The sequence below is a fragment of the Mojavia sp. genome (genome assembly GCF_059505145.1).
The window spans coordinates 398221-513563 of the sequence record NZ_JCACKA010000063.1; the positions used below are offsets into that span (position 1 = coordinate 398221).

93 protein-coding genes and 1 tRNA gene (2 of these 94 only partly in view) are annotated in these 115343 nt (G+C 41.2%); 55 read left to right on the forward strand and 39 right to left on the reverse strand.

All coding sequences use genetic code 11. The annotated features are described in order from the left end of the window. Window positions 1-159: the start of an alkaline phosphatase PhoX gene (locus AC5JL8_RS14025; protein ID WP_495880379.1), read on the reverse strand. Its footprint begins 1098 nt before the window's first position; the window shows 159 of its 1257 coding nt (coding positions 1-159); its start codon is at window positions 157-159; the stop codon falls past the left edge of the window. A gap of 694 nt (window positions 160-853) precedes the next feature. Between AC5JL8_RS14025 and AC5JL8_RS14030 the strand changes: the two genes are divergently transcribed. The 3 genes from AC5JL8_RS14030 to phnE all read left to right on the forward strand — a co-directional run bounded on the left by AC5JL8_RS14030 (window position 854) and on the right by phnE (window position 3536). After that, entirely contained in the window at window positions 854-1834 is a 981-nt protein-coding gene (locus tag AC5JL8_RS14030) for a phosphate/phosphite/phosphonate ABC transporter substrate-binding protein (RefSeq protein ID WP_495880380.1), read from the forward strand. Between the two features lie 78 nt (window positions 1835-1912). Further along, entirely contained in the window at window positions 1913-2641 is a 729-nt protein-coding gene (locus AC5JL8_RS14035) for a phosphonate ABC transporter ATP-binding protein (protein WP_495880500.1), read from the forward strand. Between the two features lie 97 nt (window positions 2642-2738). Next, window positions 2739-3536 (forward strand): phosphonate ABC transporter, permease protein PhnE, encoded by a 798-nt coding sequence (phnE, locus tag AC5JL8_RS14040; RefSeq protein ID WP_495880381.1) that lies wholly within the window; start codon window positions 2739-2741, stop codon window positions 3534-3536. A gap of 256 nt (window positions 3537-3792) precedes the next feature. Here the strand turns inward: phnE and AC5JL8_RS14045 are convergent, their stop codons facing one another. Together AC5JL8_RS14045 and AC5JL8_RS14050 are read right to left on the reverse strand one after the other, a co-directional pair. Next, the gene (locus tag AC5JL8_RS14045; RefSeq protein ID WP_495880382.1) at window positions 3793-4458 is read right to left on the reverse strand and encodes a (2Fe-2S) ferredoxin domain-containing protein; all 666 of its coding nucleotides are present in this window, start codon (window positions 4456-4458) and stop codon (window positions 3793-3795) included. A 54-nt stretch (window positions 4459-4512) separates the two neighbouring features. Continuing rightward, the gene (locus AC5JL8_RS14050) at window positions 4513-4758 is read right to left on the reverse strand and encodes an Asr1405/Asl0597 family protein (protein WP_495880383.1); all 246 of its coding nucleotides are present in this window, start codon (window positions 4756-4758) and stop codon (window positions 4513-4515) included. A gap of 248 nt (window positions 4759-5006) precedes the next feature. Here AC5JL8_RS14050 and AC5JL8_RS14055 point away from each other — a divergent pair, with 248 nt between their 5' ends. From AC5JL8_RS14055 to nblB, 8 genes are all read left to right on the forward strand, one after another. Next, window positions 5007-5174, forward strand: a complete 168-nt coding sequence (locus tag AC5JL8_RS14055) for a hypothetical protein (RefSeq protein WP_495880384.1) — start codon at window positions 5007-5009, stop codon at window positions 5172-5174. Between the two features lie 124 nt (window positions 5175-5298). Next, window positions 5299-5853, forward strand: coding sequence for a DNA starvation/stress protection protein DpsA (gene dpsA / locus AC5JL8_RS14060; protein WP_495880385.1), 555 nt, complete (start codon window positions 5299-5301; stop codon window positions 5851-5853). Window positions 5854-6362: 509 nt separating this feature from the next. Beyond that, entirely contained in the window at window positions 6363-9623 is a 3261-nt protein-coding gene (carB, locus tag AC5JL8_RS14065) for a carbamoyl-phosphate synthase large subunit (protein WP_495880386.1), read from the forward strand. Between the two features lie 1123 nt (window positions 9624-10746). Continuing rightward, window positions 10747-11703 (forward strand): RNA polymerase sigma factor, RpoD/SigA family, encoded by a 957-nt coding sequence (locus AC5JL8_RS14070; protein WP_495880387.1) that lies wholly within the window; start codon window positions 10747-10749, stop codon window positions 11701-11703. Window positions 11704-11943: 240 nt separating this feature from the next. Then, on the forward strand, window positions 11944-12288 hold the full coding sequence (locus tag AC5JL8_RS14075) for a DUF760 domain-containing protein (protein ID WP_495880388.1): 345 nt from the start codon (window positions 11944-11946) through the stop codon (window positions 12286-12288). 521 nt (window positions 12289-12809) lie between these two features. Continuing rightward, the gene (mutT, locus tag AC5JL8_RS14080) at window positions 12810-13241 is read left to right on the forward strand and encodes an 8-oxo-dGTP diphosphatase MutT (protein ID WP_495880389.1); all 432 of its coding nucleotides are present in this window, start codon (window positions 12810-12812) and stop codon (window positions 13239-13241) included. Between the two features lie 151 nt (window positions 13242-13392). After that, window positions 13393-13857, forward strand: a complete 465-nt coding sequence (locus AC5JL8_RS14085) for a CBS domain-containing protein (RefSeq protein WP_495880390.1) — start codon at window positions 13393-13395, stop codon at window positions 13855-13857. A 160-nt stretch (window positions 13858-14017) separates the two neighbouring features. After that, the gene (gene nblB, locus AC5JL8_RS14090) at window positions 14018-14683 is read left to right on the forward strand and encodes a phycobilisome degradation protein NblB (RefSeq protein WP_495880391.1); all 666 of its coding nucleotides are present in this window, start codon (window positions 14018-14020) and stop codon (window positions 14681-14683) included. Window positions 14684-14927: 244 nt separating this feature from the next. Here the strand turns inward: nblB and AC5JL8_RS14095 are convergent, their stop codons facing one another. From AC5JL8_RS14095 to rpaB, 4 genes are all read right to left on the reverse strand, one after another. Further along, window positions 14928-15563 (reverse strand): PEP-CTERM sorting domain-containing protein, encoded by a 636-nt coding sequence (locus tag AC5JL8_RS14095; RefSeq protein WP_495880392.1) that lies wholly within the window; start codon window positions 15561-15563, stop codon window positions 14928-14930. An 814-nt stretch (window positions 15564-16377) separates the two neighbouring features. Further along, window positions 16378-16896, reverse strand: coding sequence for a DUF456 domain-containing protein (locus AC5JL8_RS14100; RefSeq protein WP_495880393.1), 519 nt, complete (start codon window positions 16894-16896; stop codon window positions 16378-16380). Window positions 16897-16902: 6 nt separating this feature from the next. Beyond that, the gene (locus AC5JL8_RS14105) at window positions 16903-17565 is read right to left on the reverse strand and encodes a cofactor assembly of complex C subunit B (RefSeq protein WP_495880394.1); all 663 of its coding nucleotides are present in this window, start codon (window positions 17563-17565) and stop codon (window positions 16903-16905) included. Between the two features lie 114 nt (window positions 17566-17679). After that, a complete protein-coding gene (gene rpaB, locus AC5JL8_RS14110; protein WP_017742704.1) occupies window positions 17680-18408 on the reverse strand; it encodes a response regulator transcription factor RpaB in 729 nt (242 codons plus the stop codon). A gap of 170 nt (window positions 18409-18578) precedes the next feature. Between rpaB and radA the strand changes: the two genes are divergently transcribed. From radA to AC5JL8_RS14130, 4 genes are all read left to right on the forward strand, one after another. Then, window positions 18579-20105 carry a DNA repair protein RadA gene (gene radA, locus AC5JL8_RS14115; protein ID WP_495880395.1) on the forward strand — a complete coding sequence of 509 codons (1527 nt, stop codon included), beginning with the start codon at window positions 18579-18581 and terminating at the stop codon, window positions 20103-20105. Window positions 20106-20234: 129 nt separating this feature from the next. Then, complete coding sequence (locus AC5JL8_RS14120; RefSeq protein ID WP_495880396.1) at window positions 20235-20945, forward strand: Uma2 family endonuclease; 711 nt, start codon at window positions 20235-20237, stop codon at window positions 20943-20945. Window positions 20946-21410: 465 nt separating this feature from the next. Next, entirely contained in the window at window positions 21411-22232 is an 822-nt protein-coding gene (locus tag AC5JL8_RS14125) for a Uma2 family endonuclease (protein WP_495880397.1), read from the forward strand. Window positions 22233-22355: 123 nt separating this feature from the next. Beyond that, window positions 22356-23249 carry an SDH family Clp fold serine proteinase gene (locus AC5JL8_RS14130; RefSeq protein ID WP_495880501.1) on the forward strand — a complete coding sequence of 298 codons (894 nt, stop codon included), beginning with the start codon at window positions 22356-22358 and terminating at the stop codon, window positions 23247-23249. A 32-nt stretch (window positions 23250-23281) separates the two neighbouring features. On the opposite strand, the gene AC5JL8_RS14135 is transcribed toward AC5JL8_RS14130, so the two are convergent. After that, window positions 23282-24061, reverse strand: coding sequence for a peptidoglycan-binding domain-containing protein (locus AC5JL8_RS14135; RefSeq protein ID WP_495880398.1), 780 nt, complete (start codon window positions 24059-24061; stop codon window positions 23282-23284). A gap of 262 nt (window positions 24062-24323) precedes the next feature. Between AC5JL8_RS14135 and AC5JL8_RS14140 the strand changes: the two genes are divergently transcribed. The 7 genes from AC5JL8_RS14140 (at window position 24324) to AC5JL8_RS14170 (ending at window position 32918) form a co-directional block, all read left to right on the forward strand. After that, window positions 24324-25760, forward strand: coding sequence for a hypothetical protein (locus AC5JL8_RS14140; RefSeq protein WP_495880399.1), 1437 nt, complete (start codon window positions 24324-24326; stop codon window positions 25758-25760). Between the two features lie 284 nt (window positions 25761-26044). Beyond that, window positions 26045-26506: a ribosome maturation factor RimP gene (gene rimP / locus AC5JL8_RS14145; RefSeq protein WP_495880400.1), complete on the forward strand. Its 462-nt coding sequence runs from the start codon at window positions 26045-26047 to the stop codon at window positions 26504-26506. A gap of 150 nt (window positions 26507-26656) precedes the next feature. After that, window positions 26657-27937, forward strand: coding sequence for a transcription termination factor NusA (gene nusA, locus AC5JL8_RS14150; RefSeq protein ID WP_495880401.1), 1281 nt, complete (start codon window positions 26657-26659; stop codon window positions 27935-27937). Between the two features lie 148 nt (window positions 27938-28085). Next, window positions 28086-28361: a YlxR family protein gene (locus AC5JL8_RS14155; RefSeq protein ID WP_495880402.1), complete on the forward strand. Its 276-nt coding sequence runs from the start codon at window positions 28086-28088 to the stop codon at window positions 28359-28361. 477 nt (window positions 28362-28838) lie between these two features. Then, window positions 28839-31979: a translation initiation factor IF-2 gene (gene infB / locus AC5JL8_RS14160; RefSeq protein ID WP_495880403.1), complete on the forward strand. Its 3141-nt coding sequence runs from the start codon at window positions 28839-28841 to the stop codon at window positions 31977-31979. 123 nt (window positions 31980-32102) lie between these two features. Beyond that, window positions 32103-32714, forward strand: a complete 612-nt coding sequence (locus AC5JL8_RS14165) for a low-complexity tail membrane protein (protein WP_495880404.1) — start codon at window positions 32103-32105, stop codon at window positions 32712-32714. A 6-nt stretch (window positions 32715-32720) separates the two neighbouring features. Beyond that, window positions 32721-32918, forward strand: coding sequence for a hypothetical protein (locus AC5JL8_RS14170; RefSeq protein ID WP_495880405.1), 198 nt, complete (start codon window positions 32721-32723; stop codon window positions 32916-32918). Here AC5JL8_RS14170 and AC5JL8_RS14175 read toward each other — a convergent pair. Next, window positions 32915-33451: an alpha/beta hydrolase gene (locus tag AC5JL8_RS14175; RefSeq protein WP_495880406.1), complete on the reverse strand. Its 537-nt coding sequence runs from the start codon at window positions 33449-33451 to the stop codon at window positions 32915-32917. The genes AC5JL8_RS14170 and AC5JL8_RS14175 overlap by 4 nt on opposite strands. 439 nt (window positions 33452-33890) lie before the next feature. On the opposite strand from AC5JL8_RS14175, the gene AC5JL8_RS14180 reads away from it, so the two are divergent. Next, the gene (locus AC5JL8_RS14180; protein WP_495880407.1) at window positions 33891-35585 is read left to right on the forward strand and encodes a DUF1565 domain-containing protein; all 1695 of its coding nucleotides are present in this window, start codon (window positions 33891-33893) and stop codon (window positions 35583-35585) included. Window positions 35586-35955: 370 nt separating this feature from the next. On the opposite strand, the gene AC5JL8_RS14185 is transcribed toward AC5JL8_RS14180, so the two are convergent. Next, a complete protein-coding gene (locus tag AC5JL8_RS14185; RefSeq protein WP_495880408.1) occupies window positions 35956-36225 on the reverse strand; it encodes a DUF3493 domain-containing protein in 270 nt (89 codons plus the stop codon). Window positions 36226-36261: 36 nt separating this feature from the next. On the opposite strand from AC5JL8_RS14185, the gene AC5JL8_RS14190 reads away from it, so the two are divergent. Beyond that, window positions 36262-36333: transfer RNA gene (locus AC5JL8_RS14190), tRNA-Thr, on the forward strand. Window positions 36334-37249: 916 nt separating this feature from the next. Here the strand turns inward: AC5JL8_RS14190 and AC5JL8_RS14195 are convergent. Continuing rightward, window positions 37250-38296 carry a M42 family metallopeptidase gene (locus AC5JL8_RS14195; protein WP_495880409.1) on the reverse strand — a complete coding sequence of 349 codons (1047 nt, stop codon included), beginning with the start codon at window positions 38294-38296 and terminating at the stop codon, window positions 37250-37252. A 70-nt stretch (window positions 38297-38366) separates the two neighbouring features. On the opposite strand from AC5JL8_RS14195, the gene AC5JL8_RS14200 reads away from it, so the two are divergent. Next, complete coding sequence (locus AC5JL8_RS14200; protein ID WP_495880410.1) at window positions 38367-39143, forward strand: class II aldolase/adducin family protein; 777 nt, start codon at window positions 38367-38369, stop codon at window positions 39141-39143. Here the strand turns inward: AC5JL8_RS14200 and AC5JL8_RS14205 are convergent. The 5 genes from AC5JL8_RS14205 to AC5JL8_RS14225 form a co-directional block, all read right to left on the reverse strand. Continuing rightward, the gene (locus AC5JL8_RS14205; protein WP_495880411.1) at window positions 39085-40182 is read right to left on the reverse strand and encodes an SGNH/GDSL hydrolase family protein; all 1098 of its coding nucleotides are present in this window, start codon (window positions 40180-40182) and stop codon (window positions 39085-39087) included. The two genes, AC5JL8_RS14200 and AC5JL8_RS14205, sit on opposite strands and share 59 nt — an antisense overlap. 456 nt (window positions 40183-40638) lie before the next feature. Next, on the reverse strand, window positions 40639-42027 hold the full coding sequence (locus AC5JL8_RS14210) for an S-layer homology domain-containing protein (RefSeq protein ID WP_495880412.1): 1389 nt from the start codon (window positions 42025-42027) through the stop codon (window positions 40639-40641). A 217-nt stretch (window positions 42028-42244) separates the two neighbouring features. Continuing rightward, window positions 42245-43114, reverse strand: a complete 870-nt coding sequence (locus tag AC5JL8_RS14215; protein WP_495880413.1) for an LPS biosynthesis glycosyltransferase — start codon at window positions 43112-43114, stop codon at window positions 42245-42247. A gap of 63 nt (window positions 43115-43177) precedes the next feature. Further along, entirely contained in the window at window positions 43178-44284 is a 1107-nt protein-coding gene (locus tag AC5JL8_RS14220; protein ID WP_495880414.1) for a glycosyltransferase, read from the reverse strand. Window positions 44285-44419: 135 nt separating this feature from the next. Continuing rightward, window positions 44420-45916, reverse strand: coding sequence for a hypothetical protein (locus AC5JL8_RS14225; RefSeq protein ID WP_495880415.1), 1497 nt, complete (start codon window positions 45914-45916; stop codon window positions 44420-44422). Between the two features lie 126 nt (window positions 45917-46042). Between AC5JL8_RS14225 and AC5JL8_RS14230 the strand changes: the two genes are divergently transcribed. After that, complete coding sequence (locus AC5JL8_RS14230) at window positions 46043-47248, forward strand: histidine kinase (RefSeq protein WP_495880416.1); 1206 nt, start codon at window positions 46043-46045, stop codon at window positions 47246-47248. Between the two features lie 207 nt (window positions 47249-47455). On the opposite strand, the gene AC5JL8_RS14235 is transcribed toward AC5JL8_RS14230, so the two are convergent. Next, a complete protein-coding gene (locus AC5JL8_RS14235; RefSeq protein WP_495880417.1) occupies window positions 47456-48478 on the reverse strand; it encodes a GGDEF domain-containing response regulator in 1023 nt (340 codons plus the stop codon). Between the two features lie 1054 nt (window positions 48479-49532). On the opposite strand from AC5JL8_RS14235, the gene AC5JL8_RS14240 reads away from it, so the two are divergent. Then, entirely contained in the window at window positions 49533-49793 is a 261-nt protein-coding gene (locus AC5JL8_RS14240; protein WP_495880418.1) for a CRR7 family NDH-1 assembly protein, read from the forward strand. Window positions 49794-49956: 163 nt separating this feature from the next. Here AC5JL8_RS14240 and AC5JL8_RS14245 read toward each other — a convergent pair whose 3' ends face one another. Continuing rightward, entirely contained in the window at window positions 49957-50505 is a 549-nt protein-coding gene (locus tag AC5JL8_RS14245) for a DUF2854 domain-containing protein (protein ID WP_495880419.1), read from the reverse strand. A 199-nt stretch (window positions 50506-50704) separates the two neighbouring features. On the opposite strand from AC5JL8_RS14245, the gene AC5JL8_RS14250 reads away from it, so the two are divergent. Continuing rightward, window positions 50705-50887, forward strand: a complete 183-nt coding sequence (locus AC5JL8_RS14250; RefSeq protein ID WP_495880420.1) for a hypothetical protein — start codon at window positions 50705-50707, stop codon at window positions 50885-50887. A 144-nt stretch (window positions 50888-51031) separates the two neighbouring features. Here the strand turns inward: AC5JL8_RS14250 and AC5JL8_RS14255 are convergent, their stop codons facing one another. Together AC5JL8_RS14255 and ppk1 are read right to left on the reverse strand one after the other, a co-directional pair. Then, window positions 51032-51448 (reverse strand): response regulator, encoded by a 417-nt coding sequence (locus AC5JL8_RS14255; protein WP_495880421.1) that lies wholly within the window; start codon window positions 51446-51448, stop codon window positions 51032-51034. A gap of 157 nt (window positions 51449-51605) precedes the next feature. Continuing rightward, on the reverse strand, window positions 51606-53816 hold the full coding sequence (gene ppk1, locus AC5JL8_RS14260) for a polyphosphate kinase 1 (protein ID WP_495880502.1): 2211 nt from the start codon (window positions 53814-53816) through the stop codon (window positions 51606-51608). Between the two features lie 326 nt (window positions 53817-54142). Between ppk1 and AC5JL8_RS14265 the strand changes: the two genes are divergently transcribed. The 3 genes from AC5JL8_RS14265 (at window position 54143) to AC5JL8_RS14275 (ending at window position 57964) form a co-directional block, all read left to right on the forward strand. Then, the gene (locus AC5JL8_RS14265) at window positions 54143-55576 is read left to right on the forward strand and encodes a sensor histidine kinase (RefSeq protein WP_495880422.1); all 1434 of its coding nucleotides are present in this window, start codon (window positions 54143-54145) and stop codon (window positions 55574-55576) included. Window positions 55577-56194: 618 nt separating this feature from the next. Further along, window positions 56195-56647, forward strand: coding sequence for a DUF2267 domain-containing protein (locus tag AC5JL8_RS14270; RefSeq protein WP_495880503.1), 453 nt, complete (start codon window positions 56195-56197; stop codon window positions 56645-56647). A 519-nt stretch (window positions 56648-57166) separates the two neighbouring features. Next, a complete protein-coding gene (locus tag AC5JL8_RS14275; protein ID WP_495880423.1) occupies window positions 57167-57964 on the forward strand; it encodes a hypothetical protein in 798 nt (265 codons plus the stop codon). A gap of 127 nt (window positions 57965-58091) precedes the next feature. Here the strand turns inward: AC5JL8_RS14275 and AC5JL8_RS14280 are convergent, their stop codons facing one another. After that, the gene (locus AC5JL8_RS14280; RefSeq protein ID WP_495880424.1) at window positions 58092-59228 is read right to left on the reverse strand and encodes a tetratricopeptide repeat protein; all 1137 of its coding nucleotides are present in this window, start codon (window positions 59226-59228) and stop codon (window positions 58092-58094) included. 97 nt (window positions 59229-59325) lie between these two features. Further along, complete coding sequence (locus tag AC5JL8_RS14285) at window positions 59326-59955, reverse strand: sigma-70 family RNA polymerase sigma factor (protein WP_495880425.1); 630 nt, start codon at window positions 59953-59955, stop codon at window positions 59326-59328. Between the two features lie 201 nt (window positions 59956-60156). On the opposite strand from AC5JL8_RS14285, the gene AC5JL8_RS14290 reads away from it, so the two are divergent. Next, complete coding sequence (locus tag AC5JL8_RS14290) at window positions 60157-60753, forward strand: glyoxalase-like domain protein (RefSeq protein ID WP_495880426.1); 597 nt, start codon at window positions 60157-60159, stop codon at window positions 60751-60753. A 111-nt stretch (window positions 60754-60864) separates the two neighbouring features. On the opposite strand, the gene AC5JL8_RS14295 is transcribed toward AC5JL8_RS14290, so the two are convergent. The 3 genes from AC5JL8_RS14295 to lysS all read right to left on the reverse strand — a co-directional run bounded on the left by AC5JL8_RS14295 (window position 60865) and on the right by lysS (window position 64170). Further along, window positions 60865-61338 (reverse strand): hypothetical protein, encoded by a 474-nt coding sequence (locus AC5JL8_RS14295; RefSeq protein ID WP_495880427.1) that lies wholly within the window; start codon window positions 61336-61338, stop codon window positions 60865-60867. A gap of 60 nt (window positions 61339-61398) precedes the next feature. Next, window positions 61399-62094: a hypothetical protein gene (locus AC5JL8_RS14300; RefSeq protein ID WP_495880428.1), complete on the reverse strand. Its 696-nt coding sequence runs from the start codon at window positions 62092-62094 to the stop codon at window positions 61399-61401. A 390-nt stretch (window positions 62095-62484) separates the two neighbouring features. Further along, window positions 62485-64170, reverse strand: a complete 1686-nt coding sequence (gene lysS / locus AC5JL8_RS14305) for a lysine--tRNA ligase (RefSeq protein WP_495880429.1) — start codon at window positions 64168-64170, stop codon at window positions 62485-62487. A gap of 654 nt (window positions 64171-64824) precedes the next feature. On the opposite strand from lysS, the gene AC5JL8_RS14310 reads away from it, so the two are divergent. Continuing rightward, complete coding sequence (locus AC5JL8_RS14310; RefSeq protein ID WP_495880430.1) at window positions 64825-66456, forward strand: GUN4 domain-containing protein; 1632 nt, start codon at window positions 64825-64827, stop codon at window positions 66454-66456. 83 nt (window positions 66457-66539) lie between these two features. Here AC5JL8_RS14310 and AC5JL8_RS14315 read toward each other — a convergent pair whose 3' ends face one another. Both AC5JL8_RS14315 and AC5JL8_RS14320 read right to left on the reverse strand, forming a co-directional pair. After that, entirely contained in the window at window positions 66540-66944 is a 405-nt protein-coding gene (locus tag AC5JL8_RS14315) for a hypothetical protein (RefSeq protein ID WP_495880431.1), read from the reverse strand. Between the two features lie 383 nt (window positions 66945-67327). Continuing rightward, on the reverse strand, window positions 67328-68290 hold the full coding sequence (locus AC5JL8_RS14320) for a M48 family metallopeptidase (protein ID WP_495880432.1): 963 nt from the start codon (window positions 68288-68290) through the stop codon (window positions 67328-67330). Window positions 68291-68454: 164 nt separating this feature from the next. Between AC5JL8_RS14320 and AC5JL8_RS14325 the strand changes: the two genes are divergently transcribed. The 3 genes from AC5JL8_RS14325 (at window position 68455) to AC5JL8_RS14335 (ending at window position 72073) form a co-directional block, all read left to right on the forward strand. Beyond that, window positions 68455-70002 (forward strand): helicase C-terminal domain-containing protein, encoded by a 1548-nt coding sequence (locus tag AC5JL8_RS14325; protein ID WP_495880433.1) that lies wholly within the window; start codon window positions 68455-68457, stop codon window positions 70000-70002. 220 nt (window positions 70003-70222) lie between these two features. Then, window positions 70223-70438: a DUF2839 domain-containing protein gene (locus AC5JL8_RS14330; protein ID WP_495880434.1), complete on the forward strand. Its 216-nt coding sequence runs from the start codon at window positions 70223-70225 to the stop codon at window positions 70436-70438. A gap of 1290 nt (window positions 70439-71728) precedes the next feature. Then, a complete protein-coding gene (locus tag AC5JL8_RS14335) occupies window positions 71729-72073 on the forward strand; it encodes a DUF1815 family protein (RefSeq protein WP_495880435.1) in 345 nt (114 codons plus the stop codon). A gap of 348 nt (window positions 72074-72421) precedes the next feature. On the opposite strand, the gene AC5JL8_RS14340 is transcribed toward AC5JL8_RS14335, so the two are convergent. Beyond that, window positions 72422-74488, reverse strand: a complete 2067-nt coding sequence (locus AC5JL8_RS14340; RefSeq protein WP_495880436.1) for a CHAT domain-containing protein — start codon at window positions 74486-74488, stop codon at window positions 72422-72424. A 116-nt stretch (window positions 74489-74604) separates the two neighbouring features. Here AC5JL8_RS14340 and AC5JL8_RS14345 point away from each other — a divergent pair, with 116 nt between their 5' ends. Continuing rightward, complete coding sequence (locus AC5JL8_RS14345) at window positions 74605-75105, forward strand: acyl-CoA thioesterase (protein ID WP_495880437.1); 501 nt, start codon at window positions 74605-74607, stop codon at window positions 75103-75105. Between the two features lie 513 nt (window positions 75106-75618). Here AC5JL8_RS14345 and AC5JL8_RS14350 read toward each other — a convergent pair. After that, window positions 75619-75816 carry a hypothetical protein gene (locus AC5JL8_RS14350; RefSeq protein ID WP_495880438.1) on the reverse strand — a complete coding sequence of 66 codons (198 nt, stop codon included), beginning with the start codon at window positions 75814-75816 and terminating at the stop codon, window positions 75619-75621. Between the two features lie 426 nt (window positions 75817-76242). After that, window positions 76243-77439, reverse strand: coding sequence for a 1-deoxy-D-xylulose-5-phosphate reductoisomerase (dxr, locus tag AC5JL8_RS14355; protein ID WP_495880504.1), 1197 nt, complete (start codon window positions 77437-77439; stop codon window positions 76243-76245). Window positions 77440-77838: 399 nt separating this feature from the next. Between dxr and AC5JL8_RS14360 the strand changes: the two genes are divergently transcribed. The 3 genes from AC5JL8_RS14360 (at window position 77839) to AC5JL8_RS14370 (ending at window position 82295) form a co-directional block, all read left to right on the forward strand. Further along, on the forward strand, window positions 77839-79146 hold the full coding sequence (locus AC5JL8_RS14360; RefSeq protein WP_495880439.1) for a mannosyltransferase family protein: 1308 nt from the start codon (window positions 77839-77841) through the stop codon (window positions 79144-79146). Between the two features lie 242 nt (window positions 79147-79388). Then, complete coding sequence (locus tag AC5JL8_RS14365; protein ID WP_495880440.1) at window positions 79389-80942, forward strand: hypothetical protein; 1554 nt, start codon at window positions 79389-79391, stop codon at window positions 80940-80942. An 87-nt stretch (window positions 80943-81029) separates the two neighbouring features. Continuing rightward, a complete protein-coding gene (locus AC5JL8_RS14370; protein ID WP_495880441.1) occupies window positions 81030-82295 on the forward strand; it encodes a hypothetical protein in 1266 nt (421 codons plus the stop codon). Between the two features lie 63 nt (window positions 82296-82358). On the opposite strand, the gene AC5JL8_RS14375 is transcribed toward AC5JL8_RS14370, so the two are convergent. Further along, window positions 82359-83906 carry an ArnT family glycosyltransferase gene (locus tag AC5JL8_RS14375; protein WP_495880442.1) on the reverse strand — a complete coding sequence of 516 codons (1548 nt, stop codon included), beginning with the start codon at window positions 83904-83906 and terminating at the stop codon, window positions 82359-82361. Window positions 83907-84088: 182 nt separating this feature from the next. Further along, the gene (locus AC5JL8_RS14380; protein WP_495880443.1) at window positions 84089-86527 is read right to left on the reverse strand and encodes an ArnT family glycosyltransferase; all 2439 of its coding nucleotides are present in this window, start codon (window positions 86525-86527) and stop codon (window positions 84089-84091) included. Window positions 86528-86668: 141 nt separating this feature from the next. On the opposite strand from AC5JL8_RS14380, the gene AC5JL8_RS14385 reads away from it, so the two are divergent. From AC5JL8_RS14385 to AC5JL8_RS14395, 3 genes are all read left to right on the forward strand, one after another. Beyond that, window positions 86669-87622: a glycosyltransferase family 2 protein gene (locus AC5JL8_RS14385; RefSeq protein ID WP_495880444.1), complete on the forward strand. Its 954-nt coding sequence runs from the start codon at window positions 86669-86671 to the stop codon at window positions 87620-87622. Between the two features lie 102 nt (window positions 87623-87724). Then, window positions 87725-88093 (forward strand): EamA family transporter, encoded by a 369-nt coding sequence (locus AC5JL8_RS14390; RefSeq protein WP_495880445.1) that lies wholly within the window; start codon window positions 87725-87727, stop codon window positions 88091-88093. Window positions 88094-89479: 1386 nt separating this feature from the next. Further along, complete coding sequence (locus AC5JL8_RS14395) at window positions 89480-90388, forward strand: polysaccharide deacetylase family protein (RefSeq protein WP_495880446.1); 909 nt, start codon at window positions 89480-89482, stop codon at window positions 90386-90388. Between the two features lie 328 nt (window positions 90389-90716). Here AC5JL8_RS14395 and gltB read toward each other — a convergent pair whose 3' ends face one another. Further along, window positions 90717-95438 carry a glutamate synthase large subunit gene (gene gltB, locus AC5JL8_RS14400; protein ID WP_495880447.1) on the reverse strand — a complete coding sequence of 1574 codons (4722 nt, stop codon included), beginning with the start codon at window positions 95436-95438 and terminating at the stop codon, window positions 90717-90719. Window positions 95439-95907: 469 nt separating this feature from the next. Further along, a complete protein-coding gene (locus tag AC5JL8_RS14405) occupies window positions 95908-96108 on the reverse strand; it encodes a hypothetical protein (RefSeq protein ID WP_495880448.1) in 201 nt (66 codons plus the stop codon). Between the two features lie 95 nt (window positions 96109-96203). Between AC5JL8_RS14405 and AC5JL8_RS14410 the strand changes: the two genes are divergently transcribed. The 9 genes from AC5JL8_RS14410 (at window position 96204) to AC5JL8_RS14450 (ending at window position 105719) form a co-directional block, all read left to right on the forward strand. After that, window positions 96204-98267 (forward strand): phosphodiester glycosidase family protein, encoded by a 2064-nt coding sequence (locus AC5JL8_RS14410; RefSeq protein ID WP_495880505.1) that lies wholly within the window; start codon window positions 96204-96206, stop codon window positions 98265-98267. Between the two features lie 269 nt (window positions 98268-98536). Beyond that, on the forward strand, window positions 98537-98965 hold the full coding sequence (locus AC5JL8_RS14415; RefSeq protein WP_495880449.1) for a phosphomannose isomerase type II C-terminal cupin domain: 429 nt from the start codon (window positions 98537-98539) through the stop codon (window positions 98963-98965). Between the two features lie 241 nt (window positions 98966-99206). Continuing rightward, the gene (locus AC5JL8_RS14420) at window positions 99207-99533 is read left to right on the forward strand and encodes a HesB/IscA family protein (protein ID WP_495880450.1); all 327 of its coding nucleotides are present in this window, start codon (window positions 99207-99209) and stop codon (window positions 99531-99533) included. 107 nt (window positions 99534-99640) lie between these two features. Next, entirely contained in the window at window positions 99641-100024 is a 384-nt protein-coding gene (gene rpsL, locus AC5JL8_RS14425) for a 30S ribosomal protein S12 (RefSeq protein WP_292831104.1), read from the forward strand. A gap of 388 nt (window positions 100025-100412) precedes the next feature. Next, window positions 100413-100883, forward strand: a complete 471-nt coding sequence (gene rpsG, locus AC5JL8_RS14430; protein WP_495880451.1) for a 30S ribosomal protein S7 — start codon at window positions 100413-100415, stop codon at window positions 100881-100883. A 139-nt stretch (window positions 100884-101022) separates the two neighbouring features. Then, complete coding sequence (gene fusA, locus AC5JL8_RS14435; protein ID WP_495880452.1) at window positions 101023-103101, forward strand: elongation factor G; 2079 nt, start codon at window positions 101023-101025, stop codon at window positions 103099-103101. A gap of 22 nt (window positions 103102-103123) precedes the next feature. Next, window positions 103124-104353, forward strand: a complete 1230-nt coding sequence (gene tuf, locus AC5JL8_RS14440; protein WP_495880453.1) for an elongation factor Tu — start codon at window positions 103124-103126, stop codon at window positions 104351-104353. A 196-nt stretch (window positions 104354-104549) separates the two neighbouring features. Continuing rightward, entirely contained in the window at window positions 104550-104867 is a 318-nt protein-coding gene (rpsJ, locus tag AC5JL8_RS14445) for a 30S ribosomal protein S10 (protein WP_010998474.1), read from the forward strand. A gap of 201 nt (window positions 104868-105068) precedes the next feature. Beyond that, entirely contained in the window at window positions 105069-105719 is a 651-nt protein-coding gene (locus AC5JL8_RS14450; protein WP_495880454.1) for an LON peptidase substrate-binding domain-containing protein, read from the forward strand. 70 nt (window positions 105720-105789) lie between these two features. Here AC5JL8_RS14450 and pheA read toward each other — a convergent pair whose 3' ends face one another. Continuing rightward, window positions 105790-106659: a prephenate dehydratase gene (gene pheA / locus AC5JL8_RS14455; protein ID WP_495880455.1), complete on the reverse strand. Its 870-nt coding sequence runs from the start codon at window positions 106657-106659 to the stop codon at window positions 105790-105792. Between the two features lie 483 nt (window positions 106660-107142). Between pheA and AC5JL8_RS14460 the strand changes: the two genes are divergently transcribed. Next, window positions 107143-107727, forward strand: a complete 585-nt coding sequence (locus AC5JL8_RS14460; RefSeq protein ID WP_495880456.1) for a DUF1997 domain-containing protein — start codon at window positions 107143-107145, stop codon at window positions 107725-107727. A 184-nt stretch (window positions 107728-107911) separates the two neighbouring features. Here AC5JL8_RS14460 and AC5JL8_RS14465 read toward each other — a convergent pair whose 3' ends face one another. The 4 genes from AC5JL8_RS14465 to AC5JL8_RS14480 form a co-directional block, all read right to left on the reverse strand. Then, complete coding sequence (locus tag AC5JL8_RS14465; RefSeq protein ID WP_495880457.1) at window positions 107912-108577, reverse strand: ribonuclease HII; 666 nt, start codon at window positions 108575-108577, stop codon at window positions 107912-107914. 8 nt (window positions 108578-108585) lie between these two features. Further along, a complete protein-coding gene (gene rne, locus AC5JL8_RS14470; protein ID WP_495880458.1) occupies window positions 108586-110676 on the reverse strand; it encodes a ribonuclease E in 2091 nt (696 codons plus the stop codon). A gap of 554 nt (window positions 110677-111230) precedes the next feature. Beyond that, window positions 111231-113903 carry a TIGR03960 family B12-binding radical SAM protein gene (locus AC5JL8_RS14475; protein WP_495880459.1) on the reverse strand — a complete coding sequence of 891 codons (2673 nt, stop codon included), beginning with the start codon at window positions 113901-113903 and terminating at the stop codon, window positions 111231-111233. A 184-nt stretch (window positions 113904-114087) separates the two neighbouring features. Next, entirely contained in the window at window positions 114088-114390 is a 303-nt protein-coding gene (locus AC5JL8_RS14480; protein WP_495880460.1) for an STAS domain-containing protein, read from the reverse strand. A 469-nt stretch (window positions 114391-114859) separates the two neighbouring features. On the opposite strand from AC5JL8_RS14480, the gene AC5JL8_RS14485 reads away from it, so the two are divergent. Further along, window positions 114860-115057, forward strand: a complete 198-nt coding sequence (locus AC5JL8_RS14485) for a hypothetical protein (protein ID WP_495880461.1) — start codon at window positions 114860-114862, stop codon at window positions 115055-115057. Window positions 115058-115284: 227 nt separating this feature from the next. Continuing rightward, window positions 115285-115343, forward strand: the beginning of a protein-coding gene (locus AC5JL8_RS14490; protein WP_495880462.1) for a pyridoxal phosphate-dependent aminotransferase. Its footprint extends 1117 nt past the window's final position; the window shows 59 of its 1176 coding nt (coding positions 1-59); its start codon is at window positions 115285-115287; its stop codon lies beyond the right edge, outside the window.

The window sequence follows — 115343 nt, forward strand, 5'->3', positions numbered from 1 at the left end:
AGGCAGATCCAAAACACCTTTAGGGTCAGTTTGCAAAGAGCCATAGGGGCCTGCTGCTAAAGTTCGTTTAGCAAAGAAAGCCTGCAATGGAGATAACATCAAAGCACCAGCAGTACTTGTCCCAGCTAGGCTAAAAAATTGACGTCTAGATAAGGTCACTATATGCTCCTTAGTTTTTGACCAAAGCCTACTAGCAGTAGTTCAATGGATAGTTATTAAGGAGAAAGAGTGATTTATATCCATTAAGAGAAAACTAAGTCAACTTTATGAAAGCCAAAATAAACAATATGTAAAATGTCAAAATATATATTTAATAAAATTTGTTTTTTATTAACGCAGTATTAATTAAAGTCAAGGCTACTTATGCAAAGTTTATTAAAAGCGATCGCCTTTCTCAGCTAATAATCATTCAAACTGCTTCTGTGTATATCTTCATAATATTTACATCCTGATGACGCTACAGATTATGTAACCTCTCAAAGGCACATTAATTATCTCCATTTTTAGAGCTTATGCAAAAGATTCTTCATTGACACTTAGTGTCAGGAAATGAGGCTTGTTAACATCTACATCCCTAAACTTTTACACCGTTACGCTCCTTACCCAAACCTCGATTTTTGCGATCCATGGGTAATTATTAACATACATAATATTCCTGACGCACTGATTTGTTTTGAATCTATTGCAATTAGTTGCTAGATTTTCTTCCATAGCAATAAATTAATAGCTTGTTTAATCAGTCCTCACACAACTTATATTGACTTTTGTTCTTAAAAGTTCTAGATTTTTATATTGGGCTAGTTGCAACTAATTTGCAAAAAACCTGAGAATAGTTCCTAATGGAGAGTTACTAATGAGTGTGAAAAACAAAGGCTTGTTGGGTGCTGGAGCTGCATGTGTAGCGCTTGCAGGTCTAGCACTCAGCACATTTGGAGGAATGCAGGCGACGATCGCCAATTCTACTTTTAATCAACAAGCACCACGCTTACTTGCCCAAAGACAAAAATTAAATAACTTAACAGTAGTCTTTCCTAGCCGGGCTGATTCTACAGACTTGCAAAGTAAGGCGAATTCAGTAGCAGCATTTCTGTCAAAAGAACTAGGAATACCAGTTAAAGCCCAAGTAGGAGATGATACAGCTGCGGTAGAAGCCTTAAGAGCAAATCGGGCTGATGTGTCTTTCTTGAGTAGCCGTCCGGCGTTGAAAGCTGAACAATTGGCCAATGCTCGCTTGTATTTAGCCGAGGTACGTGACAACTATTCAGGAAGATACACTTACAGTTCAGTATTTGTTGTACCCAACAATAGCCCTTTGAAAACTAGAAATAACGCCAAAGCAACCCTAGAACAATTGCGGGGCAAAAAAATGGCGTTTACTTCCCCGACTTCTGGCAGTGGGTTTATTTTCCCCGTTGGTGAGTTGGTAAAACAGGGATTTGTGCCTAACCGCGATCGCCTGGATGGTTTCTTCGGTCAAATTAGCTACGGTGGCAATTACAGCAAAGCATTGCAAGCCGTTGTTCGCGGTCAAGCAGATGTAGCTGTTGTGTCCGAATACGCTCTTAACCCACCGTATATTACACCTGAAGAAAAAAATCAGTTGCGCGTGCTTCATCGAATTCCCGGTGTCCCAGCCCACGGTATCGCCATTGATGATGACGTTCCAGCACCAGAGCGGGAAAGAATTATTAACGCTCTACTCAAGTTAAATCAGTCACAAAATAACCAACTGTTACGTAACTTGTATAACTCTACAGAGTTAGTGCGAGTAGATCATGCTCGCCACTTAGCACCCATCAAAGATGCATTAACACGTGTTGGCATTGCACCTTAATTTAGTTGTCAGTTATCAGTAAACAGGCTGATAACTGATCAGTGAGACTTGATAACTAATTATGGATTTGACCGAGGCATGAGAGATTATGTAATTGAGTGTCACAACTTAGAAACAGCTTATGCTGCTTCTCTAAATCGCCCTATCCTCAATGGTATTAATTGCCAGATTGAACGAGGTGAGTTTGTTGTGTTGCTGGGACTCAATGGTGCTGGTAAATCTACTCTGCTGCGATCGCTAGTTGGATTAGTGCCACTGGTACGGGGAGAAATTCAGATTAATAGTGTAACGCTGACTCCCCGCACACTAGCTGCAATTCGGCGCGATGTTGGGATGTTATTTCAAGGCGGCGGATTAATTCGGCAATTATCAGCAATGGAAAATGTCCTATGTGGACGCCTTGGTGCTAAGACAAGTTGGCAAACTTTATTTGGATTTCCCAAACGCGATCGCCTTTTAGCACTAGAATTATTGGAACAGTTGGGATTAAGAGAGTTTGCCGATCAAAAAACTAGCCAACTCAGTGGTGGACAACAACAAAGAGTAGCGATCGCCCGTGCTTTAATTCAATCACCACAGATTTTGTTAGCCGACGAACCGATCACTGGGTTAGATGTGATAGCTTGCCAACAGGTAATGCAAACTTTATCTGAATTACATACCCAGCACGGCATGACAATTGTGGCAGTTTTGCACGATTTGGGGATAGCTGCGGAATATGCTCAACGTGCGATCGTTGTAGATGCGGGACGCATTGTTTACGATGGCCCTTGCGACAATCTGCAAGCGCAATTTTCTCAAGTTTAGATTTTTGAATTAAATTTTTGAGTGAAATTTCCGAGTATTGAGTAGAGATGCAATTTTGCAGTCTCTTTTCTAGAGTGTTGAACGCAAGCGCAAATTCATGAATTACTTCTTTAATTCAAAACTCCTCCGGCGCTACCCTTGGGTGAGTTCCCTACTCACTATATTAATTGCGGTTGTCGTTTATGTTTGGGCATTGCAAGGTCTCAAAGTTGATTTTAACTTGCTGACTTCCAGCTGGCCCTACATCACTGATTTTATCTCCAGGTTATTCCCTCCCGATCCAGCAGTTTTAGATATAGCCATTAAAGCGCTAATTGAAACTGTACAGATGTCACTCTGGGGAACCACTATCGGGGCAATAATCTCTTTGCCAATTGCTGTTGCTAGTGCCAGCAACATTGCTCCCCGATGGTTGCAATGGTTGGCTAACTTATTGCAAAACGCAGTCCGTTCTGTCCCTTCAATTATTTTGGGATTAATTTTTGTCGCTGCAACTGGATTAGGCGCACCAGCAGGAACCTTAGCTTTGGGAATTTACACTATTGGCTACCTGGCAAAATTCTATCAACAGGCAATTGAAGCCGTTGACTCTCGTTCTATCGAATCGCTAGAGGTTATAGGAGCATCGAAATTACAAATTGCTCAATATGGAATATTACCCCAAGTTTTGCCACTGGGATTAGGTTATACCTTATGGATGTTTGAGTACAATATCCGTGCCGCTTCTGTGTTGGGTGTAGTCGGCGCTGGTGGTATTGGCTTTCAGTTAAAAAGTTATATTGACGGTTTTGAATACACCAAAGCTACAACCATGATGCTGGTACTTTTGGTAGTCGTCACGATCATTGATGCCTTCAGCAGCCAATTACGTCGTCGGCTCGATTCAGAGTGCTGAATCTTGAGTTGTGAGTTGTGAGTGCTGAGTTCTGATCTCTGCCCTTGCTCCCTTGTCCCCAATGCCCAATTCCCAATTCCCAATCCTTTAACCTGACTTACGCGTTGCTGTGAAATTTTATCAATCAAATTTGTGGCTTGAAGCACTTACTCAAGCAGTACTGTTGCAAATAACTTGCATAATGTACTGCCAAGGACGAACAGAACATCTAAATAAATTTATTATGATATTTTCTCATTAAATACTGAAAGCTCAACTAGCTATTAATTGCTAAACTGGCTGTAGTTATCGTTACTTGCTGGGAATGGTTCAGCTTTTGTTCCTCGCTCTTGTCGGCAAAATGTTTGTCCATGAGTGCAGGAACTTGTGTAGCTTGAATACGGCTATAGCGCGTTTTGTCTGGCATTATCAAATTGGGGCCAGCTTTGCAGTTTTTCATACAACCAGTGCCTTTAATAGTTACTTGGTCTTCTAAACCGCGATCGCTCAAAGCTGCTTCTAAGGCCTGACAAAGTCCTTTACCACCACGCTTCATGCAATCAGATTTTTGGCATACCAAAATCGCAGCCTTAGCCTTAGGTGCTTTTGCCTTAGTATTATTAATAGATGGGACTTCTTTCGATTGAGTAATAGCCTGAACTCTTCCTACCTCAGGACTTGCCGCCATCACACGTTCAGCTTTCAGTGTGACTTTGCCACTTTCAACTTCGTGCTTTTTTTGACCTACAATTTGCAGCCAAGTTCCTGGTGGTAAACGCAAATCAAAAGCAAATCGTAAATTTTTAGCCAGTTTTACATAGAATTCACCGTCATTGGTTCCTATCAGTAGGCCTTTGAGCTTATAGCCATCTTTAATCACAAAATCCAGAAATCTTCCTTCCAAACAAAATTGTGATACTTCGGTAGTGTGAGATTCACTCATGTTTTTTACCTAGTTATTTACTTAGACAAGCTATTGGGCGAGACAGTATTAGCGTTAGTGGCTTTGCCAGCTTTTCTCCAGACTCCAAATCAGGTTTTGGCGGGAAACTGTGAATTGCCGCATCACACTCCAAAGTTGAATAGCTGCTATGGGATTGGCAATTTCAACTTTCAAGGGCTGATTAGACTCGCACCAACAGGGAATATCTAGTTCCCGTAAGCGTTGATAGACTACCCAGCGGTCTGCCCAATTAACCTCTAAGATGTGCTTGCTTTCTACTTCTGAACTGAACGATTTCAAGAGACTAACCCTCAAAGTGCAACAAACTTGCAGTAATCACCACGCTTTTACTCCCTCCTGTTTCTCATATTTGGGAGTTCAGCCTTTTAAACAAGGATAACTTAAGTGCAAACAATTCTCAATTATTTTAGATAAAAATCTCAAATATTTGCCATAAACTTCTACTAAAAAAGGCTGAAAAGACCAGGGAGTAAGCTCATCCCACCCCTAAAAGGAATGGAATTTCGTGGCCATGGGAAAGAATGCCAATGACAGCACGCCCACTCAGGGCCCCAAGACGGCACTGGCTCCCCTATGACGCCAGTTGCCTCAAGTCGGGAAACCCGCCCACGGCACTGGCTCCCCAATGCCCCAAGCGACGGGGAGAGCAACGTCCACCCACCTTGGGGATGGAGTTTACCGTCGTTTTCAATTGAAACTTTTAGTACTAAAAAATTCAAAATTCCGTGATATTTATCGGAATTACTTTTTATTTTTAGAATGTTAATATGTAGAGACTCAGCAGTTAAAAACTATAACTACTGACAAGCGAGGAGAACTATGTCTGAAACGAAAACTGTATTACGCAATTTTGGTCATGTTTACGACAATCCTGTATTACTAGACCACAGTGTAACTGCCCCGGTTACCGAAGGATTTAACGTCGTATTAGCGAGTTTTCAAGCACTTTACTTGCAATATCAAAAACATCATTTTGTAGTTGAAGGTGCAGAATTTTACTCGTTGCATGAGTTTTTTAATGAAAGCTACAAAGAAGTGCAAGAACACATCCATGAAATTGGAGAGCGCTTGGATGGACTAGGTGGCGTGCCAGTAGCTTCCTTCAGCAAATTAGCGGAATTAACCTGTTTTGAGCAAGAGCCTGATGGAGTATATTCTGCTCGTCAGATGGTAGAAAATGACCTAGTAGCAGAGCAAGCTATTATTGGCTTGATTCGTCGCCAAGCTGCTCAGGCAGAGAGTTTAGGTGATCGTGGTACACGCTATCTCTACGAAAAAATTCTCTTAAAAACTGAGGAGCGGGCTTATCATTTATCTCACTTCCTTGCCAAGGACAGCTTAACCTTGGGTTTTGTTCAACCTGCTCAAAACTAAGACTCTCATAATTTAGATAAGCTTCCCTAGACTGAAGAAAAAATTGGCAGAAGTAGGTCTTAAAAAAATATAAAAATTTGCAGAGAGTAGTATAGCTAATTCTCTGCAATTTTTAATTTAAGTATATAAATTAATATATTAATTCATATTGAGAATAATTAGCAGTTAGCTAGTTAGGAATTATTTTTATCTAACTTATTTGTTTAATTTTAATATTAACTCAAGTTATGATGTACAAAAGTAACATAAATATGAAAATTATTATTATCTAAGAGAATAAAGAGTTGCAACTTTATTAAATTTTTTTCGATGAGAAGTATATAAAAGTTAGACATACAAAATAGGTGATTAGTACCGAAGCATAAAAAGTAATTCTTCTCATCCCTCAATCTTTGCTAATCCCCCTCCCGGTCATCAAACCTAGAAAACTTGGTAATAAACAGTATGACTAGGGAAAAAGAATCTTAAAATAATCAGGATTTGTATTCTCTTAGTTCACCCCAACGACTATGCCCCGCCGTCAAGACCTCCGGAAGATTCTGCTGTTAGGCTCTGGCCCAATTGTGATTGGACAAGCCAGTGAGTTTGACTACTCTGGTACCCAAGCCTGTAAAGCACTGCGAGAAGAAGGCTACGAAGTGGTACTGGTCAACTCCAACCCTGCGACAATTATGACCGATCCGGAAACAGCCGATCGCACTTACATTGAGCCGCTGACACCGGAATTGGTCGAAAAAGTCATCGCTAAAGAGCGTCCCGATGCCCTGCTACCAACAATGGGAGGACAAACCGCCCTCAACATTGCCGTTGCTCTCGCAAAAAATGGTGTTTTAGAAAAATATAACGTCGAGTTAATTGGCGCTAAGTTGCCAGCTATTGAAAAAGCTGAAGATAGAAGACTGTTTAACGAAGCAATGGCCAAGATCGGCGTGAATGTGTGTCCTAGTGGCACAGCTTCATCTTTAGAAGAATCTAAAGCGATCGCCCGGCAAATCGGCACTTATCCCTTAATTATTCGTCCTGCTTTCACAATGGGTGGTAGTGGCGGCGGTATTGCTTACAACCAAGAAGAATTTGAAGAAATGGCACAGGTGGGTATAGATGCTAGCCCCGTTTCGCAAATTCTCATTGACCAGTCCCTACTCGGCTGGAAAGAATACGAATTGGAAGTAATGCGCGACTTGGCAGATAACGTAGTGATTATTTGCTCAATCGAAAACCTCGACCCAATGGGCATCCACACCGGAGACTCAATTACCGTCGCTCCTGCTCAAACTCTTACTGATAAAGAATACCAGCGACTGCGGGATATGGCAATTAAAATCATCCGCGAGATTGGCGTGGAAACGGGTGGTTCCAATATCCAGTTTGCCATTAATCCAGTTACAGGGGATGTGGTCGTGATTGAAATGAACCCCCGTGTATCTCGCAGTTCCGCTTTGGCTTCTAAAGCCACTGGTTTCCCGATAGCTAAGATGGCGGCCAAGCTAGCTGTGGGTTACAGCTTGGATGAAATTAAAAACGATATCACCAAGAAAACTCCGGCATCATTTGAACCGACAATTGACTACGTAGTTACCAAAGTCCCCCGCTTTGCTTTTGAAAAGTTTCCTGGTTCGGAACCAGTGCTGACAACGCAAATGAAATCCGTAGGGGAAGCAATGGCTATTGGACGGACATTCAACGAATCCTTCCAAAAAGCACTGCGCTCTTTGGAAACTGGACGTGCTGGCTGGGGTTGCGACCAAGCCGAAAAATTACCCAGTGGTGAACAAATTCGCGCCCAACTGCGGACACCCAACCCCGATCGCATCTTTGCTGTCCGCCATGCCATGCAGTTAGGCATCAGTAGTGAGGAAATCTACGAACTCACAGGTATTGACCCCTGGTTCCTAGATAAAATGCAGCAATTGCTGGAAGTAGAAAAATTCCTCAAACGAACACCCTTAAAGCAATTGACAAAAGAGCAGTTGTATGAGGTCAAACGTGATGGATATAGCGATCGCCAAATTGCCTATGCCACCAAAACCACCGAAGATGAAGTCCGGGCATACCGCAAACAGCTAGGAGTCATCCCAGTTTACAAAACTGTGGATACTTGCGCCGCTGAGTTTGAGGCGTTTACCCCTTACCACTACTCTACCTACGAAGAAGAAACAGAGATTTTACCAACCAGCAAGCCGAAAGTGATGATTTTGGGTGGTGGCCCCAACCGCATTGGACAGGGAATTGAGTTTGATTATTGTTGTTGTCACGCTGCCTATGCTTTGAAAGGAGCAGGATATGAGACGATTATGGTCAACTCTAACCCAGAGACAGTCTCTACAGATTATGACACCAGCGATCGCCTCTACTTTGAGCCATTAACCAAAGAAGACGTACTCAATATTATTGAAGCCGAAAATCCCGTAGGCGTGATTGTCCAGTTTGGTGGGCAAACACCACTGAAGTTAGCTGTACCTTTGCAACAATTTCTCAGCACTCAGAACTCAGGACTCAGCACTAAAATTTGGGGAACATCGCCAGACTCTATAGATATGGCAGAAAATAGAGAGCGATTTGAAAAGATTCTCAACAAATTAAATATTGCTCAACCGCCCAATGGTATTGCCCGGACTTACGAAGATGCGCTGATTGTTGCTCAACGTATTGGTTATCCGGTGGTGGTGCGTCCTAGTTATGTGCTGGGGGGAAGGGCGATGGAAATCGTGTATTCCGATACAGAATTGGAACGCTACATGACTTTTGCGGTGCAGGTAGAACCGGAACACCCAATTTTAATCGATAAGTTCTTGGAAAATGCGATCGAAGTCGATGTAGATGCGATCACCGATCATACCGGGCGGGTAGTGATTGGTGGCATCATGGAACACATCGAACAAGCAGGGATTCACTCTGGCGATTCAGCTTGCACTTTACCCTCAATTTCCCTACCACCAGCAGTCCTCAATCAAATTCGTACTTGGACGGTGCAGCTAGCACAGGCACTTTCTGTAGTAGGACTGATGAATATTCAGTTTGCCGTTGTTGGTGGCAGTAGCTATTCTCCTCAAGTTTACATTCTTGAAGCCAACCCCCGTGCCTCTCGTACAGTGCCCTTTGTTTCTAAAGCAACTGGTGTGCAACTGGCAAAACTAGCATCCTTAATTATGTCAGGTAAAACTTTAGAGGAGCTAGGCTTTACCGAAGAAGTCATCCCACGGCATATTGCGGTCAAAGAAGCAGTATTGCCATTTAATAAATTCCCCGGTACTGATACAATATTAGGCCCAGAAATGCGCTCTACTGGTGAGGTAATGGGAATTGACAGCGATTTTGGACGCGCCTATGCCAAAGCAGAAATCGGTGCTGGAGAGCGTTTACCTTTGTCTGGAACCGTATTCGTGTCGATGAACGATCGCGACAAAGCAGCTGCTGTGAGCGTCGTCAAGGAATTTATCGATTTAGGATTTACTGTGATGGCTACATTTGGCACACGCCAAGTTCTTCAAGAACATGGGTTAGATGTTGAGTTAGTGCTGAAGCTTCATGAAGGTCGTCCTCATGTTTTAGATGCCATCAAAAATCAGAAAATCCAACTGATTATCAACACTCCTTCGGGAGAAGAAGCCCACACTGATGCTAGATTAATCCGTCGCACAGCCTTAGGTTATAAAATTCCCATCATCACCACCATCGCCGGCGCAAAAGCTACAGTCGCCGCTATCCATTCCCTGCAAACTACAACTTTGGATGTGAAAGTCATCCAAGATTACTGCATGATGCCTTAAAGACAACTTTTTTGCCAACCTCGAATCAGCGATCATCAGCGATCAGTCATACTATGTTGCGATCAGACAGATTTTGATTTCCTCACCTCTGCTCCTCTGCTGCCCTAATTTACTATCTTTGAATGCAACTCGGTATCAGTAAGGGTATAGGCAATACTTGGGATAAGCGTTGAGTCATCCAAGATTCAGATCCCCCCGCCTATGGCGACCCTCTTTCTAAGGCTACCGTGTACACACAAGTCTTTGAGAGTTGTCCCACAGGCTTTTGATCCCCCCAACCCCCCTTTAAAAGGGGGGCTAAAATCCCTCAAAGTCCTCCAATTTATCGGAGGATAATGACGGATCTACAATGATTTCGGTTTAGTACACAGATGTGTGTACACCGTAGCTTTCTAAGGGGGGTTGGGGGATCTAAATTTTAGGCTTCAGTGCCTAAGCCTTACTTAATTTTTCCCAATCCCGTAAATAAACTTCTTGCCAAAGATACTTTTGCAAGAGGTGGGGAAAAGGTAAAAGTTTAAAAGTTAAGAATAAACAGGAAATCTCATCTTTTTCACCTTAATTGTTGTACCGAATTCTATAAGTATTTATTTGTCCATCTTTCTATAGGCATAAACCTTTGTTGTCCGCAGCCAGAAAAATTAAGCAATTGTTATAAGAGAATAATTATACTTATCATTGAGTTATTTTAAGGAATATGAGAAAGTTATTGTCTGTCATGGATATATTGATGCGATCAGCTTCTAGGGAAGCTTTTAATCTATAAAAGCATTGTATTAACTGGAATAAAATCTAAATCTTAGGCTGTGATCTAGTCAATTTTTCTCATAAATGTTACAATAGTTAACAATAGCCCTAATGAAAGAATACAAAAAATGTTCTATTAGTAACCTTTTATCTAACTCTAGATACTTGTGAAACTGGGTAAATAACTGTAACGTCTAGAGCAGTTAAAACCCTAAATTTTTGATTATTATTAGCAGCCGAGTTTATCGGATGCATTAATTGCAAACATATTGCAAACCTGAGTATGGGTTCCCAGCCTGAGTGGGTAGTACCTTCGCAAAGCATTTATTAGTTAATGACCCTAACGTCACATCCATCCCTATCAATGAGTAGCGCCATGAAGACCGCTCCGACAGCCACAGACCTTGTGCGGACTTACCTGCGTGAGATTGGCCGCGTGCCGCTCTTAACGCACGAGGAAGAGATTTTTTATGGCAAACAGGTGCAACGTTCAACTGCTTTGCAAGAAATGAAGGAGTACCTTGCCAGCCAGTTAGGCCGAGAACCAACTCTAGAAGAGTGGGCAAAAGCAACTGGGCTGGAATTGGCAGAGTTGAACGAAGTGATCGCTGAGGGTGAATTTGCCAAGCGCAAGATGGTAGAAGCCAATTTACGGCTCGTTGTATCAGTTGCCAAAAAATATATTAAGCGTAATGTTGATTTACTAGACTTAATCCAAGAAGGTAGCATCGGGATGCAGCGGGGCGTGGAGAAGTTTGACCCCACAAAAGGCTACAGGTTTTCGACTTATGCTTATTGGTGGATTCGTCAAGCCATTACGCGGGCGATCGCCGAAAAAGCGCGCACTATCCGCTTGCCAATCCACATCACCGAGAAATTAAATAAAATTAAAAAAGCACAGCGACAATTATCTCAAAAACTGGGACGTGCCCCTTCCGCTGCGGAATTAGCGCAAGAATTAGAATTGACTCCTAAACAAGTACGAGAGTACTTAGAAAAGGCACGTCTACCGTTATCTCTAGATTTGCGGTTGGGGGATAACTACGACACCGAACTTGGAGAAATGTTAGAAGATCCGGGAGCTTCTCCAGAAGAGTTTGTGATGCAATCTTCCCTATCTTATGACTTAGAGCGCCTGATGGGAGATCTCACCCCACAACAGAAGGAAGTGATCACCCTACGCTTTGGGTTAACAGATGGGCAAGCTCTAACATTAGCAAGAATTGGTGAAATCCTAAACATTAGCCGCGAACGAGTACGGCAAATTGAACGGGAAGCCTTAACCAAACTCCGCAAGTCCAAAGCCAAGATGGATGAATACTTGGCAAGTTAGTCAGCCGTCTTTAGTGATTAGTACTTAGTAGCTAAGAGCTAATCACTAACGACTAATAACTAGTGAGGTGAGAAAACACGCTGCTTTTGGTACGGTTACACCGACTGCCTGATCATATTTAGCCTGTTACATTAATTGACAGGAACAATTAATAGGTAGCTAAATCCAGTACACAATAAGCACTTATTTTTATAAAGTCGCAAACACCACAGCTAAGATTATTAGTCAAGGAGATGAAACGTGAGTAACCCATCCAATAGAGTCTCAGAATTTTTTAATAGTGAGTCAGAAACTGGCGATTTACTCTGGCAATACGTTAAATCCTTGAGTCCAGAGACAGTTAGCCAGTTATCCAAACCCACTTCTGCTGAAGTGCTTCAGGTGATGGAACGCAATATTGTGGGGCTTTTGGGCAACCTGCCTTCAGAACACTTTAATGTAACTATCACTACTAGTCGGGAAAGTCTAGGTCGGCTTCTCGCCTCTGCAATGATCAGTGGTTACTTCTTGCGTAATGCTGAACAAAGAATGAATTTTGAAATGGCTTTACAAGGTAGTGAAACCAACAACAGCGAAATTGACTAGTTATTGTTGGCTTTATAGGTTGACACACTTACAGCCACATCATCAAAAATAAACCTCTGCGAAATCCTCATAATCTGCCTTCCCTTCCCTCCACTTTGATTTGCAGCTAGATATTAACCATATCTGACTTACAATCGCTACGCTGATGATAATGGATTTTGTTCAGCAATTAGATTCACATAGAATATAAGCAATTTGGGCAGAGGTTAGCTCTGGCAATTTGAAATTTTAAGTCATCAGCCAATAACTGAATCCAATCAGATTTAGGCTAAGTTTACTCAGCTTTGAAAATGGATTTAAAACTATGAAGTAGCAACTATGCGGTTGAGCAGCAGAAGCAGAATTTGCTGGTTTCGGCAACAACAGCTGCAATCAACGGTTAGCATAATTGCATAAACACCATTTAAAGCTATTTCATTCGCAATAAAATACAAACTCGGCAGGCATGAAGCCAGCTTGCTGAGTTCTATTATTATTCAGTAGCGGATAGTAGCTTTATCTTCCCCTTTCTTCCATCAACCATGAATGAAACCAGTTCTCCCATACCTCATAAAATCATTGGTGTTGCCGTAATTTGGAACGACCAAGAGCAAATTTTAATCGATCGCCGGCGTCCGGGAGGAGCGATGGGGGGTTTATGGGAATTTCCTGGTGGCAAAATAGAGTCTGGCGAAACTGTCGAAGAATGTATCCAACGGGAAATTTACGAAGAACTGGGAATCGAAATTGAAGTGGGAAGCCATCTGATCACTATTGACCACACCTATACCCATTTGCGAGTTACCCTCACAGTACATCACTGCCGTCATCTTACTGGTGTTCCCCAACCACTCGAATGTGATGAAATTCGCTGGGTTAGTTTGCCTGAACTAGAAGAGTTTGCTTTTCCCCAAGCCAATGTGCAAATTATTGCAGCTTTAAAGGGGGCAGGGGGTTGGGAATTTGGGAACTAGGGACTGGGGACTAGGGGCTGGACAATTTACTTAATCCCCAATGCCCCATGCCCAACCCCCATACCGTAACAATGTATTAACTGTGTCAGGTTAAGACTCGTAATTTTCTACAATAATCGCAAAGACTTTGATCCGAGGTGTCAGTAAGCAAATGCCTAAAACAGTTGCCGAAGTAATGAGCCGTGACCCAATTGTTGTCCGATCAGAAACTCCGCTCAAGGAAGCCATACAACTTATCGCAGAACGACGGATTAGTGGGCTGCCTGTTGTGGATGATGTTGGTCAATTGGTGGGCATTATCTCAGAAACTGACTTAATGTGGCAAGAAACAGGAGTGACTCCTCCGGCATACATTATGTTTCTTGATAGCGTCATCTATTTACAAAATCCCGCTGATTATGAGCGTGACTTGCACAAGGCGCTGGGACAGACAGTTGGGGAAGTGATGAGCAAAAATCCGATCACTATTACCCCAGATAAAACTATAAAAGAAGCAGCCAAAATCATGCACGATCGCAGTGTTCACCGATTACCAGTGCTTGACAGCGCGGGTCAGGTAATTGGGATTCTCACCCGTGGTGACATTGTTCGAGCAATGGCAGCAAGTCAAGATTAGTGTAATGGGGATTGGGGGCTGGGGGCTGGGCATGGGGCAGAGGGCAGAGAGACAAGGAGAATAACTCCTAACTCAGCACTCAGCACTTAGCACTCACGACTATTAGCTTGCTGTTCACTGTTGACTCTTTTAAAACTCTTGGAAAATTTAGGATAAGTGAATGAGTATTACTCCTGATTCTGTTAAGCAAATGCTCAGTTCTGAGGATTTGGGCGATCGCTTGCGAGCTGTGAATCAAATTCGTGACTTGGAACCTGCGATCGGCTTTGAACTAATTCAAAGTGCGATCGGTGATAGCAGTGCGCGTGTGCGTTACTCAGCAGTGAGTCAGATGGATACACTCGGCGCACAAGATTTAGACTTATCGTTGAATATATTACGCGAACTGTTGCACAATGACCCGGAACCGGATGTTCAAGCAGCAGCAGCAGACTGTTTGGGTGCGCTGAAACTTCAAGTAGCTTTTGAAGACTTGCAGCAACTTTACAACACAACTCCCGAATGGCTAGTTAAATTCAGCATCATCGCTACTTTAGGAGAATTGGGCGATCCGCGAGGTTTTGAACTACTCAAAGAAGCACTCTCTTCAGATAATGACTTAATCCAAACTGCTGCTATCAGTTCTTTGGGTGAGTTGGGAGATATCCATGCAGTTGAACTTTTAGCGCCTTATGCAACTAATCCAGATTGGCAAGTCCGCTACCGAGTCGTGCAAGCCTTAAATCTTTTGGGTGGTGCAGATGCCAAAGCTATATTAGAAACTTTGGTGAATGATGAAGTAGAGGCGATCGCAACTGAAGCTAAAAAAACTTTGCAGTCAGTCTGAGTTCGCATTTTGAGGAACAGTCAACCTCACTTTTCCATAGAATTACCGAAACTGGAAGCGTCGTTTTCAATAAAGTTTCTCTTGAAAATAATTAAAGGTTCGCAGTAATCGCTAAATTACTACAAACCCAAAACCCATAACACTTAATTGAAAACCGATATAATTGGATAGATTTTGTACGGGGTGGTAGTCTTTACAATTGTTCTACCACCTTTTTTTTCAGCAATTTTTCTGCTGGTTTTTATTAACTAGCCAGAGTTTTGCGGCGGCGAGACATAGCCATAGCTGCACCTACTGCACCCAAGCCAAGTAATGTAGCTGGTTCAGGAACTGTAGCAAAGTAACTAGCAGAATAAGTCAGTCCCGAAATTGTTTTACCTTCAGCAAGAGCTTTGTCAAAATCAGCTTTCTTACCTACTTTTTGGAAAGTAAAAAATCCTTGCCCTTGGCTTATTTCTCCAGTTAAACTTTTAAAGAAGCCATCGACTGTGACCTTTAGAGCAACGAAATTTCCAGCTTGTTCCGTTATATAGCTAGCAGAAGTCAAATTAAAGATGTCTAATCCATCTTTAGCACCCAAGTCAAGGAATGGATTAATTGCTGATGCAGGGGAACCAAAGCCCAAAATGTTGTTTATTGTACCCCCGCTAAAACTTCCTAAAGTTCCACTGCCATTAAGAATTAGAAATGTTTTTGGATCAAGGAAAGTTAGAGAATCTTGTTTTAACTCGGCTGTGGTCAAACCTACCATATCGAACTCACCAGTCAATGCAGCCGCTTGAGCAGAACTAGCGGAGGCAAACATTCCAGCAGTAGCCAAGGGAATTGCAAAAGTAGCTGCTAGAGTTGTGTTTAGTACTTTAGATTTCAAACCAAGCATTGTAATTTAAAGCTCCTATAAAAAAATTTAAGAGGCTGAGTGCGTTATTTACTGTGCTGCAATCTTAAAACTAGTTATGAATGTATCCTGTTTTCACAATCTAGATAGCATTGCCGCATTAAAAACTTAGGTAGAATGCTATTTATTTTTTAGGCGTTCGTTGGCTGATGTGTTCGTTACTTCTACAGAATTACATAACTATCTAGAGATACGCAAGGTCTACGTATTTATCTTGATAAAATCTTCATTACCTGCATAGTGCTTTTTCTTATATCTCTCATCTCTTAGAGTTGAAATTTATAGCAATAGCCTTGAATTACATAGGTTTGACCTCAGTACATCTGTCAAATCGCTATATTTTATTTTTGAAGATTAATACACAGATTTTTTGTAATACTGGCTAGCGTAGGTGAGTTTGTATTTTGTAATTTATATAAAGCAATTTTGTTTTTGGTATAAACTAATAATGAAGTTTTTATAGTTTGATTATAAAAAGATGATTTAGTAGGTTGAAAACGCGACTGGAGGTTAGGTTTTTAATTACTGAATCGATACTCTAGTTACACTTGAAAAGTTTGAATTAAAATATCACATTATTCTTTTGTAATAAAAATTTAGGCAGTAGTACATAACTCAACCTGTATAAAGATTTTTATTTACAATATTTCGTGTTAGCTCATCTAATACCAATTCAAATAATGTTTGCGATACATAAATTATTCTTAAGGGCACAACAATGTTGTGCCCCTACCCATCTGTCGCATTCTTTTTTCAAATTGGTATAAGCTTTGATAACAAAATTTTAGGTTAAATTCTAACTACTAAATACCTGTGGCCAAGTTGTGTATAAGAAAACTGCAACTGCGGCGATCGCTAATATACCCTGAATTAAATTCCCAACCAAGGTTCCTACTACAATTCCAATACCAGCTTTAATTGCCAATCCCAGTTGACGTTGGTAAAGATACTCACCGATAATCGCTCCCAGCAGTGGGCCGATTAAAATACCTAACAAGGGGCCGCCAAAAGGCAAAGCAGGTAATAATCCAAAAAATCCCAGTAGCAAACCGACAAACGCGCCAATTTGTCCCCATTTACTAGCACCTGCTTGTTTTGCTCCTATGTAGCCTGCTAAGAAATCAACTCCAATACTGAGCAACAAAACAATAACTGTCACAATTAGCGGTATCTTAATTGCAGCAAAAGAACTGCTAACAACTCCCCAGATAATAATTGCAATTAAAATTAAACTGGTTCCAGGAATGGCAGGAACTACAGCACCAATAATACCCACAACCATTACGGCAACAAGTAGCCAATAGATAATTTGCATAAAATTTTAATTTTCTGATTCAACTTGCAAGTAAGAATTAAGAGTAACCGCTAATTTATCAGCAATTCCAGCAATCCAGTTTTCATCTTGTTTGGTGTAACTGCGCGGTGCGTTTGCTCCTAAAATTAGTACACCTTCGTTACCAATAGGTTGACAAATTACACCTTGAGTATTTTCTGGTAAATAATCAAATTCAATTCTGCCTGGATATATTTTTAAAGCAACTAAATAAATTGCCTTTTTTGTCTCCAATACCCGTTTTAAAATTGGCCCTGGTACAACCTCAGATTTAGTACCCAAAATACCGCGACGCAACAAAACTTTACCTTGATAAACAACCACAAGCGATCGCGTGACTGTATTAGTTAACAATAAATGCGATGCCCAGGCTAATTCTGTTTTGACAGCTTCTGGTAAATCTGCTGCCAATACAAAACCTTCTTCCCCAATTAGTTGTACAACATCAGGCGATCGCGGCTGTACTTGCTGCCAAATTAAACCAGTCAAAATTAACACTGCACTCAAAATCACACCCACCACATCTCCCCGCGCTTGAGATTCTGTGATTTCCGGTGTTAACAATCGGTTAATGAGCAAAAGTACAGCGCCTAACCCACCAACAACAAAGGGTAGACGCCGTAAAAATCGATTGGGATCAGATTTAGTCATGCCTCTTTAGTGCTGAGTGCTGAGTGCTGAGTGCTGAGTAAAGATACTAGTCCCCAGTCCCCTTCCTTGTCTCCCCTGCTCCTCTGCTCCTCTGCTTCCTTGCTACTGTGTTGTTTACTCTTCTCCAGGTTCAATTATCCTTTGAAACAGATAACCAGTACCTCTGGCTGTGAGAATCAATTCTGGGTTGCTAGGATCATCTTCCAACTTTGCGCGTAAACGTGATATATGCACATCTACCACGCGGGTATCTACATGACGTTCTGGTGTATAACCCCACACCTCTTGCAAAATTTCGGAACGAGAAAAAGCTTCTCCAGAGCGGCTAACTAGTAACTCTAGTAGGCTAAACTCCATACCCGTTAAGCGAATGCGCTCATCGCCTTTATAGACTTGACGCTTATTCGTATCAATTTTGATATTTCCAACGTGGATTACCCCAGAACTGGGAATTCCAGAAGCCCCGGTTTTGTCTACCCGCCGCAGCACTGAGCGAATACGAGCTTCTAGCTCTTTAGGGGAAAAAGGCTTAACTACATAATCATCAGCACCCAATTCCAAACCAGTGATGCGATCCGCTACGTCCCCCAAGGCTGTTAGCATAATAATGGGGACATCTGATTCTTTGCGTAATTCTTGGCATACACCATAGCCATCTAGTTTTGGCATCATTACATCCAAAACTACCAAGTCAGGATCAGCTTTGCGAAAAGTTTCCAAAGCTTCTTCTCCGTCACCCGCTGTCACCACATCGTAGCCAATCATAGAAAGGCGCGTTTCCAAAATACGACGAATGCTGGCTTCGTCATCTACCACTAGGATTTTTTCTTTATGACTTTCCAAGTTTCTCAACGCTCCTTAACTAAAATTTTTCATGATTAATTTTTAATACCATAATATTAAGATATCATCCCATGAATCGATAGAGAAAAAGCTGTAACTACTATCATTATTGGATTTTTTGTTTGCTCGAAGAATTAAGCAAAAATTAAGATTATTTAATAATATTAAGAATGGCGAAGCCTAAAACCTTTTACGTTTGTAACGATTGTGGAGCAGAATCTTCCCAATGGTTCGGTAGGTGTCCAGCTTGCGGCACTTATAATTCTCTAGAAGAGCAAATAAGTATCCAGTCCTCAGTGGATATACCCAGTCGCGGGGGAGTGAGTGGTTGGCAATCAGTTCAAACCAATGGCAAATCTCATGCTAAACCAGCTAAAGCGCGAGCTTCTTTAACATTTGATCAAATTAGCGATCGCCAAATTGCTCGTTGGGAATCCGGTTATGGAGAATTAGATCGAGTCTTGGGTGGTGGGGTTGTCCCTGGTTCAATGGTACTGATTGGAGGCGATCCAGGAATTGGAAAATCAACTTTACTTCTTCAAGTATCGAATCAATTAGCGCAGAGATACCGCATTCTCTATGTAACTGGGGAAGAATCAGGACAACAGGTAAAATTACGAGCTTCACGGCTGGGAGTATCAAAAAGTGTAAGTGTAGTTGGCGATGAAAATACGAGTGTACCAGAACCAACTACTACTACTATCAACCCTGATAGTATAAATGCAGATTTATATGTATTACCGGAAACAGATTTAGAAGAAATTCTGCGAGAAATCGACTCCTTAAAACCGAATCTGGCAGTAATTGATAGTATCCAAACAGTGTTCTTTCCAGCACTAACTTCTGCACCAGGTTCTGTAGCTCAGGTACGGGAATGTACAGCTGCACTGATGAAAGTGGCAAAGCACGAAGATATCACAATGTTAATTGTGGGACACGTCACCAAAGAAGGTGCGATCGCCGGGCCGAAAGTCTTAGAACACTTAGTTGATACAGTATTGTATTTTGAAGGCGATCGCTTTGCCTCCCATCGGTTATTACGGACAGTCAAAAACCGCTTCGGTGCAACTCACGAAATCGGTATCTTTGAAATGGTATCCCAAGGACTGCGGGAAGTTGCCAACCCTTCAGAATTATTTTTAGGCAACCGTGACGATCCAGCCCCAGGTACAGCAATTGTAGTTGCTTGTGAAGGTACTCGTCCTATTGTTGTGGAGTTGCAAGCCCTTGTTAGTCCTACCAGCTACCCGTCCCCTCGTCGTGCTGCTACTGGTATAGACTATAACCGCCTAGTGCAAATTCTGGCAGTGTTAGAAAAACGAGTGGGGATTCCCATGTCGAAATTGGATTCTTACGTCGCTTCTGCGGGCGGTTTAAATGTCGAAGAACCGGCAGTAGATTTAGGAATAGCGATCGCCATCGTTGCCAGTTTCCGCGATCGCATAGTCGATCCAGGTACAGTTTTGATTGGCGAAGTCGGGTTAGGCGGACAGGTGCGATCAGTTTCTCAGATGGAACTACGGTTGAAAGAAGCTGCAAAACTGGGATTTAAAAGAGCGATCGTCCCTAAAGGGCAAAAATTCCCCGATCTTGATATCGAGATTTTACCAGTTTCCAAAGTAATAGATGCGATTATTGCCGCCATCCCCCATCAAGAGCTAACAGAAGAGGATTTAGCACCCGATGAAGATGAGTAATACCAATTTGAAAAAAGAATACGACAGATACACACTCCCTAATCCTTGTTATGTCTGGCTTTCTTAATTTTTAACTTTGAATTTTGAATTGGTATAACATCTCCCCTCACAAACAAAGGAAAAACTCCCATGACAGCCTTTACCCAAGATTATAAAATCACTTGGGAAAAACTACCCGACGATTACAGACTACCAGACGATCCAGTGGACAACATCAACCAACCAGCCTTAGCTGCTGCACTCACACAAAGTTTAGAGCTTGCTGGTAAACTTCCACCCAACGCCCTCACACCAACAAATTACGGTATCTGCGCTACATTAAATGGCAAAATTGTCGTTAAAGCGCCAGACTGGGCATATATTCCCAAAATTAGCGTCGGGAGAGAAGATGTAATACGTAGCTACACACCGCAGCTACAGGGAGACATACCCGTAATAGTCATAGAATTTCTTTCTGATACAGAAGGTGGGGAATACTCGATCAAACCCACTTATCCCCCAGGTAAATGGTTTTTTTACGAATGCGTTTTAAAAGCACCAAATTATGCGATCTTTGAACCTAATAGCGGAGACCTAGAAGTTTATCGTTTAGATAATAATACAGGCAGATACGTTGTCCAAACTCCCAAGGACAACCAGCGTTACTGGATAGCAGAAATGAATCTTTACCTTGCTGTATGGACAGGTACTCATGAAAATCGTGCAGGAAATTGGTTACGGTGGTGGGATGAACAAGGAAATCTACTGCTTTGGGGTACAGAATTAGCTGAACAACAAAGACAACGCGCTGAAAGGCTAGCAGCACAATTGCGCGCGGCGGGAATTGAACCGCAAGATTAGACTTTTTGCAAATAATTTAGGTTTGCTAGATTAGCTAAACAAATCTAGCAATTTTCTATGCGAACAAAATTTGACTTTAATTCAGTATTACTAGTAATAAACTACTATTCAGCAACAGTTTTAAACTTAGAAATGGTGCAAGCAGGTCTAATGCGTCCTTCGGTGATTAGGTTGCATAAGATAAACAAAATAATTAGGTAGGCGATGGCAAATTGTCTGAACTTGAACTGTTTCTCGATCTACTGGGGAACGTCTTGCGCTGACTTTATGCTCTGCCATTTTTCATACATTTTTAATGGTACTTAATTTCAGCATTCCCCAAGTTAGTTAGACAATCATAGTTATTTATAGCCAATTATTAATAGAATTTTTTTCTACCATTAAAAAAGTGATATCTCACTAATTACCAGCCTTGGACAAGTTTCCTCTTACGAACAATCTTGAAAAAAATTCTTAAACTTTACTATGACTACTTTCCCTAAATACATCCCCCAATCTGACCCGCCACTTCCTCCTTGGGAAACACTACCAACAATGTATGATTTACCCAGCAATAACCCAGAGGAGCCAGGTTTGCCAGACGATTTTCACTTTTTACAACCCTTACTTTTATATTTAACTTTTCAGCCAATTAACTGGAATCCTGAACTAGTTTATAGTGCTGCTGACCTCAATCTTTACTACGACCTTCAGCATCCTTTGTGGTACAAACGCCCAGATTGGTTTGGTGTTGTAGGTGTGCAAAAACTATACAAAGGCCAAGATTTACGTTTAAGTTATGTCACTTGGCAAGAACCAGCAAACCCTTTTGTAGTTGTTGAGTTATTATCCCCTGGTACAGAAGACGAAGATTTAGGCAACAAACAAAATACAACGGATAAACCTCTTAGCAAATGGGAAGTTTATGAAAGAATCTTGCGGATTCCCTACTATATTGTTTTTAGTCGTTACACTAATGAACTCAGAGCATTTCACTTAGTAGGCGGTCACTATGAACCGATGACTTTAACTGAGGGACGCTTACTGATGCCAGAATTGAGTTTAAGTTTAGGCTTATGGCAGGGGTCATTTCGAGATATTGAAAGGTTGTGGTTAAGGTGGTTCACTTTAGAAGGAGAATTGATTCTTGCACCCGCCGAAGAAGCTACTGCTGCTACTGAACGAGCTATTATTGCTGAACAAGAAGCTAGAGATGCTAAACAAGAAGCTGAACAAGCAAAAAGAAAAGCAGCACAGTTAGCAGAACGTCTGCGTCAGTTAGGCGTGAATCCTGATGAACTGGAGTAATTACTACAACTTCAGGGATATTTTTTAATGTTTAAAAACTAGATTCACCTCTAGATAGAAATGCGATCGCCCACAAATTGTCACAATAATGACGACAACCGTTATTTTTGGAAAATAAATTTTATGGGCTTTGGTATTGGTGATATATTCTGGATTTTTCTTCTTCTTTCTTCCCTGCAACCCATTTGGCAAAAGCGCCAAATTGAATATCGCCGTCTCCGCGCCCTACAGGAATTTCAGCAAGAACGCAAGAGTCGGGTGATTTTGCTGATACACCGTCAAGAATCCATCAGCTTACTAGGAATTCCTTTATCACGCTACATTACTATTGAAGATTCAGAACAAATACTGCGGGCAATTCGCCTCACCCCGCCAGAGGTTCCGATTGACTTAATTTTGCATACTCCTGGCGGTTTGGTATTAGCTACCGAACAAATCGCTAGGGCATTAATTCGTCATCCCTCAAAAGTCACCGTTTTTGTACCTCACTACGCTATGAGTGGCGGAACAATGCTTGCCCTCGCTTCTGATGAAATTGTCATGGATGCTAATGCTGTCTTAGGGCCAGTTGATCCTCAATTGGGTAACTTCCCGGCGGCGAGTATTCTTAAAGTGGTTAAAGATAAGCCCATCGGCGAAATTGATGACCAAACCTTAATTATGGCAGACCTTGCAGGCAAAGCCATTCAACAAGTACAGCGCTTTGTGCGGACTCTGCTGAAAGATAGTATGCCAAAACAAAAAGTTCAGCCAGAAAATATTGAACCAATTATCGAAGCTTTGACAACTGGACGCGTCACCCACGACTATCCCATCACTGTCGAGGAAGCAACAGAAATGGGGCTGCCCGTTACAGTCGGGCTGCCCCGTTCTATTTACGGACTGATGGATTTATATCCACAACCACAAGGCGGAAGGCCTAGCGTTCAGTATATCCCTATGCCCTACGATGACCGCCGTCCAATTCTTCCTATGCCTAAAGGCAGACCCTTAGAAGAACCAACTCAGATGAATTGAGACCTTAAGACCATTATTTTTAGTAGCGGCTCTTAAGGTGTAGTTGTTGGTGTTGGCGTAGCTGTCGGTGTCGCTGTTGGCGTCGCCGTTGGTGTCGCCGTTGGTGTCGCTGTCGGTGTAACAGTTGGCCTAGCTGTTGGTGTCGCCGTCGGTGTTGCAGTTGGGGTAGCTGTCGGGGTAGCCCTTGGTGTCGCCGTTGGTGTAGCTGTCGGGGTAGCTGTCGGTGTAGCCCTTGGTGTCGCCGTTGGTGTAGCTGTCGGGGTAGCTGTCGGTGTAGCCCTTGGCGTAGCTGTCGGTGTAGCCGTTGGTGTCGCCGTCGGCGTAGCCGTTGGCTGTTGAATAGCTATCTTTGCCTCTTCATTCAACTTCTGGCGCAAGGCTAAATCAGCAATACCAGTTTCTTGTAGCTGGTATTTTTTCTGATATTCTCTGACCACCGCCTCCGTTCGGTCACCGTAAAATTGATCGCGGGGTAGGGGAGGATTTGGCTTAAGCACCGCATTCAAATTAGCTTGTAAAATCCGAACTATTTGGGCGGCAAAATCTTGAGTTTTTGGCCCTGCTATCCCATCTACGGGTGACAACTTGTAGCCTTTTTGAAATTCACGGATTGCGTTTTTAGTTGCCTGATCGGTTAAAGGTGTATTACCTACCTCGACTTTATAGCCCAAACCACGCAACACAGAGCGGAATTGCTGTGGCGTATAGTTACGCTGGCGAGCGGCAAAAGTTGTATTTGAAGTTACTACACCCGCAGTTATTAGGCAAGCAGCAGTAATGGCAACGCTTGATTTTCCAAACCCACACCACATAAATGAAAACTCCTTTGGCTTAAATCAGCAGGATATAAAAGCTAACAGAAGCATTTTAAGTTTCTTGTATATCTTTTTTATCAATAATTAACGAATTTTGATTAATTAATGTGTCATTGGTTAAGTTAGTTAATAGATTATTAAAATTTTTGCATCTTTCTAGAGACTTATTTTTAATAATCAGTGGCAATCGGCTGGCAAAAACTGAAACTGTATAATTTAAGAGGCTTATATTAGATGCTTGTATAATTCATTACTGAAAATGCCTAATTTAAAGTCCCTAAAGCGTTCACAACTTTACTTTGAAAGGTTAATGGCAATTACTGCCACGGTGAACTTATGTTTAGTTTTGTTTAATTTAAGTTACCTGCCTTGGCGGGATTTTTACTGGCGGAGACTGCCACAAATTACTCAAATTTATGACCCAATTAAGGGCATTGAAGCGCATAGAGAAACCAAAAACTATCTCAACCAAGTAGACGCTTTAGCAGAACAGGTAAGCCAGACAGGTTTACAGTCGCCTCAGACACAAAAAAAGCTGGAGGAAATCAGCCGTCTTAGTAGCGAGATGATTGACAGCAATCCCTTTGCAGCAGCGGGTAAAAGCGGGACTTTAGAAAAAATCAAAAACCGGATGCGCGATCGCGCACGTCAAGAATCTGCAAAGCAAGCTTTTAGAGTGTTTTGGAGTCCGGCATACTTATCTCAACAAGGCTGGAACCAAGAAATTAATTTTTTCAATCAACAAATCCGTCCTCTAATTTCTACTAACTACTACCGCGGAATCGGAGAAGATGGTGAACCGATAGATAATTTTTGGCTGCTTGACTTACCATTTATAGGTTTATTTGCTCTAGAGTTGCTAGTACGTACTTTCTATATCAGACGCCGCCATCCAGGTTTTAGCTGGCTTGATGCTGTCTTGTGGCGTTGGTACGATTTGTTATTGTTGCTACCATTTTGGCGGTGGTTGCGAATCGTCCCTGTTTTAGTTCGTCTTGATCAAGCGCAGTTATTAAATTTACATCCAGTATGGCGGCAAATTCATCACGGCATCGTAGCTAATTTTGCCGAAGACATCACAGAAATTGTAGTGGTGAGAGTAATTAACCAGATTCAAGGCTCAATTAAACGAGGTGAGTTAACGCGCTGGCTACTGCAACAAGAAAACTTGCGCCCATACATAGATATTAATAATGTAAACGAAGTAGAGGCGATCGCTGGGCTTTTAGTGCAAACAGTCGTCTACCAAGTACTGCCCCAAATTCAACCAGAAATCACAGCCATTTTGCGCCACAGCATTGAAACTGCTTTCCAACAAATACCCATGTACCGCAACCTCCAAATGCTACCAGGCGTGGGGCAGGCACAAACCCAGCTAAGTGAACAAATGGCAACCCAAATCACAACTAACCTATACAATGCCTTAGTAAACGCTGTGCAAGATCCTGTTTCCGCAAAACTCACGAGCCAACTAGTGCAACGCTTCAGCGCCGCCTTGAGTGCGGAAGTGCAGAAAAAACAAGTACTTGCAGAAATTCAGAGTTTACTTTTTGACTTTTTGGAGGAAGTCAAGCTCAACTACGTCCAGCGTTTATCTCAAGAAGATATAAACCAAATTTTGGAGCAAACTAAGCAACTACGAACACAAGCAGCGGTTCAGCCAGTTGTGGATAGTGGTGCGCTCACAACTAAATAAAAAAAGTAATTGTTAAATCTTATAACAGCAGTAGTTCGCTCAAAATCCAAGTTTTATAAGGCTATTTAGTCCTTACATTAAGGATTAGAGGTAGTATTGCATTCATCTTGATTAAAGATTGAAAATTAGGTAAGGAAATGAAATAATTTCTTCCTACTCCCACCAAAAGAAATGCGCTAAACTCAGATTAGGTCGAACCATCATTGGTTCGTCACAAGACTTCTTGGAAGATATCCCTATCGCAGGAAGTGGGTCAATGCCCACTTTTTTTATTGAATTCTCGCATGACTCATCCTCTAGTCCCACAAATTATTGATTTAGCAACACCAGTAGCAGAAGAACTGGGATTGGAAGTCGTTGGGGTGGTTTTTCACACTAACCAACGTCCGCCAATTTTGCGGGTAGATATTCGTAATCCGCAGCAAGACACTGGGTTAAATGATTGTGAGCGAATGAGCCGTGCTTTAGAAGCCTCCTTAGATGCGGTGGAAATTATTCCAGATGCCTATGTTTTGGAAGTGTCCAGTCCTGGTATTTCGCGGCAATTAGTAACCGACAGGGAGTTTATTTCCTTCAAAGGCTTTCCTGTAATTATCTCCACTGCCCCACCCTACGACGGACAGCAAGAGTGGACAGGTCAGTTAATTCGCCGGGACGAGAATACAGTTTACTTAAACCAAAAAGGTCGTGTAGTCGAAATTCCCCGCGCCCTAATTACAAGGGTGCAGCTGGATGAGCGCCGATAAATCAGGGGCTAGGGCTTAGGAGCAAAAGACTAGAGCAACTTAGCTAGAGGTTAGGGGCTTGAAAGATTTTCTCTAGTCCCTAATCTCTGCTGTCTAGTTCCTAATTCCTAGCCCTTATTCCCTAGCTCTAATTTTTGAAGGAGATTGCTTATGTCAATGGTTAGTTTACCTGGATTAAAAGAATTAATCGAAAGTATAAGTCGTGAGCGTAATTTACCGCGTTTGGCAGTTCAATCAGCTATAAGAGAAGCATTGCTCAAAGGTTACGAACGTTATCGACGCGCCCAAAACCTAGAGCGCAAACAATTCGATGAAGATTATTTTGATAATTTTGAAGTAGAACTCGATATTGAAGGAGAAGGTTTTCGCGTTCTTTCCACCAAAACTATTGTGGAAGAAGTCAGTAACTCCGATCATCAAATTTCTCTAGAAGAAGTACAACTAGTCGCACCAGAAGCGCAATTAGGGGACTCTGTGGTGCTAGATGTAACTCCAGATCAAGGAGAGTTTGGTCGCATGGCAGCGATGCAAACAAAGCAAGTACTGGCACAGAAACTGCGGGATCAACAACGCCAGATGGTGCAAGAAGAATTCCAAGACTTGGAAAGCACTGTCTTACAGGCAAGAGTTCTGCGGTTTGAGAGGCAATCAGTAATTCTGGCAGTTAGCAGCGGATTCGGTCAACCAGAGGTAGAAGCCGAATTACCAAAACGCGAACAGTTGCCTAACGATAATTATCGAGCCAATGCCACTTTTAAGGTGTATCTCAAGAAAGTTTCCCAAGGTCAGCAAAGGGGGCCACAATTGTTAGTGTCTCGAGCTGATGCTGGCTTAGTAGTTTATTTATTCGCCAACGAAGTTCCAGAAATAGAAGATGAAGTTGTACGGATTGTAGCTGTAGCGCGAGAAGCCAATCCTCCTTCCCGTTATGTAGGCCCCCGGACAAAAATTGCCGTTGATACTCTTGATCGTGATGTAGACCCAGTTGGTGCTTGTATTGGAGCGCGGGGATCGCGGATTCAAGTAGTAGTCAACGAATTGCGCGGTGAAAAAATAGATGTGATTCGCTGGTCTCCTGACCCAGCAACATACATTGCCAATGCTCTAAGTCCAGCACGAGTTGATGAAGTACGACTGATGGACCCGGAAACTCGGCAAACTCATGTACTAGTCGCAGAAGATCAGTTGAGTTTAGCTATTGGCAAAGAAGGACAAAACGTTCGCTTGGCAGCCCGTCTAACTGGCTGGAAAATTGACATCAAAGATAAAGCTAAATACGATCATGCCGGAGAAGATGCTAAATTTGTTGCTTCACGAGCAAAATATCAAGCAGAGGAGGATGATGCTGATCTATCGGAGCTAGAGGACGATGAAAATCTGGAAGAATTAGAATTAGAGGATGAATCTTTTGACACGAGCGATGACGAGTAGTTGATTAGCGTCATGAAATTTAAGTACTATACTCTACAGGAAATTTCTTTAATCAATGCCTTATATTTAGCTAGCAAATAGATATATATAGGAGAATCACAACTCTTGTTCATAACCATACTGCTGACTTGAGGTAGCAGAGATAGTGATGAAACCGAATTATCGGCGATGTATTAGTTGCCGCCAAGTAGGACTAAAAGAAGAGTTTTGGCGGATTGTCCGCGTCTTTCCGTCGGGAAAGGTACAATTAGATCAGGGCATGGGGCGTTCTGCCTATATTTGTCCGCAAACGAGCTGCCTGCAAGCGGCTCAGAAAAAAAATCGACTAGGGCGATCGCTACATGCAACAGTGCCAGAAACACTGTATCAAACATTGTGGCAGCGTCTAGCCCAAAGCAATCCCCAAAATCAAATTTTAATTTGAAAAATTTGTGGCGGTAATCCCTAGAGGAATTGTGCGAGAAGCCGAACCAGTCGCGCTAGCAACACATCCTCCTTGATTGCTGGGGTTAGTGTCAAAATAGTAAATGGGTGTAGTTGACAAACGGCTCTTTTACAATAAAAGAGGCAAAGCAATAACTCCCGGTAAGTTTTACTCGATTGTGTTGTGGAAGACTCAGAATCAGCAAAACAGAAAACTACAAAATGGCAACCTGGTAGCGCTCAGGCGCAGTTCGGCGTCCAGGGTTCTCATAAAAATTTTTTATTTAAAGAATTTTTATGGATGCCCGTCCATCATCCTTGCTGGTGGGGATGCCAGTATTAACACGAAACATCTCTCTTTCCTGATTGGAGGCACCGACAAAATCTGAACGGCAACCAAAAAACAGTAATCAAAGGATGGAGATGTCGCAAACCAGGCAGCCATCCGCTAAAACTGTAAATTAAAGGGGAAGAGTGGATGAACAACGGCAAAGTTAGAATCTATGAATTATCAAAGGAATTGAATTTGGATAACAAAGAGCTATTAGCAATATGCGACCAGCTCGACATTGCGGTCAAAAGCCATAGCAGCACGATTTCAGATCCTGATGCAGAACGTATCCGCTTGGCTGCGGAAAAACTCGCAGTTACGAATGGGACACCCAAAAAGGAATTAAGTATAACTAGTCATCAACCAAACTCGCCACAAGCTGGCTCTCGGAACCGACCTGCCCTACCTCACAAACAACAAATTTTGGAAATCCGTAAACCCAAAATATTGAGAAACACTACCTCCAACGCCTCAGAGGCGTCAGTTGCTACCAATATCCAAGCTGCTTCGTCTGAAGTTAATCCTGCTTCACCTCCACGGCCTTTCGCTACACCTGTCTCACCCATGCAGCCGACGGCACCACCTACTCGACCTGTACCCCGGAATCTGTCTGAGACCCCACAGCAACCAGCTGTAACAGACGCGAATACAACACTAACGCCTAATCCAGAGGCACCAGAAAAAATCGCTGCGGAAAAACCGGAAAAAACAGTTCCATCCAGACCAAAACCAGAAAAACCCCAAAAACCGCAATTAGTTGCCCCACCTGCAAGACCTGTGGCAGAAGAACTGCCAGCTTTAGAACAAGTAAGTCAGGCAGATAAACCCATCCTCAAACGCCAACGGCGCGTCGAAGACGAACGCGAACAAATCAAACCAAAAGTTGGCAAGCCGACAGCTGACCAAACCCCACAGCCTGCACCTCAAAAACAGGCTCGTCCTACTCCTTCACCAGTAAAACCTGAGCAAAGGGAGCAACGGGTTAGCCGACCTTCTGCACCAGCACCATTTGGGGATACGCAACGACCTAGCAGACCAGTGCGTCCGAGTGAAGCCGTAGCAGCAATGCCGATTGCTACACCACCAAGACCGATGCAAGGCGGACCAGGTAAAGCAGCGACAGTCGATGATGCGGTTCCCAGCGAAATTATCGATTTGAAACGTCCCACACCACCTCGTTTAGCCAAAGGTGGTAAAAAGTGGCAAGAAGAAGAAATCATTGATGAAATTAAAGAAAAGGCTGGCAAAGCTGGCGTCAAAGGCAAGCGGGTCAAGCCAATTCTTGATGATGATTTTGAGGAAGACGATTTACTCGATGAAGAAGGTCTGGAAATACCAGCTACCGTGCAAGTTAGTCTTTCGATTGCCCGTCCGCCCAAACCTAAAGCTGCCCGACCTACACAGCAACCAGCAATAGCTATTGCTGCCCCAACTGCTAGAGGAAGTAAAAAATCTTCCAGCCGCGATCGCGATCAAAACCGTCGCCAAGAAGTGGAGACCAAGCGTGAGCGTCCAGAAAAAGTGGTGGTCACAGGGCCAATGACAGTGCAAGAACTAGCTGATGCATTAGCAGTTGCCGATACAGAGATTGTGAAAATCCTGTTCATGAAAGGCATGGCAGTGAGTATTACCCACAATCTGGATATTCCAACAATTACTCTGGTGGCAAAGGAACTAGAAGTAGAAGTAGAAACCGCCGAACCAGAAGCAGAAGCCCGCAAAATCACAGAAATGCTGGATGTGGCAGACATGGAAAATCTCCATCGTCGTCCACCAGTCGTAACAATTATGGGTCACGTAGACCACGGCAAAACAACTCTACTCGACTCGATTCGCAAAACCAAAGTGGCTGCTGGCGAAGCCGGTGGTATTACCCAGCACATCGGCGCATATCATGTGGATATAGAACATGATGGTAATATGCAGCAGATAGTCTTCCTAGATACTCCTGGTCACGAAGCCTTCACAGCGATGCGGGCAAGAGGAGCTAGGGTAACAGATATTGCGGTTTTGGTAGTGGCTGCTGATGATGGAGTTCGTCCCCAAACCGTTGAAGCCATTAGCCATGCTCAGGCCGCAGAAGTGCCAATTGTCGTAGCAATCAACAAAATAGATAAAGAAGGGGCACAGCCTGACCGCGTTAAACAAGAACTCACCCAGTATGGTCTCACTCCAGAAGAATGGGGTGGTGAGACGATCATGGTTCCAGTGAGTGCTATCAGAGGCGAAAACCTAGATACGCTCCTAGAAATGATTCTGCTGGTAGCAGAGGTAGGTGAACTATCTGCCAACCCGGATCGTTCTGCTAAAGGAACTGTGATTGAAGCACATCTGGATAAAGCCAAGGGAGCAGTTGCGACCTTGCTAATTCAGAATGGTACGCTGCGGGTGGGAGATATGTTAGTCGCCGGTTCAGCATTTGGTAAAGTGCGAGCAATGGTCGATGACAGAGGCAGAAGAGTAGAAGTTGCTGGTCCCTCCTTCGCTGTCGAAGTACTAGGCTTAAGTGATGTGCCAGCCGCAGGCGATGATTTCGAGGCCTTCGAAAACGAAAAAGAAGCACGCGCACTCGCAAGCGATCGCGCCGACAAACAACGCTTATCCCGCCTCCTGCAAGGACGTGTCACGCTCACAACCCTCTCTGCTCAAGCACAAGAAGGCGAGTTGAAAGAACTCAACTTAATCTTGAAGGCAGACGTACAAGGATCAGTGGAAGCGATTGTGGGAGCGCTCAAGCAAATCCCGCAAAACGAAGTCCAGATCCGTATGCTGTTAGCTACGGCTGGGGAAATAACCGAGACAGATATCGACTTGGCCGCAGCCAGTGGTGCTGTGATCATTGGTTTCAACACCACCTACGCCAGTGGCGCTAGACAAGCCGCAGACGAAGCAGGTGTAGATGTACGTGAATATAACATCATCTACAAACTCCTAGAAGACATCCAAGGAGCCTTGGAAGGTCTATTGGAACCAGAGTTGGTGGAAGAACCTTTGGGACAAACCGAAGTCCGTGCTGTCTTCCCAGTTGGTCGGGGTGCTGTTGCTGGTTGCTATGTTCAATCTGGCAAGCTGATTCGTAACTGTAAAGTGCGGGTGCGTCGCTCCGGTAAGGTAGTATATGAAGGCGTCCTTGACTCCCTCAAACGGATGAAAGAGGATGTGCGAGAAGTCAACGCAGGTTATGAATGCGGCATTGGCGTTAATAAATTTAATGACTGGGTTGAAGGTGATATCATCGAAGCCTACCAAATGGTAACCAAGCGCCGTACTCTGACAATGACGAAGTAGTGCTGAGTCTACCAGTGCTGAGTCAAAGTTATCAGTGTTGAGTTGAAGATAATTTTTATTTCAAACTTCAAAACTCGCAACTTGAAACTGACAACTCAGCACTTATTACTCATAACTGTATTTATGTCCTCATTTCGCTCTGAACCTATCTTGTGGATTCACGTCGCTGGGTTAGCGACGTTGCCAGTTTTTTTGTTTTTGTGCCTATTGTTTCTGTCTGTGGGTAAGCCGCTCTTACCTGTATGGATGGAGCTACTTTTAGTCGCTACTATTGGTGTTGTTCCACTACTGTGGATGCAACTTCACCGTCCTTTTTATATATTTGCGATTTTAGGAGTTGCACTCAAGCCAGAAAATCTTACTGAGCAGCAACGAAAAATTCTTTGTTTAATTTATAAAAATTTAAGTCGTGTGCCGGCTGTTTTGGCAGCAGTATTATTATTAGGGGTGCTGTGGCAGATATACCAAGTTGCGCCACTGGTAGCGAACTTAGCTAGTTTTCTACCCCAATGGCGCGGTATGGGATTGCTACTTGCTGCTTTAGCGTTTTTAGCAAGCAATTTATTTTTGCAAATTCCCGTGAGCGTTGCACAAGTTTTAGTGACTAATGACACAGAATTTGCTGCCATAGAACCATTACCTTTAGAGAAGATTCAGCAGAATTTCACAATTTTAGGGGTGCGGGTTAATCAAATCTTGCCCCAGTTGACTGTTAAAGTTAAAACTGAGGAATAAGGAACTATGGCTCAAATTCCAGCTTCTAGCGATCGCCAATTTGCTCATGATAGTGAAATTTGGAATAGCCTCAAATATGCGATTGCCGCTAGTTCCGGTTTCCAACGCTGGCAGCTAGAACGTGATGCACAATTACACGGGCTACGCTTGGAACAGCAGGTACAACGGTATTTACGCGAAACTTTAGAAACATTAGCTTACTAAATACCGATTAAATTTTCTAGGTTTGTCTGCAAACGGCGGAGTTGACGATAAGCACTCTCCAAGCGATCGCCGTCAACTTCCACTTCAGTAGTGGGATAATTTTCAATAATTTCAATCAGCGACACCTGCCCATCTTGGCTAGCAGAAAGTACTAAAGCGGCACGCAAAGCCTGTCTATCTGCTCTGCGGGATGGCGTGTGAATGACTTGACTCATTTGATCCAAAATAACGTTACCAATTTGAGTATTTAGCACTCTATCTAAAAACACAGGATTTACCTTTACTGGTTCCGTTAAATACTGACGAATTGCTTTGGGATTTTGCCGCGCCAAAGCCAAACTAACTCCTAAAGAAGGGGAAAGTTTGCCTGTTTGGGCAAATGTCGATAGTTCCTCAACTGAAAATGATTCACGGAAGACGCTATACTTTAGCACTACTCTTTCAGCAGCAAAGGCAGGATTGCTAAAGCATAGAAAAGAGGTACTAATTACTAAAACTAACGCACGACGTAGCGCCAAAACTTGATACTGCATTTCTCCTAATTACCAAAAGGTTTGCTTTGCCTGTGATGATATTGCAGCATTATTAGCTGTGGCATCCGGCCGTAGGCATTTATCTTACTTAAAAGAAATGACTTCATAGTTAATACAGTTGTTTACGCTCCCATATCTTGAAGGTATGGGATTATTTTTTCACTTAGCCAAATTGGTAAGAAGATGGCAGCAAACCCTGATGTAATGCGGATTTAGCTATTTTTTTACTGGACTGAGTGAGTAATCCCCCTGCCTCGAAAGCGATCTAGGTAAAATTTTCATAGATTAACAATATAAGTTCTGTGATTTATCTGAGGAATTTAGCTGATCATTTGCTAATGATCCGGTATAGTTTTGCATGGGTTTGACAGCTACATAGCTGTTACTTACAACCTTGTTCTTTAAATTACCAACATTCAGTAGTTCACAGACATCAAAAATGAAATATCGGGGTTTTGACATTTCTTTAGGGAAATATTTTCGCCTTATTTTTGGCAATCATCTCGGCTCTAATCTACCCTTGCGAGCCGGACTCACTACCGTGTTATTGGTTTCAAGTGGTTTGGTAGTATTCACTAACGCAGTAAATGCTGATGCTACTCGCCCGGAAAGTAACACTCCAATTTTCATAGCGCAAGTTCCGGCAACTGCAAGCGTAATTTACGTTAACCCAGCAACTGGTTCAGATACTGCTGGTGCTGGTGCAACAGCAGCTGCGCCTTATAAAACTATTACCTTTGCTCTGGCTCAAGCCCAACCAGGTACAATTATTCAACTGGCTGCTGGTACATATAACAAAGAAAGTGGCGAAACCTTCCCACTATTGCTTAAACCAGGAGTGACGCTGCGGGGTGATGAATCTACCAAAGGCCAGACGATATTGATTACAGGTGGAGGTTTCTATACTAGTCGTACCTTTGCCAGACAGGACATTACAATTCTTGCTGAGAATGGGACGACTATTACAGGTGTTAGCGTCACCAACCCGAATCAAAGAGGTACAGGTATATGGGTAGAATCTTCTAATCCAACTATTACAAACAGTACTTTTACTAATAGTGTCAGAGAAGGAATTTTTGTCACAGGTACAGGAAATCCTACAATAGAAAACAATATCTTTGTGCAAAACCAGGGCAACGGAGTTTCAGTTGCTAGAGCTGCCCAAGGACAAATACGGAATAATTTGTTTCAGGACACTGGCTTTGGTTTGGCTATTGGTGGGACTTCTACACCCTTAATTGCGGAAAACCAAATCCTCCAGAACCAAGACGGGCTTTTTATCTCTGAGTCAGCTAAACCTATACTGCGTAAGAATGTAATTCAGAACAATAAGCGGGATGGCGTTGTAGCGACTGTCAATGCTTTACCAGACTTGGGTACTACTGAAAATCCTGGTGGTAATCTCATCCGCGGCAATGGTCGTTATGACCTGAACAATGCTACTAAAACTAATACAATTGTCGCTATTGGCAACGATATTGATCAAAAGCGAATTCTTGGTTCTGTAGATTTTGTTGCCGCTACGGTTGAAACGCCCCCAGGGCAAGCAGTTACGTTTAAAGATGTGCCAACAGGTTACTGGGCAAAAGCTTATATCGAAGCTTTAGCTTCCCAAAATATTATTGCTGGCTTTCCTGACGGCACTTTTAAACCCAATGAACCTGTAACACGCGCCCAATTCGCTACCATTGTCACCAAAGCCTTGACACCGCAAGCCAAACGTGCGGCTATCAACTTTAAGGATGTCAAAAGTGATTTTTGGGCTTACGCTGCAATTAGATCTGCTTATCAGGGTCAATTTGTCTCTGGCTATCCTGATGGTACATTTAAACCGCAGCAACAAATTCCAAGAGTGCAGGCTCTAGTTTCTTTAGCTAATGGTCTAGGCTTAACCGCAGATAATCAAAACATTCTTAGCTTTTACACGGATGCTGCCCAAATTCCCAAGTATGCGATCGCTCCAGTTGCAGCTGCTACTGCACGACAGATAGTCATTAACTATCCCACAGTTAAGCAACTTAATCCTAATCGTGAGGCAACTAGGGCAGAAATTGCTGCCTTTGTTTACCAAGCACTTGCTAATGCCGGACGTGCCCCAGCAATTCCATCACCCTATTTAGTAAAAGTTCCCTAAACCGCTAGTTTGAAAATTAAAAGCGCCAAGCTTGACAAATTGTTAGCTTGGCGCTTTTAAAATTGCAAGTTTTATTAACCTTGGTTGGGGTCTAAAAATTTAGCTGACCCCCATTTGAATATTATGAGTTTATATTCAGGGTCTTTATATTGGCTGACCCCGTTTGAACAATTATCAGTTTCTCAAAAATTTTTGCTTTTTCTGATTTTCTAATATTTTTTTTATTTTTTCTTACCTTATATTTTCTCTATCTAAATAGAAATTAAATAACTTAAAGAAGATGAAGATAAATAAAGGAAAATAGTAGACGATTAGTTGCTAAACTCCTCCATACAGTAGCTATGTTACTTTTAGAGTTACTTTGCCCTGCTTATGAACGCCGTTGTCGTTGTTGCTCCCAGCGCCACAGAAATACCATCAAGGCAACGATTCCTACTTGAAGGAATAAGCTTGGCAAAGTGCTATCAATATCCCGCCCTGCAAGTAGTTTAAAAAAAAAGACGAATGCACCAATTAAACCGGATGCACCGCAACCAATATAAATAAATTGTCGCAAGCCGCGATACGGGGCTGCCATTTCTGCTTTGAGGCGGGCATATTGTTCTGGGTTGAGGCGATTTTTTTGATTTTGTTCTACCATGGGTAAATATTGATGCTATACTTTTAGATTGTGTATGCCGATGTGGCTCAGTGGTAGAGCAGCTGATTCGTAATCAGCAGGCCACGGGTTCAAATCCCGTCATCGGCTCTTTTTGAAAGTCTTGCTTAAGAATACAGTCTCCCATAAATCAAGCTTGTCGCCAAATGTTCGCCACAGTCGGGTAAGACACTCATCACTTAAACACACCGAGGGAAAGAAGTGGCTCTGGCAAACTTCAATGTTTGGGTTTCTATCAAAGAGTCTGAACATAGCTAGGATAAACCACTTAGCTATATATACGGTACTAGATTGTAAAAGTATCTCACGCAATAAGAAAAAATCTGCTCAATAACCTAACTTTATCCATCAAGATGGCTTGGCTATTTAACTCATCCCACAGCTACGAAAACATTGCTATGCTCGTTTTCATAAAATCCATGTATTTCGAGTCATTAAGACTAATAACTAATGAAAAATAAAGCAAACACAATAGTTTTAAGTTTTATTTTTTGAAACATTTTAAATATTCCTAATAATTTTATACACTGAGGAAAAAACAGTAGGACTAACGTTTCTCAACTCTAGAGGTTATGTGCAATAAAGTTTCTAGCTGAACAAAGCATAAATACTTCAAGCCAGGAATCTTTGCTTTAAACATGTTTCATCATAACGATGCGTTAGCCCTACTATTAACTGACGTACTCTTGATTAATTTATGCCTTTTCTATACCCTTATTTACTATGGGCAAAAATCATAAAAAATCAGGTATTTGCCTTAAAAAGAAAAAATTATTTTATTAAATAAACTTAATACAATTTGAAGAATAAATTAAGAACTTAGGCAAAGCTAATCTGACAACAATTTTCATTAGAAATAAGCCATGAAAATATTGCTAGGAGAATCAAGGATCTATCTATCTTCTCCAACTCCAAAATTTCTATTACTCTTAGGTTCAAACTGCTATAACTTTTAATAGCATCATCAATTTCTAAAATATATAAATTGTGTTATATCAAGCTTTAACTATGAATCGAACTCAGTTTCACAAAAAGCTTTTAATAAATTTATACAATTAGCGATCGCCCCTAAATGAGCAATCTCATAGCCGTGGGTATTTTGGGTGGGAAATGCTAAACAAGCTGCACGACCCACATGGCCAAATTTCATTGCAATTGAGGCATCGCTACCGAATTGGCTCAATGTTGCTAGCTGGACTGGCATATCAATCTGCTTGGCACAATGGCGTAGTTGCCCGTTTAGAGTCTCATCATAGATACCATAGGCATCCTGAGAAAGGATAACGGGACTTTTCCCATCCTCAATTGGATATTCGTTAGACAAAGGACAAATTTCCAAAGCAATTAAAGCATCCAGCACCTGATTTTGAGTGAAAAATAATGCCCCAATTGCCCCTACTTCTTCTTTTGCTGATGCGACTAAATAAACATTGACTGCTGGCTGTTTCACTTGTTGAGCAAGGGCCAGGAGAATAGCCAAAGAAGCTTTGTTATCTAGGGTGTAACTGGCGATATGATCCTTCAACCTGACTGGGTGTTTGCGATGCTTACCAATTACCATTCTAGTTCCGGGTCGAATGCCAGCTGCTTCTAATTCGACAGCGCTAAGTTTCGTTTCAATCCAGGCATTTTCCCACTTGACAGCAGTATCTTCCTGTTGGACTTTTTGGGGCGATTCATGGGAAACGTGTCGAGAACCAAAGCTGAGAACACCACTGATGGTTTCATGATCTCCCAATAAATCTACAACACCTTCACCATAAATCCACGGGTAAGAGCCGCCCAGCTTGCGGACTTCAACGCGCCCTGCATCACCAACAGTTTTGACAATTGCACCAATCTCGTCTTTGTGGGCTGTTATTGCAACTGCTTTGTTAGGATTTTTACCAGGAATTTTTGCAATTATATTATCAGCGCGATCGCTCCAAACTTCCACACCCAGAGTTGCAAATCGCTGCATTAAAAATCGGTTAATCTCAGTTTCGACACCACTAGGAGAATGGTGCATGACTAATTCTTCAATTATTTTAAATAACTGCTCGTAATCCCACATAAATGTATTGTTTTAAGTTAACAATTAAGTATAAATATTTTTAGTGAAAATCACATCATCAAAGGTCAAAATGCAAGCTATATCCAGAGCAAAGCCAAACTTTTTTCAGCAACCAACCTTTGCTTCATTGAAAGATGAACGTTTGCATCGCAAGCAACGCCTAGCAGCAGCATTCCGCCTATTCTCACGGTTTGGATTTGATGAAGGTATTGCAGGCCATATCACTGTACGTGATCCGGAACACCCTGAGCATTTCTGGGTTAACCCCTTAGGAAAACACTTCGGTTTAATTCGAGTGAGCGACCTAATTTTAGTAAACCAAAAGGGCGAGGTAATTGAAGGCGATCGCCCAGTTAATACGGCAGCTTTTGCCATTCATTCCCAAATTCATGCAGCTCGTCCCGACGTAGTAGCAGCAGCCCATGCCCATTCTATCTATGGCAAAAGCTGGGCTAGCCTCGGTCGCCTACTTGACCCCCTTACCCAAGATGCCTGTGCTTTCTACCAAGACCATAGCCTCTTTGATGACTATACAGGCGTAGTTCTGCAATTAGAAGAAGGCAAGCGTATTGCTGACACATTAGGCCGCAATAAAGCCATAATTCTCAAGAATCATGGCTTGCTGACAGTGGGGCATTCAGTTGATGAAGCTGCCTGGTGGTTTATTACTATGGAGCGTTCTTGCCAAGCTCAGTTATTAGCTGAGGCGGCCGGCAAACCTCACCTCATCAAACCAGAGTCTGCAAGTTTGGCACATCAGCAGGTAGGAGGACATGACTTAGGTTGGTTTAGCTTTCAACCTTTATATGAGTTGATTGTGCATCAGGAACCAGACTTGCTGTCGTAACTAATGGCTGTTTTCGTTTACGCTTGAGTACAGATGCTGCACCCCAAGCACCAATTGCCAACGTCCCCAAGGCTGTTGAAGGTTCAGGAACTGACTTAGCATTAATCGCTGCCAATGCTCTGTCTGCTATCACCTTATGAGTAGCGGTGGTTGGATGGACATCATCCCAAAACAAATACTTGTCTGGATTAGGACAAGTAATGTAAGTTGTTGGACTAGTTAATTTTAGGCAAGGGTCAGTAACATTTGTAAAACCGAATGTATCAGGAGATGTGGTCGCTTCCTCAAATAAGGAATTAACATCAACAGAAATGATATTAAGATTCGGGTTATTGCTCAAATCGTCCAAGGTTTGCTTTAAAGCAGAGTTATACGTATTAACCGACTGTTGCAGGGTATCTCGCACCTCTTGTGGCTGGCTTTGCTCAAAGGGTATCTTACTCAAATCTGGCAAATTAAATACTAGAATATTTTTCGCACCGGCTCCTGTAAGAGTATTCAACGCCTGCGATATGTTATTGAGCGGTGTAGTTGAGTCTTGTGGGTTAGTAAAGATGAAATCGTTCGCACCTCCCCACACAGTATAAAGTGCATCTGGGTCAGCCATCTGATTTTTTGCTTGCAGATTTGCTGCAAAACCCTGGACTTGTGCTTGCACTCCTGGTAAACCTGAATTGGGAAATACAGCATTACCCAAACCAGAAGAGGCACCTCCAAAAGCAAAGTTTACACCTTGGGTAGGTAACGTAGTATTAGGAAGCTTAGTGAAATCCAAATCTGGTACTAAATCGGTTACTAAAGTGGTCTTTAACTTTAGCTGATCTGCAAGATAGTCTACCCATATTTGACCATTAGAAAAACGTCCCTCAAAATAAGGTGGGCTTGGAGGGTATGTTTCCCCCAACGCATTGTAGATATTGCCAGTATCAGAGAGACTGTCGCCAAATACATAAATCCCACTAAACTGTGCAGCAGTTGCCTTCAGTGGCAACATAAAAGTAAAGATAACAAATCCTGCCGCTACAAATTCTTTTTTCATTTTTATTGGTCTTTATTATTTGCTACTTATGACTTTAAAAAAACTCAAAACAGATAGCTAAATCTATTAGGTGTCTTCTTAACTATTGTAAAAAGAAGTACGATTTATCAGAAATACTATAGAGTTTATACTTAAATAAGTTTAGAATATTATTCATTCAAATATCAACTAAAATTCTGAATCAATACTTAAATTTACCCTATTTTGAAATTTAATTTACAGTTTTTTTACAAACAATAGTAAACCCATAAAATCAAAAGTTGGGTAGTTGGGTTAATTGCCTATTTATTGCTAGCTAATTGCCAGCTAGTCCTAATGAAAAATTTCATCACTATGCATGAAAAAGCGACTGGGGACAAGGAGAGCAGGGGAGAGTTTCTGACTCAGCACTTAGCAGTCAGCGCTCAACACTTAGAACTCAGCACTCTTTCAAGCTAGAGACTAGGTATAACAGAATTAGTTTGGCGATCGCTTTAACTTTAAAGCATCAACAGCCGATATTCCCTCACCCTGAGTACCGAAATACCACAAAGCCGCTGCCGCCTCAGCGCGAGTAACTGGTTTTTTGGGTTGAAATAATGTTGTGTAGCCAAATACTCGCCGAATATTTGACTGTTCGCCATTTTGGTGATCGGCTAACACTGCTCTTAAAGCCTTGGGGTCAATTTTACCCGCATCTTGGAAACCCCAAGTTTGCTTGACTGCATCTAAGTTAGCCGCAGGTAGAGCTTGGCGAGTATCCAAAGGTAACTTCCACAACAGCAATTGCTCCCGTGTTAAAGGTGCATCAGGACGGAATAAAACTGCTGTAGAATCCCCAGATAAGGAACTGGGAATTAATCCGGCTTCGGTTAATCCCTGAATTATGGGAAAATCAGGGTCTTTTGATGACACATCACTAAAAGCAGATTGAGCGCTTTCCGCTGCCAAGCGAATCTGCTTTGCTGGATTATTAGCATACATTGCATTGTTAGCAGCCACTAGCCAACGGGCATATTCCCGACGAGTAATGATTTTACTCGGTGCAAATTGGTTAGTTGTGACATTTGAGTTGCTCTTATTTACTTGAGATTCTAAAGATAAAACACCTAATGTTGCTAAATCTTGGATGTATTGCCGTAGTTGTTGTGGTGCTTTGTTCAAATCGCTGAATTGTTGAGATTCAGATGTAGCTGTTGTAGCAGTTACTTGACTATCAGAATTGCTTTCTGGTTGTGTTGCCAAATTTTCTGGTGGTACAGGGCCAATAAACTGCGGATCACCTGACTGGGGAACGCCGTTAGGATTTTGGGTGTTAGTATTTTCGCTGGCTATGCTTGTCGGTACATACTCAATCAGTAATTGAGTGGCTGTTTGTGGTTGATTGGGTGAAGGGTTCGTGACTGATTGAGCTTGAATGGAAACCTTGACAAGCAAATCATTACGCCGCGCCTCAAAGACGCCTCCTGTATCATCTGTTGGTTGTTGCAAAATTTCCCAGTTGTTTGCCTGCAACTGGTTACGGTAAAAGCTGGCAATTAAATTACTAGGGTCAGAACTCAGCCAGCGCGTTGATACTCTGTTTTCTGAGCCACTAGCAGGTGTAACTTCTTCTAGTTTGGCATTGGGATATAAAGGAATATCTTTGGGCAAATCATCTGGCAATCTAACTGTTGATTCGTTTTGCTGTGCTTGCAGTTCGTTAACCTTAGCTTCGCCAAACACAACTGGGTTATTTTGCAACTGAGGATCAGCCGCCAACGACTCTTCAAGGTTTTTGGCGCTGGGACTGTTAGCACAGGCTGTTAACGAAGAGAGTAAAACAGCCAAACTCAGAAAGATAGCTGGACGTTTAAAGGGCAGCACAGTAAATCACAAATCTAATGTCAATTCCTACCCTAGCGCAGACTTTGAACTGAAGTTATGAAGAATAAAATTTTTTAGTCTAAAGCCTTAGTTTATTTATAGTGGTTTGGCACTGGGTGTAATACATTAAGGAATTATCGAACCACAGATAAACACCGATTAACACAGATAAATCTGTACTTTATTCAAATGAAAACCGCTATATGTTTCTCTGGTTCTATATATACAACGTTAAATGTCTGAAAACTGCAAAGGTTAGTAGCCTAGCGGGTACGTGAGAAAATTGGAGAACTTTTACACGTAGAAAACGTCCAGTTATTAAACGAGCAATTCCTTTGAGGCGTGCTTGAAGTCTCACCCAGAGAAACTTTAGCGTTCCACCCTTTTCACTATCAGCATACAAGGGCATAAAGGCAAGTTTGCCGTAAAGAACGTCAGCACGGTGAGTTTTGCTAAGATTGTTTTGGTAATGCTCAGGGTTGGGTAAACCTCCATGTTCGCCATAGTTCCGCCAAGGAATATAGTTTTTCAAATTTTTGTTGCGGAGAAAAGAATCAATAGTAGAGTCCCAACTTGAATAGTTACTGGCTCCCACTTTCGCGTTAATCTCATCTACTAGTTCTAGTAAGTAACGGGCACTTTGTGGAGTCACAATATAAGCGACTGTTGAAGCAGAAAACCCTTCACCATAGCCATCAGATGCAACACTGTATAGTTGCGGCGCACAGGTATATAACCAGCTAATTCCAACATCACCGTGGTTAGGATTAAACGGTAGAGGTAACTTGCCAAAATTAACTACTGGAACGAAGTCTGCCTCAATAATGATTGTAGGTTTAGCCTCTTGAGTAGCTATTTCCCAGGCTCGTCTGTGGTTCATTAGACACAGGTAACTACGAGAAAATTCCTGAAATTCCGCTTTAGTTTCTTGCCTAAGAACTTCGGGTTGGAAGCCTTCTGTGATCAATACTTCTTCAAGCTGCTGAGTTGATTCTTTGTAGGCAATCAACAAGACTCTAGTAATGCAGGCAATAAGATGATTTTCATTATGCTTGTGCCTAGTATTTGCCAATTCAATAGTCTTCATATTAATAGAATTAAGGATTGCAATAGTATGACCAATATTAAAATTATGTTTTAAATATTATATTTAGTTGATGTTGAGTACCTGAATGTACTTGGATACTGATGCTTTTAAAGTAAATTGTTCAAGCCAAGTTAAATCAACTGATGGAAATTTTCCAGATAATACATTTAAAATTGCCTCTGCCATAGCTTCACTATTACCCACCGGAACTAGCGAACCGTACTTACCATGATTAAGAATTTCCGCAGGCCCGCTCTTGCAGTCTGTGGAAATTACTGGAGTTCCCAGAGCCATCGCTTCTACAAGTACATTTCCAAAACCTTCCCAAGCTGAAGACAACACAAACACATCTGCTTGAGCCATATAAGCATATGGATTTTTCTGGAAACCAAGCATTGCCACATGATTTTTTAAGCCTAATTCTCGCACTCGTGCATCAAGACGAGAACGCTCAGTTCCACTACCCAAAATTACCAGCCGAGCTGGTATAACCTGTTGTACTAAATTAAAAGCATTGATGAGGGTGAGGAAATCTTTTTGCTCCATTAAACGCCCTACACCCAACACTACTGGTAGTTCTCCAGAGCGAAACCAAGGATGTTCTACAGGTTCTTTCGCCTGTTTCAAAATTTCAGGAGTTATTATTGGATTGTAAATAACCTGAATTTTTTCTGGAGGTAATCCTGTTACCTGAGACAGATCCTTTGCAACCCCTTGAGAAACCGCTACAATACTATTTGCCCACGGGTAAAAAAGCCGTGATGTTAAAGGCGTTAGACGTGCTGTAAGCTGTGGTAAGCGTTTTGCTTCTTGGGAAAGTGTATTGTGCTCCGACACTACTACTCTTGTGGACATTCTAGAGAGATACTTAGCCCATAAAGCAATCTCGCAAGGATAGTGTAGCGCCGAAAGTAGGGTTATTGGTTGATTCTGCCGTAAGTAGTTCATCAATTTAGGCAGACTGGTTGGCAGCTTTGGAGCTTGCAAATCTACAATCCGTACTTTAGACGACACATCTGATAAGTAAGGGCCATCAGATCTAGTAAGCACTAAATCTACTCTCAAGCCTTGATCAACAAAGCCTTGTGCCAAATTCACCATACTCCGTTCAGCTCCGCCACCTGAGAGGGAGCGTAAGAATATAGCAACATGGGGTGAATTGGCAGGCATAGTAATTTTGTCTGAGAACTTACAGTTATAAAGTTCCCTGAAATGCCGTCGAAGTAACATTGTCAGGAATACAGCCTTAATAGAAAAAAGTTATAGCAATTTTTCATTTTTGGTATTATAGATAACTAAAAAAAATTAGTAATCTGATAATTGTGGTTCGGGAAACTGATTTAGAACTCGCCAAAGAACCGTGTAGCTACCATCAGAACGGCGACGAACTGGACGAAAGGCAAAGATGATGTCACTGCTGTGCATCTGTTGTAATTGCTCTAAAGTGCTGGGTGCTTGTCGAGCAAGTTGTGTGCCACTCAACATGATCTCTGGTAGTTGAAATTGTAGCGATCGCACCAAATAAGTGTGGTTTAATTCGGCTTTAGCATTAGTTAAAATTACTGTACTTAAATTCCAGTTCTGGTCTTTGCCAGTGAGGAATCGCCGCCTTTCTACTTGTAAATCATCTAACTTCTTAGGAGGCTGGTAGTTGAGAAAGAATTCTCGTGTAGATCGCGCAACAGCTTGCAGCCTATTATCCAACTTATCTAGGGGAACATCGCCCAGATCCACCATGAAACTGTAATCTACTCCTGGATGCTCTAACTGAAAACGTTCTCCAACCATCTGAAGTGTTAGACTTGGAGTAAATCCGCCTTTAGTATTGCCCAAAGAGGGGAAAGGATAACGTTCGCTGACACTAGCTTGCAATCGATTCTGGAGAGTATTCGGTGGACGATGGTAAGCCAAATCAGGTAATACGCGGAAAATACCAGTACCAGGCAATTCCAGAAACTTAGTGTAAATTTGTGGTTCTTGGGGGTCGATGTCGTAGCTAAAGCGCTCAAGTATCGCAGAAGTTTCCCCAGGATCTGTAAATCGAGTGCCTGAGGGGAATTCTACCTGTGCTGTAGTCAAGAGTTTCTTGGCAGATGCCACAATATTGAGTGCTTCTTGTGGTGGTGCGATCGCTGGTTGCAGAGGCGGTACATAGTCAGCTATGGCTGTTTTCGCAGTCCTACCAATAATTGGTAGTGCGGGTGAAGTTAAATTCGGTTCTTGTGTAGAAAAGGGTACTGCCAGTTTGCCGAGGTTAGGACGCTGCACTGGCGCAATCGAAAGCACAGGATCTAATTGGCGTTCGCCAGTCACTAAGGGTAATTGTCTAACTAAGGCTAATTCACCTCGACGAGATAACAAGCGATCTAGCACTGGAGAAAGTTTTAATAATTCCTGGCTAGAAGCATACAAAGAACAGTAAATTTTTAATTGTGACTCAGTTAACTGCTCGCCTAAAGGGGAATTAGTAGCGAAGTCTGCTCTTGAGTTACACAAGGTTTTAGGACTTTTGTATTGACTGTTGAGAAAGTTCTCTACAAACTTGGTATGGACAGTGAGTTGTCCTCGGACAGATCGCATCCGATTCACATCAGGTGAGGCAATAGCTTGCTCAATCCGAGCAATTAGATTTATTTGCTCTTGCACCAGCAGACTTGCCATAGTATAAAAGTTTTCACTGGCAGATTCTGCTTTTAAATTTTGATTTGGGTAATATTGGGCATTATAATGATGCGTTTGAGTATTACCTGGAACAGAACCTAAGCAAAAAGGAAGTAAAAAGCTGAAAAAGATGCATCTCATGTGAAAAACCTTGTTCTGAGAAGAGTATGAAAAATCTAAAATAGATATTAAATTGAAAAGAAAGAACGACCACCGACAAGCGTCAGTCCATTTTAGTTTCTGTAAAGCGTCGCCGGGTTGTTACCAGTGCTGAAACACGATTACATGCCAGTTTCCCAAGATCAGCCGAGCTATTCTGAGGCTCCACTCCAGCTGTTGCTGTTTGTCGATGGACGCCCCAAGTCCCGACAACAGGTTCAGCGAATACGTGCTTACTTAACAGAATTGCAGGCTGGGTATCAATTTGAACTTCAAATTATTGATGTCGGACAACAACCCCATTTGGCGGAACACTTTAAATTAGTAGCAACGCCAGCTTTAATCAAAATCCACCCAGAACCCAGGCAAATCATCGCTGGGAGTAACATCATCGCTCAATTGAAAAACTGGTGGCCGCGTTGGCAAGCCGGTGTAGATACTTATTTGAAATTACAGGAAGGCTTACAAGAACGTATAGACGACAATAGCCGCCTAGCATCACCTAAATCTACAATTAGTTCAGTTGCTGTTTCCGCCGAACTCATCCGCCTCTCTGACGAAATTTTTCGTTTGAAACAGGAACAAGAGAAACTTCAAGAGCAGTTGCAATTTAAAGACCGGGTAATTGCTATGCTGGCGCATGACCTCCGCAATCCTTTAACTGCTGCCGCGATCGCTATAGAAACTCTTCAATCGAACTATAATACTGAGACAGGCGAATTCCAGCGCTTGAAACCGGCAATGACAGCGCACTTATTAAAACAAGCCCGCAGCCAAACCAAGACAATTGACCGTATGATTACGGATCTTTTGCAGGTAGGCAGGGGAAATGATACTGAGCTACCAATCGTACCCCAAAAAATGCAAATCGGCAAACTCTGTCTAGATGTACTAGAAGAATTGCGCGATCGCTACAATGCCAAATCCCAAAAGATAGAAACAGATATCCCTAAAGATTTGCCTTATGTGTATGCCGATCCGGAGCGCATACAGCAAGTGCTAGTCAACCTGCTGGACAACGCCATCAAATACACCCCTGCTGGGGGCAAAATTAGTGTTGCTGGGTTGCACCGGACTACTCAAAAAGTTCAGTTCAGTATTGGCGACACCGGGCCAGGAATTCCTTATGAAAACCGCGATCGCATCTTTGAAAACCATTTTCGTTTGCAAAGAGACGAGGGTACAGAAGGTTATGGCATTGGTCTTTGTTTATGCCAACGTATAATTCGGGCACACTATGGACAAATTTGGGTAGACTCTGTACCCAATGGCGGAGCATGGTTCCACTTCACTTTGCCGGTTTATCCGTCTTAGTATTGATTAAGCTTGGATAGACTTATAAAAATTCGTACTTATACTTTAATCCCTAATCACTTAAAACCGCAGATCAGTGTTAAATTTGTCATAAATTTAAAATTTAAATCGTGTAACTTTAAATGCCAGAATGCCCACAAAATTTGAATTTTTTGCCTTTAAATTTTGAATTATTTAACTATATTTCTAATATTTTACAAAATTCACTTACCTGAGAATAATACGATTACGCCCCTCTGCTTTGGCTTGGTAAAGTGCCTTATCTGCTGCAACAATCAAATCTAAAGGTGAAGATTCCCAGCTGGGAACCATAGTTGCCACCCCCATACTCAGGGTGACATACTGACTAACAGCAGAACCATCATGAACAATTTGCAAATCTCTCACTCCAGCTTGCATTGCCCCAGCAACGTGAGCTGCACCAAGTGCATGGGTATTAGGCATAATTACAGCAAATTCCTCTCCGCCATAACGTGCTACTAAATCATGATTTTTCTGTGCTTTACCACTTAACACAGTACCCACCTTTTGTAAGCAAAGATCCCCAGCTGGGTGACCATAATTATCATTGTAAAATTTAAAAAAATCTATATCACATAAAATTAAGGATAAAGGCAATTCCTCCTGTGCTAAATTAATCCACTGAGTATTAAGATAATCGTCAAAGCGGCGACGATTAGCTAACCCCGTTAAGCCATCCACGTTAGCCAGATGCTGCAAAGCTTGATTGGCCGCCTCCAATTGTTTGTAGACTTGGGCTTGTTGTAGGAGTCGTCGTAACCTCTGGCGCAAAACAGCCCAGTGAATAGGCTTGGTAATGTAATCTGTTGCCCCTACTTCAAAGGCACGGTTTACCGAGTCTTCATCGTCCAAGCATGTAATTATCAATATAGGAGTGCGCTCCCATAGCTTTGAGATTACAGTATTACCTAGAGCAGAGTCAGTGTCAAAAGTTGCTAGAGCTGAAATCAGATTATTTCTAGCAATCTTCAGCAACTGCTGACAGCATGTAAAGCCATCCATCACAGGCATTACCGCATCAAGCAAAACGATATCCGGCTTAATTGTCTGGTAAGCATCTAAACACTGCTTACCATCATTCACTTCGACCACTCGATAGCCTTCTTGTTCCATAGCTTTACGCAACAGCACTCGGATGGTCTTGTCATCATCAGCCACTAAAATCAGTGGCGGTTGCTTAGAAAGAGAAAATGGGCTTATGCCTGACATGAATTGCGTTCCACACAAAATGAGAGCATAACTAGGGGCGAGTCTAAGAAAACCTGCCCCCTAACCAAATCGCCTGTAAGCGATAGTTTTTATCGTATTCAGAATTCTAGTTGACAGGCGATCAAAGAGAAGATAAATAGGGAAAACATGTGTTTGGTGTACCATGATTGCCCAGAAATGAGCGGATTTATAGAAGCTAGTAATAAGCAGCTTTTTGATGTACCCGTTTGTTGCATCTCCTGTAATACCAATCTTAGGTTGAACAATTTATCTACGCAGCGAGCTTTTAGAGTTTCCTGAAAAAAGGCTGTGCTGCTAAACAATAGGGACGCTTGCTCTCTCATCAATGCCAAAACTGGCAGCAAAACTTTATCCTGCTGTCGGAGAATAGAATGCTTGATAATTCTCACCCAAGCAAATCGCAGATGGTTAAGTTGCATAGACAATTTATTTGAAATATAAAGGCAATTGTTATCATTTTGTCTAGCTATAGGCATAGTAATAAATGTTATTACTTATATTTCCCTACTACTAAAGTCGAATTGCCATTTATCAGAAAACTTCAAATACTCAGCTTGATTCCTTAATTACGCAGTAATTTTTGACACTAAGGAAGAAAAGCGTAATTGCCAAAATACGCTCAGAAAATATCTCATTGTAAATCTTCTTAACAGACAGAACAAAACTATTCAGTCCTTTCAGCAAGCTTTTCCGACTTTAGAGCTAATTCATCAGATTAATAAAAGGTAGAGTGCAAGCTATTGGGTCAAGTAGAATTCCTGACTTACAAACTGAGCTACTTATCCAGCTTCAAAAAGGTAGATGGTTTGTTAACATAAGTATTGTTATAGATATATCTTAAAAAAATAAGTAGTATTTTATTATAAATATTAATTTGATAGCTAAATTAACCAAAACCTTAAAGTTTTTAAAACATATGTCGATACTCAATCCAAGACAAATTTATAAATCCTTCGCAATTAGTGCATGATATTTGTGTATTTTTACAAGAAGTAGCCAGAAGTTTAGAGTCAACATAAATAACCAAAATAAAATGCCCAATTCTTTAATGTATATGCAGGACAATTTTGTTGTCCTAGAAACAAACCAACCAGAACAATTCCTTACTGCCTCAGAGTTATTGGACAAGCTCAAGATAGTTCTAGAAGGACTTAATTTTCAAGATTTGCCACCTGATTTACAAAAATTTGATGTAGTGGAAGACCAAGCTAAGTATTTGATCGATACTACTTGCTCATTGGATATAGGACCAGGCAAATATTTGCAGTGGTATGCAGTACGCTTAGAAAAGTAACTTCTTTAGAGGATGTTTGAGAAGGATCAAATATTTATTTTTTGATCCTCTCTAGTTTACGCCAGTCGCCTCAAGCTGGTAAATCACCAAGACTCGAATGCCTTAGCACGGCGCTGGTTCTCCTTTTAAAGGGGGGAGGCTAGATACTCAAAGTCCTGCGAGGCTAGTTTTTCGTAGTGATTAATGCTAATTCAATTTTGTTGTCATCTAACTGTTTTATTTGAACTTCTACTCCAGGGCCGAAATAGTTAGTCATTTTTTCCTGCTTTTGCTGCCAAATATCAATTGGTATCAAAGGCGAATTAAATTCTAAAATTAAAGCGTAAGCCCCATTAATTTCTCTTTCTTGTAATCCTGTGATTACTGGCCTTTGTTCGTCTGTCTGACCAAGACCTAAGTAAGAGAGTGCTCTATCGAGATGGGCATCTTGACCGTAACAATATCGGGTGATATCTTTACGAATTTTATTTTGGGTGACAGTTGCTTGTTGGTCTCGCAATAACAACACTGCTGGTGTAGTAGCTTGGCTAAAAGGGATGGGTTTGAGTTCATTAGCTTTAAGCGCTAATCCTCCCAGCAATAGAGGAAATCCGTAAAAAAATCCTACAAGATTAAGTGTGGCATTATCGGCGGCGTAAGCTACGAAGCCAACAAGAGTCAATATACTACCGATGCTTAAACCGAGTGTTCCCAAAGAAATTTGGCGTAACATAATCTTGGGTTTGTATAAATTCTTAAAACCTTAGTTTTATTATCATCAGGTATAAACCACAAGTTAGGGAAGAGCCTTGGCTAAAGCTACTCAATGAATGTATTGCCCCAAAAGCCTAGATTAATCTACAAATTGAACCCGTCTCGCCTTGTTTTGCGTTAATTTTAAATTTGAACATACTTAAAGGCTGCAAAAAACAATGGATATACAGACTATAAAAGAACGCATTGCCGTAATTCAGAGCAAACGCGAGTACCTACTAAGTCTGCTAGAGCAACCAAATCTAGGAACTTTAAGAATTGATGTGAATCAAGCTTTAGAAGAAATGGATGAGTTAATTGATGAATTTAGACGCACAATTCCAGAAACGGAAAGCAATTAAGCTTAACTAGACATTAGTAAAAATTAAAAACTACGTCGGTAGAACCGTAAATTGACGGTCTACCGACGCCTTTAAGTAATAAACTGTCCTTAAGTCCCCAGAATTGAACCTTGCTGGGTTATTCCAATAACTGTGCCGTATCATTTATCCTACAGATGAGCCATCTCCTCCTCGTTGTCCTAACTGCCTGACCAAAGCAATTAGTTCGGTTGTAGGTACATCCTTTTTACAAACATCATCAAAGCTAGGCATTGCTTTTGTCTGGTGAAGATTCGCATCTTCCACTGAAGAGTAAGCAAGTATCTGAGTGTTGGGAGAGATAGCTTTAATATGACTAGACGCACTCCAACCATCCATAACTGGCATTTGCAAATCTAGAACAATCACATCAGGGCGGCAACGTTTAACCATTTCTATAGCTTCTTGACCATTAGTAGCTAAACCAACTACTTGGATATTTTCTTGGCAAGAAAAGGCTAATTGTAGGGTTAAACGAGTCAGTTCGTGATCATCAACGACTAGAACACGCAAGGTAGAAGACTCACAGGACAACATTAACATTCAAGGGAAATAAACAAGCTACAACAACCCTTATAGTTTAAGGTAACAAGTACTAGCAGTTACTCTATCCTATGGTTGAATAATGTGTGTAGATATGGCAAAGAAATTTTAGTTAAGTTTGTAAAACATTAAAGTTTTCTAAAAATACCTAGTTAAGCTAATTGTCAAGATGAAAAGAATTCTTTTTTGGATCAATTAAAGTTGATGCCAGGCTAGTTGAGCGTAATGCCATATTTATAAGAGTTTTTTGAGAATTGGCTTCTGGGGCGTCATCACAGGGGCGCCGTTGTATGTAACTACCATTAGGTTGTAACTCCCAAGCTTGGCGGTTGTCTGCCAACATAATTCCTAATATTTCTTGCAAATCCTTAGCAATATCTGGGTCTTTTATGGGGGTAATTACTTCTACCCGTCGATCTAGGTTGCGGCGCATCCAATCGGCACTACCAATATAAATTTCTTCTTGACCATTGTTATAGAAATAATAAATGCGCGAATGCTCCAGAAAGCGGCCGACTATGCTGATGATGCGGATGTTTTCACTGATGTCTTTTAACCCTGGACGCAAACAACAAACACCCCGAACAATCAGGTCAATTTGCACTCCGGCACGAGAAGCTTCATATAAAGTGGCAATAATTTGCGGATCGACTAGGGCATTCATTTTGGCAACGATGCGCCCGGAAAATCCATTTTTAGTATTTTCGATTTCACGATTAATTAGTGCCAAAAAGCGATCGCGCATATTTACAGGAGCAACTAGCACTTCCCGATAAGATTTTTGTCGAGAGTAGCCCGTCAAAAAATTAAACAAATCGGTAATATCTGCACCTAATTCTTCGCGGCAGCTGAACAATCCTAAATCTGTATAAAGACGTGCCGTTTTTTGATTATAATTACCAGTGCCAATATGCACATAGCGACGCATACGGTCTTTTTCTCGCCGCACTACCATAATGGTTTTACAATGGGTTTTCAGCCCCACTAGACCATAGACAACGTGAACCCCGACTCTTTCTAAACGCCTTGCCCAGTAAATATTATTCTCCTCATCAAATCGCGCCTTTAATTCCACCAGTGCAGATACTTGCTTGCCATTTTCGGCAGCAGCAATTAAAGCGTTGACGATGGGTGAATCTCCAGAAGTGCGGTAAAGGGTCATCTTGATGGCTAAGACATTCGGGTCATGGGCGGCATGAGTAATAAAGCGCACCACCGTTGACGAAAAGGATTGGTAAGGATGGTGTACTAGCAAATCCTTCTCTCGAATTACTGCAAAAAAGTCTTTTCCTTCCTCTAACTCTAGGGCATCTGGTTCTACACTTGGTTCCCTAAGCCATTGCAAGCGGGTAGGCACTACTGACTGTCGTGGTGGATCTTTGAGTTCTGGTAGTGGCAATGCCATAAAGTACATCAAATCTCGCAGTCCCAAAAGACCATCTACTTCATAAACATCGCTTTCTGTTAATTCCAAATCTTGCAGCAACCGGGAACGTATTGCTTCGGGGGTCTGGGATTGAATTTCTAAGCGTACTGGTGTACCACCCATACGTCGTTTTCGCAGTTCTTGTTCGATCGCCAATAACAAGTCGTCTGCTTCATCTTCTTCTAATGCTAAATCGGCGTCACGGGTAATTCGGAACGGGTGATATTCCTGAATATTCATACCCGGAAATAGGAAATCCAAGTTATGAGCGATCGCCTGTTCTAAAGGTACTCCTGTCCAGTAGGCAGGTTGACCGTTGTGCTGAATTCCTAACTCTGGCGGTAAAGGTAAAAATCGCGGTAAAACTTTAGGAACTTTAACTCTGGCAAATAGTTCTTCTTCAGTTTCGGGGTTTTTCACCACTACTGCTAAATTGAGGCTGAGGTTAGAAATGAAGGGAAAGGGGTGGCTGGGATCAACCGCTAAGGGAGTCAGAACCGGAAAAATTTGTTCTTCAAAGTAGTTTTGCAGATAATTTCGCTGTTTCTCAGTCAAATCTATGTAATCCAAGATATGGATTTTATGATTTGCCAGTAAGGGTCGTAGTACTTTCTCAAAATGTTGATGCTGTTTGGTTACCTGAGGACTAAGGGTAAACCTAATATCATCTAGCTGTTGTTGTGGTGTGCGACCATCAGGACTTAATTGGCCGACTTTCGCTTCTACTTGTTGCTTTAAGCCTGCAACCCGCACCATGAAAAACTCATCCAAGTTGGAGGTGAAGATAGCCAAAAACTTGAGTCGTTCCAGAAGTGGCGTTCGCTGGTCGCAGGCTTCATGTAATACCCTACTATTAAACTCCAACCAACTTAACTCTCGATTGATATAGTACTGGGGATCACTCAGATTGATGGGAGTAGTGCTCTTCTTGGATTTTGCCATCATGACCTCAGGGCAGACAGATGCAGCCCATTCAACTGGAGAATAATAAACATAGTAAATGAAATAGGGTAACAAGGGGATTGGGGACTGGGGACAAAGAGACAAGGTGAGACAGCGCTGCGGGAGGGAAACCCTCCCGCAGGCGACTGCGAACCCGAAGGGGGACAAGGAGTTTCCTATCGCCTATTGCCTGTTAGCACTCAGCAACGCCAGTTGCTACAACGGGGGGAACCCCCGCAACGCACTGGCTCCTCAGCACTCACAACTTAAGTAATCAACATCCTTAACTTGCGTTAGAAATCTTAAAGAAATCTCAATTCACAGCTATGTTTCAAGCTACTCGTCGCCGTCTTGCCCTTTGGTACACTGCGGTAACTGCTGTATTACTACTAGTATTTGCTAGTGGAGTATATTTATATGTTCGTAGTACGCTGATTGAGCGGATTGACGACACCTTAAATCATGTTGTCGAGATAGTAGAACGATGTCTAACGACAAGTCGGTGTGCATCTACACTTGTGGTTGAGCCAGTCAACACCGATGCTGATAAATTCCGGATTAATGTAGAAGCTAGTTTTCATGACGAGGCTGACACTGTAGAAGATGATCACATTGACCTAGAATGGTTTAGCCCTACTGGGCAATTAATTTGGTCAACTCTCTCCACACCTCTAAATATTCCCATTCATACTAACCGCACTGGTGAAACTGTGCGTGTATTTAAGGGAGACAGGGGAGACTCAACATTATTATTGCGACAAGTCACACAACGGGTGGAAGTGGGACGTCAAGTATTGGGATATCTGCGCGTTAGCCATCCCTGGTTTGAAGTTACCAAACCCAGTCGTCAATTGATTTTTGATTTAGCACTGGGTACAGGATTAATGGTGCTATCCGTAGGAGCAAGCGGTTGGTTTCTTTCCGGTAAAGCAATGGAACCAGTAGGTGATTCCTACCAACGCCTCAAACAATTTACCGCTGATGCTTCCCACGAACTCAGAAGTCCGATTACTTTGATTCAAACTAATGTGCAAGTTGCCCTTGCGGAGTTAGAGTTAGCAGAGACAGAAGCTACTACTTCTTTCAATTATCGGCAACAATTAAAAGTAGTGGAACGGTTAACTCAACGGTTGGGTAAGTTAGTTAATGATTTACTGTTTCTAGCACGGCAGGATAGCGGTAGCAGCAAAGATGATTTTTCTTCTTGTCCAATGGATGCTTTGCTGATGGAAGTTCTGGAAGAACAACAACTTTTAGCCACTGAAAAAGAAATTACCCTCTGTTTGGACTTGGTTGATCCGCCAACGTCGGAAACCAACCCTGAATTGTTAGAAAATTGGTTCACGCTTATCGGTAATTGGGATCAACTGGTACGACTGTTCACTAATTTGATTAGCAACGCTTTACAGTACACTCCATCTGGTGGACGGGTGAATGTAGAATTGGCACGTTTAGAAGGAATCAATCGCGTTGCTGGGCTACGTTACAGCCATGCTCAGTTGCAAATTAAGGTGATTGATAATGGAATTGGTATTCCCTTGGAAGCGCTACCAAGCTTGTTTGACCGTTTTTATCGGGTAGATCCAGCACGTACCCATAAGGCTGGGAATACGATCGCAGAAAGTTCTACAGGTACAGGATTGGGACTAGCGATCGCCCAAGCTATTGTTGAACATCACCAAGGTCAGATTCAAGTTGAAAGCAGCTTTGGCAAAGGCTCAACTTTTACCGTCACTTTACCAATAACTCTTGAGTCTTAATTTTATATTCGATATTTGTTTCCTGTGACAGATGAAAATAGTTAACTTTACCTACTAACTTATATAGCAACACTTACAGTTATGAGCCATTAATCTAACTGCCAACAGTTTGATATACCTACTCCTGATACTTCACTGAGTAGTGATATAAACTGTCATTTTTGGTTGGGAAAATGCAACTGTGAAAGCTTTATCGGAGGTTAAATGCCAATTACTATCAAAGAAGATATTGCCTATGTTTTACTTAAGAAAATTAGTGAAACTGGCACAGGAATGCACGAAGTTAAGTTTACTGAGGCCGACTTTGGAAATCGACAAATATCAGTAGCAGACTTCTTGGGACATTTAGACTACTTGAATCAAAACCATTACATTAATGCCGAGTTTACAGGTAATGCCTACGGCAACCAAAAAGATGTTCCCAATGTTGTCAATCCGAAAGAATTCGACTTTAGGGTTGCCAATACTTACGGTGCGCCAGACGGGCCTTTACCTCACTTAATCACTTTTAAAAAAGCAGAACTCACAGAAAAAGGTCGCCAAATTTTAGAAGAAATGGAAGCAAATCCTCCTCAATCTCTTAAAAAAGAATCATCAAGACCCATCGATACCAAGGATATGCCCTTTTTAGATAAGGTCATGACAAAAGCTGGTTTAGCCGATCCTTACGATGCTAGAGATTTAACTGAGGTAGTATATCGGGTGATGCGCGACCTGATGACTACAGAAGCTGCTGATCGGGTTGAAGAAGAACTGCACAAACCAGCTGAAACAACTGATGATAAATCCCTGCAAATGGAAATTGCAGATTTATGGCACGATACCAATCCAATTGTAGGATTTCTGAGCCGGGTACGACCACCTTGGCAAGGCCCTGGTATTTTTAAGATTGATAGCGATCGCTTTTTATTCCGGGTGGCAAATGAAGGTACTATGCCCCCAAATGTAGACCGTGAACAGCTTGTTAAGGCAGTTTTTTCTGCGACTAAAGATGAATTGTCACCAGAACGAATCGAGGAAATTGCTAGCTGGTTACCTGATCACGTCCGCCAACTATGGCAAGAAGCTTAAAGGTAGCGATCGCTTTTAGCTAGGATTTTTGAAATATGAGTTATGAATTAATAAAAATTCATAACTCATTTAAAATACGCCACTATTTTTATATCTAACTCCGAAGAACGAATTAATTTAATAATTAAACAAAATAAGTTATTTAAATGATAACAAACTTGGCTTTAAAATGGCACTAAAGATTTAGAATCATTAGATTTTGATTTCACAAAGAAAGAAAAAACTGATTTTTAGTAACGGCTTCTGGAATATGTTGCCATCTTATGCACAGCTATAACTTATGATTTAGCTTTCTCATTCTTGAGATGGAAACAGTTACCTGAATTTAAATTATTTTCAAGCCTATAGTTAGATTAAACAACTAAATTAAATTATTAAATTTAAAAGATGTAAAAAAAATAAATTGTGCAAAAAGAACAAGCTATAAAAGTTTAAATTTCGGAATTTTACTAAGTGATTTAATTTGCTGATTTAGAAATTTATCAAAAAAGACAAATCAAAAAAATTCAGGAGTGAACCATGAGTAGAAATTATCAAAAGCTTCGCAAGTCTGCTGAGGTACTTAGCGCTATTTGCGGCGGATTACTGATTGGTATGCCAGTATTTGCTCAAACACCAGTAACACCGCAGCCAAATCCCTCTACAAGGGCTAATCCATGTCCAAGAATTTTTTACGAAGAACCACATAATAGTCGTGTTTTAGTTCCTCAAGGATGTCCGCCTAATGCTTTAACACAAAGATTGCAAGCACAAGGGCAGCTTCCTGCTAATGATACTTCTATCAATCCATCAGCAGACCAAACAAGGATGGGTGTCGGTGGAGACATGCCTTCAGGAAATGCTTCAGGAGTTAGTCCCAATCCTACAATCCGCCAACAAGCACCTTATAATGGCTCCCAGCAAATGCCAACTGATAGTTCGGCTATACCCAATACATCTGGAACGGCTACACAACAAAATTCTGTAAATCAAACGCCATTAACAGGGCCACAGCAATCACCAATTGCCATGGTTAGTCCTACCAATGGTCGGGTAAATATCAGACTGGTAAATGAAACTGGGGCTAATGTGGCTTACCAAGTAATTGGCGATACAACTCAGCGATCCCTACGAGGTCAGTCTGACGTAATCCTGCAAGGTTTACGTGCGCCAACAACAGTGACATTTCAACGGGAAGATGGCGGACTGCTGACGGTAACTCCACAAGCCTCTTCAGAAACAGGGATATTAGAAGTTAGATTAAACGAAACAACCGACTTAGCCCAAGATAGAAAAGCCATGAGGATTCAAGAAAATGGCGCAGTATTCTTGAACTGATGTGAGTTCGATAGATTTCTCTAACCAGCCTCTGCCCAATGGCAAAGCAGTTTCTAGAGACATCACATCCATCGAACTCGCGTTGAATAAGTTCAGAATCTAGATTCATCAGGATGTAAGCTACGGTTCAACGTTTGGGCATTTTAGTCAGTTTATCAGCCAATAGCACTTCCTGTTTGCTGTCTTCTAAAGTCCGCGCCAGTATCAGCGCTCTTTCGTAAAAGTTACGGGCAGTTGGGTAATTACCTAGCTGCTCGTATAACTGTGCATAAGTCTTAAAAGCTTTAAATTCTTCCCGCAGATTTTGTAATTCTCTGGCGACTACTAGACGTTGTTCTAATAAGTCAAAGGCACGCTCATAGCGTCCTACAGAACTGTGAGCCGTGACTAAACCATCAATCGCCCGTAAATAGTTAGTGCGATCGCGCTTCGTTTTAGCTATCCGCAGTGCCGCGCCATAACTACCAATTGTATCGGGATAATTTCCTACTGCGAGGTAGGCGTCACCCAAATTATTGAGGGTATTTGTCTCACCAAGAATATCGCCAGCTTGACGGCGGAAATATAAGGCAGTTTCGTACAATTTGATTGCTTTGTTGTAATTTCCTAACCTGGCAGTCACTAACCCTAAATTACTCAAAGATAGTCCTTCGCCTGCAACATTGTTAACGTTGTGAGCAATTGTCAGTGCTTCTTCAACGGTTTTTCCTGCTGAGGTAAATTCTCCTTTTTGCAGCAGCAATGTACTAATATTATTCAGTGCGAAAATCTGAGCCTGAAAGTCTTTAGTATCGCGGGCGATCGCTAAACGTCGGCGCAATGCATCTTCCCCATCCTTAAAACGACTTAGCTGGATATAAGCCCTAGCCAGCAAATCATAAGCATTACCTTGTGCATTAAAGTCGCCAAGTGAGCGATAAATTTCTAACGCCTGCTTGCAGGAATCAATCGTTTTCTCTGAATATCCTGATAGCTGTTGTTGTTCACCGATACGCAGCAAACTATCTGCTTTATCCCTTGATTCTCGCAAAACCGAACTATTTAAAGGACGGTGGAGCTGTTGCGTAATGTCAGCTGCACTTGCGGCTAAGGGACTAAGAAAAACAGCCAAAATTAAAAAGCAAGAAGTCAGAAGCTTGAATTTGTCATTTTGGCGCGAACCAACGATAGCAGAATTCAAAATCCACAACCCATAGCGTCTCGATCTGAGGGTTGGAGCTAAATCCAAAATAATACCCTCAGGTAAGAAATACCGTTGTTTCATAAAACTTACCCGGAAAATTTCGGTTTTAAGTAGAATGAGCTAACAAAAAGTGTTAAATTTTCAAATTATAGGTAAGTTATACGCGTTTTCACTTAAGTTAAGACTGGACTAAATCTTCTCCCAAGTAAATAGCGCGAATATCTCCAGGTAATTTGTCCTCTAACATACGATATCCTTCCTGAAGAAAATTGGCTACATCAACGGGTGTGAGATTTTCTCCTTCAGCTTGTAGGTAGGCAGCAATTCGCGTTTCGCTCCAGCGGAAAGTCTGAGCCATTAACACTACAAACCGCAAAACAGCTGGTAGTTGTTCCAGTGCTTGTTCGACGTAACACCATAGCGCAGGTGAAGTGGCCTTGAGAGAATAATGAATTGCTTCTGTTGGAGGTAGTTGAATTTCATTAATGCAGAAGGCTGTCATGTTGATCAGCCAATTTTGCAATGTTAAAGGTTCTTGGTTCACTTGGGGACTGTTTAAATCAAGTCCACGGAGTTCATAGTAAATATGGCGCCAAGTGAGGGCAAACAAATAATCTGCTTGCACAGGCGATCGCGCCGAATGGCGAATCAAGGTGTACACTATCGGGCTATAACGACAAAAAATCGCCGTAAAATACTTTCCAGTATCTGGATGTTGCTGAAACAAAGTAAGTAGTTCTTGATCACTCTGATGAAATAGTGACTTCACTAGCGGGTGATTGGCTTCGGGAAAGTGGGGAATTTGCACAAGCTTTGAGAGTTGATAATTGTTAATATATTTTTATTGGAAATGGCAATTTCGCAATTAAGCGCATAGTATCTTGATGTGGGCCTGTTTGGGGTTAAGACTCAGACCTTCAGAGTATTGATACACTATAAGCAAGGCTTAATTCTTAGTCTTAATCAACAATAAAAAAAGCGGCTCCCTTATACAATAATTGCTTTGTTCATGGTTATAGCAGCTAGTGTGATACCGTTCCTGCTTGTTCCTTTTACCTTAGGCTCTTTTCTGCCTTCCCTACCCTTAGATAGCTTATTCTCCACCCAAGGCATTATGGTGCTGCTACTAGCAGCATACGCTGGTGCTATGTGGATGTTCCTTACCAGTGCCCCGAAAGTACACACCGTGATGGTGTCGGATTTAGAAATTGCCCGTCAGTTGTATGAAGGGCTGCTAGATTTGCCCGCAGCTGAAGTGCCTCTGCACTATTACTACAACTACGAACAAACGATAGGCGCAACCGGCATCGATCCACTTTATATGTCCACAAGCCCTAGTTTCTCTAGCAGAATGATGAATAACGCTAGCGATGGGCTGTGGTATCAGTTGAAGAAAAATACCCAGTTACACGTAATTACTGGAGCTAGCTTGGGCACTAAAAATCAGCAACGCCATGTTTGCTTTGATCGCGACTGCCTAGAAATGCTCTTAATGCGAGTAGAAACTCGTGGTTTAAAATTCAAAATTCGTAACCAGAAACCCTTAAATTTTTTGGTTAAGGACTATGAAGGTCGCATCATTGAACTGGCTGAGGTTGCAAATTAGTTATCAGCAGTAGGGTGCGTTACCGTTCGTTGTCCTTAATGCACCCTATTGAGTTTAGATAGATTTTTCTTGCCGGAGTAGGAAAATGTACAGATGCATAGACGAAAACTACTAAAATTCGTCTTGCTTTGTTTCCCGAATATCTACTAACTTCTCCAAAAGTTCTACTGCTAAATTCAAAAGTTCAATTTCATCAATTTCATTACTAGTATTGCGATTATTCTCTCCAAAAAACCAACTTGCTAACAAATTTTTCACAGCAAAAAGCTGATCTTCTTCAGGAAAATTCAAGTAAGTTTCTAACTTAGTAGCAATTTCTGAAAGTGATTTGTTTTCTAGCTGCTTGCGTACTCTTACCGCTACCCAGTCATTACTTTCTAGGAAAGCTGTCACTGATTCTACAAAACTTTGTGGTTCTTCTTCCGCCCACTTTTCCCACCAGTCTCCATCCACATCCTCGAAATATAGGTTGACGCAATCAAGCCCATAATTCATCCAATCTTTTTGCAATTGCCTGGCTGCTTCTAAATGTTCTAGCAATCCTTCTAATGTCTCTTGCGGTTGAGTCGGTCTTTCTTTCCCCATAATTATTCAGTCTGGTTAAGACCTATTGCTACAAAACTCATAAATGCAAATTACTTGGAACTATAAACTGAATTTTAAATAAATCTTTCTTTTCAAATTATCACTGTTATGTAGCGATAAGTTAACTATCCGATTGACAAAATTAACATTATGGGGATTGTAACTCAAGAATAATCCTCTCTCTATACCCCAGGCTTGTAGGGTGTTTTTCCAATTATCAGACTTTTCTTGAGAAAATTCATCAGAGAGACTGGTGATTTGAATACACAGTGGTTTATTCTGCCTACTACTTACGATTATATCAGTTGCCATTGAGAAGTCCGCAATATAGCACTGCCAAAAAGTGCCTTGCCGATGCACAATATCACTAGCTATTGATTGCAGAACATGAGTATCAGCTTGATTAAACTCGCCTGCCATGAGTTTTTGTTTCCAGATAGAAAACTTGGGATCTGTTTCGTTTAACCACTTGGGAAATAAATAGCTATACCAATATAATTCCGTCGGTGTCATGCGCTCATAATACTGTTGCTGCTCCTCTTCAGAGGCTAGGGCTTGAATATCGAGCCAAATTAGCGCATCTTTAATTATCTGTTGCAAAAAAAACAGTACAAATTTTTTAGCAGTTAAGGAACCAGGCTTAACATCTTTAACCCAGCGATTAATCTCATCTAATCTTTTTGCCAAACTGGGGTCTACTGTAGATGCTTCTGCGATGAGTGACTTTAATTGCTTTTTAATTTCTTTTGCCTGCAAATAATGCTAAACCTCAATAAATGAGTGACTTTCGGAGATTTTATGATTATTTTATAGCATTATCAAGCAAAAATTTGTATTGAGATCAAAGTCTGTATCCATAGAGGCTTTTCGTTAATAATTTTATAAATTTTGTTAAGTTGCTGATTTATACGCATAGAGGCTAGCCCCCAAACATTCACTTTCGCAAAATTGCTATTATCGTAAACCTTGACAGATGAAAACAGAGGGATAACGAGAATGTAAAAAGTAAACTCTTCAGTAGAACTTTCAATTTCTTTAATTAAATAGAATAAGTGAGTGCAACTAAGCTAATAAAAGATTGAGCCATAAAAATGGTGCGTTAGGCAAAGCCATAACGCACCCTACTGTTGAATGGGACTTACTATCTCAACTCAATTGTTCATGCTTAAATTTCCCTTTAATAAACTTGTTAAAATATTGACCTTTAGACGGCGCATTGTCTAAGTCTTCTTTTATACTAGAAGGTACTTTGAAATACTCGTAAACACTTCCACTATCAAATTCAATAGTCAGTGTTTGAGTTTTTGGCTCATAGCGAAATTCCTTAAGAAAGCTGCCTTCTGGCTTGAGTAGAGGGAAGGCGATCGCATCTCGAATACTGGCACAATCTGTTAATAGCATCACCAATCTATCAATCCCAATCCCCAATCCCCCCGTAGGTGGCATTCCATATTCCAGGGCAGTTAGAAAATCTTCGTCAACGCCTTGGGCTTCCAAGTCGCCAGCAGCTTTCCGTGCCGCTTGTGCTTCTAGGCGTTCTCTTTGATCAATCGGATCGGTAAGTTCTGAGAAGCTGTTGGCAGTTTCCCGCCCAACTATAAATAACTCAAATCGCTCCACCAAACCAGGCTTAGAACGATGGGGCTTTGCCAAAGGTGAAATTTCTACGGGATAGTCAATTACAAAGGTAGGCTGAATTAAGTTGCTTTCTACCTTTTCTTCAAAGGCAAGATTCAGTAACTTACCAATCGATTGGGCTTCATCTACACCAGGAATATCAGCATCCTTACTAGCTGTTTTCGCTGCTTCCAATGTTTGGAATGAATTGAAATCCAAGCCTGTAGATTCTTTGACTACATCATGCATCGTCACCCGCCGCCAAGGTGGTGTCAAATCTACAGCTTCCCCTTGGTAGGTAATTTGCAGCGTGCCGAGTACTTCTTGGGCAACAGTGGTAATAATACCCTCTGTCAGCGCCATCATATCGTTGTAATCGGCGTAGGCTTGGTAAATTTCTATCGTGGTAAATTCGGGGTTGTGTCGAGTCGAAATTCCTTCATTACGGAAAATTCGCCCTAATTCAAATACCTTTTCAAAACCACCCACAATCAACCGTTTGAGATGAAGTTCTGTGGCAATTCGCAGATACAACTCCATATCTAAGGTGTTGTGATAGGTGATAAACGGACGCGCATCCGCACCCCCAGCTTCACTTTGCAGAACGGGCGTTTCAATTTCTAGAAAGTCCCGCTGTTCTAAATAGCGACGAATCCCCGCAGTAATTTGGGCGCGACGGCGGAAAGTTTGCCGCACTTCCGGGTTGACAATCAAGTCAACATAGCGCTGACGGTAGCGTTTAGCAACATCCGTCAACCCATGCCACTTGTCGGGTAGAGGCAACAAAGATTTGGTGAGGATGCTGTATTGCTTGACGTAGACAGATAACTCGCCCTTTTCAGTCCGTTTAATAGTACCCTTGACTCCCAGGATGTCGCCTGTATCTGAGAGTTGCTTCAGGTGATTGAAAGCATCAGCATCAATATCTGCCATGCTTTCTTGGATGCGATTTTTCTCTAAATAAAGCTGAATAATGCCTGTTTCATCTTGCAAAGTGAAGAAAGCCAGTTTACCAAAGACGCGACGCGCTAGGATGCGTCCGGCAACGGCAACTTCTAAATCAACTTCTTCGCCACTGGGCAAATCAGTAAATTTTTCTTGTAATTGCGCTGCGTGGTGGGTAGATTCCCAACGATAGGCATAGGGATTCATCCCTAACTGTTTGATCTGGCCTACTTTTTCCAGCCTTGCGGCACGGATATCTTCTTCCGACATGGTAACGAACTAAAGAGGGCAAGATTAATTATAGATGCTGCAAAAGTAGCCAAGACTTTTAAGGATTGAATCTTGGATATAAGACGTGACGCAGGATTACAGTTATTTTTTCTCTAAATAGATGTAGCAGGCTATAGTCTAGAGGCCACTAAATGAGAATGTACAGCTATAAGCAATACCTTGGCAGAGATTTGAACCCAAACAGTCAACTTTCTCTCTGGTTTTGGCGATGTCTAGTGTACTTTACTAAGTTTAATGTAACAAGCTATACAAAAAACTTATTTAATTTGTAAACAAATATTATCGACTATACAAGGCTTTTAGCCTGAAAATTGTTCAGAATTTTTATTGGGGACGCTTTCCTAAAACAGCTAAATCTGGTAGTATCTTTTTTCATCGTCATCTCAAAATTTACCACAATGTATATTTATATAATTTGAGCAATCAAAAAAGCATATCTTTAATAACAAATCATTCTGAATGATAAGTATTTTCAATGCTTGTTATTTCTGTGATAGACAAAACCTACGTACTTGAAAGATTCAAGGTTTTAAATCCTCTCTGGTAATAGTAAAAAAAGAGAGTTAGTAGCAGTCTTGCTGATAGCAAGCTACAACAGATTGAATTATAGGATGAAATAAAATTTGCTTTTTTATGCTAAACTCCGCAAAAGTTATACCTCTACCCATTGTTATTGATAACATCCTCTCATCCTTGCTGAAAGTTAATGCTGTCAGCGTTGGGCGGAAACTAGGAGCAATAGCCGATAGCTATAGTACATCTGCTTTTTTGCCATCTTCTGTGAAGCATGACACTCGCTATATAGAAACATTAATAAAATATCAAGAAGCTAGTAACAATCATCTAGAAGAACTTCTACCACAACTACAAGGTGAGTTTAGCAAACAACTTTTAGAGCTATTGCGCGAATGGCAAGCTAATCAAATTCAGCAGAAATTGAAAAATATGCGCGCCATGTTTGAAAATAAAAAGCTGGCAACCATTTTTAATAAAGAAGAAAGTTACAGTATTTTAGCTGAAGCACAGAAAAAATACCGTTTATTGGTATTGTTTGCTCCACCAAATATTAGCCCCAATTGCCCATCTTCTTTGCAACATGACTTACAAATAGAATTACCGGAGAAATTAAAAAGTTTTCTAAATAAAGACTATCCTTTCAATAGAGGCTTATGTCCGGTCGAATTTTATGGAAACTATTTTGTCCGTTCGATTGAGGATACAGATGTGCGCCAACTACAAAAAATTTTGGCTCCTGTGCCAACAGTAGTGTTGCACAGTAAAATAACTGATTATGAAGTTTATTTTAATGTTAGTTTTTGGCACCCGCAAAATAATAACATTGCTAAAATTTCCATGCCAGCTTGGAACTGGGAAGAAGTCAAAGAATCTTTACAAGCTGCGGATAATGATGAGATTCGAGCTATTCGCACTATTCGGCAAATTATTGTCACAATTCACCAAATTTTAGCAGCATTTATTGCTGATTGGTATTACTTACATCTCAACCATACCTATGAACCAAAGTTATTTCATTTAGAATCAGAGTTTGCATTAGGTAGGTGGTCATCAGATTTACTCCAACCATATATTGATACACTAAAAGAGATTTATTTGCATCAAAAGGAAGCATATAAACAGGGTTCTAAAAACTTAACTCAGGAGAAGGATGAGAAAAAAGGTGACCTAAGAGACGGATTAGAAACGTCTAAAATTAAGCCTGAGCAGTGGAAGGTAAACGTAAAAGAAACTCACAACCTAGAAACTAAATCAGATATATATTACTCTAAACTGCGTTATCTATTATCAGAAGGCAAGTGGAAAGAAGCGGATGAAGAAACCACTAAAATTATCCTCAAAATTGCAGGTCAAAAAACAAAGAACTTGCCTTCTGAACAAGCAAGAATAAACGATCTATTTTTATCTAGCGAATCGATCAGTGGTTTTTCTTGTGAAGATATTCGGATTATTGATAAACTCTGGTTAAAGTACAGCAATGCCCATTTTGGCTTGAGTATACAAACATGTATTTGGCAAGCAGTAAGCCATAAAAATGAAGATATAAACAGGATGTGCAGAGATTTTGCTGAACGTGTCGGCTGGCTTGTAAATGGTAATTGGAGTCATCATGATCAAATAACTTATGTGCTTGATGCTCCCATTGGACATCTCCCCTTTGCTTTTACGCAATGCTTTTTGAAGACAAACGAGAATAATTGGGGTTATTGGTACGATTTTTACTATCGCCTCCAAAATTGTGAATTATAACATACTAAGTATTATAAGTAAATTCTGAATAGTATTACTGACCAAATTATAGAGATTTAGTGGTGTAAGTGAAACTTTTACTTCTATACTCTTCCTGATGCAATTTGCGAGTAAATTGCTTTCATTTTTAGGTTAGTAAATTGCAATATTGCTTTTACAAGCTCTTGCTGTTCTGGTTGTAAATCAAGTTTTTCTAAAGCTTGATTAAGGTTATTACCGATATGCAGGTTTTGAGCAAGTTTGGCACGTTGCGATGAATCTAAGACAGCCTGAATCTCTTTATTTCTTCTTTGACGTACAGCCTGGAGTTTTTGGCGTTGCAGAGGAGTTAGATCAATTTCTGAGAATGAGTTTGATGCTTGGCTAATAATTATGCTAGAAGTAGCATCGGTTGGATATGGTGCTGCTAAAGCAATTCCAGGTATGAACAAGACCAAAGCAAGAATATTAGCTAACACAGACAGCCACTTTAGAAATTTAATTGCCATATTAAGTTTCTCCATCAAATTCAAGTTTTTGCAAGAGTGGTTTTAAGCTTGTAAAAATAGTTTTGCATTAAATATAGACGTCGTATGAGACTACTAAGGCGACACTGCTAAAAATAGAGGATAAATTTTTTAGGTTAGATTGAAGAAAATATAAAACTCAAAAACTCTGCCAATGCTGGGTTATGCAGAGCAAAATTCAACATTGGCAAAATTTATACCCATGTACGCTTATAGAGTAGCTAAGTCACTATTAACATATCTACTCTAAATTGGTACATTAGATAAAAATTTTAAAGCTGGGAACATACTGCGGGTGGCTGCAATTAATAATTGGGGTATATCAGAGTATATGCACTGCCACCAAATTTAAATCAATACTTAGATTACTCAGAGTTTTTCATTCTGTTAATTTCTTGTTGTAATTCTTCAATTTGCCGACGCAAAGTTTCTACATTATCTTCAGGAGTTTGGGCTGCAACATTGACTGCTCCAGATGCAGGCGATCGCTGATAGTTTCCGCGGCGAATTTGCTGGTATTCTTCTGATACTGCCCACTCCCGTAGATAGCGCACACGTTCTACCGGGAAAGGATGACTAAGCATCATTCCTTGCCCGCCATTGTACATTAAGAATTTATACACTTGATTCAGCCCATCTGCGTCCAGTGCCTGATAACTGTCTGACTGAGTGATGAATTCTTGCAAACTACATTCGTTAGCATATTTGACGCTACCTCCAGAAACTTTCATCATCGAAGACATTACTGGATTCAAGTCATCCATAACTAACAGCGCAGCACGATCCGCCGATAACTCCGCTTTACGCCGCCATTCAAAAAAGGCATAAATTAAAGCTTGAGTAACAAAATTGCCGATGCCAAAAGTTAATTCGCCCAAGGCAGAAGCAGCACTCATCGCCCACATCGCCATTTGAATTAAAATAGTATGACCACATTTAATATGCCCCAGTTCATGGGCTAGCACCGCCCGAATTTCGCCTTCGTCTAGTAAGTCTAGTATCCCTGTATTTATGACTATGTAAGGATTCTCTTGCCCCAAGGCATAGCTATTTGCTTGGGGATTTTGCAAGATAAACAGTGTAGGTTCTGGATAAATGTCCAAATCTCGTACACATTCCCGAAACATCTGGTAAATAGTGGAGTATTGACGCGGCCCGACTTGGATGGTGTTGCCCATTAAATAAACTAACTGAGGGCGTTCGTAAATAAATTCCACAAATTTACGGGCAATTAAATCAAATCCCGGTAAATTTCGTAAAGCTTGCTCGGCTTGGCGATCCAGTGGATGCCTAAAGGCTTCGCTGGAAATTCCTGTGTAAGTTGGCATAATTCAGGGAAATAGGTAAATGGTCAGTGGTTAGTCGTCAGTAGTCAGTAGAAAACAAGTGGTCACTGACAACTTACAAATAACAACTGACAGCTAACTAATGACAAGATAATAGAAATGGGGCTATTGGAAGTAAAAATCACTTTGTATGGGATTAAAAGCGTGTGATTGAAGCAGAAGTTCATTTGTCATTACATAACTTTTTGCGATCGCAGGCGGGTTTCCCTTCCTGGCCCCATCATTTGACGATGGCAAGGTTGGTAGCACGCGCCTTGCGCTTGGGACGTAGCGCCTTAATTCAAGTCGGGGCGGTTTGTGGCTATCAAGGTCGGTATCGCACTAGTTTTGTAGCATCAGCATTAATGTGGCATGGCCCTGTAATTATTGTTGCCCCAGAAGCGGTGCAGCAACGCCTGCTAAAAGTGGAAATTCCCCGATTACAGCAGTGGCTGCAAGCTACAAAACCAATTAGAACTGGTGACGATTGGCCTGATCCTGAGTTCCGAGGATTGCTACTTACCTCCCCAGAAGCTTGGTTAAGAGGGCAGTTGGCTGCTGTTAAACCTTTTCCCACAGGCATTCCCACAATTATTGATGGGGTAGATGATCTCGAAGATTGGGTACGTCATCAGCTCACCCAAAATATTCAACCCTATGACTGGGACGAACTCATGCTTGCTTTTCCCCAACAAGCTGAGATAATTCGTTCGGCACGGGTACAATTGACGCGCGAATTGTTCCAGCACCCAGCTAATCCTTATGAGTGCTATCTGATTTCCCAAAAAGAAGTAGAGATTTTGAACGATCTCTATTTAGCGTTAGATCAAGCTAAATTGCCGATTGCTTGGAAACACTTCTGGGACGAATTTCAAAATATTAATGAAAACTCTTCTTCCCTTCCGCTTTTGTGGGCGACTATTGCCCGTCGTCAAGGTTTATTTTCTTTACATTGTGCCCCAATTGAATTAGATAAAACACTTTCACCAATTTGGCAACGGCAACCCGTGGTGTTAATTGGCAGTGCCTTGGAACCAGAAACTGAGGCTCCTTTGTTCCGTCAACGTTTGGGGTTGGAGGATGTAACTTGTCTCAAGTTCTCATCTGATAGCCAAGCAGAAGCGATTCAACTGTATATACCCTATCAGTTACCTCTACCCAACACGCCAGAATTTCAAGCGGCGTTTATTCATAAAGTTCGTACACTCTTATGTCTCAGTACCACAGCACCAGGATTAACAGTTGTGTTAATCGGGGATGTGCCACTTAAATCTCAGGTAGGAGCAATTTTGGCCTCTGAATTCGGTTCACGAGTGCAGGTAGAAAAAACTTGTCTGGATGAAAATAGTATTTTAGTCAGCGGCTGGGAATTTTGGCGAGAACATCAAAGTGTTTTGCCCGCACCTCATCTGTTAATTATTGCTACTTTGCCCCTGCCATCGTTGGAAAGTCCCCTAGTGGCTGGTAGGGTAGCTCACTATAAGCGATCGCATCAAGATTGGTTTCGTTTATATCTTTTACCAACAGCTTTAAATGAATTGCAAAGAGCGATCGCTCCAGCCAGAGAAAGTCAAGGTATTGTTGCTTTATTGGATAGCCGTGTGGTTAACCGTAGCTATGGATCTCAAATTCTCGCTGCTCTTAGTCCTCTAGCACGCATTAATTATCTAGATCCCAGCCTGTTTTCCAGTGGCAATGAGGAAAATTCCGCTTAGAAACGTCTATTAATGCTTGGCTATTAACTATTTACGTTTTGTCAACCGCAGTGCAATCGCTTCTGGGTAAACGCTATTATCAGCTTATTCAGGCATTTGATGCTTCATAAGCTGTCATCTATTTCATTTGCACCAAAAACAAGATTGATTTCCAACCTTGTGTATTTGAAATGAATGCCAATCTAAACATAAAACCTAAACGAATTTTGAATTGTTAATTATGGGCGAAGCAAAGCGTCGTAAAACCACACTCGGAGATAAATACGGTCAAGATACTCGCATACTGCCGTGGTTACCCATCACCAAAACCCAAGCTGAACTTTTTGTCAGTTGGACTACTCGCGGGGCGTGGATAGGTATTGGTCTTATGGTTGCTGGCTGGGTAACTATTCGTTTTATCGGCCCAGCTTTCGGGTGGTGGCAAGTAGTCTCATAAAACCTTTCTATGCGGCAATAATACTGCCACCATAACTGCTGGGGTTTGGTTGTATAAGTAATTGCCGCTTGTAAACAATATTCTTGAGTTTTAAGTACCCTGTGGTTAATTGACCGTAAAATTCCAACACACTAAAGAATTCAAGCTAGCAGTAGCATAGTTATATGTGCTGATTTATTTGTATATTTAATTACAATAAATACATTTATTCATTAAGAATTACTTGGGTTGTAAAGATGGAGTTGATTTGGTAAAAATTCACCATCTCATCAGCTTTGATTTTGTCTTTGTAGTTCACTCTATTGGCTTATTGTTTATAACTTTTGCCAGAGTAGGAGAAATCTCGTTTTAAATACTGTTAGTTAACAGAACTTCCTGGAAACAGGCTCTTATGACTGTGGATGATAAATATATCTGGTGTTTTATGTCATGCTGAGTACCGAGCCAAGTTCAGGAACTCTTCCATACTCAATATCTACATCACGAAATAATTGCGCGTTTAACCCTGACTGTGTTCTACCGAGAATCGGCTTTTTTGTATTTTAGGCAACTTTTCACCATGATTACCATAGGATTTTTAGTAACTTATGCAACATTTTCACAATGCTCTCAACAGATGTGAGAATATTGCCGAAATGGCAACATGAGTTTACTGAATTTAGTTATTCTCAGCGCTAAATCTATCGATTTTGGGTTTTACATTTAACCTTTTGGTTGCGATACACACTTTGTATAATATCTAACTTTAAAAATATGTATACGTCTGGAATCACAAATTCATAAGTTGCACAGTTATCTGCCAATTTCAGATTTGGTAAAATTTGCCTTGGGGCACCAAATACTTAGGCAAAGCCAAGTGTATGTCAAAGAACAAACACGTTTACCAACTGTTCCGGGTAATTCGGCAATTGTAAGGAGCATTAAAGCCTTTACCAGAGGAACTTTTGGTTGCACTAGCCGATAAAAATGTAATATGTAGCTTTTCGGTAGTTGACTAGTACCAAATTTAAGTTACTCTTAAAGCGGATCGCTTTTCATAAGCATCTCAACTGGCGGAAGCGCATAAAGACAATCTTAAATTTAGCAATTCTGTCTGATATTTTGAATTTACAAACTGAATAGTTTGATACGGCACGCCAAACCGTTATCTACTACCCTAAGCAAGGTAGTCAATAAACTACCTATTAAGTGTCTGGTTATTGTAATGGATAGTTTACAATACCAGTGGATGAGAAAATCTAAAGAAAATATAAAAGTAACTCAAATGACTGTGGTGTCTGGAGGACAAAAGTGTTTCTAAGACTAGCGCATCAACATCGGCAATTCGTCCAAGACTTGGTAATGAACTTGCAGGCCTTGGCAATTGTACTAGAACGGCGTGGGTATCCTGCGTCATGTTATACCTGTGGCGACCAGATGAATAGTGCTTCATTTATGGTCAGCTTGGGAAACAACCACCTGATTCGGTTTTTAGTATCCGATTACGGAATTACTTGGACTGAAATGCGGGACGATCGCGAATTAATGAAGTTAGAAGGTGCGGAGGCGATTAGCCAATTACAGGAACTTGCTAATCTTGTCAAACAACCCGCGCCAGCTTGTACAACTAACAAAGCCCTCGCCAAGAAGTTTTAAGGATTCTTGCGTCTAATGAGGGGATTAGAAAAAGGTTCTAAGAAGATAACTGGTAATTGGGAATTGGTAATTGTGGGTTGGTTTTCCATCATCTATTACCTATTCACCATTACCGTTCAATAATTAGCCTATAACTGGCGTGTAATCTCCTTTTCAGCGAGCCACAGACCTATCAAAAGCATTCTGAAGCTTTTGTGTGCATGAGAATCTATGTTGGGTCTGCCAGGATGTGTCAATTTCGCCCTAATGCGAATTATCGATTGACCTGAGGAAATAATTTAGAAATTTGGCATTTCCCTTAGGTTTAGGTTATTTGTAGCAAATTGCTGCGTCTCTAGCTGTAAGACATTACAACCCATTGCCAATCAAAATGAAAGGGGCCCAATAGTAAGGATGACTGAGGCGATTGCCAGTTGCTACAGGAACATTATTACTTTTCACCTGCGAGTTTCCCCTAATCAATGCAATTTGCGCTTGTCGTAGGGCTTCGGTTTTTGTGGATTGACCTGGAGTAAGCTGAGAATAAAAAGCATTCATTAATGCTTCAGTACCGCCATCATCTACAGACCATAAGGAAGCAATAGCTGCTTTAGCGCCGGTTTTTTGCATTTGGTAGCCAAACCCCAAAATCTCTTCACCGTTACCTAAGTTACCTCCCAAACCGGTTTCACAAGCACTTAAGACTACCAAATCCACATTCGGTAAAGACCAAGTAGCTACCTCTTTGAGATTAATGCGATCGCCATTCCCAAACAAGATAAACGATTGTTCTGGTTCACCGACCACAAAGGCCGCATGAGTTGCTAAATGGACAATTGTATAATCATCCATTTGCGGTATCGTAGCCTGAGGGCTAAAGTCATCGTTGAAAAGTTGCTTAGTTTGCGGAACGGTAGCTGCTAAGTTTTCTACTTCCTTCCCTGCAAATGGTAAACCGGAAAAAGCCAACCGCTGATTACCTACATTGACTTCATAACTACCCGTGGTAAAAGCACCAGCTAAAACCCGTAGCTTCGATTCTGGTGGGGTGTTAAAGTCAGTTAGGCTAGCGGCAGTTATGTGATTGACACTGAAGCGCTCCACTAGCCATTGTTGTCCATCATATAAAGCAGCTAGCGGAATATAACGTAACTGCTCATCAGGTGCATAAATCAGAGTTTTTGCACCTGAGAGTTTCAGGTCTTGTTCTATTGGTTTGATCAGCCAGTTATATAGCTGACTGGCAGTTTGTTTGACATTACGACGAGGATGTTGTAAGTCTTGGCGGAAAGTGGCGATCGCTTGGTTAAGTTGTTCGCGTGTCACAGCAACTGTGCGATGAATTGGTACAGATTCGGGGCTTACAAGTACTAATTCCAAGCTATCTTTTAAAACCAATGGATAGAGGAGTACAGCTTTTTCGGATAATCGCGCCAAATTATCTCGGACTTCGTTGATACTCTCCAAATCCAAATTTTGCCGCCTAGCTGTGCGACTAATTTGCTCCAACTGCTCTTTGACTTGAGGACTAGTAATAAAATTGTTAAATTCCTCTAAGAGAAGCTGCTGAGTTGTCACCAGTTGCTGAAGGCGTTGTTGCTGTTGTGGCGATCGCTGTTGGGGAGGTACTTTACGTAGTTTTGTTAACTCTTTCCCCATTTCTACAGCACTATCGAGGGTTCGCTCCAACTTTTGTTTAGTTGGTTTTTCTCCAGGCACTATATCAATACCTTTGGCAGTCCGTTGATTCCCAGGTACTCCCTGAAGATACTCCTGTAGTTCTTCAACTTTCAACAGATCCATAGTCCGTTGCGCTTCAGCCACCCGTCCCTGTTTCAAGAGTCGTTCACCCAAAATCCGATATGTTTGGGCAACAGTAATACTATAAGCATCTGGTTGGGGTAGAGAAAGCACTGATGGATTTAGCCTTGCTTTCTCACGATTAATTAGACAATGCTTATAGAAAAAAACTGCTAACTCTGGTTGGTTTTGGATATCAAATAAAAAACCTATATTACTGTAGGTTTTGCCCAGTTGAACCTGATCACCAAGTTCTCTGTTAATCAATAAAGCTTGCTGATAAGATTGGAGTGCTTGGGGATACTTACTTTGTTTTTGATATATTCGCCCAATGTTATTTAAGGTTATAGCTTCCCAAGAACGCTCTCCTTGGTCTGTGCTGATGGCTAAAGCTTTTTCTAATCTCTGCAATGCTTCTGCTAACTGGCTTTGCTGAGATAGTTTAACAGCCTCTTGGTTTAGTAGTCCGATCTCAGATTCGGTTTGATTGTTGGGTAAAGCTTGAGCTTTGTCTATGTCGTTTTGCTGTAAACTTGCATTGGCATTTACTTGCTTATTATCTGGTATCGTACACCCAGAAACCAAAAAAACAAGCGTAGTAACAGCAACACTGAAATATTGAAGGTAATACCGCATAACAAAACACCCCCTATTTTTGGGAGCGTAGATGCTGGATTAGTAAATTTTACAATGTAAGTAATTTTTATGCTATTCCAGATGTGGAAAATTCATAGCTACTCACAAACGTGAAGATGACTAAAGAAAAACCCAGCCAACCACAACTACCACCAACCAGTGCCATTGAAAGTTCGTCAAATCGTGCATTTGACAGTTGGTTTGCATATCCTCTGAGAGTTCAACCGCACCATACTGATTATGCAGGGGTTGTTTGGCATGGTTCGTACATAGCTTGGATGGAAGAAGCACGGATAGAATGCTTGCGATCAATTGGCATCAACTATGCTGATTTAGTAGCTTTAGGCTGTGATTTACCAGTAGTTGAACTTTCAGTACGTTACCACCGTTCCATCCATTTAGGTACGACAGTGGTAGTTAAAACGCGTATGGCTGATGTGACAGGCGTTCGTATCAATTGGGATTATGCCATTGTCTCAACTGATGGGCAAGAATTATATGTAACTGCCAAAGTGACTTTAGTAGCTTTAGACAGAGATAGAGGTAAAATTATGCGTCATTTGCCTCCAAGTGTTAAGGATGCATTAGCAAAGATTTCCGCATTACACAATAATTGATTAAAAATTATCAAATCTTTAGACGTCCTGCGGGCGTCTAAGAGGTTGTTTGAAAAGTGGTTGGCTGTGATTTTAAGCACTTATTGATCCCCCCTAGCCCCCCTTAAAAAGCAGGGCTGTTTCATTCCCTAAAGGGGCTGAATTTACAAGCGTATCAACCAAAAAAATCAGGTAGTTCAAAAATTTTATTTGCTCATGAACATGGCGATGCCTTCGGCAAAGCTTCGCTAACGCACTTAAGTTTACTCGTTCATATTAGTAATTTTTCGATTGCCTACTTCCTAAAATTTCTGGCTGATACTCTTGACAAAATCATTATCTGAGCGAATGAAACAGCCCTGCCTTAAAAAGGGGGGAAAATTTCTTAAAGTCACCCTTAAAAAGGGGGATTTAGGGGGATCTAAAACGTTTTGCTACCAACAAGAGGACTTTTAAAACATCCTCTAACCGCAAGCTAGGATGAAAATTTTGTTGCTGCACATTTTCTACCCTAGCTGATGCATTTTGAAATTATTACTTAATGCCACGTATCTGTGACAGGGTTTGCGGCAAATTCATTATCTGATGCCAAACATCCTGGGGAGTAATGCCAAAACCCATCTGTAATAGGATAAGAATTGCAGCCAAAGTCAGTGCTGTTCTTACTGTCGTCTTCAGGATTTTCCACACTAATACGAATACGATCCAAGCGACAATTAGGGTAGGAATCATAAATATAAATTGCTTGAAAATCGCCCTTGTCTAAGAGAGTATTTCAAAAAGGATAAATTTTCATTGTGCTGACAATTACGGCTGCGAAAGCTAAAGGTTAGCTTTTTGCGCGAAGAACTCATGACATTATACCCAAAAGTATCAGAATAATTCGGCTGTCAGCAAGTTCTTTGCCAATACTTGTAGAAAATATTTTTATTTCATCGTAACTATATATAAAATTTATGAATAAATCAGGAATGACAGTGTTGAGGGTGGCATTGCAATTAGTAATTATTAATTCGTAATTCGTAAAGACGGGTTAGAGAAAGCGGCTTAATGGCGGTCGCTCAGTTTCAAGCTGGGTAACAGTCTCGCTCTGAAACTTAATTAAGAATTATCAATTACGAATTACGAATTTTTCATGTCTTCCTATGAGTTAACTTTTTATCGCAAAGAAATTATCCGCGGTTGAGTTGCTAAGTTTTCAATTGCTGTTAAAACTTCTCGTCTTGCCCATTGATCTGCTGCCAAAATGTCATCTAAAGAGGGATTTGTACAGTTATGATTTTGATGGCGATCGCAAACCCATTCGATACACCGAGGAATATCTAAAAATCGAATTTTTTCTTCTAAAAATAAAGCCACAGCTTGTTCATTTGCTGCATTCAACACAGCTGGCATTGAACCACCAGCTTTACCAGCCGCATAAGCCAGTCGCATACAAGGATACTTTTGGTGATCTGGTTCACGGAAGGTTAAGCTCCCAGCTTTCACCAAATCCAGTCTTTCCCAATCAGTGTAGATGCGATCCGGCCAAGATAAAGCATACAGTAAGGGCAAGCGCATATCAGGCCAACCAAGTTGGGCTAAAACTGAGGTATCTTGCAGTTCAATTAGCGAGTGAATAATGCTTTGGGGATGGATAACAATCTCGATTTGCTCATAATCCAAGCCAAATAAGAAATGAGCTTCAATTACTTCCAATCCCTTATTCATCAAAGTAGCAGAATCTACTGTGATTTTACGCCCCATCGACCAGTTAGGATGCTTGAGGGCATCGGCGACTGTAACTTCTGCTAACTTTTCTACATCCCAATCGCGGAAAGCTCCTCCAGATGCAGTGAGTAATATCTTTCGCAAGCCACCTTTTGGTACACCTTGAAGGCACTGAAAGATTGCAGAATGTTCAGAATCAGCTGGCAATAGTTTTACTTGATGTTTCTCCAGTAGGGGTAAAACTACAGGGCCGCCAGCGATAAGAGTTTCTTTGTTTGCTAAGGCAATGTCTTTACCAGCTTCAATAGCGGCAATTGTCGGCAGTAACCCAGCACAACCAACAATACCGGTGACGACTGTTTCGGCATCGCCGTAGCGAGCAACTTCTATCACTCCGGCTTCGCCACCTAGTAAAATTGGTTGGGGATCAAGGTCTTTGATTGCTTCTTGGAGCGTGGGTAATTTTTCTTCTAAACAAATCGCTGCTATTTGCGGCCGAAACTGCCGAATCTGAGCAGCCAACATTTCGACATTGCTCCCAGCTGCTAATCCCACAATCCGAAACTGATCTGGGTACTGCATGACAATATCTAAAGTCTGAGTACCGATAGAGCCAGTGGAACCAACAAGAGTAATCGCTTTCACAATTTCTTCAGGATTTATAACAACTCTCACTATAAATTGCTGAGGACTCCTTCACCACAGCAATTACTAGAATCAATACAACTGCAAGTAGAAAGATGATCGTTAATGAAAAATTCATGCTGGTAAAATATACTCTTCAAGTTTTGGAATGTACATCTGACTAATGAATTGTGTATATAAATACAATATGTGTATCTAAAATTTCTTAGGATTTCCGCAATATTAACTGAATATTTTCTCATGAATATTAACTGCTAATGAATTTATCAGTAATATTTTTGTTCAGTTGGTTACTTAAAGTGGTGTAAGAGTGTGAGGTGTTGAATGTTACTCAAGAACCGAATTGATCCAGCCATAAGACAAAAGATGCATTAAGGAGTCGGTAGAAAATTTAAGCTTATGGCTAAAGTTCAAATAGCAATAACAAAAGTTTTATGGACAAATGAGTTCCTATTTCCCGCAGTAATATGGCTTTGCAGTCGAATATTTATCTGGACTGTCATGTTGCTGGTTGCACCACATTTGCCAGTACCACCGGAAGGAATTGCACCCAGATTTGGGTGGGGAGTTTTTAATGGATGGGATAGTGTACATTATCGGGCGATCGCTACTTCTGGTTATGAATTTGTCAATGATGGCAACCAACATAATCTGGCCTTCTTTCCCCTGTTTCCCCTATTCATTCGGGTTTTGATGAAGCTGGGCTTGCCATTTGAATTGGCAGGTACGCTAATTAACAACATAGCGTTTTGCGCTGCTTTGTACTGTATTTACTTTTGGATCAAAGAACATTCTGGTAATAGCACTGCACAGTGGGCTACTGCTGTTGTTGCTTGGTGTCCATTCTCGATGTTTACTGGAGTGATCTATACAGAGGGGCTGTATTTGTTTTTGAGTACGGCGGCTTTGCGTGCCTTTGACCAAAAGCAATATGCCTGGACTGCCCTTTGGGGAGCAATGGCAACCGCAACACGCCCAACGGGTATGGCACTAATTCCAGCGTTAGCGATCGCGGCCTGGAAACAACGTAGACCAGTCGCCGCCTATGTAGCATCTTTCGCTACTGCTGTAGGCATACTTCTATTCAGCCTCTATTGTGCAATTCATTTCGGTCATCCTTTAGCCTTTATCCAAGCACAACGGGGATGGCGACCTTCCTTCGGATTTGATTGGGAAGGTTGGTTGAATATGTTCATGCAAATTGTATTAGGCGCAACAAATTGGCAGTATGGTTGGGTACAAGGTTCCTATGGTGGAATTAAAGACCCTTGGCATCCCTTACTGTTTGGCATCATTGTTGGCATCGCTTATGTTTTATGGCGATTCCGCAAATCCTTAAGTTCTGTCAAGGTGGTCTATGGCTTTTACGCTGGCGTTGGATTTTTGTTAACCCTAGCGGACGAACAGTTAATTAATAACTTGCTGAATATAGTCACAGTCTTAGGGGGTGGCTATCTGTTGTGGCGCTTACGTAGAAAACTCACTCTAGTTGCAACAATTTATGGCTTTTGTGGTATTGGTTTGCTACTGGCCTCTGGAGGTACTATCTCTTTGAGTCGTCTTGCTTACGGCATTGTGCCCCTGAGTATAGCTTTAGGTGTGTTTCTATCTCGCTATACTCGCTGGGGATATTTTACTTTAGGCTTGTTTGTCATATTACTTGCCAAGTTATCTATTGGATTTGCCCAAGAACTTTGGGTAGGGTAGAGATTTATATGCCAATGTGTTTGAGTTTCACCCAAATGCGATCGCCCTTTAGGACACTGCACTTTGCGCGATCGCCTGTTGCAATAGCGCCTACTTCTCAGTCTCAGAGATAGCTGTAATTTTCTGGCGATGTTAACGAATTTGCACCGCTAACATCGCCAGATAACTTCCTAGCGACATCAGCACAATTTAAAATTTAGCGGAGTGCCGATTAGTTCTTTCAGCCTCTAACTTGATACTATATGAATTCTTTTTGGACAAAGCTTACTCAAAACCCTATTATTTTTAGTAATACTTTTACTACTTTATTCTTTTTAATTGGTTTGCCAGCTATCCTTAATCACGCTATGTGGCGTGATGAATTAAACGTTTGGCTGATTGTTAGAGATAGCCAATCGTTATCTGAATTATTTCATAACATTCATTATGAAGGACATCCCTTTGTTTGGTATATCTGTTTAGCTCTCTTAAAGCAAATCACAAGTAACCCTGTGATTATGCAAATTTTTCATTTGTGTTTAGCCACATCATCCGTTTATTTAGTTACTAGGTATTCACCATTTAATTACTTACAGAAAATTTTGTACTGCTTAGGATATATTCCCTTTTACGAATATTTACTAATCAGTAGAAATTATGCAATTGGATTATTACTCTGTTTTTTATTCTGTACTATCTATCCCAGCCGAAAGCAGAGTTATTTTAAACTTGCAATTGTTTTATTTTTCTTATCTAATTCAAACGCTTATTGTTTATTGTTAGCTATTGCATTTAGTATGACTCTAGCATGTGAGTACATTTTTCAAAAACCTTTAAATCAAACTATCGTAGCTAAAAAAGCTGATATTATTTCAAGTAGTTTAATCGCTTTGGGTGGAATTATACTCTCTCTCATCCAACTTATTCCTCCTCAAGATAGTAAATTAGCTGGAGGGTTGACAGGTTTTGTCTTAAACTTTGACTTTAATCACTTAGTTAAAACTCTTATCAGAGTTTGGAATAGTTATATTATTATTTTAGTCCCAGGCGAATCTCAACAATTAAGTCTCATCATATTCTCAATTATTTCATTAGCATTTATTGCTTTTTTCGCAATATTATTTATCAGAAAACCAATTATTTTATTTCTTTACATATTTGGGAATATTGCAATTATTGCTTTTACCTACGTTAAGTTTTTAGGCGCACCTCGTCATTATGGGCATTTATACACTTTGTTGATTGTATGCCTATGGCTTGCTAGCTATTACCCTAAATCGTCTTTATTATTAAAAATTGTTCCACAGAGTTTTGCCAATTATATTGTATGGGCAATAAAAAGGACAAAACCTTATCATCCTCCTATCATCATGTTAATTTTATATGCACAAATGATTGGTGGATTATTCACTTTTAGTCGAGATATGATTGTTCCTTTTTCAGCTAGTAGAGAAACAGCGTCTTATCTGAAGACTCAATATAAAGACAAATTAAACGACCTATTTATTATTGGTAGCCCAGATTATACAATGTCACCCATTTCTGGCTATATCAATCGCAAAATTTATTACCCAGAAATTCAAAAATTAGGCAGCTTTGTGTTATTCACAACCCAACGTAAAGAACTTGTACATTTAGAAATTTTAAACCAAATTAGCCAACTAGTTAAAACTAATCCAAAACCCATTATTTTAATTTTAAACAAACAATTAGAAGCTAATCATCCTGAATTAAAAATTGTTCCTGTCAAACAATTTAGAAAAGCCTTTAATTCTGATGAGCGATATCACTTGTATACGGTATCACAACAATCATAAGTTTATGATAGCGCCTTATATATCTTATGCTTTCACATTCAAGAAGTTGCAATGTTATCTGGCAATAAACCTGTTTAAAATCTTGAAATGAATAAAGGCAATAACTTTATTAAATCTAATTTGTTTTTCCCTTTAGCAATGTGGCTGTTTAGTAGACTTTTAATAGTCATTGCTATGTTATTAATTGCCCCATTACTGCCAACTCCATCAACTGGTGTTGCAGCTACCTTTAGTTGGGACGTTTTCTCTGCATGGGATAGTGTTTGGTATGAAAAAATTGTAACTGCTGGATACGATTTTTCTAGTGAAGTTAAAGAAATTCACACAGTTGCTTTTTTCCCTTTATTTCCGTTATTAAGCCGTCTATTTATGACCGTCGGCTTGCCATTTGAAGTAGCAAGCACATTAGTAAATAATTTGGCATTTTTAGCTGCCTTGATAATGCTTTATTGTTGGGTAAAGGAACTTTATGGTATCAATATAGCGCGGTGGGTAACAGCTACTTTAGCATGGTGCCCCTATTCCCTTTATGGAACCGTAATTTACACTGAAGGTTTGTTCTTATTGTGTACTACAGCTGCCTTAAAAGCCTTCGATAAAAAACAATATATCTGGACAGCCTTCTGGGGAGTATTATCTACAGCAACGCGAGTACCTGGAGTAGCACTTATACCAGCTTTTCTATTTGTATCTTGGAAAGAGAGTAGAGGCATAAAGTCCTACATTACTAGTTTAACCGTTGGCTTGGGCATATTCCTCTACAGTATGTATTGCCAAATTAAATTTGGTGACGCTTTGGCTTTCATTCATGCACAAAAAGCATGGCGTGGTGATGCAACAGGTTTTGCTTGGGGGGGTTGGTGGAAAATGCTGATGCAAATTACAGTGGGTTTCACAAATTGGAAGTATGGCTATATTAAAGATCCTTGGCATCCATTATTATTTATAATTATTATCACAAGTGGCGTTTTATTATGGCGATTTCGCTTGCATTTAGGTAAGATTCAATTCCGCAATGGATTATATGTTTTATGTTTATTGATGTGGTTATTAACGGGTGATGAATTATTTATAATTGTGCTAGTTTTTGGTGGCATTTATTTACTTTGGTTTTCACGGGCTAAAATACCCCTTGTTACCCTTATCTATGGATTTTCTTCCTTGGCATTAATTTTGAACACTGGGATTACAGCTTCCGCTGAACGCTACGCTTACGGTATTATATCGCTGTCAATTGCATTCGGGTTGTTACTTGCTCGTTATCCTCGTTGGGGATACCCAGTGATTTGCTTTTTTGCTATTCTGTTAGGGCATTTTTCTGTACGATTTGCCCGCGACCTCTGGGTCGCTTAAAGTACTAATTAAATGCACATAATATAATTCTTCATCCAGTAGCATTATCAAGATTCAATAAATCTAAAAATTAGAATTAATTGATGGCAAAATCAACGTAAATCCTTGACTTTTTCCTAAAATTTTACTATCATTTAAATTTATTTTATCCATAGTATCTTTGTCTAATAGCAAATAAGATTTATTAAACAAGATTTGTTGTAAAACTGGTACAGTTGCAGCAGTAACCTTACAATCACTATAAAAATCTAAGCTAGGGCGGCCATAAGCAAAAGAAGTATAAATTTGTGTTCCTACTGGCACGTTTGCCCGAATTAATGCTGCGACTGGCTTCACTGGAAAAGCTTCATTTAATTCCCAAACCCAAGACTGGGAACTCATCAACAATGCTAAAACTAAGTACATTCCAGAAAATAAAACTGGAATAAAATTGCGATCACGCTTTTTAATCAGCCATGCTGCCATACCCATAGTTATGGCTAGCACAATGCCCATGATAATTAACACAGGCTGAGGATCAGCAATAATAAAATAAACACAACCTGCCAAACTAATGATAGCTATCAAAGCTAGAAATGTAGCCCAAAGTTTGACCTTAAACTTCCGTTCCTGCCAAATGTAGCTTAAGTTAACACCAATTGCTAAAGCTAAAAATGGATAGATAGGCATCACATACCAAGGAAGTTTTGTTTTCATCAAAGAAATTGTTAATAAATAAACAATTGTACTGATGAGAATTAAACAACCCCAAGCAGTATGACGTTGTTTCCAGCTTAAATATAAGCCTCCTGGTAAAAACAATAGCCAGGGAAAAGCATATTTGAGTAACTCAATTATATAGTACCAAGGTGGCCCACTATTACCTTCAACCGCTTGCCCTAGACGATCAAAGGCTTGGGCTTGAAAATGTACTTGTAAGAAATCGTTGCCATAATGCTGCCATTGTGACACATACCAAGCAATAGCAGGAGCATTACCTAACAGCATTCCCAGCCATAAATATGGATTTTTCAATAATATTATTTGTCTATTTGCAAGCAGAAATAACCCAACTATTCCTCCCAGTACGACCACTAACATACCTTTAGTTAAGGTAATTAGTCCCAAACAAAAGCCTACACCAAGAGCATATTTTTTATCATGACGAGCTTTCAGCAGGCAAAATAATAATAATAGAAAAAAAGAAATAGTCATACCATCTAACATTGCTAGCCTGCCATGACGTACCACAGGCAACATTGTCAAGTACACCAAAGCAGCAAACAAAGCTGGTAGATTTTCTGTAAAAACTAAACGCCCAACCAAATAAAGTAAAGGCACTCCTAAAGCCGTTAACACTGCACCAGGAAACCTTGTGGTAAATTCTTGCACTCCGCCCAGTTGGTAGCACAACGCAATTAGCCATTGCATCAAAGGTGGTTTTAATAAAAAAGGCTCTCCCTGAAGGGTAGGATACAGCCAGTTACCAGTACGATATATTTCTCTGGCAACGATAGCATAAGTTCCTTCATCCCAGTCTCGTAAGGGTAAATTACCCAAAAATATAAGCAACAAAACTAGAGATGCTAGCAACAAACCCAATAACCATTCTTTTTCTTTGAATGGATGCATATTTTAAATCCAAATAATCTTTTATTAACAAGTTGAGCAGCAGCTATAAATCTATATATATTTATAGCTGTGTGTTTTTGATTATAAATGGATACGGTTATGGTATATAGCAGTAATCAATGTGACTTTATATCAAAATATTAGCTTTCACTGCTCTTCATCTAATATTAATTACTCATATTTTAGAAATGAATTATTGGTAAAAATTTCATGATGTTTGTTATGGTTTTTAAAGTTTTTAATTCTGGTATATCTGGGTTCAGTCGTTCTGCGATCGCCAATCTTTGTGCAGCTTGTGTAGGTTGAAAATTATACAAATAAATAAAAGCTAAGTAAAGCCATGCATAAGGATTCTGAGCATCATATTTAGTTATTTCTGTTAAATTTTGGATTAGTTCTGGAACTTGACGCTGTAAAAGTTGTGACAAAGCTAGAGTGTAACGCCAGTTGAGGTTATTTGGTTCGTTTTTTAAGTGATAATTACCTGCCAATTCAATTTGTTTTAAATAATCTTGAGTAGGGTCATATTGATTAAAATTATCTATCTGCACAAATATATTATCTAATTTACCTTGTTGGAACTCAAGCGCTAATTGTGACATTCGGGAAACTAAGTCTAGCGATGGGGATTTATCTACTTTCCCTTTATCTGTTACAGTCACAGTAATATTTGGAATATTTAAAGGTGTAACTTTGTAGTTTCTTCTATTTAAATATAGTGCTGATAATTGATATTTTCCTAATGGTAGTGATTTGGGAACAAATGTGGCGATCGCTTCCGTTACCCGAAAACTTCTTTCTGGATGACATTTCATACCACAGTATAAATTACCCAAAGCGATCGCATGATCGTGATACCAGGATGATTCTTGATTTTGCCATTTTAATAGTAATAGTCCATTTTGCAAATCATCCCATGAACCTGTTATTTGATAAGTAACGGAGTTATTTTTATTTAATACTACTTGGTTGGAAATCACTATTTTTTCTAAAGTGATTTGAGAAGGATTAATACTCAAATTTTCTATAAAGATATCAGGATTATTTCGATGATATAATCGCAGTTTATCACCATTAGGTAATACCCATTCATCTTGTAATTTTAAGTCAGGAGAAGATTCCACCATAGATTTTAATTTCCGTTTAGTTTCTCCCCTTTCTCCTGGTTCATCTGGTTCATTATCTCTGGTAACATACCAAGAAAAATACTGTAAGTCTTGCTCCACTTGAGATAATTTTGTAGTTAATTTTCTACCATATACGCGAAAATCGGCCAATGTCCCAAAATAATCTAAAGTAAACTCATTAACTTCAGGTGTAGAAACTGGAATTACCCCTAAAGTTGACCTTAAATATGGGTCTGTTTGGGTAATTTTATCTATCAATTGAGCAAGAGGGTATTTTTTAGCTTCATCATTAGGTAAATGTTGACCTCCCCAGGCTTGAATTAGCGGTAAAGGAAACAAATTATTTAATAAAACTATGCCACTTATTATCAAAGTTCCTATTCTTAGTTTATCAAAAAATATATTTTTAACTAAATTAAAAAATACAGCGAATATTAGACTAATTACCGGAAAAATCGGCAGAATAAATCTAATATCTTTATTTGTGCCAAGAGAACAAATTATATAGCTACTTACCAGAAAAATTAATAACCAATTCATAGCCGAATTATTCAAATTGGCTTTAAGTAAATCATTAGTAAATTTGTGTTTAATAAAGTAAACTAATAAAATGCCGATGCTCACACATAATATTGGTAAACCAACAGTTTCTGGTATCATTTGTGGATAAAATAACCATCCAGCAATAGTTGTGGGAGCAGGATCGCCTTCTACTTTTCCAACTTGGTTAGCGCTTAATGCTGATGTAATAATTGTTAACCAATTTAAACCATACCAAAAACTACAAATTAACCAAGCTAAAACCAAAGATAAGCATGTTTGAATTAGCTTTATAAATTTCCGTTTCCTGATAAAGCTAATTAATGTATAAATACTTGGAACTAAAATAAAAATAAAACCTGTAGGTTTAGCCAACATGATTAACCCTATCCCTAATCCTAAGATGAGGGTTAATCCCCATGATAAAAATTTAGTATAACTATCTTTCCAAATTGTTAAAATTGTGAAAGTTAGTATAACAAGTGCTGTTAAACCATAATCTAATAAATAATCTGTCCGCATCATTCCCAATATGGGAAATAACAGACAAAATGTGCTGGCAGTTAAGCTAATTTTTCTGTTATTAAATAAATAATTACTTAACTCATATACTGATACTATAATTATTGCAGTATATAGTAAATTAACCAGGCTCGCCTGATCGTAGCCTCTGCCAAATAGTAACAAAAACGGTACAGTACAAATATATACAAAAGGAGCGCGATAGCTAGGAGTTAATTGCCAGAGAGATAACCACCACTCACCTGAAAATATATTAAAATTTTGAAAAATTCTATAATGATGTAATGCTGTTGTTAAATGTGCGCTTTGATCATAGGATGGAATTGATTCATCCAAGAAAAACCACATTCTATCTATAGCTAATCCTAATAACCAAATTATTATCAATATGATATAATCTTTTTGAATTTTAGGCTGAGTAGAGAAATTCATACTTATTTATTATTAAATAAAATTTGAACACAACTTTAACATTCGCTACAGACAATATATAGTTAAATATTATTTTTTTACTTGATATTGTGTGTAAAAAATTAAAATTTTTAATAATTTTTTGCTAAATAAACAATAACAGTGAATCAGCCCATCTACTCTCTAGTCATTCCCATTTATAACGAAGAAGAAAATATTTCTGAAATGTATCGTCGTCTGAGTCATGTAATGGAAAAGCTAGACGGGGAAGTTGAAATAATTTTAATTGATGATGGTAGTCGTGATCGGTCTTTAAACATGATACGCGAACTTCATCAACGCGATCGCCGAGTGCGTTATCTCAGTTTTGCTCGGAACTTTGGGCATCAAATTGCAGTCACAGCAGGACTGAACTTTGTCCAAGGTAAAGCAGCCATCGTTATGGATGCTGATTTACAAGATCCTCCAGAGCTAATCTTTAGCATGATTGAACAATGGCAACAAGGTTACCAAGTAGTTTACGCTAAACGTTTATCTCGCAAAAAAGAAAGCTGGCTAAAACGATTTACTGCCTATTGTTTTTATCGTATTCTTCAAATACTAGCTAATGTAGATATCCCTGCTGATACTGGAGATTTCTGCTTAATGGATCGACAGGTAGTGGATATTCTTAATGCTATGCCTGAGCGCAACCGTTATATTCGCGGTTTACGCGCTTGGGTTGGGTTTCGCCAAACTTCTGTATATTTTGAACGAGAGCCTCGTTTTGCTGGAGAAGTTAAGTATACTTTTCGTAAGTCTTGGGCATTAGCAATCGATGGCATTATTTCATTTTCCAGAATTCCCTTAAAGCTGGCTACTTTCGTAGGATTACTCTCATCTGGGATAGCCTTATTAATGATATTGCTAGTGCTGTATTGGCGCTTATTTGACCCAGTTTCTCCCCTAATTGGCTTTACTTTGATTACGATTGCTATGTTTTTTATGGGTTCTGTTCAATTAATTTGTATTGGTATTTTAGGCGAGTATATTGGCCGGATATATGAAGAGGTTAAAGGCCGCCCTATTTATACTTTAAAAGAAACTGGAGGTTTTGTTAATAAAACAGAAATTTAACCTAAATCAACCCTCTATTTGACGTAGTAAATTTTGATGCTATTGGATAATTTTTAATTAATTTAAATTGTCAATTTTCAGCTATAAAATTAGGAAATTTCTGTGACCCCACAAGAATTTGGTTTACTGCTGATGTCAGTTCTCATAAGTGTCGCAGGGCAGTTTTTTTTAAAAATAGGTGCTATTAAGTTAGGCAGAGTTCATGCAGGGAATGTTGTTAATCATATTCTTAGCATCGTGACAACGCCTGAACTTTTAGTTGGGTTAGCCTGTTATGCTCTGGGTGCTGTAGCCTATATCCTACTTCTAACTAGAGTCAAGCTGAGTGTTGCTGGCCCATCTGTATCGATAGGTTATATTTTCTCAGTTTTAATAGGTTGCTTTATCTTGAAGGAATCTATTCCTTTGATACGCCTGCTAGGTTTAAGCTTCATCGTGCTGGGAGTAATCTTAGTTGTCTGGCAAAAATAAATTCAAATTACATCTGCAAGTTTGATACACTAGACAGCCATCATATCAGTTTTCAAACTTGAAAAGAAAGTTAGCTGCGCTTTGTTTAACCCAAAAAGTAATTTAATGTTGGGTTTCGATCCTCAAACCCACTTGCTACCCTGCGCTAATAGTTACTCTTCTTTTGTCAAAAGCGCTATGCGTAGCCTGCTTAACCGTAGGGGTACGAGTTATACTCTTGATGTATTAGTATATTTTTTTACTATGTTTTGAGTGATCGCCCTCTTCGTGAGCCAGTCTATAAATAGATTAATGCTTCGCTATTTGTTTTTACAAGATTAAATAAGCTTACACATCAAATCTATAACTGGTATTTTAATTCAGCTAGTTTACTTAAAACAAGCTTAAAATATTGTATTAAAAGCAACCATGTATTTTATCAGCCTTCAAGGTTATTATATTCATATTTATGATATAATACTACGCGTCTAGTACATATAACTTAGTAAAACAAGGTAATAACTAGAAACTATACTATAAATTCAGTATTAAATTTGACCTTATTTATGAAAAATTCAGTATAATTGGGATTAAATCTTAGCCAAATAAAGCCATTTATCATCAAGCTTAACTTATAGATACTTAATAGCTGACGTATCAGCCCCAAAATTAAAAGTCAGATAACAATAACATTCTTATCTGAGAATTAATAAAGCGTATCTACGTTAACGACTAAGTTATCTTTAGCAATGAGAAACTATATTCTATTGATTGTAGTCTCTTTACTTTATAAAAGGTAAAAAGATGCATCAATCAATTGTAAATTTAAGTTTTTCTTAAAAAGAAAGAAATGGCTATGGATTGTACAATATATCTTGTCAATGATAAAACTGAATAATTAGTTTGATTATTTTAAAGTAGATCCTGCGCCTCTAAACCAAATAATTAACTAGCCTACCTGTTAAATAAAAGTACAAAACCTAGAAGACTATGTACTAAGGGCTAAACATTTTCCCAATCAATCCATTGATGAGGGGAAACACAAATAAGCCAAGCCAGTACTACTAATAAAGGAATTTTTATAGATCCAGCAACTAAACTGATAGTTTTGTTTTCTATATCAATTTATTCATAGGTATAATTGCTAGCTTTAACCTTAGTAGGTGTGATAGTTGATATTAAATGTTAGCAAATATTTGATAGGTAGCAGTCCTCTTCAAGCTAGATAATCTAGGCTTCATTTTAATTTTGTAGTCTATATGCTTGATTTCTAAATTTCTGTTAATCTTGATTCAAATTTTCAGGATTACTAGAAAGTAACTGAATATCTAAGTATATAAAGAAAATGTGCTATAACGTACCGTCAGATATTTAACTGATGGTTCGACCCTTGAAGGAGCTATTTTAGTGGAAAGCAATAAGTCGTTTTTTTGGACGCAAGGAATATTAGTTGCGCTAGTTGCCTTAGTTGGTAGTTTTAGTCTTGGTTTAATGATGCTTGTCAAACCAAATGTTTCTGAAGCTCAAAGCCAACCAAGCATAAATGAGAACATCATCGTCGCTAAAGCAGGAACTAGGCAGCGTATTGAGGGATTAAAAGCAACGATGCTTACAAGTTGGCAGCAACAAGCAAAAGCTAAGGGCTTTGCTTATGCTTTACCACCACGTTTTTTAGGAGCAACCATTCAATCAGCAAAATTAAGTAACACTCAAAAAGTAATTGCTCTCACCTTTGATGATGGCCCCTGGCCGGAAACCACTGCACAAGTATTAAATATTCTCAAACAAAATGAGATTAAAGCCACATTCTTTGTCGTGGGGCAAAATGTGAAGAATTATCCAGATCTAGTAAAGCGGGTGGTTGCTGAAGGGCACACCATTGCTAACCATACTTGGCATCACTGGTATCATTTTATGAATCCACAAACATCTGCTTATGAAATTGATCAAACAACAAATTTAATTTTTCAACTTACAGGCGTAAAAACAAATTTGTTTCGGCCACCAGGAGGAATGATGCATAACGGTTTAGCAGCTTACGCTAGAAATAGCAAGTACGCTATCGTCATGTGGTCGTCCGACTCTGTGGACTACTCGCTTCCTAGTGTGCCACGCTTGATCAATAATGTGTTCAGGCAAGCAAAACCGGGTGGTATTGTGCTAATGCACGATGGTGGTGGTAATCGTTCCCAAACTGTGCAAGCTTTACCAACAATTATTGCTAACTTTCGGAAGCAGGGCTATAGCTTTGTTACTATTCCAGAACTTTTAGAAATAGAAGATAAAGAGCAACAGTTAATTGCAAATAAAAAGTAATATTTAATTACTAATAACTGCTATCAAGTTAATAGGTAAAAAAATTAAAAATTACTCATGAAGTTATGATTTGTAATTTAGAGCATAGTGTATTAGATACTACGCTTTAAATATATACATATTTTCGTTAAGCTTTCTCAGCCTTCAATTAATCGTTAGACTTCTTGCATAAGTCTATTTTTTGTATATCGAACCACCGATAAATACACACAGATGCACACAGATAAATATCGGTGTGCATCTGTGGTTCATTTCTTTTGATTTTTTCAGATTTTCGCAATAAGTCTAATAGCCATAAACTAAGTGAAGCATGGCTAATGACTAATAACTAAACCTTACTGAGCTGTTTTGTTTCGGTACTTGCTTCTGAAGTATCAGCCTCAGAAGGTGGAACCAATTGCCAGAATTTAGGTAAGAATTCTTGCCAGTTTTGCAGAATCATCTGAGCTTTTGGTGAACCAGTGCGATCGCAATGAGTTTTGATTAATTCTTGCAATTGCTTTTCACCAGCTTCTGTCATTACCCGTTGGATTTTGACAATTTCCCGATTAACTAAATCAGGGAAGGAGCCGTCTTCATCTAAGAAGTATGCCAATCCACCAGTCATCCCAGCAGCGACGTTGCGACCAACTTTACCGAGGACGACAATTACACCGCCAGTCATATACTCGCAGCAATGATCCCCAGCGCCTTCAATTACTGCCATAGCTTTGGAGTTACGCACAGCAAAGCGCTCTCCTGCTAAACCGTTGGCAAACAATACTCCACCAGTAGCACCATAGAGGCAGGTATTGCCAACTATGACATTTTGTGCAGGGTTATAAGTAGCATCGGCAGGTGGTTTGATAATAATTTCGCCACCATGCATTCCTTTGCCTACGTAATCGTTTGCTTCTCCTTCTAGGGTGAGAATCATGCCAGGAAGACTGAAAGCACCAAAACTTTGCCCTACACTGCCTTGGAAGTTGAGATTAATTTGCCCTTCAAAGCCGCTATCACCATACTGAGAAGCGATCGCCCCAGCTAACCTAGTACCTACTGTTCTGTCGGTGTTGACTATTTTCACGGTCTTGGTGACAGTAGACTGGTGGTGAATGGCAGTTTGAATATCGGGATCGGCAAGCAATTGGTCATCTACAACCACGCCGTTGCTATGAACTTCTTCGTGTACTAACCAGCCACGATTTTCTTTGGCATCTGGTAGCTGAAGTAAGCAGTTGAGGTTCAGTGCTTGCGTCTTGGTGAGTTGCACATCTTCGCGCAATTTCAATAAATCTGCACGTCCAACCAATTCTGACAAAGAACGATAGCCGAGTCGCGCTAGAAGGCTCCGGACTTCTTCTGCCACAAAGTAGAAGAAATTAACTACGTGTTCTGGCATTCCTGTAAAGCGCTTCCGCAGTTCTTCTTTCTGAGAAGCAACACCCACAGGGCAGTTATTTGTATGACAAATCCGCGCCATAATGCAGCCTTCGGCAATCATTGCGATGGAGCCAAAACCAAATTCTTCGCCTCCCATCAATGCACCTATTACCACATCCCAACCACTCTTAAGACCGCCATCTACACGTAAAATTACGCGATCGCGTAGACTGTTTTGCATTAAGACGCGATGCACTTCACTCAAGCCCAGTTCCCACGGAGAGCCAGCATGTTTAATCGAACTCAGCGGTGACGCTCCAGTACCGCCATCATGACCAGAAATCTGGATGATATCGGCGTTTGCTTTGGCTACACCAGCGGCGATCGTTCCAATACCAATTTCTGCTACCAGCTTCACTGATACTTGAGCTTTCGGATTAATTTGGTGCAGGTCAAAAATTAGCTGTGCCAGGTCTTCAATCGAATAGATATCATGGTGCGGTGGTGGCGAAATCAGGGTAACACCAGGCTTTGATCGCCTTAACATGGCAATATATGGACTCACCTTGGGCCCAGGTAACTGTCCACCTTCCCCTGGCTTGGCTCCTTGGGCGATTTTGATTTCAATTTGTTTGGCGCTGGCTAAGTACCCTGGTGTGACACCAAACCGTCCCGATGCAACTTGTTTAATCGCGCTAGAAGCAGTATCGCCATTCCGCAATCCTCTCAAGTGCGGTAGGGTGGGCGAGTGGCCAGACTCGTCTACATCATCTAAAACTTTGTAGCGTACTGGATCTTCGCCACCTTCACCAGAATTGGATCTACCGCCAATGCGATTCATGGCGATCGCTAGGGTTTCATGGGCTTCCCGTGATAAAGCGCCCAAGGACATACCACCTGTACAGAAGCGTTGGACAATTTCACTGATTGACTCTACTTCTTCTAATGGAATTGGTGAGCGATCGCTCCCGAAGTCTAACAAGTCACGCAAAGCTGTAACTGGTCTACCTTGCAAATGCTGTTTATAAACTTCGTAGTGGTCGTATTTCTTCCCATCTACAGCCTTATGCAGTGCTTTTGCCAGTTCGGGGCTGTTCATGTGGTACTCGCCGCCACGACGGTACTGCACAAAGCCCAAGTTCTCTAACTTTTTGCTCGTCAGTTCTGGGAAAGCTTTGTGATGAAAAGATAATATCTCTTGTGCCAGTTCCTTAACACTCAAACCACCAATCCGGGAAGCTGTACCATAAAATCCCAGTTCTAACAAATCCCCACCGATACCAATGGCTTCAAAGATTTGTGCTGCTTGATAGCTGGACAGTAGAGAAATTCCCATTTTGGAGAGAATTTTCAACAAACCAGATTCTACAGCTTTGCGATAGTTGGCTAAAGCTTGCTCTAAGGTGATGTTGGCAATTTGACCCCGTGCCATAAATTGTTGGGTTTTGGAGTCAGACCACCAATCGCGCACAGTATCTAAAGCCATATAAGGGCAAACAGCACCAGCACCATAGCCAATCAGACAAGCAAAGTGATGGGTACTCCAACACTGGGCAGTATTCACAATTAGCGACGCTTTCATCCGTAATCCTTCACGGATGAGGTGATGGTGTACTGCACCCACTGCCAACAAAGGCGGAATGTAGCTGTACTCAGTTCCTAATGGAAAGCGTTGGTGCAGCCCGCCGCAAGCATCGCTCAATATCAGAATCTTCGCACCTGCGCGCACCGATTCAGCCGCTTTTGCTTGCAGAGACTTAACTGCTGCTTTCAACCCTTCTGGGCCTGAGGCAATTTCAAATAGCGTTGACAGCTCAGCAGTTGCAAATCCCGAAAGCTTAATCGCCTCCAACTCTGTCTCAGTCAGTACTGGGGAATCTAGCTTGATTCTGCGGGCATACTCTGGTTTTACTTCTAATAAATTACCCCGCTCACCCAATTCCACTTTCAAGGACATTACGAGCTTTTCCCGTAGAGGGTCGATCGCTGGGTTTGTTACCTGTGCGAAGCGCTGCTTAAAATAGTCATAAAGCAAGTGAGGTTTTTCTGACAACACTGCTAGAGGAATATCATCCCCCATACAAAAAGTTGGCTCAGAGCCTTGCATTGCCATTGGCTGAATCACCATTTCTACATCTTCTGTGGTGTAGCCAAAGGCAACTTGATGTTGCAGCAAGGTTTGTCTATCAGCTTTATCTGTTGTTATTTGTTCGTTGCCAGTTGCAGAATGTCCGTTACCATTTTTGCCGTTTGCTTGGTGACCATTACCATTGACTGCTGAAGACTGCCCGTTAACCAATTCCTTGAGTTCCTGACGGTGTTGTCGCAACCATTCCCCATAGGGGTGTTGCTTGGCAATGCGCTGCTTGATTTCCCAATTTTTCAGCACCTCATGGGTTGCTAAATCCACAGCAATCATTTGCCCAGGGCCAAGTCTGCCTTTTTCGATAATGTTGGCTTCGGGGAAATCCACCACGCCTGCTTCAGAAGCCACAACTATATAGTCATCTTTAGTGATCACGTAACGAGCTGGTCTTAAGCCATTGCGATCTAATGTGGCTCCAACTTTTTGGCCATCACTAAATACTAAAAGTGCTGGACCGTCCCACGCTTCTTGCAAGCCGCTGTAGTATTCGTAAAAATCGGTAATCTCTGGATAGTTCTGCAATGAAGGCTGATTTTGGTAAGCTTCTGGAACCAACATCATCAAAGCTTCCAAGGGGCTATGTCCAGAACGCACCAGTAACTCCAGTACGTTATCTAAAGTAGCAGAGTCACTATTGTCAATGTGAACTAATGGTTTGAGTTCGTTAATGCGATCGCCCCATACTGGATGATTTAGGCTAGCTTCTCGTGCCATCATCCAGTTGATATTACCCAACAAAGTATTAATTTCCCCATTATGACCCAAAAGCCTCATAGGTTGAGCTAAAGGCCACTTGGGTAGGGTGTTAGTACTAAAACGGCGGTGATAGACAGCAAAGGCACTTTTATAATTGGGATTTTTTAAATCATCATAAAACTCTCCCAACACAGCCGAACGCACCATGCCCTTGTAGACAATTGTGCGGCTCGACAAGGAACACACATAAAAGTCTTCTGAGATGTTTTTTGCAGCTTTAACAATTCGGCGTCTGGTAATATAAAGTTGCCTTTCCAGCGCATCACCGCTTTTGTTAGCAGAAGATAAGAATACTTGTTCAATTTGGGGTTGATTTTCTTTTGCTTGTACTCCCAGCAAATCAGGCTGTACTGGCACTACTCGCCAACCCAGTACAATTAATTGTTCTTCAGCAGCTATTTGTTCAACTGCTGTCCGAGATTGTTTTGCTGCTTCGGGATCTTGTGGTAAAAATATCATCCCCACGGCCAAGTTTTCAGTAGCTAAAGATTCCAACCCTTGTGGTGTCTGCGCTTGCTGGAACAACTCCCAAGGGATCGCCGTCAATATCCCTGCACCATCACCTGAGTCTTGGTCTGCACTACAACCACCCCGGTGTTCTAAGCAAGCCAAAGCAGCTAAGGCTTTTGTCACAATTTCGTGGGTGGCAGAATTCTGGCGATGGGCAATAAAACCCACACCACAGGCATCTCGTTCCTCTACTAACCACCGTTGCCCCTGATAAGTATCCCTGTCAGCATCTGAAAATGACATTTTCTGCACTTGATTCATCGGTTTATTATTCATAGTCTGTCCCTAAAATGCTGAGTTACGAATTGTGCCACTACTTATGAGAAAGATTTTTAAGATTGAGCAATGGAGAAATATAAAATCACCGAAATTTAGGGAAAAAAAATTTTAACTTCGGTTTTACTTTTGGGTTTACCCGTGTTAAAATAATCGCGTTATTTTTATGTGTTTATGCTGAGTTAGACAAATTAGTTTTGCCCTAATAGTCTTCTATTTATATCGTGAAGCTAAGTATTTTCTCAATTATCTACTTCCCAGATGACAGCCACTTTTCAGTACAGCCAGTCTCGGCAAACCTGAAACAAAACTCAATCTGAACGCTTCACCGAAGTTTGCTACCGAAATTATGCTGATGCGGTAACAAAATCACCCTATTACACTATATGCCCATTTGACAATTCCTAAATATCTCTGTTGTTATCTAGATTTTTGCTAATTTATTGATTGCCAACTGCGTCACTACTAGCTATACCTCACTTAGATAGCAGCAGTAGCAACCATTGGTGAGGAGAGAATAATTTAATCCAGCTTGGATAACCAAGACTACCGTCATGGGCTGCTGGAAGTGCCAGTTAAAACACTGACTAACAGCGGTTTTGGTAATAGAAAGCTTGTTGACTTCTAAAAGAGATAGCAAGCCAACATATATACTATCACGTTTGTTCAAAGCTCAACTCATTCTTTTTTAAGAGTTCCGCATTAATTAGTGAGCCGACATCTTGGGTGATAGCTTTCAACAGTATCTAGCGAGTGATCATGAAAATGCCTAATTGCTACCAACATAAATATAAAAGTACTCTTGCTAATCAAGGTCATAGGAGATTTTTCTGGACTACTGTGTCGCCAATACTGGCAACAGCGCTGTGCTTATATACTACCAATGTTACGACGAGTGCCCAACAGCTACCCAAAACTACCACACCTAGACCAACCTTAACTTCGCAGTCACCTACAGTACCGTTACCAGGGGTGTTATCTTCTGGTAATCAAATTTCTATCAATGGTCGTATCCTGACAGGGGCTTGGTTGCAGCGACCTGGCTCTACTGGTCAACTGACAACTCATCTGAGTGATGGGGCACTCAAGCAATTCATTGGAGTAGATTTTTTAAACAGTAAAAATCCAGTCAGACAACCAGTAAATTGGTTTACACCAAGTGCCAAACCACGGATTTTAGCCGCTTGGTTGCAAAGAGGATATCGTTATCTAAATATTACGACTTTTGCTCAAACCGCAGGATGGCAGGTGCAAGCCAATGGCAACATCTTGGTGATTTCTACTCCAGCAGCAAAAGTGACAAATATTGTTGAAATCCAAGAATCTCCAGAGGTTAGCATAGACGTTCTACAGACGGCTTCGCAAGGGGTAGCTCCTCAAAAAGAGGCTCGCATCTTTGTAGATTTAGATCGCCCAACTCCGTGGCAAGTTACACAAGAGTTACCAGTCAAAACTTCTCCTGATCCCGACACTCCAACCCCTAAACCATCTGGACCACCCAATCGAGAGTGGAAAATTACTCTAGATGGAATAGCCGATCCCGTATTGATAGAACGCTATACTCCCCCACCTACCACACCAGTACCGATACCTCTGCCAAACCTGCTCAAACAATTATTACCAGCATCGGTGTCACCAGCACCAACTCCAGAACCACTGATTAAACAAGTGGAAGTGGTCAACAACCAAACAATTATTCGTCTGAGCGTCCCTTTTGGTCTATCTCCCCGAATTAGTACTATTGCTAACCCCAATCGCCTAATTATTGATATTCGACCCGATGCGATGGTAGAACGCGATATAAATTGGGCGAGGGGATTGCGCTGGCGACAGCAGTTTTTTAATTTAGGCACAGAACGTTTTCCGATTGTCTGGCTAGAAATTAACCCCCGTGCCTTTGGGCTAACGCTGAAACCGATTAGGAGTAACCTCAATGCCCTAGCAGGTACTGCTCCCTTAATTCAAACAGCACAAAATTATTTAGCAGTAGCAGCAATTAATGGTGGTTATTTTAACCGCAATAATCGATTGCCTTTGGGTGCAATACGTCAGGATAATCAGTGGCTATCAGGCCCGATACTGAATCGGGGTGCGATCGCTTGGAATGATTCAGGGCAATTTTACTTCGGTCGTCTCACCTTGGAAGAAACTTTAATTGCTCCTAGTAACCTGCGGTTGCCAATTCTCTTTCTCAATAGTGGCTATGTTCAAAGTGGTATCGCTCGTTACACTCCTGTTTGGGGCCCTTCTTACACACCCCTAACAGATAACGAAATTCTCCTCATTGTTCAGAACGACCAAGTTACTAATCAGCTACCAGGTGGTAAAGCAGGACAAACCAGCATTCCTATTCCTCAGGATGGCTACCTACTAACTTTGCGCGGCAATGCTAGCAATGCTGCTTCACAGTTACCTATTGGTACCGCACTCAACATTACCAACGCCACAGTTCCTAATAACTTTAGCCGTTATCCCCACGTCATAGGCGCAGGGCCACTATTGATCCAAAATCGGCAAATTGTCCTAGATGCTAAAGCTGAAAAATTCAGCGATGCCTTTATCGCAGAAAAGGCAATTCGTAGTGGCATTTGTACAACTACCACAGGTAACCTGATGATTGCTGCCGTGCATAATCGTGCAGGTGGGCCGGGGCCAACTTTGGCAGAACATGCACAACTTATGCAGCTTATGGGTTGTGTAGATGCCCTCAATTTAGACGGTGGTAGTTCTACGAGTCTTTACTTAGGAGGGCAACTACTTGATCGTTCCCCTAATACTGCTGCGCGTGTCCATAATGGCATTGGTATTTTCTTGGAACAAAAGCGATAAGAGATTAGAGATTGGGCATTGGAAATAATTTTGCATTTCTTAAAGCTAATCTCTATTTTAAAGATTAAAATAAGCTGCTCTTTTAGTTGATGAAGACTTGGTATAGACGCAGTAATTTTAGTAATAGCGTTTTACACCGTAAAGGTTAATTTTGTTATGTTTGGCAAAGTGCAACTGAATAACTGATTGTTGCGGCACGATCACGCCAGCTTTTTCATCAATGGTTCATAGAGTACAGACGGTTTGTTATGTCTTCAAATGAGGTCACTATGGTTCAATTTTCAGAAACAGCACAAACTAACACTCTGCCCTTACATCCAGCCATTACTTCCAGAGGCGTTGCTGCAACTGAGTTGCGCCCTTGGGGTTCTTTTACAGTGTTGGAAGAAGGGCGCGGATACAAAATTAAGCGCATCGAAGTTAAGCCTGGACATCGCCTCAGCCTGCAAATGCATCACCACCGCAGTGAACATTGGATTGTTGTCTCAGGTACAGCTAAGGTAATTTGTGGCGAAAAAGAAGTACTACTGAGCAATAATCAGTCAACTTATGTACCCCAGTGTACAGCCCACCGTTTAGAGAATCCTGGAGTCATTCCTTTAGTGTTAATTGAAGTGCAGAATGGGGAATACTTGGGCGAGGATGATATCATCCGCTACCAAGATGATTATGCCCGGACTGCGGATCAAAACCGTTAAAGGCTTACAAATACTGAACAGCATTGCTCTAAAAACTGAAGATATTCTTGTGTCAGAAGTTTTTGGTAAATACTGGTTTCAAGTCCCTGCCTGGTAAATGCAGGGATTTTTAATATGCCAGCGATATCCGAAAATTAAAAATAAACAAGGAAAAGAACGAATCTTTTGTTTATTGCTTTTGACACCAACCTATCTGTAATACTTAAATAATATAGGGTGAGAAATTTCTAAAACGAATGCCATGATTCATTTGAGTCCAGCAGCTGCGAATGAAATTGGGCGATTAAAGTCAAAGCAGCCAATGAACGTCTTGTTTCGATTGACAGTTAAACCTGGTGGCTGTTCTGGGTGGTTTTATGAAATGTCATTTGATGAAATGGTAAAAGTTGGCGATCGCGTTTTTGACTTAAATGGTATCCAATTAGTAGTAGATCCAGAAAGCTTAGATTGTATTAATGGTTTAAGACTGGATTATTCAGAGGATCTGATGGGTGGTGGCTTTCGTTTCTACAATCCCCAGGCAATCACCACGTGTGGCTGCGGCAACTCCTTTGACTTTAGTAAATAATCATATAAAATAACTAACAACTGAATAATTGACACAAAACCACAAAAAAAGATATAATTAGGATTTGTTAAAAGTTAGATCCTAAGCAGCTTCACGCGCTGTAACTCATGCCAACAATACAGCAGCTCATACGTAATGAACGCGAACAATCGCGTCAAAAAACCAAGTCCCCGGCTCTAAAGCAATGCCCCCAACGTCGGGGGGTTTGTACAAGAGTATACACAACCACGCCTAAAAAGCCTAACTCAGCTCTGCGTAAGGTAGCAAGGGTGCGACTAACTTCTGGATTTGAAGTCACAGCTTACATTCCAGGGATTGGTCACAACTTGCAAGAACACTCGGTTGTGATGATTCGTGGCGGTCGGGTTAAAGACTTACCAGGCGTGAGATACCACATTATCCGTGGCACCTTAGATACAGCTGGAGTCAAAGACCGCAAGCAAGGTCGTTCCAAATATGGAACTAAGCGTCCAAAAGAAGCGAAAAAATAGAAACTAGGCGGTTAATCGCATCAAACACGATTAATCGTCTGGCCTAAAAGCGTCAAAGAACAGAAAAATCAATGCAGTTCGCTTTTTAAAAGCAGTAATTTATAGTTCTTGTGTCTGTTTCAACAATCTAGCTACACCCTGCGCTAAGCGAGCAAGTGTAGGAAGTTTAGATAAGAATCCTGTAAGTGACGACAACATATTAATCTAGAGATTAAGGTTTATGATGTTGTCGCCCTGCATTTCTAGTTACAGGCAGCAAGTCGATAGGTCAGCAATGCTGCCAATGTAGAAAAAATTGAGTAAGTCCGAGCGGTGAATTCTACCGCTTTGAGTTTCCAGTGTCTGATAGCATATAATTTCGTTGCCAAATCCGAATTAAGGGTAAAGTATGTCTCGTCGTGGTGTTATTCAAAAGCGCCCAGTTCCGCCTGACTCCGTGTATAACAGTCGTCTTGTTAGCATGATAATCAGGCGGATCATGCGTCATGGCAAGAAATCACTTGCTGCACGAATTGTTTATGATGCCTTAAAAACTATTGAGGAGCGCACTGGTAACGGTGCTTTAGAAACTTTTGAAAGAGCAGTGCGGAACGCAACACCTTTGGTAGAAGTCAAAGCCCGGCGAGTCGGGGGGGCGACTTATCAAGTACCAATGGAAGTGCGCTCAGAACGGGGTACTACTTTAGCACTGCGTTGGCTGGTGCAATTTTCCAGATCTAGACCAGGGCGCACAATGGCCAGCAGATTGGCCAATGAATTAATGGATGCTGCCAATGAAACCGGAAATGCTATTCGCAAGCGGGAAGAAACGCACCGGATGGCTGAAGCTAACAAAGCATTTGCACACTATCGTTACTAAGCACACACACGATATATCGCATTCATCAAAGCGGTATATCGTAGATTTTGAAAAAAAAGACGGTTTTCCGTAAAAGTATAGAATCTTAACAAAGAGTAATATACAAGATATCATGAGGCAAAAACTATAGGAGGCTACTGTGGCACGTACGATCCCGCTAGAGAGAGTACGCAATATCGGTATTGCGGCGCATATAGATGCGGGCAAGACAACAACAACAGAGAGAATATTGTTTTACTCTGGAATAATTCATAAGATTGGCGAAGTTCATGAAGGAACAGCCGTAACAGACTGGATGGAACAGGAGCGGGAACGGGGAATTACCATTACTGCTGCTGCGATCAGTACCAGTTGGAAAGATCATCAAATAAACATTATCGATACTCCAGGTCACGTTGACTTCACGATTGAAGTTGAACGTTCCATGCGCGTGTTGGATGGTGTAATCGCAGTATTTTGTTCTGTGGGTGGCGTGCAACCGCAGTCTGAGACAGTATGGCGACAAGCAGACCGCTACAAAGTGCCTCGGATAGCCTTTATCAACAAGATGGATCGCACAGGAGCGAACTTTTACAGAGTTCACGATCAAATGCGCGATCGCCTGCGGGCTAATGCTATTGCCATTCAACTGCCAATTGGTAGTGAAACTGATTTCAAAGGCATCGTTGACCTGGTACGGATGCGTGCATATATTTACACCAACGACCAGGGAACTGATATTCAAGAAACAGAGATACCCGCAGAATTACAAGAGCAAGCAGCAGAATACCGCGTCAAGCTGGTAGAAGCGGTATCAGAAACAGATGACGATCTGATGAATAAGTACTTTGAGGGCGAAGAACTTACAGAAGAGGAAATTCGTTCTGCTCTGCGTAAAGGTACAACAGCGGGAACGATTGTACCAGTACTTTGCGGCTCGGCATTCAAAAACAAAGGCGTGCAGTTGATGCTGGATGCGGTTGTAGATTACCTGCCAGCACCAACTGAAGTCCCACCAATTCAAGGCATACTGCCGAATGGCGAAACTGTGGAGCGTCGGGCTGATGACAACGAACCTCTATCAGCGCTGGCATTCAAGATTATGGCTGACCCTTATGGTCGCCTAACCTTCGTTCGCGTTTATTCTGGCGTGCTGAAAAAAGGTAGCTACGTCCTCAACGCTACCAAGAACAAGAAAGAACGGATTTCTCGTCTGGTTATTTTGAAGGCAGATGAACGACTTGATGTCGATGAAATGCGGGCAGGAGATTTAGGAGCAGCATTAGGATTGAAAGACACCTTAACAGGTGACACCATCACTGATGAAGGATCGCCAGTTATTCTGGAATCCCTGTTCATTCCTGAGCCTGTAATCTCGGTGGCGGTTGAACCCAAAACTAAGAACGACATGGACAAATTGTCCAAGGCGTTGCAATCTCTTTCAGAAGAAGACCCAACCTTCCGCGTCCATGTCGATCCGGAAACTAACCAAACTGTGATTGCAGGGATGGGAGAACTACACCTAGAAATTCTTGTAGACCGGATGTTACGCGAATTCAAAGTGGAAGCGAATGTTGGTGCGCCACAAGTAGCTTACCGCGAAACAATTCGTAAACCAGTCTCCAGAGTTGAAGGTAAATTTATTCGCCAAAGTGGTGGTAAAGGTCAATACGGTCACGTTGTGATCGATTTGGAGCCGGGAGAAGCAGGAAGCGGCTTTGAATTCGTTTCTAAAATTGTCGGTGGTGTTGTACCTAAAGAGTATATCGGCCCCGCAGAACAAGGAATGAAAGAATGCTGTGAATCTGGTATTTTAGCTGGATATCCACTAATTGATGTCAAAGCAACTTTGGTTGATGGCTCTTACCATGATGTAGACTCTTCGGAAATGGCTTTCAAAATCGCTGGCTCCATGGCTTTGAAAGAAGCAGTGGCGAAAGCTTCACCCGTCCTGTTAGAGCCTATGATGAAGGTTGAGGTTGAAGTTCCAGAGAACTTCCTTGGGGATGTCATGGGCGACCTTAATTCCCGTCGTGGGCAAATTGAGGGTATGGGATCTGAGCAGGGCCTTGCTAAAGTGACTGCTAAAGTCCCATTAGCAGAAATGTTTGGCTACGCCACTGATATCCGGTCGAAGACCCAGGGTCGGGGCATCTTCTCAATGGAGTTTAGCCACTACGAAGAAGTGCCTCGCAACGTGGCTGAGGCAATCATTGCTAAAAGCAAAGGGAACGCTTAATTAAAAAAGGAAACGAGCATTCATGGCACGCGCAAAGTTTGAAAGGAATAAACCCCACGTCAATATCGGTACTGTTGGCCACGTTGACCACGGTAAAACAACATTAACAGCAGCCATCACTATGACCTTGGCGGCTATGGGCCAAGCTGTAGCTAAAGGCTACGACCAAATCGACAACGCACCAGAAGAAAAGGCGCGGGGTATTACCATCAATACCGCTCACGTTGAGTATGAAACCGAAAAACGTCACTATGCTCACGTAGACTGCCCTGGACACGCTGACTATGTGAAAAACATGATCACCGGTGCTGCCCAGATGGATGGAGCTATTCTTGTAGTTGCTGCTACTGATGGCCCTATGCCCCAAACCCGTGAACATATCCTGCTAGCAAAGCAGGTAGGCGTTCCCAGTCTGGTTGTCTTCTTGAACAAGGAAGACTTGATGGATGACGAAGAACTCTTAGAACTAGTGGAACTAGAACTGCGAGAACTGCTTTCCAGTTACGATTTCCCTGGTGACGACATCCCCATTATCAAAGGATCAGGTCTACAGGCTTTGGAAGCAATGACCAAGAATCCCAAGACCCAGCGTGGTGAAAATAAGTGGGTAGATAAAATCTACGAACTGATGGACGCAGTAGATGCCTACATTCCCACCCCAGAACGGGCTGTTGACCAACCCTTCCTGATGGCTGTGGAAGACGTGTTCTCGATCACAGGTCGTGGTACTGTTGCTACCGGACGGATTGAACGGGGCAAAGTTAAGGTCGGTGATGTTGTCGAGTTGGTGGGTATTAGAGATACCCGTAACACTACCGTAACTGGTATCGAGATGTTCAAGAAGAGCCTCGATGAAGGTATGGCTGGGGATAACGCTGGTGTGCTACTGCGGGGTATCCAAAAGGCAGATATTGAACGGGGTATGGTGCTAGCTAAACCCGGTTCAATTACACCTCACACTCAATTTGAAGGTGAAGTGTACGTTCTGACAGAAAAAGAAGGCGGTCGGAAAACCCCATTTTTCGCTGGCTACCGTCCTCAGTTCTATGTACGCACAACCGATGTAACTGGCACAATCAGAGCCTTCACCTCCGATGATGGCAGCGAGGCAGAAATGGTGATGCCAGGCGATCGCATCAAGATGACTGTAGAATTGATCAACCCGATCGCTATTGAGCAAGGAATGCGTTTCGCCATTCGTGAAGGCGGCCGTACCATCGGTGCTGGTGTCGTCTCGAAAATTCTGAAGTAGTAACTTTTTGCCTTATAACTTAAGGAGCAGAGATACTAACATAAATCTCTGCTCCTTTCTCTTCCCCTTTATACCGAATTTTGGATTGTGAAAGTCGGTTTATGAGGTAGTTGCAGCCAGGCAAAATGCTGTGGTAGCAATCCAAAACAATTGTAAAAACAAGAACAAATACTTAGCAGAACCTGGAAAACTAAAGATGGCAACTCTACAGCAGCAGAAAATTAGAATTCGCTTACAAGCTTTTGACCGCCGCTTATTGGATACATCTTGCGAGAAGATTGTAGACACAGCTAACCGCACCAACGCTACAGCCATAGGGCCGATTCCTTTACCAACAAAACGTAAAATCTATTGTGTGCTGCGATCACCTCACGTAGATAAAGATTCGCGGGAACACTTTGAAACCCGCACCCATCGCCGAATTATTGACATTTATCAGCCCTCTTCTAAAACTATTGATGCTCTAATGAAGCTAGATCTACCATCGGGCGTGGACATCGAAGTTAAGCTGTAATTTGTCATTATTCATTAAAAATTTGTCATTTATCATTAATTTTGGATAAATGACAAAAACTAGTATTAATATTTACATTCCCCTGAAGAAATTTATCTCAGGGCTTTTTATTAGCTATAAAACAAATGATAGAATGTAGACAAATGACGGGAGAAGCAGAGAATAGTAAATTTTAAAGATTAAATTTATATCAAAGTAACTATGGCATCATCTTCTAAAATTGCAGTCCGCGAACTACCTCTGTTCCCGTTACCTGAAGTAGTTCTATTTCCCAGCAGACCATTACCTTTGCATATCTTTGAATTTCGCTACCGAATCATGATGAACACGATTCTAGAGAGCGATCGCAGGTTCGGGGTATTAATGGTTGATCCTGTGAAAGGTACAATTGCAAATGTTGGTTGCTGTGCGGAAATCATTCATTATCAACGTCTGCCAGATGACCGCATGAAGATGTTAACTTTAGGGCAGCAAAGATTCCGTGTTTTAGAGTACATTCGGGAAAAGCCCTACCGCGTTGCCTTGGTAGAGTGGATTGAAGACCAGTCACCAAGTAAAGATTTGCGTCCGTTAGCTTCAGAGGTAGAACAACTACTGCGAGATGTTGTACGTCTGTCAGCCAAGTTAACTGAACAAAATATTGAATTGCCAGAAGATGTACCCGATTTGCCAACAGAATTATCCTATTGGGTAGCAAGTAACCTTTATGGTGTTGCCGCAGAACAGCAGGCATTACTAGAAATGCGCGATACCGTCGCTCGTTTGGAACGGGAATCTGAGATTTTGACTTCAACTCGCAATCACTTGGCAGCTCGTACCGTTCTCAAAGACACGTTTAATCAAAAGTTGTGAGTAAATAGTTCCGTTAACTAGCTTTGTACAGACTGTTGTTGTGACTCATTTGGCAGTAGATTCCTAACGGTCAAATTGTGATACGTAGGATATTGTAACTGCCAAAAATTTTCAGAATTTCTGTGTAGGTGCTTAATTCTGCCAAAGCAGATTGCATCTTTGATGTGGTGGTGTCTGCTTCTAAGTCAATGAAAAACAAATATTCTCCTAAAGATCGCTTTGTTGGACGCGATTCAATACGGCTAAGGTTAATTCCTAGTTGAGCAAATATTTGCAGAGGTTTGAGTAACGCTCCAGGTACATTAGAAGGCACGCTGAAAGCAAGGGAAGTGTGACTATTACTTGTAGAGGATAGATGAGCAAAAGCTTTTGCTTTGCTGTTACTTACCACCCAGAACCGGGTACAGTTTTCTGGATAATCATTAATACCACTAGCTAGTATTGGCAAGTTATAAAGTTGAGCTGCTCTGCTAGATGCGATAGCAGCTACTGTCAAGTCTTGTTTTAGTAACTGTAATGCTTCAGTTGTAGAGTTACTAGGAATTAGCTGCACATTTGCGAGAAACCGCTCTAACCATCCTTGGCATTGTGCTAGAGCTTGTGGGTGCGAATAGACAGTTTTCACTTCATCTAAGCTAGCCGAGCAAGAAATTAAAGCATGGACGATAGGCATAATTAAAGCCAACTCAATTTGCAAACTGTCTAACTGCCACAGCGCATCCATTGTCATAGTTACGCTGCCTTCAATAGAATTTTCTACTGGCACAATAGCTAACTGGACTTGACCTTGAGCAACGGCTTGGAGTGTCTGGACAATACTAGGATAGGGGCATAAAATCGCTTCCATGCCCGTATTTTTAGTAAGCCAATTGGCATAAAAAATGCTTGCCTGTTCTGCGTAAGTACCAGGAGGGCCTAAATGTGCGATCGATAGGGTCATGCCTTTAGTCTTGAGTTGCAAGTTTGATTGGTAAACAGAAGCGCAGAGCTATAGCTTTTTGATTTGGGCAAACTAGATTTTACAATAACTATTACTACACAATGTTATTTATAGAGTTTAAGTACTACAAAAATACAGTGCAATATGAATTAATCATGCAAAACTCATGAAGCGTGGTTTCTTTTAGCATAAATTTGTATTAGCTGTAACGCTAACATCTTTTGAGAATTCATGGACAATTCTAAGGGTTAATCACAATTTTTAAATACACATTTTCATTTTTTTGTCAATCAATAGTCCTGATCTATATGTATATATTTCTTTAACTAAAGATACCAATGACATTATCAAATTTTTTGTCCATAATTGATAGCTGATGAGCAACAATAATTTTTATAATCAATAAAGTCAAAAATTTACACACAAACTAATTTAATTTATTAAAAAATATTAAAATTAGACAATATATATTTTAATCCGCTCATGGCTACCCGGTTTACTGCCTCTCAATCGGTTGAAATCGCTGTTCCAGAGCAGCCTATTCCAATTCAGCATTACTTACGTCAGCCCCAACGTCTGGTTTATGCTTTGGTTGACAGCAATCGCATTCAGCAACTTTCTGAGGAAGTATTTCGGTTGAAAATGCGTCCTTTAACTTTCATGTCAGTAAGTATTCAACCAACTGTAGATATGAGAGTCTGGGCAGAATCAAATGGAGTGATTCATCTGCGCTCAGTAGGTTGTGAAATCCTCGGTTTTGAGTATATTAACCAGCGCTTTACTCTGAATTTAAAAGGGCATCTTTCGCCCTACCAACTAAGCGCTGGTACTCGTCTGCGAGGTAGAGCCGATTTAGAAGTACAGGTGGATCTGCCACCACCATTCTCTTTCACTCCCAAGCCGATTTTAGAAGCTACTGGTAATGGTTTGCTAAAGAGCGTACTATTAACAGTTAAGCAACGGTTGTTACATCAACTTTTGGCAGATTATCGGCGCTGGATAGTTTCACAAACAAAACATAAAGGGCTTGATGACAGTACAGAATTGCCAATGCTCAATATAGAGTAATTTTTAACCGCTCAGTATCCACATACACAGCTGCTTTCTTCCCTTGAGAAAAGCCTTTAACAAATGAGAGGCTGCCCTATAAGTATCTACAAGTTGGGAAAGCTGACGAACGCAGTTGTGGTTCATCAAGTCAAGAAAGTAAATGGCAGATTTGTCTTCAGACTGTCTGGCATATGGTAGTTTTTCATGACTGAATTTGGCAGGGACGAAAGGACTTGCGATGCAGAGGTGATGGCCCGTACTTTTGCAGCGCCAGCAAATGTTTTTGGCTACCATAACCCTTGTTGCACTCTAAGTCATACATAGGGTATTTTGATGCCAAACGCAATATTAGCTCGTCACGCCAAACCTTAGCCACAATACTAGCAGAAGCAATATTAAGCGATCGCTCGTCTCCCTTTACTATGGTTTGTTGCGGCAATAACAAATCTTTTACCAACTGATTACCATCAATTAAGCAAAGTCTAGGCTGTACTTTTAGCTTCAGCACAGCCCGCTTCATCGCCAACAGAGTTGCCTGTAAAATATTTATCTGGTCAATTTCCGCAGTGGAAGCAAACCCAATTTTCCAGTCTATAGCTAGCGAACAAATTTGTTGTGCTAGCTTTTTTCTACGAGAACTAGACAGCTTTTTACTATCTTTAATTTCAGCCGCCATCAGTTTTGACCAAGCATGATCTGGTAGCATGACTACTGCTGCTACCACGGGGCCAAATAGCGCACCTCGGCCCACTTCATCCACACCCGCCACGCCCAAAGTATCTGATAAAGCAGACAACTCCAACCAACTCAATGTGCTTTGGGATACTACAGGTAAAATATTTGTGGTAGCCTGCTCTGTCTCTACCATAATGACAGTTAACTTTCTTCTATGGTAGATGTGCTGCCGTCCGCCGCAGAGGAACGACGACGACGGCGACGACTGGCAGCAGATGTGCTATTCGCTTCGCTTTCATCCACGAATGCTGGGAACTCCGAAGGCTCAATGACTGGTTGGGGTAAGGGCTTCGGCTCTAACTCAACTTGCGGTGCAGATGCTTTGACCACTCTTATTTCACTTGTTTCACTACTAGTGTTTTCGGCAGCCGTTGAGTATGAAACTGATTCAGTAGGCGGAGTCGGAAGTTGTCCAGGTTGAACAATATTAATAATTACAGACTTAGGATTTTTAACTTCCTGCTCTAACTTCACCAGGGGAGAAACTCCCATCAACGCGAAAACATCTTGTTCCTGTAGTGTCATTTCTACAGTCCTAATCTCCGGTGGTTCTACCACTGGTTTGACTGGCTCGGCTTTGGTAACTTTAGTACGCTCTGCTCTTTCGTTCCAAACCGGTTTGCCAAGGCTAGGTGCAGGTATCTCTGATGTTACTCCTAGTTCAGCTTCAGTATCAATGTCTAAGTCTGACTCGTTAACAAAAGCTAGCGGATTGTTAACAATGCGTGGCTCATCTTTACCATTTGGCCCACTGATGCCAATGCGACTACGACGGGTGCGGGTACGGCGCTTGCTACTATCACTAAGTTCTTGATAGCTGGGATGATTCATCAGGTTTAGAGCACCCTCAGCGTCGGCATCAAATCCTTCCCCAAATCCATCGTAAGTTTCCCGTGGTTCTGTGAGGCGGGTAGTTGGCAAACGTGGCTCTCTATGAGGCAAGGATACAAAACGCTCAGGTATTTCTGGTGGTGTTGTTGGCAATCGCGTTTCTGTTTCTCCAGGCAAACGCACGGTATGCCCTAAACCACCACAAGTCGGACAAGTATCGCCAAATAATTCGTAAATGTTTTGACCTTGACGCTTGCGGGTGAGTTCTACCAAACCTAGCTCAGTTAGTTGGGCAATCTGAGGGCGAGCTTTATCTGCTTTGAGTGCTTTATTAAAATGCTCAAGGACTTGTAGTTGGTCACGTCGGGATTCCATGTCAATGAAATCAACGACAATTACCCCAGCGATATTCCGCAGACGCATCTGGCGGGCAATTTCTGTGGCCGCTTCGCAGTTAGTCCACAGCACTGTTTCTCTCGCTGTTGCCGAGCGTGTAAAGGAGCCGGAGTTAACATCTATTACTGTTAATGCCTCGGTCGGCTGAATGATGATGTATCCCCCAGAAGGTAAGTCTACCCTCGGTTTTAGAGCTTCTCGAATCGCAGCGTTGATGCGGAAGTATTCTAAAATCGGAGAGCGATCGCGATGATGGTCAATTAACAATCCCTGCGGTGTCTGGCCCCCACTCCAGTTCTGCAAATACTGCTTCACCCGCTTCAAACCAGTACTAGAATCGACTACAATTCGATTCACATCCGCGCCATACATATCTCGCAGGACACGCTGGATAAAGTCATCGTCTCGGTTGAGCAATGCTGGGGCGCGAGTAGAGTGCGCTTCCTGTTGAATTGCTTCCCACTGCTTTTGCAGTACTTCTAAATCTTCGATAATTGCTTCTTCTGGCTTCCCTTCCGCTTCTGTACGAACCAGCAACCCCATCCCTGCGGGTTTAATCAAAATTGCTAACGCCCGTAAGCGGTTGCGCTCACTTTCACTCTTAATCCGCCGAGATAAATTTACACCCCTGCCATAGGGCATGAGTACTACATAGCGTCCGGGCAAGGTGATATTACCAGTGAGCCTTGGCCCCTTTGTCCCAGTTGGCTCTTTCATCACCTGCACCAAAACTTTTTGCTGTGGTGCTAATAATTCTGTAATTGCTGCTGCTGTGCGCTTTAGCTTCAAGGGCCCCAAGTCAGTCACATGAATAAAACCATTACGCTCTGGGTCACCAATATTCACAAAAGCTGCGTCTATCCCAGGTAATACATTTTCTACTACACCTAGATAGATATCACCAATTTGGTGATGACCTGTGGCTACAACGAGTTCTTGTATTTGATCTTCAGAAAATACAGCAGCAATTTGATGCTGTTCCGCGATAATAATTTGCTTTGGCATTCAATTCCCTCAAAAATTGGCAGCACAATTAGGGAAAGAAGGTTTGTTATGCCTCTTGCCCCTGCAAGCCCCAAAAGGTGCTGCTATTAATAAAAATTGTGAATCTAAGCTCAAAATTAAAGAGCTATTGATGCTGTGATTGCGTTTACACGCCTGATTATTCCAGAAAGGCTGCATATTGTTCAAGAAATTGAATCAACCTGCCCGTGGTTGATTTTTGATGCTATACCCTCACCATCTAGGGATTAGGTATTCAGCAGTTGTTTTAAAAAGCATAGAGTAAGAGTTGCCGACGGAGCCTGTTGTTAGTTACTGATCCACAAGGTAGCTACAGAAAGAGTGCGTTCTTTAATCTGCCTCAGTTTGTCTGGGATAAAATCCTAGAAGTTGCACTCTAATATCTTTGCTTTCGTCCCCTGACAGGGTAGTGAACCAGCTAATTCAATGCAGCGCCAGAAAATTTCTCTTCACCCCATTCTAACGCAACCTTGCTAAAAATCAATTCCCATGATGTGCCATATCGGAGCAACTACTAGCAAGTTGCCCTTTACGGATTATATCGCCAAAACTAGCCGATTGCGGTGGATGTGCAGTAATTGAAATTCTGTATCAGCCACTATTTCTAGCATAGCCAGGATTTGTTCAGGACGCAACAATAAACCGTCGGGGCGACAACTACCTACATAACGCAAGACAACTTGAGGCCCGGTTTGGACACTGTTAATTTCTACTAATTCTAGTTCAAACAGGCGATCGCGCAGATTTACTAACTGGCTTTTACCTGACTTGGTTATTTGCTCCCACCAAATTTCGTCTTTGGCTTGAATTTGGTCAATCCAGTCTTGCCATTGTGCAGGCGTAGCTTCTCCAAGTGTTGCCACAGTAATCAAATACTCTGCTGCTTCAATTACTTGGCTAGCTGCGGGAGCTTTTAAATCCAACTGAACCACATTATATATAGGTATGTCTGTGGGTAGTTCTTCAGCTAAATCTTCCCAAAAACTCTTGACATCTATTGACTGAGTTAACTCAAAATCCACAATTTCGCCGCTACTAGTAGCTCCTAAAGCTAAGGCATTGGCAACAGAAATGCGCGGAGTCGGATGAAATCCTCCACTAAAAGCAATTGGTAATCCGGCTCGTCGCACTACTCGGTCAAATAAGCGCATCAAATCGAGATGGCTCAACAAGGCCATGTCTTTGTGTTTACCAAACCAAACCCGTAACCTTTGTAATTTGGACGTATTTGGCACAAACTCGCCAGCGAAGTTTGGAACATCAGGTGGCTTGATGACGATATTATGCCCGAACTCTGTACCGCAGATGCCACAGTGAGAACAACCCTCAAAAGAGCAATCTGGTATTGTTGCAGCTGCGAGGGCACGTTGCAAGTCTTCCTTGAGCCACTTTTTATCAATCCCTGTATCTATGTAATCCCAAGGTAAGGGAGTATCAAGGAAGGGGGAGTCAAGGGGAGGGGGAGAAGAGGGGAGGGGGAAATTAAGAAAATTTTGATTGTCTTCCTTATTTCCTTGGCTTATTGTCTGTTTGTCCTGTTTGTGAAACAAGTTCCACTCGCCGTTTTCTACTTGGCGATATTTCCAATCTAAACCAGCTTCAGCGATCGCTACCCCCCAAGCTGCAAATGTTTGATCTACATTGTCATACCAAGAATCCATACCTGCGCCCAATTCCCAAGCACGGCGGACTACTTTCCCCAAACTGCGATCGCCTCTGCCAATAAAATCCTCCATCGCTGAGATGCGGACATCAGTAAAATTGACTTTTACGCCTCTCATCCGGCGGAATTCTTGTCGCAGTAACCTTTGCTTGCGTTCAAACTCAGATGTGGAAACTGAATGCCATTGAAAAGGTGTATGGGGTTTGGGAGTAAAGTTAGAAATCGTCAAGTTAAAATTAAGTGGTTTTCTGCCCTTCGCCCGACACTCACGCTGTAACCAGCTTACGGTTTCTACAATGCCCACAACATCGGCATCTGTCTCACCAGGTAAGCCAATCATAAAATACAACTTGATTTTATCCCAACCTTTCTCCCAAGCTGTTTTTACACCCCGTAGCAATTCTTCATTGGTCAAACCCTTGTTGACAATATCCCGCATCCGCTGGGTTCCAGCTTCTGGGGCAAAGGTCAGTCCCGCTTGCCTTGTACCTCCAAGGATGTTGGCAATATTTTCATCAAATCTGTCTACCCGTTGGCTAGGCAGAGACAGAGAAATATTTTCATTTTTTAAACGATTTTTAATTTCCATCCCCACTGCTGGTAGGGATAAATAATCAGAACAACTTAGGGATAGCAGAGAAAACTCATTATAACCAGTCGCTCGCATTCCCTCCTCAATTGCTTCTACTACTCGGTCTGGTTCTACATCCCGTGCTGGTCGGGTAAGCATTCCAGGTTGGCAGAAGCGACAACCACGAGTGCAACCGCGTCGAATCTCAATTGTTAAGCGGTCATGTACTGTCTCTACATAGGGAACTAGCCCAATCGAATAAGCTGGTATAGGTGTAGCAACTCGCCGTAGAATTCGTTTTGGCACATCATCAAGCGCAGGATAAACTGAGCCATCCTCCGCCATGCTGTAAAACTGAGGTACGTATACCCCTGGTATTTGTGCCAAGTCCCACAACAATTGTTGACGGCTTAATCTTGCGTTTTTGCCTTCTTCCAACACCAAGCCAATTTCTGGTAACAGTTCCTCGCCATCTCCAAGAGCGAAAAAGTCGAAGAAGTCCGCGTAAGGTTCAGGGTTGGAAGTTGCTGTCTGTCCTCCGGCAAAAATCAACGGGAAGTTTCCCTCTGTCCGTTCTTGCCATGTGAGGGGTATCCCAGCCAAATCCAACATTTCCAAAATGTTGGTTGCTCCTAGTTCGTAACTAAGGCTAAACCCTAAAATGTCAAATTCTGTCAGCCATCGCTTTGACTCTACCGCAAACAAAGGAGTATGGGTAGTGCGTAGTTTGGCTGACAGATCTGAGCCTGGTAAGTAAGCCCGATCGCATAACTGGCGAGGCTGGGCATTCAAGATGTTATAGAGGATGATATGCCCTAAGTTAGATGCTCCGACTTCATATACCTCCGGGTAGGTTAACACCCAGCGTATTGTTGCCGAATCCCAAGGCTTATGTACTGCTAAGCGCTCATTACCCAGGTAACGCGCAGGTTTTAAAATATCCGATGTAATTAAATTTTCAACTGCAACAGCCACTGTGCTATCTTCTAGCTACCTTATCTACAGCTAATCACCTCCAACCTTAGCATTGATTAGGTCTTTCAAGAGAGTTGTTCGTTGTAACTTACAATTCTTTTACATAATTGTCTTCCACATTGACACTATCATTAGCATTGCTCTTTCTAATGAAGTCATGCCACTGCCAACTAGATAGAGCGATTTAACTGATTTCAAACACCCTATCGAGTTGTGTCAATTCAAAAATAATTTTAATTGACGGAGAAACAGAGCAAAGTTGCAAACTCCGTCCCAAACTCCCAGCCAGCTTGAGCGCAGATACCAATGCCATTAAACCTGCACTGTCTAAGGATTCTACTGCTGCCAAATCCACTACCAAGATTGAGGTATCATCTTGTGCCAACGCTGTAGTCAGATCTCGCTCAAATTCTAAGGCGTTGACGGCATTTAGGCAGCCTTGGGGACGAATAACTGTAATTTTTGGACATTTAAGTACCGCTTGCATAATCACATCCTAATTAAAGTTATTGAACCGTAAAGCTTAGATGTATTTGAACATAAACTTTTTTTCACAACATCGACCATTCGTCTTAGGTTTCTTTGCTGAATCTTTATCGCTTTACTACCTCTGTTTAAAGATTGTCATAATTACTGGTTAAAATGTATGTATAAATACATTTTTTTATTCTCAGTTAAAAAACAATCTTCATAGACATTCAAAGAACAGATGAAGTCACAGTAGGTATGCTGAGAATGCCTGCTTGATCAATAATTGAGGCTGATTTAAACTAAATTCATCTGTAGGGTAAATTCCCTGAATTTCGCGTTTGCTAGTGGCAAATATCAAGGTTGTTAGCCGAATACTGGTTCACATTTTTAGTGATATAGATCACTACAACCCGTAAATCTGGATCACATTTTATACCGAACTCTATCTGGAATAATTAGTAACACATACAATTGGTTTATTTTTTATGAGAACTAGGTATGCTATTCGTCGATTGGTAGAAAAAGCTCTTGACATTAAAAAATTAACTCCCGAAATTGAAAATGAAATTAACTCAGAACTGACTGAAATGGGTTATATCTCTGATGTTGACTACGAAGCTCTGGAGTTATTAATGGCAGAGATGGATGCTGGTCGAATTAAGTTAGTTCCAAGCTTAGGATAGGAATCCAGCCCTTAGCATTGCAGCTTTTGCCTCTGTATCGGTTTTGAGCAAAATTTAGAGCTATCAAACTTCAAAAAACTTAATACAATTGGTAAGAACACAGCGCCAAGAACTAGCGCGATGTCATCTTCGGTTATTTTTTTGTGAGTTGAATATTTAGTTCCCTAGCCTGGCGTAAACTGTGCTAATAAGCATCCCATCCACAATTGCATTATTAGTACGTCGCCATGCAGTTCGCTAAACGCCTAGCAAAAATTCCTCCCTACCTGTTTGCTGAAATTGACCG

Excerpts from the sequence above, each read along its gene's own strand:
- rpsG (WP_495880451.1), top strand. The coding sequence starts at position 100,413 with ATGTCTCGTCGTGGTGTTATTCAAAAGCGCCCAGTTCCGCCTGACTCC.
- nusA (WP_495880401.1), top strand. The coding sequence starts at position 26,657 with ATGTCAATGGTTAGTTTACCTGGATTAAAAGAATTAATCGAAAGTATA.
- AC5JL8_RS14155 (WP_495880402.1), top strand. The coding sequence starts at position 28,086 with ATGAAACCGAATTATCGGCGATGTATTAGTTGCCGCCAAGTAGGACTA.
- AC5JL8_RS14310 (WP_495880430.1), top strand. The coding sequence starts at position 64,825 with ATGCTAAACTCCGCAAAAGTTATACCTCTACCCATTGTTATTGATAAC.
- AC5JL8_RS14450 (WP_495880454.1), top strand. The coding sequence starts at position 105,069 with ATGGCATCATCTTCTAAAATTGCAGTCCGCGAACTACCTCTGTTCCCG.
- AC5JL8_RS14415 (WP_495880449.1), top strand. The coding sequence starts at position 98,537 with ATGGTTCAATTTTCAGAAACAGCACAAACTAACACTCTGCCCTTACAT.
- AC5JL8_RS14235 (WP_495880417.1), bottom strand. The coding sequence starts at position 48,478 with ATGTCAGGCATAAGCCCATTTTCTCTTTCTAAGCAACCGCCACTGATT.
- AC5JL8_RS14375 (WP_495880442.1), bottom strand. The coding sequence starts at position 83,906 with ATGCATCCATTCAAAGAAAAAGAATGGTTATTGGGTTTGTTGCTAGCA.
- ppk1 (WP_495880502.1), bottom strand. The coding sequence starts at position 53,816 with ATGGCAAAATCCAAGAAGAGCACTACTCCCATCAATCTGAGTGATCCC.
- AC5JL8_RS14380 (WP_495880443.1), bottom strand. The coding sequence starts at position 86,527 with ATGAATTTCTCTACTCAGCCTAAAATTCAAAAAGATTATATCATATTG.
- rpsL (WP_292831104.1), top strand. The coding sequence starts at position 99,641 with ATGCCAACAATACAGCAGCTCATACGTAATGAACGCGAACAATCGCGT.
- AC5JL8_RS14345 (WP_495880437.1), top strand. The coding sequence starts at position 74,605 with ATGACTAAAGAAAAACCCAGCCAACCACAACTACCACCAACCAGTGCC.
- AC5JL8_RS14220 (WP_495880414.1), bottom strand. The coding sequence starts at position 44,284 with ATGCCTGCCAATTCACCCCATGTTGCTATATTCTTACGCTCCCTCTCA.
- nblB (WP_495880391.1), top strand. The coding sequence starts at position 14,018 with ATGAGTATTACTCCTGATTCTGTTAAGCAAATGCTCAGTTCTGAGGAT.
- AC5JL8_RS14070 (WP_495880387.1), top strand. The coding sequence starts at position 10,747 with ATGAAGACCGCTCCGACAGCCACAGACCTTGTGCGGACTTACCTGCGT.
- AC5JL8_RS14170 (WP_495880405.1), top strand. The coding sequence starts at position 32,721 with ATGGCTCAAATTCCAGCTTCTAGCGATCGCCAATTTGCTCATGATAGT.
- AC5JL8_RS14480 (WP_495880460.1), bottom strand. The coding sequence starts at position 114,390 with ATGCAAGCGGTACTTAAATGTCCAAAAATTACAGTTATTCGTCCCCAA.
- AC5JL8_RS14365 (WP_495880440.1), top strand. The coding sequence starts at position 79,389 with ATGAATTCTTTTTGGACAAAGCTTACTCAAAACCCTATTATTTTTAGT.
- AC5JL8_RS14350 (WP_495880438.1), bottom strand. The coding sequence starts at position 75,816 with ATGATTCCTACCCTAATTGTCGCTTGGATCGTATTCGTATTAGTGTGG.
- dpsA (WP_495880385.1), top strand. The coding sequence starts at position 5,299 with ATGTCTGAAACGAAAACTGTATTACGCAATTTTGGTCATGTTTACGAC.
- tuf (WP_495880453.1), top strand. The coding sequence starts at position 103,124 with ATGGCACGCGCAAAGTTTGAAAGGAATAAACCCCACGTCAATATCGGT.
- rimP (WP_495880400.1), top strand. The coding sequence starts at position 26,045 with ATGACTCATCCTCTAGTCCCACAAATTATTGATTTAGCAACACCAGTA.
- AC5JL8_RS14195 (WP_495880409.1), bottom strand. The coding sequence starts at position 38,296 with ATGTGGGATTACGAGCAGTTATTTAAAATAATTGAAGAATTAGTCATG.
- AC5JL8_RS14255 (WP_495880421.1), bottom strand. The coding sequence starts at position 51,448 with ATGTTAATGTTGTCCTGTGAGTCTTCTACCTTGCGTGTTCTAGTCGTT.
- AC5JL8_RS14100 (WP_495880393.1), bottom strand. The coding sequence starts at position 16,896 with ATGCAAATTATCTATTGGCTACTTGTTGCCGTAATGGTTGTGGGTATT.
- AC5JL8_RS14045 (WP_495880382.1), bottom strand. The coding sequence starts at position 4,458 with ATGAGTGAATCTCACACTACCGAAGTATCACAATTTTGTTTGGAAGGA.
- AC5JL8_RS14205 (WP_495880411.1), bottom strand. The coding sequence starts at position 40,182 with ATGAAAAAAGAATTTGTAGCGGCAGGATTTGTTATCTTTACTTTTATG.
- pheA (WP_495880455.1), bottom strand. The coding sequence starts at position 106,659 with ATGACCCTATCGATCGCACATTTAGGCCCTCCTGGTACTTACGCAGAA.
- AC5JL8_RS14280 (WP_495880424.1), bottom strand. The coding sequence starts at position 59,228 with ATGAAACAACGGTATTTCTTACCTGAGGGTATTATTTTGGATTTAGCT.
- AC5JL8_RS14340 (WP_495880436.1), bottom strand. The coding sequence starts at position 74,488 with ATGCGGTATTACCTTCAATATTTCAGTGTTGCTGTTACTACGCTTGTT.
- AC5JL8_RS14360 (WP_495880439.1), top strand. The coding sequence starts at position 77,839 with ATGGCTAAAGTTCAAATAGCAATAACAAAAGTTTTATGGACAAATGAG.
- carB (WP_495880386.1), top strand. The coding sequence starts at position 6,363 with ATGCCCCGCCGTCAAGACCTCCGGAAGATTCTGCTGTTAGGCTCTGGC.
- AC5JL8_RS14200 (WP_495880410.1), top strand. The coding sequence starts at position 38,367 with ATGCAAGCTATATCCAGAGCAAAGCCAAACTTTTTTCAGCAACCAACC.
- AC5JL8_RS14105 (WP_495880394.1), bottom strand. The coding sequence starts at position 17,565 with ATGACTAAATCTGATCCCAATCGATTTTTACGGCGTCTACCCTTTGTT.
- AC5JL8_RS14265 (WP_495880422.1), top strand. The coding sequence starts at position 54,143 with ATGTTTCAAGCTACTCGTCGCCGTCTTGCCCTTTGGTACACTGCGGTA.
- AC5JL8_RS14095 (WP_495880392.1), bottom strand. The coding sequence starts at position 15,563 with ATGCTTGGTTTGAAATCTAAAGTACTAAACACAACTCTAGCAGCTACT.
- AC5JL8_RS14315 (WP_495880431.1), bottom strand. The coding sequence starts at position 66,944 with ATGGCAATTAAATTTCTAAAGTGGCTGTCTGTGTTAGCTAATATTCTT.
- AC5JL8_RS14215 (WP_495880413.1), bottom strand. The coding sequence starts at position 43,114 with ATGAAGACTATTGAATTGGCAAATACTAGGCACAAGCATAATGAAAAT.
- AC5JL8_RS14245 (WP_495880419.1), bottom strand. The coding sequence starts at position 50,505 with ATGTTACGCCAAATTTCTTTGGGAACACTCGGTTTAAGCATCGGTAGT.
- AC5JL8_RS14460 (WP_495880456.1), top strand. The coding sequence starts at position 107,143 with ATGGCTACCCGGTTTACTGCCTCTCAATCGGTTGAAATCGCTGTTCCA.
- AC5JL8_RS14240 (WP_495880418.1), top strand. The coding sequence starts at position 49,533 with ATGCCCAATTCTTTAATGTATATGCAGGACAATTTTGTTGTCCTAGAA.
- AC5JL8_RS14175 (WP_495880406.1), bottom strand. The coding sequence starts at position 33,451 with ATGCAGTATCAAGTTTTGGCGCTACGTCGTGCGTTAGTTTTAGTAATT.
- gltB (WP_495880447.1), bottom strand. The coding sequence starts at position 95,438 with ATGAATAATAAACCGATGAATCAAGTGCAGAAAATGTCATTTTCAGAT.
- AC5JL8_RS14030 (WP_495880380.1), top strand. The coding sequence starts at position 854 with ATGAGTGTGAAAAACAAAGGCTTGTTGGGTGCTGGAGCTGCATGTGTA.
- AC5JL8_RS14055 (WP_495880384.1), top strand. The coding sequence starts at position 5,007 with ATGACAGCACGCCCACTCAGGGCCCCAAGACGGCACTGGCTCCCCTAT.
- phnE (WP_495880381.1), top strand. The coding sequence starts at position 2,739 with ATGAATTACTTCTTTAATTCAAAACTCCTCCGGCGCTACCCTTGGGTG.
- AC5JL8_RS14250 (WP_495880420.1), top strand. The coding sequence starts at position 50,705 with ATGGATATACAGACTATAAAAGAACGCATTGCCGTAATTCAGAGCAAA.
- AC5JL8_RS14330 (WP_495880434.1), top strand. The coding sequence starts at position 70,223 with ATGGGCGAAGCAAAGCGTCGTAAAACCACACTCGGAGATAAATACGGT.
- AC5JL8_RS14485 (WP_495880461.1), top strand. The coding sequence starts at position 114,860 with ATGAGAACTAGGTATGCTATTCGTCGATTGGTAGAAAAAGCTCTTGAC.
- AC5JL8_RS14410 (WP_495880505.1), top strand. The coding sequence starts at position 96,204 with ATGCCTAATTGCTACCAACATAAATATAAAAGTACTCTTGCTAATCAA.
- AC5JL8_RS14085 (WP_495880390.1), top strand. The coding sequence starts at position 13,393 with ATGCCTAAAACAGTTGCCGAAGTAATGAGCCGTGACCCAATTGTTGTC.
- lysS (WP_495880429.1), bottom strand. The coding sequence starts at position 64,170 with ATGTCGGAAGAAGATATCCGTGCCGCAAGGCTGGAAAAAGTAGGCCAG.
- AC5JL8_RS14135 (WP_495880398.1), bottom strand. The coding sequence starts at position 24,061 with ATGTGGTGTGGGTTTGGAAAATCAAGCGTTGCCATTACTGCTGCTTGC.
- AC5JL8_RS14275 (WP_495880423.1), top strand. The coding sequence starts at position 57,167 with ATGAGTAGAAATTATCAAAAGCTTCGCAAGTCTGCTGAGGTACTTAGC.
- AC5JL8_RS14295 (WP_495880427.1), bottom strand. The coding sequence starts at position 61,338 with ATGGGGAAAGAAAGACCGACTCAACCGCAAGAGACATTAGAAGGATTG.
- rne (WP_495880458.1), bottom strand. The coding sequence starts at position 110,676 with ATGCCAAAGCAAATTATTATCGCGGAACAGCATCAAATTGCTGCTGTA.
- AC5JL8_RS14270 (WP_495880503.1), top strand. The coding sequence starts at position 56,195 with ATGCCCTTTTTAGATAAGGTCATGACAAAAGCTGGTTTAGCCGATCCT.
- AC5JL8_RS14185 (WP_495880408.1), bottom strand. The coding sequence starts at position 36,225 with ATGGTAGAACAAAATCAAAAAAATCGCCTCAACCCAGAACAATATGCC.
- rpsJ (WP_010998474.1), top strand. The coding sequence starts at position 104,550 with ATGGCAACTCTACAGCAGCAGAAAATTAGAATTCGCTTACAAGCTTTT.
- AC5JL8_RS14180 (WP_495880407.1), top strand. The coding sequence starts at position 33,891 with ATGAAATATCGGGGTTTTGACATTTCTTTAGGGAAATATTTTCGCCTT.
- AC5JL8_RS14465 (WP_495880457.1), bottom strand. The coding sequence starts at position 108,577 with ATGGTAGAGACAGAGCAGGCTACCACAAATATTTTACCTGTAGTATCC.
- AC5JL8_RS14320 (WP_495880432.1), bottom strand. The coding sequence starts at position 68,290 with ATGCCAACTTACACAGGAATTTCCAGCGAAGCCTTTAGGCATCCACTG.
- AC5JL8_RS14225 (WP_495880415.1), bottom strand. The coding sequence starts at position 45,916 with ATGAGATGCATCTTTTTCAGCTTTTTACTTCCTTTTTGCTTAGGTTCT.
- AC5JL8_RS14125 (WP_495880397.1), top strand. The coding sequence starts at position 21,411 with ATGACTACTTTCCCTAAATACATCCCCCAATCTGACCCGCCACTTCCT.
- AC5JL8_RS14120 (WP_495880396.1), top strand. The coding sequence starts at position 20,235 with ATGACAGCCTTTACCCAAGATTATAAAATCACTTGGGAAAAACTACCC.
- AC5JL8_RS14130 (WP_495880501.1), top strand. The coding sequence starts at position 22,356 with ATGGGCTTTGGTATTGGTGATATATTCTGGATTTTTCTTCTTCTTTCT.
- infB (WP_495880403.1), top strand. The coding sequence starts at position 28,839 with ATGAACAACGGCAAAGTTAGAATCTATGAATTATCAAAGGAATTGAAT.
- mutT (WP_495880389.1), top strand. The coding sequence starts at position 12,810 with ATGAATGAAACCAGTTCTCCCATACCTCATAAAATCATTGGTGTTGCC.
- AC5JL8_RS14420 (WP_495880450.1), top strand. The coding sequence starts at position 99,207 with ATGATTCATTTGAGTCCAGCAGCTGCGAATGAAATTGGGCGATTAAAG.
- radA (WP_495880395.1), top strand. The coding sequence starts at position 18,579 with ATGGCGAAGCCTAAAACCTTTTACGTTTGTAACGATTGTGGAGCAGAA.
- AC5JL8_RS14035 (WP_495880500.1), top strand. The coding sequence starts at position 1,913 with ATGAGAGATTATGTAATTGAGTGTCACAACTTAGAAACAGCTTATGCT.
- AC5JL8_RS14140 (WP_495880399.1), top strand. The coding sequence starts at position 24,324 with ATGCCTAATTTAAAGTCCCTAAAGCGTTCACAACTTTACTTTGAAAGG.
- AC5JL8_RS14165 (WP_495880404.1), top strand. The coding sequence starts at position 32,103 with ATGTCCTCATTTCGCTCTGAACCTATCTTGTGGATTCACGTCGCTGGG.
- AC5JL8_RS14290 (WP_495880426.1), top strand. The coding sequence starts at position 60,157 with ATGGTTATAGCAGCTAGTGTGATACCGTTCCTGCTTGTTCCTTTTACC.
- AC5JL8_RS14370 (WP_495880441.1), top strand. The coding sequence starts at position 81,030 with ATGAATAAAGGCAATAACTTTATTAAATCTAATTTGTTTTTCCCTTTA.